Source organism: Rhizobium sp. CB2179 (assembly GCF_057653455.1).
Genome location: NZ_CM172781.1, coordinates 1,966,205 through 2,077,540, shown reverse-complemented (window position 1 = coordinate 2,077,540; position 111,336 = coordinate 1,966,205). Strand labels below are relative to the sequence as shown.

Below are 111,336 nucleotides of genomic sequence, written 5' to 3'. Positions count from 1 at the left end.
GGCGCTGCCCGAAAGAGCGGCCAACCGTTCTTCAGCGCATCCTCCATCAGGATGCGGGAGCGCACGGAGACGGTGATCGCGGGAATATTGGCGTCCTTCAGCTTCGGCAGCGCGCCTTCCAGCGTTTCGCTGCAGAGAAAGCCGACCGCGACCTGCACCTTGGCATTGACAAGCGCATCGGCGATCGCGGCACCGCTATTGTCCTCGCAGGTCTCGTTGATGGCGACGAGGGTATTTCCGGATTGCTGGATCTCGAAACCGGCGCCGGCGGCAATCTGGGCGCCGAGGAGGGCGAGCGGTCCGTTCTGAGGGGCGACGACACCGATCGTCAAGCCGGCCGCATGGCTTTCAGCCGCCGCTCCCAGCAGCGCCAGAAAAGCTGCTATGCCACGCAGGTTGATCATGAAAGGCGGAGATCCCTAGCCATCGTCCATGCCCTTTTATCCGCAAGGCCGCGATCGTCAAAGAAAAACAAGCGCAACACAGCGCTTTTCACCGGTCCTATTGTAGAAAAGGTAACCGATGCTCGCCATATTGGCGCGATAGCAAGTGGATCCAGACAGAGTAAGCGCGTACGGGAGAAGCAGGTGTTGAACAGGCAGCATATCGACCCCGGCCTTTATCGCGATGCCATGAGCCGTTATGCCGGCCATGTGCAGCTCGTGACGACGGCGATGGGCGAGCTGCGCCGCGGCGTCACCATCACCGCCGCCTGCTCGGTCTCGGACAATCCGGCCTCGGTGCTGATCTGCCTCAACAACACCAATCCGAAGAACGAGATCTTCTTTCGCAGCGGCATTTTCGCGCTGAACACGCTCGGCGCCCACCATCAGGGTGTTGCCGATGCCTTTTCCGGGCGCACGTCGCTTGCCAATGACGACCGTTTCGCCAGCGCCCGTTTCGAGATGCTTGCCACCGGTGCGCCCGTGCTAGCCGACGCACTTGCCGCCTTCGATTGCCGGGTGATCGATATCAAGGAAATGCCGACGCACAATGTCATCTTCGGCGAGGTCGCGGCTGTCCGCTTCAGCGAAAAGCACCCGGCGCTCATCTATATGAACCGGGATTATCACGCGCTGTGATAAGAGCGCCGTGCATCCTTTCGGAAGCATTTCGAGGGTAGTAGAGAATGGACAATGCCGGGATCGAGGAAATGTTTCAGGGGCTCGGCCCCGTCACGGTCAAGCGCATGTTTGGCGGCAAAGGTATCTATCATCTCGGGCGGATCATCGCGCTTGAAGTGCGCGACGAGATGCTGCTGAAGGCCGATGAGACGAGCGCCCCGGAATTTGCCGCTGCCGGCGCCACGCAATGGACTTATGAGGGCAAGAAGGGCAAGCCGGTAAAAATGCCCTATTGGTCGATCCCCGACGAGGCCTACGACGATCCCGATCTGATGGCGAAATGGGTGAGGCTTGCCTATGAGGCGTCGCTTCGCGCCGAATAGTTAGCCGCGTTCAGCGGGCGACAAGGCTGCGATCGCCGCCTTGGTGAAGGCCGACAGTGGCTCGGGTAAATCCGTCAGCGGAAACCAGCCGAAATCCGAAAGCTTGTCCGGTTCGGTCAGCTGCGGCTCGCCCTTGACGTCGCGGGCGAGATAGAGAATCGAGATCCAGTGTTGGCGGTCGGCATCGATGATCTGTTCGGTCATGCCGATTCGTTCGATGCGGCCGATCGTCAGACCGGTTTCTTCTTCGGCCTCGCGGCGCGCGGCAGTCTCAGCCGGCTCCATGTGATCCACCTTGCCGCCAACGATATTCCAATAGCCGGCTTCAGGTGGTCGCATGCGTTTGTAAAGAAGGATCCTGGCGTCGCGCAGAATCACCAGGCCAACGCCGAGACCCGGAAAATCAATGCCGGGCCTACCCATGATAATGCTTAGACCTTGGCGCTGCCGGCGATCAGCATGAAGGCGGGGATATCGTCGCCGAAGCCGACCGGGGTCGGGCCATCGTCGTGGTCGCGATGACGGCGGCGGTCGCGGCTGTCGTCGTTTGCCGGGTAAGGCCGACTGTTGCGCGCGTTGTTCTGCGGCTTCTGCTCTGCTTTGCGCTCGTTCTTCACGATGTCGGCCTTTACTGGTGCTGCTTCAATCACGTCGACGCCATTATCCTGTATGTCGTTATCAGATTTATGACTCGCGGCGGCGCGATTGCCTCGTCCGCGTCCACGATCCTTGTCGCCATTCTCTCTCGGCGCACGATCTCGGCCTGCACCATCTCTGGCGCCACGCTCGCGGCCGTTGCGGCGCGGGCGTTCGCTGTCCCGGCTGTCTTCTGCCGGCGGCGGCAGCGACGTCAGGTCACCGCTCAGCCATTCGACCTTTTCGCCGATCAGCTTCTCGATGGCATCGACGAACTTAGTGTCGCGCTTGGTGACGAGCGTGAAGGCGGCACCCGAGCGGCCGGCACGGCCGGTGCGGCCGATGCGGTGGACGTAATCCTCGGAATGAATAGGCACGTCGAAATTGAAGACGTGGCTGACATCAGGGATATCGAGGCCGCGGGCGGCGACGTCGGAAGCGACCAGAAGCTGGAGATTGCCGTCACGGAAGCTTTGCAGCGTCATCGTGCGGGAACGCTGGTCCATGTCGCCATGCAGGGCGCCGACCGAGAAGCCATGACGCTCGAGTGACCGGAAGAGATCGGCGACATCCTTCTTGCGGTTGCAGAAGACGATGGCGTTCTTGAGCTCGGTCTGGGCGCGGACGAGTTCTCGCAGAACCGCTCGCTTCTCGTAATCCTTGCCGTGGGAGGCGACGAAACGCTGTGTCACGGTCTCGGCCGCGGAAGCCGGCTTTGCGACCTCGATACGTTCGGGATTCTGCAGGAAACGGTCGGCGAGCTTCTGGATCTCCGACGGCATGGTTGCCGAGAAGAACAGCGTCTGGCGGGTGAACGGGATCATCTTGGCGATGCGCTCGATATCGGGGATGAAACCCATATCGAGCATGCGGTCGGCCTCGTCGATGACGAGGATCTCGACGCCGCTCATCAGCAGCTTGCCGCGCTCGAAATGGTCAAGAAGGCGGCCGGGGGTGCAGATCAGTACATCGGCGCCGCGTTCGAGCTTGCGGTCCTGGTCCTCGAAGGAAACGCCGCCGATCAGAAGGGCGACGTTAAGGCGATGGTTCTTGCCGTATTTCTCGAAATTCTCGGCGACCTGGGCAGCGAGTTCGCGCGTCGGTTCGAGAATCAGCGTGCGGGGCATGCGCGCACGCGCACGGCCCTTCTCCAGAAGCGACAGCATCGGCAGCACGAAGGATGCCGTCTTGCCAGTGCCGGTCTGCGCGATACCGCAAATATCGCGGCGCTCAAGCGCAAACGGGATGGCTCCCGCCTGAATAGGCGTGGGGATCGTGTAGCCCGCGTCCGTAACAGCGGATAGCACTTTTTGGCTTAAGCCAAGGTCAGCAAATGTCGTCAAAGGGAAAACTGTTTCCATTCCGTTCGGCCGAGCTCTGAACGAGTCGGCGGGATTGCATGCCGCAATGCAGCGCGACATAGCCCCGAATGGCCGGCAAGTCAAGAAATAGAGACGCCGCACCCATTGCAGAGTGAAGCGTTGGTTACCGGGCAGGAGTTACTTGATATAGGTGGCGAGTTTAAGGCCGGCATTCATGAAATATACTGGATCGACGGCATGGCCGTCCTGGCGCACTTCATAGTGCAGGTGCGTGCCCGTCGAGCGACCGGTGCTGCCGGCGAGGCCGATGACATCGTTACGGCCGACCGTGTCGCCGACCTTGACCAGAACCTCCGACATATGCCCGTAGCGCGTCGAGATGCCGTTGCCGTGATCGACCTCGACCATGTTGCCGTAGCCGCCGGTCCAGCCGGCCGAAACTACCTTTCCAGGTGCCGCCGGGCGAATTCGTTCGCCGGGCGAAAAGCGGAAATCGATGCCGGAATGGAGCGCGAGGCGGCCGAGGAAGGGATCGCGGCGATTGCCGAAGGGGCTGGTCACGTCCTTGCCGATAGCGGGATTGCGGAAGGGCAGGGATTCGGCGGTGCTGCGGACCTCCTCAAGACGAGTCAGCGCGCCGTCGAGCGCCACCAGAGAATTGTTGAAGTCGTCGTTGCTTTCGGGCTCGACATAGGGGCCGCCGACGGCATCGTCATCGTCTTTCTTGGCAGCGGTCTCTTCCGGTACCGGAATCTTGAAGCGGGTCAGCACGGTCTCGATGGCATTGGCGGCATTGCCGGCATCGCTCGTCAGCTGTTCGACACGGCTGCGCTGATCCTGTTCGACATCTTTAAGCGACAGCGTCACCTTGGAGAAGATGCGGTCGGCACGATCGCCGACGGTGTCGGTGGCCGGCACATAAGCAAGCGTCGAATTGTCGGGCGTCGCATCGGCGGGGGCGCCGTTCGCCAGCTGTTTCTCGATCGCCTCGATGCCGCTACCGGAGAGCGAAGCACGCTTGTCCTTGACATCGGGCGCATAGGACTGAACGGGCGAAGACGGCGCAGGCAGGGCGCCGTCCTTTTCCGTCAGGCCGGAGCTTTCGGCCCGGTCGAGCAGATTGTCGAGCTTGCCATGGCGCGAGGTCAACGCCATCTGCTGCTCCATCAGCTTGTCGACCTTGTCTTCGACCACCTGCTGGTCGAGAAGCTGGCGGGAGGTGATGCGGTCGACCTGGGCGCGGAGGGCGGCGATGCGGTCTTCATAGTCGTGCTGCATGCGGGCCTGGCGGGCCATGGTGGCGCCGATCAGGTCGTCGCGCAGCACGAGATAGGACGTGGCCAGGAGGTAGCCGATCGAGAAGACGCCGACGAAGCAGAAGGCAAGCGCGGCCATCCACGGCCGGACCGTCATATGGCGGACTTTGTCGCCGCTTGCGAGGATGAGGATATGTTCCTGCGCCCGCCTGCCGAATACCCGGTGCTGATGTCCGCTGTTCACGCAGGCTCTCCCGATTGATGCTCTACGCCTCTTTCGGAAATTAGACACCGTTATGGTTAATGAATGCTTTCATTGTCGTCGTCGCGTCATAAATTTCAGTGACTTCAAGCGTAGCTGATCGATGCGAGCGAGCGGTAGAAGGACGGCGTCAGCCCGGCCTCGGCGCGGGCAAGATCGTTGAAGGGCGGCTTCAGCGGTCCGCGGAAGTTGGCGCGCACCAGCTCCTGGAAGGCCTTTGCTGGATCGCGCTTCTCGCGGGCGCAGAGGAAGCGGAACCATTTGGCGCCGACGGCGACATGGCCTTTCTCGTCATTGTAGATGACGTCGAGCACCGCAGCACTTTCGAGATCGCCTGTCTGGCGCATTTTCGCCTGCAGCGACGGCGTGACGTCGAGGCCGCGAGCTTCCAGAATCAGCGGCACGACGGCGAGCCTTGCCGTCAGATTGTTGCGCGTCGAATGGGCTGCCTGCCAGAGCCCGTCATGGGCGGGAAGATCGCCGTAATCGGCGCCGAGATCGTTGAGCCTGGCGCGCACCATGCGGAAATGCTTCGCCTCCTCGAAGGCGACCAGCATCCAGCCGTCGAAAAAGGAATTCGGCACCTGCTCGGTCGCGAATCGCGCGACGATATCGAGCGCCAGATCGACGGCGTTGAGCTCGATATGGGCGATGGCATGGAGCAGGGCGATCCGGCCTTTGAGCGTATGCAGCGAGCGCTTCTCCACCTGGGTCGGCGGCGTCAGCACCGGTTTCTCAGGACGGCCGGGCCTGTCGGGCAGGGCTGCATCGAGCGGGGAGCGCAGCGACACCCGGCGCGCAAACCAGCGGGTGGCGCTTTCCTGTGCAAGTGCCGTCTTGCGGTCGAGATCGGCGGACGAGATTGCATCGATGGCGCCGCCGCGCAGCGAGGTTATCGTCAGATCCCCTATCACGCTGCCAGGTTCCTCACGGCCTCGAGCACGGTTTCGGCATGGCCCTGCACCTTCACCTTCTGCCAGATGGTGGCGATCGTGCCGTCCTGGCGGATCAGGAAAGTGGTACGCTCGACGCCCATGAAGTTGCGGCCGTACATGCTCTTTTCCTTCCAGACGCCATAGGCCTGCAGCGTCGTCTTTTCCTCGTCCGAGGCGAGCGCCACCGAAAGACGGTGCTTCTTGATGAACTTGTCATGGCAAGCGGCCGAATCGGGTGACATGCCGATGACGGCAGCACCCGCCGCTTCGAACTCGGCTGCTAACGCGGTGAAAGCCAGCGATTCGGCGGTGCAGCCCGTCGTGTCGTCCTTGGGATAGAAGAACAACACCAGCGGCTTGCCGTGGAATTCGGCCAGCGAAACGCGGCCGCCGCCGTCGCGGGGAAGGTTGAAATCAGGGGCCGAAACGCCGATGCCGGGAACCGCCATTAGGAAAACCTTTCTTTTGCCGGGTTTGTGGATGACACTTTCTCTCCCCGAATTATATAGTGGACGGATACCCGTCCAGCATGGCCGGGTTCAATTCTTCACTTAAAGGGAGAGCCCGAGGGCGCATGTCAGCCATCCGCGGCGAAAAGGTCACGTTTCGCAAGAAGGATATCGTTGCGCTGGACCGCTTGCCGTCCGCCCAGGCCGAGGATCCGATCATCGTTCATTGCCCGCCGCCGCGTTCGCCGATGCGCCGCACGGCGAAGCTGACCTGCGGATTTCTGGGGCTGATCCTCGTTATTCTCGCTGGCATCGTTTTCACCGTCGAGAGCGGCATGTTCGACAAGCCGCTGTCGCAGCAGGCGCAGGCGGCGCTGAACGGGGTAGCCGGACCGCGCTATCGCGCCGAGGTCGGTTCCACCGTCATCCGCTTCACCTCGGATTTCCGGCTGGCGCTGGAAGCGCGCAACGTCAACATGATCGACCAGGAGAGCGGCCAGCACCTGTCGACGACGGGTTCGGTGCGCCTGGGGCTCGATCCGCTGCAGCTTTTCCGCGGCCGCATCGCCGTCGCGGACATCGAAGCGGAGGATATTGCGCTCGATACCGCGCTTCTGCCCTCCGGCAATGCCGTCAAGCTCGACGATCTGCGCATCGACGCCATGCCGGCGGCGATGGAAAAGATCTTCTCGCAGTTCGACATGTTCGACAGCATCGTGACGCGCGGCTCGACCAATTCGGTGCGCATCTCCGGCCTCGACATCAAGCTTGCCGATACCGCCAACGGTCCGCTGTCGCTCGTCATCGACAATCTCGTCTTTGCCCATGCCGGCCCGTCCTCGCTGCAATTGACCGGCGAAGTCGCGCTCAACGGCGAAGTGGCGGAGCTCGACGTGCGGGCCGAGAAAGACGACGGCCACGTGTCCAAAGTCGTGGCGACGCTCAGACATGCCGACCTCACCCCCTTCGCGCTGAAACGCAACGATCAGGGCATGATCCGGCAAGGACTGAGCGCCTTTGCCGATCTGACAGTGTCGGCCACCCGGGCGCGCGATGGCGCGCAGCCGGCGCTGACGGCGACGGTCGACATCAATCCCGGCCAAATCTATGCGGACGGCGATCCGCAGCAGCTCTCGGGCGGGCAAATCAATCTCGTCTACGATTTCGCCAAGCAGAAGCTCGAGATTGCCCGATCGAACGCCCGGTTCGGCGCGACTACGCTTCCCATCAATGGCGCGCTGATTGATCTCGACAAGCTCGACCCGCAGGCGGGCAAAGGCTTCGGCATCGACCTGCTCGTCAGTGGCGGCACGGCTGCCCCCGGCGGCTCCGGCGAGGAGCCACTCTCCTTCGACATCCAGGCGACCGGGCGCTACATGGTCGCCGGCCGTGAGTTCCAGTTTCCCAACATAACCGTTTCCAGCCCGCTCGGCGCGCTCTACGGATCACTGCACGTCAAACTCGGCGACAAATCGCCGGAGATCAGCTTCGCCGGCCAGTCAGCGCAGTTGCAGACGATTGCGATCAAGCAGCTCTGGCCGTTCTGGATGGCGCCCAAGGTGCGCACCTGGGTGCACGGCAATCTCTTCGGAGGCACCGTCACCGACGCTTCCATTTCCGTCTTCATTCCCTTCGGCAGGCTGGACGAGGCAGCCGGCGGAAAAGGATTGAAGCTCGACGCCAACCAGATCCGCATCGGCTTCGACATCACGGGCGCGCGGATGAACGTCGCCGGCGACATTCCGCCGATCCGCGACACGTCAGCGCATTTCGACCTGACAGGCCCGGTTGCGACGATCGCGATCAAGAGCGGCACCTCCTATTTCCCCTCCGGTCGGTCGGTCGGTCTCGGGCAGGGGACGTTCATCCTGCCCGCCACCTACGATAAACCGCTGATGGCCGATATCGATCTCGCGGTCTCCGGAGCCGCGGACGCCGTCGGCGAGCTTCTGACCTACCGGCCGATCCGGGTGCTGCAGCGCGCCGGCTTTACGCCCGACGATCTCAAGGGCCGGATCGAGGCGAATGTGAAGGCCCATTTCGGTCTGCTTTCCTCGCAAAACCCGCCGCCGGCCGAATGGTCGGCGGCAATGAAGCTCACCAATATCGATCTTGCCAAGCCGTTTTCCGGCAGGATGATCAGCAATCTCGACGGAACGCTGAACGGCAATCCTAAAAGAATCACGCTTGACGCCAAAGCCCAGATCGACGGCGTCCCGGCCGATATCGATCTTACCGAACCGGTCGAGGCATCCGACGCGGCGGCCAAACAACGGGTGATCACCGCGACCCTTTCCGAGGACCAGCGCAACAAGCTGATACCCGGCCTTTCCGGCATCGTCGGCGGCAGCGTGAAGATGGTGCTGACGCGGATCGACGACGACCGGCAGGACGTCCAGCTCGACCTCACCAAGTCGCTGCTCGAACTGCCCTGGATCGGCTGGGCGAAGGGCAGCGGCATTGCCGCCACGGCCGAATTCGAAACATCCGGGCCGGCCGACAATACCCAGATCAAGAACTTCCGGCTGAAGGGCGACGGTTTTGGCGCCAATGGATCGTTGAACATCGGCAAGGGTGGGCTGATCTCGGCCGATTTCGACAGCGTCAAGCTCTCCTCGCTCGACGATTTCGCCCTGTCGGTGAAGCGCAGCAAAGGCAATTTCGACGTCTCGGTCTCCGGTGACAGCGCCGATGCGCGACCGGTCATCCAGCGGTTGAAATCGGGCTCGGACGGCGATGGTGACGGGGATGGCGGCGACACCGGCGTCTCGGTGCGCGCCAGGCTGAAAAACGTCATCGGTTTCAACGACGAGAAGGTCGGCAATTTCCAGGCGCAAATATCACTGCGCGGCGACAAGCTGCAGGCGCTCAATTTTTCCGCCATTACAGACAGTGGCGAGGCCGTGGTCAGCCAGATGAAGGACGGCGGCGTCATCAACATCACCAGCGGCGATGCCGGCGCGGTATCGCGTTTCGCCGATCTCTACCAGCACATGCAGGGCGGCCTGCTCAACCTGGCGATCCGGCTAGGGGCGGAGGGCGGCTGGGACGGCTCGCTCGACGTGCGCCGCTTCGCGATCGTCAACGAACAACGGCTGCGCTCGATCGTCTCGACACCGGTCGGAAATGAGCAGCGCAGCCTCAACGAAGCGGTCAAGCGCGATATCGATACCTCGTCGCAGCGCTTCCAGCGCGGCTTTGCCCGTGTCGTATCGCGCAATGGCATGGTCGGCATCGAGAACGGCGTGCTGCGCGGCGATCAGATCGGCGCGACCTTCCAGGGCATCGTGCGCGACCGCAAGGGCAACATGGACATGACCGGCACCTTCATGCCCGCCTACGGCCTCAACCGCCTCTTCGCCGAACTGCCGCTGATCGGGGTCATCCTCGGCAATGGCAGCGACCGCGGCCTGATCGGTATCACCTTCAAGCTGACAGGCAAGTTCGACCAGCCGAACCTGCAGATCAATCCGCTGTCGATCATCGCGCCGGGCGTCTTCCGGCAGATTTTTGAATTCCAGTGAGGCGGGAAGCGGTTACGGCAGAGGTCGAGGCGAGACCTACCTAAATCTCCGTCCGCCTGAGGAGATAATCGAGACCGCCGACGCGATACCAGCGATAGCCGTAGGCATCGAGCATGACGGTATGAAATCCTTTTTCGTCCGCTTTGCTGCTCGCGCCATCGGCGATATCGATTAATTGCCGCCCGTCTTCGCCTATCTCGGGATCGAAGGTCACTTCCGCCGGCTGCGCATGCAGATTGTGCAGGATCAACACGGAATTGCCGCGCCAGTCATAACGAAGCGCCAGCACGCCGTCATCCCCGGTGTCGATTACAGAAAAGTCGCCCCAGCCGATCTCAGGGGCTTCCTTGCGCATCCGGATCATCCGCTCGGTCCAGTTCAGCAAAGAATTGGGATCGCGCCGCTGTTCGGCAACATTGACATGCTGGAAACCGTAGGGACCGTCCTTGATAACGGGCGAGATCGGCTTTTCACTTTTGGTGAACCCGCCTTCCGGTTCGGTCGACCACTGCATCGGCGTGCGTGCGCAATTGCGCTCGGGCAGGCCTAGATCGTCGCCCATGCCGATTTCGTCGCCGTATCGGATGACGGGCGTTCCAGGCAGCGAAAACAGCAGGCTGTAGGCCATTTCGATTCTGCGTCTGTCACCGCCGAGCATGGGCGCCAGGCGACGACGAATGCCCCTGTCGTAAAGCCGCATGTCCTTTTCAGCTCCGAAGGCCGCAAATACCGCGCTGCGTTGCTTTTCCGTCAACCGCCCCAGATCCAGTTCATCATGGTTGCGGAGGAAGAGGCCCCATTGCGCGGTCGCCGGGCGCGGTTTCGTGGCCTCCATGGCTTTCTTGAGCGGCCGGGTATCGGCGCTGGCGAAAGCATAAAACAGCGCCTGATTGACCTGGAAATTGAACATCATCTGCATGCGGTCGCCGTCATCGCCGAAATATTCGAAATTGTCCTTCGGCAGGATATTGGCTTCTGCCAGGATGATGGAATCGCCCAGGCGCCACTGCAGGAATTCGCGAAATTTCCTCAGCATATCGAACTGTTCGACAGGCTTGGTAACGTCGGCGCCTTTCGTCGCGATGATGAAGGGGGCCGCATCCATCCTGAAGCCGGAAACGCCGAGCTGAAGCCAGAAGCCCATGATCTTGAGGATTTCCGCCTGCACCTCGGGGTTCGACGTATTGAGATCGGGCTGATGATCATAGAAGCGGTGAAAATAATAGGCCTTGGCCTTGTCGTCATAGGTCCAGGTCGTCTTCTGGACCCCCGGGAAGACCATGCCCTGATCGGCATTATCAGGCTTTTTCTCCGACCAGACGTACCAGTCGCGATAGCGCGAGCGCGGATCGGTCCTGGCGTCCTGGAACCAGGGATGATCCTTGGATGTATGATTAATCACCAGATCGATCAGCACCCGGATACCGCGCTGCTTGGCGCCGTGGGTGAATTCGACGAAATCGCCCAGCGAGCCATAACGCGGATCGACGTTGTAATAGTCGGAAACGTCGTAGCCATCATCGCGACCGGGCGATGCCTGGAACGGCATGAGCCAGATCGCCGTCACGCCGAGGCCGGAGAGATAATCGAGGCGCCGCATCAGACCCTGAAAATCACCGACGCCGTCACCGTTCGCATCCATGAAGGTCTCGACGGACAGGCAGTAAATGACAGCGTTCTTATACCAGAGGTCGTTGATCATGCCGGCACTCCAATCCAATCTGGTCGCAAATCCCGGCGGGCGGAAAAGGTTCCGATAAAGCATTCGCTATGTGGGTCGTGTTGCTTTCCAGTAGAAAATGCGGGGGCTCCTCCTCGGCAAGGCCGAATCCAAGCCAGGCTGACAAATCCGGCAGTGATGCTTTGCCTATTTTAGGAAAATCTGATGTACTATACTGCCCCGGTCAGAACGCAACGGCCGGTGCAATGTCGGAGGATGCCATGCAGTGCGCCCGGACAGTTTCTTTTGCATCGGCCGCCATGATGGCCGTCACGATTGCCGACGTGTCGCTTTCTGCGGAAAAGAGCGTGCGGCTGAAATCGCAAGAGGCGGTCATCCGTTCCGACCACGTCCTGATGGTTCCTCTGGACGCGGAAATGACGCCGCCAATCTTCTCGATCAGCTGGTGGTCGCGGGTGAAGCCCGCTTCAAGCGTCGATCCGCCCGGTTATCTTCTCAAGAGACCAGACGAGATGACGCGGAATACCGGCGGGGAGCTGAATGATCTTGCTCGCCGACCCGAATAGTGAGGCAAAGAAAAGCCGGCGCGGACGCCGGCTTCGATATCCGTTCAAAATTTGACGCCGCTTACGCCGCGCGGCGGATCAGGATGTGTTTCTTCTTGCCGAGCGAGAGCTTGATGACGCCGTCGGCGGTGATTTCGCCGCTGCCGATCATCTTGCGTTCGTCGTTGACCGCCTCGTCGTTGATGCGGACCGCGCCGCCCTGGACGTGACGGCGGGCTTCGCCATTCGAGGCGGCAAGGCCGGCACGAACGATCAGCGAGAGGAGGCCGATGCCGCCGTCGAGTTCGGTGGCGGGGATATCGACCGAAGGCAGGTTCTCCGAGAGGCTGCCTTCCTCGAAGGTCTTGCGCGCGGTTTCGGCGGCCTGCTCGGCGGCCGGGCGGCCATGCAGGATTGCCGTTACCTCGGTCGCAAGGATCTTCTTGACCTCGTTGATCTCCGAACCGCCGAGAGCGGAGAGACGGGCAACCTCATCCATCGGCAGCGTCGTGTAGAGCTTCAGGAAGCGCGAGACGTCGGCATCCTCGGTGTTGCGCCAGTACTGCCAGAAATCATAGGCCGAGAGCATGTCGGCGTTCAGCCAGATAGCGCCGGTCGCCGACTTGCCCATCTTGGCGCCCGACGACGTCGTCAGCAGCGGCGATGTCAGCGCATAGAGCTGCTGTGTCCCCATGCGATGACCGAGATCGATACCGTTGACGATATTGCCCCACTGGTCCGAACCGCCCATCTGCAGGCGGCAATCGTAGCGCTTGGCAAGCTCGACGAAATCGTAGGCCTGCAGGATCATGTAGTTGAATTCCAAGAAGGAGAGGGACTGTTCGCGGTCGAGGCGCGTCTTGACGCTATCGAAGGACAGCATGCGGTTGACCGAGAAATGCTTGCCGACATCGCGCAGGAATTCGAGGTAGTTCAGCGAGCGCAACCATTCGGCATTGTTGATCATCAGCGCGTCCTTGGGACCGTCGCCGTAGTTCAGGTAATTGGAGAAGACACGCTTGATCGAGGCGATGTTGCCTTCGATCGTATCGACGGTCATGAGCTGGCGCGCCTCTTCCTTGAAGGAGGGGTCGCCGACCATGCCGGTGCCACCGCCCATCAGAGAGATGGCGCGATGACCGGTCTTCTGCATCCAGTGCAGCATCATGATCTGAATCAGCGAGCCGGCATGAAGGCTGGGTGCCGTGGGATCGAAGCCGATATAGGCCGTCACGGTTTCCTTGGCGAACAGGTCGTCGAGGCCGCTTTCGTCGGAGACCTGATGAATGAAGCCGCGCTCTTTCAGCGTGCGGAGGAAATCGGACTTGAACTCGGACATAGGTTTCGTCTCTTGGTGTCTGCTCCGCACCCCATGGGGGCTAGGCGCAAGTTCGTTGTTGTTGATCTGTCGCGGCGCGTTTAGCACTGTTTTTATAAATGTGCATCCGGGAATCGCATGGGAGGCAAGCCTCATGGATGTCATCAGGACCGCGATCGGGCTGATGAGCGGCACGTCGATGGACGGAATCGACGTCGCGTTGATCAGGACCGACGGCCGCGGCTTTATTGAGCGCGGCCCGTTCATGGGCGTGCCCTATGACGCGGATTTTCGCGGGCAGCTCAAACGGGCGCTGGAACTGTCGCGTCCACTCAGTGAGAGAAGCCAGCGACCGGCTGAGCTTCGCGATATCGAGCTTGAACTGACGTTGCGGCATGCAATTGCCGTTACGGTATTCCTGGAGCGTTTCGGGCTTTCTGCTGATGCCGTCGATATTCTCGGCTTCCATGGCCAGACGGTGCTTCATCGCCCTGATGAGGGATTGACGATCCAGATCGGCGACGGCCAGGAACTTGCGAAGAGAACCGGCATATCGGTGGTCTACGACATGCGCGCCAACGACATGGTCCATGGCGGGCAGGGAGCGCCGCTGGTGCCAGCCTATCACGCAGCACTTGCAGGAAAATTCCAGCAGGCGGGACAGGCGGTGTGCTTCGTCAATATCGGTGGCATCTCCAATCTCACCTTTATCGGCACGGACGGCCGGATATCGGCCTTCGACAGCGGTCCGGGCAATACGCTGATCGACCAGTGGGTGGAGATGCAGACCGGCAAAACCTATGATCCCGGCGGCGAGATCGGCGGACGCGGCAGGGTGGTGGCCAGCCTGGCGGAACGTTATCTGCAAAGCCCGTTCTTCCGCGGCAATGTTCGCCGTTCGCTGGACCGCGGCGATTTCGCGCCGCTTCGGCCGGAGGACGCGAGCCTCGAAGACGGCGCACGCACGCTGGCCCATGTCGCCGCCGCGTCGATCATCATATCTGCCAACTTCCTTCCCGAGACCCCAGCGATCTATATCGTCTGCGGCGGCGGGCGGCTGAACGCCACCGTGATGGCGGAGTTCTCGGCCATGGCCGAACGGCTGGGATCGAAGGTGTTGACGGCGGAGGAGGCAGGCTTCGACGGCGATGCGATGGAAGCCGAGGCCTGGGCCTATCTCGCCGTCCGGTCGCTGGATGGGCTGCCGCTGACATTTCCGGGCACGACGGGCGTCGACGCTCCCGTCAGCGGTGGGGTGCTGGCAACGGCATGAGAGAGCAGAGGGTCATGCTGAAGACGCCACGGCTCAGCCTCGTCATGTGGGACGAAGGCGATGCCGCCCTGGTGCAGTTGCTGCATTCGACGATGGCAACGACCCGATATCTGTCCGGCAATGCGCCGTGGAGCCTCGAGAAGGCTGAGCAGTGGCTGCAGGGCTGGTTCGAGGAGCAGGCGCGCGACGGCACGACCAAATTCAAGCTCCTCGCCGAGGACGGCAGCTTCGTCGGCCGCGCGGGGATTTCGAGGTTCAGGAACGAGCAATTCGAACTCGGTTATTCCCTGCGCAAAGAGGCTTGGGGCAAGGGCCTGGCGACCGAAGCGGCGAGCGCGTTGGCCGACTGGTTCTTCGAACGGCAGTTTGCATCCGGCTTCATCGCCTTCACGCATCCCGAAAACATCGCCTCGCAATGCGTCCTCAGAAGGATCGGCATGCGCGAACGCGCGCCGATCCTGATCGATGGAGTGCTTGGCACCGCATTCGAACTTATCGCCAGTATGCGGCCGGCAAAGCTCTAACTCTTTACGGCGACCGGCCGGACATGGGATTCGCGCCCAGCCTGATTGCCATCCTCGACGCCCCTGACCTGGGCGATGAATGAGAACTTCTTACGAAGGCCGAGGATCGGCTTCTCGATGAAATGCCAGGACAGCACGGCAACGGCGAGAGCCGATGGCAGGCCGACGAGATAGAGCGCCAGCGCACCGTATCTCGGGTAGAGAAACACTGATGGGAACGAACTGATCCAGATCTGAAAAAACGGGTCGTGATAGAGATAGACGCCGTAGGAATAGTCGCCTTTCCTGAAAAAGGCCGGAATGGGCACCTCGGACAGGCCGACGAAGACGGTGATGTAAACGAGAGAGGTGATGACCAGGGGCCGGTTCATCACCGATTCCGTCGCACTGCTGTCGAGGGTGAGGATAGCGACGATGCAAACCAGGCAGGCGGCGGCAAACAGCCAGCGAGAATGCGGAATGACCGCTTTGAACTGAAAGACGACGATGCCCATCATGAAGGCCGTTATCAGCTGGGAGCCGCGGCTCATGAACAGGAAGCGAGCGATCGGCTTGATCGAGCCTGGCAGCAGATAGGGCATCTTCTGCACGATAAGGCCGATGACGATGTAGGCGATCGTCACCGCCAGCAGCTTGTAGCGCGTCTTGACGATGGCGGTGATCATCAGGAACGACATGATGATGTAGCAGAAGATTTCCCAGGGAACCGTCCACAGAGCGCCGTTGACACGCTGGCTCGGATTGTCCTGGAAGACGCCCGGAAGCTCGTAATGGATCCAGCCGACGATATTCAGGAAGTATTTGAAAAACCGCTGATCGGTAAAATATTCGGAGTGGTAAACGACCGTAATGATCGGCCCGATGATCAGCGAGCAAACGACGATATCGACGGCAAGGGCCGGGACGATGCGCAAGCCTCGGTTGATCAGAAAATTCCGAAGGCTCAAGCGCTGGGCGCTACCGGCAATCAGAAATCCGCTCAAAGCGAAGAACATCGGAACAAGAGCGTATTCAGTAAACCAGAATACTGACCCCCTGATGAAGTCATTGTTGTCGGTTAACAAAAAGGAATGGGTCAATACGATGGAAAAGGCGAGCCCTATTCGAAGAAAATCGAACCCCGGACCAATTCCCCTATACTTATCCAGGACTTCCCCGAACGACTTGGTCATTACGGACCTCGCTTTTGTTAGGATCGCGAGGACCCTACCGCACTGCAACATGGATTGCAACACGGTAGGTGATCTGTTCCGGGACAGCCGGCCCGGTTGTGTTGCGGACCGTCATGGCCTCGATGAGGCCGAGATTTGGGTGTCAGCGAATCCGCTTGGCGGCGGGTTCCGGCACCAGTTCGCCGTTGAGACGACGGTCGAGGTAATCCTCGCATTCGCCCATCAGCGTTTCCACCTGGCCATTGAAAAAGTGGTTGGCGTTGGTAACGGTGCGGTGGGTGATGAGGATGCCCTTCTGGGTCTTCAGCTTCTCGACCAGGCCGTTGACATCCTTTTCCGGCGCCACCTTGTCGGCCTCACCATTAATGATCAGGCCGGAAGAGGGGCAGGGCGCCAGGAAGGAGAAATCATAGGTGTTCGGCTGCGGCGCGATCGACATGAAGCCCTCGATCTCCGGCCGGCGCATCAGGAGCTGCATGCCGATCCAGGAGCCGAAGGAATAACCGGCGACCCAACAGGTCTTGGAATCAGGATGCAGGCTCTGCACCCAATCGAGCGCCGAGGCAGCGTCCGAGAGTTCGCCGGCGCCGTGGTCGAATTCACCCTGGCTGCGGCCGATGCCACGGAAATTGAAGCGCAGCGTCGTGAACCCACGCTTCTGGAACATATAGAAGAGCTGGTAGACGATCTGATTGTTCATCGTGCCGCCGAACTGAGGATGCGGATGCAGAATGAGCGCGATGGGCGCGCTTTTTTCCTTGGAGGGCTGGTAGCGGCCTTCAAGACGGCCGGCTGGGCCGTTGAAAATAACTTCGGGCATTGGTACTCCGGGTTTTATTTCGCGTTCGCGCTGCGTTGGATGACAACATGACTTGACTAGTGTTGTCAGCTTTTCTAAAACGCAGTTTAGAACAATTCGAAACTTGCATGGCGATCCACGCATCGTGGAATGTGTCATAAGGCAAGCCCGGCGGAAATTTCAAGAAAAATGAGCCGCGGGTGCCGAAGCAAGCTCGTCAAGCGCAGGACTGAAGATCATGGCGCCGCCACGCCTTTATCTCGACTGGAATGCCACAGCGCCGCTGCACCCCACGGCACGCGCGGCGATCATGCGCGCCATCGACATTTTCGGCAATCCAAATTCCGTTCACGGCGAAGGGCGTGCCGCCCGCGCTGCGATCGAAGGCGCACGACGCAAAGTGGCGGCACTGGTCGGCACCGACGCCGGCAATGTGGTCTTTACCAGCGGCGCGACTGAGGCCGCCAATCTGGTGCTGACGCCGGATTTCCGCATGGGCCGCACGCCGCTTCGGCTCGGCCAGCTTTATTTTTCGGCGATCGAGCATCCGGCGGTGCGCGAAGGCGGCCGCTTCGCCAGAGAGACGATGACGGAGATCCCGGTGACGGAAGCCGGCATCTTCGATCTCGATGCGCTCGGCCGCTTGCTCGAAGCGCATGACAAGGCTGCCGGCCTGCCGATGGTCGCTATCATGCTCGTCAACAATGAGACGGGCATCGTGCAGCCTGTCGAGGCAGCGGCAAAGATCGTCCATGCCCATGGTGGCCTCTTCGTCGTCGACGCCGTGCAGGCGGCCGGCCGCATCGCGCTCGATATAGAGAAGATCGGCGCCGACTTCATGATCGTTTCCTCGCACAAGATCGGCGGGCCGAAGGGGGCCGGCGCGCTCATTGCGCGCGGCGAGGCGCTGATGCCCAGGCCGCTGATCCAGGGCGGCGGACAGGAGCGGGGTCACCGCTCGGGGACACAGAATTCGCTGGCGCTGATCGGCTTTGGCGCGGCAGCAGAGGCGGCGGTCGACGAACTCGAGGCGCGCAATGCGGCAATCGGCGCGTTGCGCGAGCGGCTCGAAGCCGGCATGCGTCAGACGGCAGCCGACGTGATGATCCACGGCGAGGGTGGCGAGCGTGTCGCCAATACGATCTTCTTCACCCTGCCGGGGCTGAAGGCCGAGACCGGACAGATCGCCTTCGATCTCGAAGGCGTTGCACTTTCCGCAGGTTCGGCCTGCTCATCGGGCCGGCTTGGCGAAAGCCATGTGCTGACGGCGATGGGACGTGACGCCAAGCTCGGAGCGCTGCGCATTTCACTCGGCTTTTCGACGACGGAAGAGGATATCGACAGGGCGATTGCGGCTTTCGCAAAGATCGCCAACCGACGCAGGTCGGCTGGCGAGGCGGCTTGCCCTGTGTCAAAACTTGCGGAAACGCAAATTTCTGCTTGCCAATCGGGCTGAAAAGTCCCTTTTGGCCCCTTACATAAAGGGCAAGACAATTGCCCAAACACTACAAGCTGCCGGACCTTGTATCCGGCGAGATTGGAGAATGAGATGGCTGCCGTGCAGGAAACAATCGACCAGGTCCGCCTGATCGATGTGGACCAGTACAAATACGGTTTCGAGACCGTCATCGAGATGGACAAGGCGCCGAAAGGCCTGTCCGAGGACATCATTCGTTTCATTTCGGCGAAGAAGCAGGAGCCTGAGTGGATGCTGGAATGGCGTCTCGAGGCCTATCGTCGCTGGTTGACGCTGGAAGAGCCGACCTGGGCGCGCGTCGACTATCCCAAGATCGATTTCAACGACATCTATTATTACGCCGCGCCGAAAAGCACGCCGGGTCCGAAGTCGCTCGACGAGGTCGATCCGGAGCTGTTGAAGGTATATGAGAAGCTCGGCATTCCGCTGCGTGAGCAGGAGATCCTTGCTGGTGTCGAGAGGCCGAAGATCGCCGTCGACGCCGTTTTCGACAGCGTCTCGGTCGTCACCACCTTCAAGGCAGAGCTGAAGAAGGCCGGCGTGATCTTCATGTCGATCTCGGAAGCCATCCGCGAATATCCGGAACTGGTGCAGAAGTACCTCGGCTCGGTCGTGCCGACCACGGACAATTATTACGCGACGCTGAATTCGGCGGTCTTTACCGACGGTTCCTTCGTCTTCGTGCCGAAGGGCGTTCGCTGCCCGATGGAGCTGTCGACCTATTTCCGCATCAACGAGAAGGGCACCGGCCAGTTCGAGCGCACGCTGATCATTGCGGAAGAGGGCGCCTACGTCTCCTATCTCGAAGGCTGCACGGCGCCGCAGCGCGACGAAAACCAGCTGCATGCCGCCGTGGTCGAGCTGGTTGCGCTCGACGATGCCGAAATCAAATATTCGACGGTGCAGAACTGGTATCCCGGCGACAAGAACGGCAAGGGCGGCATCTACAACTTCGTCACCAAGCGCGGCGATTGCCGTGGCGACCGCTCGAAGATTTCCTGGACGCAGGTCGAGACCGGCTCGGCGATCACCTGGAAGTATCCGTCCTGCATCCTGCGCGGCGACGATAGCCGCGGCGAGTTCTACTCGATCGCCGTGTCCAACGGCCATCAGCAGATCGACAGTGGCACCAAGATGATCCATCTCGGCAAGAACACGTCGAGCCGCATCGTCTCCAAGGGCATCGCGGCCGGCGTTTCCAACAACACCTATCGCGGCCAGGTCTCGGCTCACCGCAAGGCATCGAATGCGCGCAACTTCACCCAGTGCGATTCGCTGCTGATCGGCGACAAGTGCGGCGCCCATACCGTGCCCTACATCGAGGCGAAGAATTCGACGGCGCAGTTCGAGCATGAGGCGACAACCTCGAAGATCTCCGAGGACCAGCTGTTCTACTGCCTGCAGCGCGGCATCCCGACCGAAGCGGCGATCGCACTGATCGTCAACGGCTTCGTCAAGGAAGTCCTGCAGGAACTGCCGATGGAATTTGCCATCGAGGCGCAGAAGCTGATCAGCATTTCGCTGGAAGGCTCTGTGGGCTGACATGAGCGAAGCGGACAAGAAGCGCATTCTTGAACGTCTGACGAATATGCGCGGGGAGATATTGGCGAAAATTCGCCCCCGCGAGCTAAGAAACGAGACCGAAACGCCGCCGGAGCAGCCTTATGTGTTTCTCCGGCAGCGCATGGAAAAACCGGGAATGATCTTTCAGGGGATCTCGGATTTTCTCGAATGGGTTGGGCTCGTAACGGTCGCGGTTTTCCGCGTCGTCCGTTTTTTTGCTCGATAGCGCCGAGCGCAACATGTCGATGTCCCTTAGAAATTACGCGAGGCTCCTAGTGAGCTGCGCAGAGAAAAACGCAGGAACCAAAGATGCTTGAAATTAAGAACCTTCATGCCCGTATCGCCGAAGACGGCACCGAGATCATCCGTGGCCTGAACCTGACGGTGAAGGCCGGTGAAGTCGCCGCGATCATGGGGCCGAACGGCTCTGGCAAGTCGACGCTCTCCTACGTCCTTTCCGGCCGCAGCGATTACGAAGTCACCGAGGGTGACATTCTCTACAATGGCGAGAGCATTCTCGAGCTCGATCCGGCCGAACGCGCCGCCAAGGGTATCTTCCTTGCCTTCCAGTACCCGGTCGAAATCCCGGGTGTTGCCACCATGCAGTTCCTGAAGGTGGCGATGAACGAGCAGCGCAAAGCGCGTGGCGAGGACGAGCTGACGACGCCGGACTTCATGCGCCGCGTCAAGGATGCCGCCGGCAAGCTGCAGATCAATACCGAGATGCTGAAGCGCCCGCTGAATGTCGGCTTCTCCGGCGGCGAGAAGAAGCGGGCCGAAATCCTGCAGATGGCGCTGCTCGAGCCGAAGCTCTGCGTGCTTGACGAAACCGATTCCGGCCTCGACATCGATGCGCTGAAGATCGTCGCCGACGGCGTCAACGCGTTGCGTTCGCCGGACCGCGCGGTCGTGGTCATCACCCACTACCAGCGCCTGCTCGACTATATCGTGCCGGATACCGTCCACGTGCTCTACAAGGGCCAGGTGATCAAGTCGGGCGACAAGACGCTGGCGCATGAGCTGGAAGCCAACGGCTATGCCGACATCATCGGCACGGCGGCCTGAGTTTCGGGTGGAAAGGACGACGTCCATGAACATGCAGACGACGAGCCGCCTGACTGCGGCCGAGACGGCGCTGATCGAGGCCTTCAATCAGCAGATCGGCGAACTGCCGGGCAATGGCGCGGTGACGGCCCTGCGCGACCGGCTTCTCGACGACCTGAAGAAGGCCGGCCTGCCGACGCGCCGGATCGAAGCCTGGCACTATACCGACCTCAAGAATCTGCTGCGCACCGTTCCGCAGCAGGCGGGCGATGCCGGCTCGGAGGCTTTGGAGCCGCTCGTTGCTGATGCCACGGTGCTGGCGGTGATCCAAGGCCATTCCAACCAGAAGGCTACGGCCGACGGTCTTAGCGTTTCGGCATATTCCGAACATCTGCTCGACGGCTCCGCCGCGGATGGCCTGGATGCGCTCGGCAGCGACGACGTGGTCGGCCGCATCAATGGCAGCTTCGTGCGCGATGGCTATGTCATCGACGTGCCTGCCGAGACCGAGCTTGAAAATCCGCTCGAAATCCAGTTCATCCATGCGGGCGGGCAGACGCATACGCGCTTGCCTGTGTCCTTCGGCGCCGGTGTCAAGGCGACCGTCATCGAGCGTCACCTTGCGGTGACCGGTGGTGCGGCCCTTGTGTCCCACGTCACCGACATCACGGTCGGCGAAGGCACGGAACTGACCTGGATCATCCTGCAGCAGCAGGGAGCTGACGATACGCATCTCGGCCAGATCCGCATCGATCTCGGCGCAGACGCCAAGCTCCGGCTTTTTGTCATCAATGCCGGCGGCAAGCTGGTGCGCCAGGAGCTGCATATCAAGGTGACAGGCGAGGGCGCCGACCTGACGCTGCGCGGCATCAATCTGCTCGGCGGCGACACGCATACCGACGTGACGATGGTACTCGGCCACGACGTGCCAAATACCGGGTCGACCGAAGTCATCCGCAACGTCGTCTTCGACCGTGCCAAGGGTGTCTTCCAGGGCATGATCCGGGTGGCGCCCGATGCGCAGAAGACCGATGCCAAGATGGCCTGCAACACGCTGCTGATGTCCGACGATGCCGAATTCTCGGTCAAGCCCGAGCTCGAAATCTTCGCCGACGACGTGCAGTGCGGCCACGGCGCCACGGTGACCGATATCGACGCCAACCATCTCTATTACATGATGGCGCGCGGGATTCCGGAGAACAAGGCGCGTGCGATGCTCGTCAACGCCTTCGTCGCCGAGATCGTCGAGGAACTTGATGATGAAGCCCTGGTCGAGGCGCTGGAAGGCGTGATTTCGGCCTGGCTCGAAAAGCACGCCTGATCGGATATATCAATGGACAAGATAGTGCCGGCCACGCAATACGACGTCGAAGCCATCCGCCGGGATTTCCCGATTCTCGCGGAGAAGGTGCATGGCAAGCCGCTGGTCTATCTCGACAACGGCGCATCGGCGCAGAAGCCGCAGGTGGTGATCGACGCCATCTCGCATGCCTATTCCCATGAATATGCCAATGTGCATCGTGGCCTGCACTATCTCTCGAATGCGGCCACGGACGCCTATGAGGCAGCGCGCGAGAAGGTGCGCCGTTTCCTCAATGCGCCCTCGGTCAACGACATCGTCTTCACCAAGAATTCGACGGAAGCGATCAACACCGTCGCCTATGGCTGGGGCATGCCGAAGATTGGTGAAGGCGACGAGATCGTGCTGACGATCATGGAGCATCATTCCAACATCGTGCCCTGGCACTTCATCCGCGAGCGGCAGGGGGCCAAACTGGTCTGGGTGCCTGTTGACGACGACGGCGCCTTCCATATCGAGGATTTCGAAAAGAGCCTGACGGAGCGCACCAAGCTCGTCGCCATCACCCATATGTCGAATGCGCTCGGCACGATCGTTCCCGTCAAGGAAGTCTGCCGGATCGCGCATGAGCGCGGCATCCCGGTGCTGATCGATGGCAGCCAGGGCGCCGTGCATCTGCCTGTTGACGTGCAGGATATCGATTGCGACTGGTACGTCATGACCGGCCACAAGCTCTACGGCCCATCGGGCATTGGCGTGCTCTATGGCAAGAAGGAGCGGCTTTTTGAGATGCGCCCCTTCCAGGGCGGTGGCGAGATGATCTTCGAAGTCGCCGAGGACGTGGTTACCTATAACGACCCGCCGCATCGCTTCGAGGCAGGCACACCGCCGATCGTGCAGGCGATCGGACTCGGTTATGCGCTCGATTATATGGAGAAGATCGGCCGCGAGGCGATCGCCCGGCATGAGGCCGATCTTGCCGCCTATGCGGTCGAGCGGCTGAAATCCGTCAATTCGCTGCGAGTCTTCGGCACGGCGCCCGACAAGGGCAGCATCTTTTCCTTCGAACTTGCCGGCATTCATGCCCACGACGTCTCGATGGTGATCGACCGGCAGGGTGTTGCAGTCAGGGCCGGCACGCATTGCGCCATGCCGCTCTTGAAACGCTTCGGCGTCACCTCCACATGCCGTGCATCCTTCGGCATGTACAATACCCGCGCCGAGGTCGATGCCCTGGCCGATGCGCTTGATTATGCGCGCAAGTTCTTTGCTTGAGGAGTGTCCGTGATGAGCCTGGACGAAAGCGAACAGAAGATCGACGTGCGCGAAGGCATCGTGCATTCCAGCATTCCGGCCGATGAGCTGGCGCGACTCAGCGACGACGTCATCAGCGCGCTGAAGACGGTCTACGATCCGGAAATTCCCGCCGACATCTTCGAGCTCGGTCTGATCTACAAGATCGACATCGAGGACGACCGGATGGTGAAAATCATGATGACGTTGACTGCACCCGGCTGCCCGGTTGCCGGCGAGATGCCCGGCTGGGTCGAAAACGCCGTCGGCGCCGTCGAAGGCGTGTCGGGCGTCGAGGTTGCCATGACCTTCGATCCGCCGTGGACGCCGGACCGCATGTCGGAAGAGGCGCAGGTCGCCGTCGGCTGGTACTGATACGGCACCGTGGTATTGATCCGTTTACCTCGGAAGACTACATTTGAATCACGAAGCGCCGGATCTTGACCCCGGTTGCGGAAGGAGAATGGGGCCGATGGGCTTTGCAATCATGAGCATGACGGACGGTGCTGCGGCCCGCGTCAAGACAATCGTCGAGAACTCGGGGCCTGACGCCAAGGGTGTGCGCGTCGGCATCAAGAAGGGCGGCTGCGCCGGGATGGAATATACCATCGACCTGGTGACCGAGCCCAACGCCAAGGACGACCTGATCGAGCGCGACGGTGCCAAAGTCTGGGTCGAGCCATCCGCAGCTCTCTATCTGCTCGGCACCGAGATGGGCTTCGAGATGACGACGCTCCGCTCCGGCTTCACCTTCACCAATCCGAACCAGACATCGGCCTGCGGCTGCGGTGAATCCGTCGAGCTGAAGCCTGCCGATCTCGCGGCCCTTGCCGCCCAGCGCCAGGGCGAACCGGCGCATTCCTGACAGCTTCAGAGCGGCGGAAAATTCTCGGCCAGCAAGTCTCCGATGAAATCGGGCGTGTTCAGTCGCGCTTGATGCTCATGAGAATTTCCCACATGTCGGCGCCGGTCTCGAAGACCACGGCGTTCGCCTTGTAGCTCTGATCGGCTTCGATCAGGTCGGTCAGTTCGGCAGCCGGATCGACATCTGACGCAGTCGGGCTGACGACGGCCTGCACGCCGCCTGACTCAACGGAGGTGAGGCTGGTGTTCAGCCTGGCATAGCCCGGCGTGCTGCTATTTGCGATGTTGTTGGCAATCGCGCTAACTCGCGTCGTCTGTGCCCGCATTCCCGAAAGAGCAGTGCTCGTAATGCCCGATATGCTCATCAGCCGTTTCCCCAGAACTGGATGGTAAGCTTGTAGCTGCGAGGCTTTAGGAAATGCTGAAGGCTTTGCGTTAGCAAAAGCCTTAGGTCAGGGCCTCGTGCCGTCGCCTCTGTTCAGGATCGGCACGGCACTGTATCCAGGATAAGCGGCAGTGGAGCCTGCGGCGGCGATAAGAGACGCCGCCACCAGGGCCGACATGGGCGATGCGGCGGCTGCAAATGCAAGCGCCGCAGCCAGGATGAGCAACTGGCCGATGATCAGCCGGCGTCGATTGACATGGTTCCCGAACGACCGCAACGGAGGCCATTCGCGTCCGTGACATAGCGCTTCATAACAAGTGTCGACGAAAGCTGATCCGTTGGCGGCCGCCTTCGCCAGAAGACCAAATCTTCCGAGTTGAGGATCCTCAAGTGTCCGGATAGTGGTCATGACATTACCCTTTCCAGCGGACGGTCAGCCGGTTATGCGGCGTTCCGGGTTGTTTCGAACAGGAACCAGGCGCGGCGTTCCGTCTCGTCGATCCAGACTTCGAGCAGACTTGATGTGGCGACGTCGTTATGCTCGGCGCAGACCTCGTGCGCCTGCCTCATGAACGAGATGAGCTGCTGGTTGTCGTCTTTCAGTTCTGCGAGCATGTCGCGCGGCGTGACGAAATCGGCGTCATTGTCGAGAAGGCGCTGCAGCCGGCCGATATGACCGATCGAGCGAATCGTCATGCCGCCGATCTTGCGGGCGCGCTCGGCGATCGCATCGGTCATCGCGAAAATCTGGTCGCCCTGTTCGTCGAGCAGGAGGTGATAATCGCGAAAATGCGGGCCGCTCATATGCCAATGGAAGTTCTTGGTCTTGAGATAGAGGGCAAAGGTATCGGCAAGCAGCGCTGCCAACGGGCCCGAGATGTCGGCGGTCGCGTTGGAGGCAAGGTCGGACGGAGTGGCAAGCGACGCCTTGCGACGGTTTTCGAGTTCGATACGGTCCATGGCTGTTCTCCCTGGCATTTCGGGAATGAGCGATCTGGCTGCGCGGCCGTCAATTTGGCGTTCCTGCTTCGCTGGCCTTGAAAGAACCGTAGAGCAGGTTTGGAAAGCAGGACATTCAATGCTGGTGTAGCCGGACCTATCCTTCTGTTTAGGTCTCAGCGGGCACCACGAGCTTGGGCAATATGGTATCAACAAGATCCCCCATACCTATGTATAGTTTCGTGGTCTGCTGCCGGGACGTAAGGTCTGGCTGTCTCTCGGAAGTGACTTCCATGTGGAGACCGGCACCGCGAATGTGCCGATAGACATCGGCATGTCCCCTCCCGCGCCGAGTCTCGTGGATCCCATGATCCGCCACGACCGCTCCGCCCCCTCGGAGCGGTCCGATCTTTTAAAAGGATGTCCGCGCCATCTATCGCGTGGCATCCCTTTGCATTGATAATAGGCGCTGGCCCTCGGACGGATTTGTGGAGCAGGTGATGACCAAGAAGCGGCCGAAAGGCATCGAGAAATACACGGCCCCTGCCGGCGGTTGGGGTGCACTCAAAGCCGTCGCCGAAACCCTTGCGCGCCAGCAGGTCATTGCGCAGGGGGCTGCGACGCTGCTGAAAGCCAATCAGCCCGAGGGGTTCGATTGTCCGGGCTGCGCCTGGCCCGATCCCAAACATACGAGTTCATTCGAGTTCTGTGAAAACGGCGCCAAGGCGATCACCTGGGAATCCACGGCGAAACGTGCCGGGCCTGACTTTTTCGCGGCGCATACGGTCGCCGAACTGTGGCAATGTAACGACCATCAGCTGGAAGACCAGGGCCGCCTGACGCATCCGCTGGTCTATGATCACGCCAGCGACCGCTACCTGCCGATCGGCTGGGAGGAAGCCTTCACGCTGATCGGCGCCGAACTGCGCAAACTGCCCGATCCTGACATGGCCGAATTCTACACATCGGGACGCGCCTCGAACGAGGCAGCCTTCCTGTTCCAGCTTTTCGTCAGGGCCTACGGCACCAACAATTTTCCCGACTGCTCGAACATGTGCCATGAGGCGACCAGCGTCGGTCTGCCCGACTCGATCGGGGTCGGGAAGGGCACGGTGACCTTGGAAGATTTCGATCATGCCGATGCGATCTTCAGCTTCGGCCACAATCCCGGCACCAACCACCCGCGGATGATGACCACTCTGCATGATGCCGCGAGGCGCGGCGTCCCGATCGTGGTCTTCAATCCCCTGAAAGAACGCGCGCTCGAGAAATTTGCGGCACCGCAGAACCCGGTGGAAATGGCGACGATGTCTTCGACGCCGATCGCATCTGCTTATCATCAGCTGCGCACCGGAGGGGATCTCGCTGCCCTCAAGGGCCTGATGAAGCAGATATTCGAGCGCGACGATGCCGATATCGCGGCAGGCGGCAAAGGCTTTCTCGACCGGGAATTCATCGAAACCCACACGATCGGACTGGAGGCTCTTAAGGCCGATATTGCAAAGACGGAGTGGGCGTCGATCCTGAAGAGATCGGGATTGACGCTCGAGGCGCTCGACAGCGCCGTTGATGTCTATCTCAACGCCCGCAACGTCATCCTCTGCTATGGCATGGGCATCACCCAGCACAGCCACGGCACTGCCAATGTCCAGCAGCTTGCCAATTTCCTGATGTTGCGGGGAAATATCGGCCGCCAGGGCGCCGGTATCTGCCCGCTGCGGGGGCATTCGAACGTTCAGGGCGACCGGACCGTCGGAATCACCGAGATCCCCAACATGGCGCTTCTCGACGGCATGGAGAAGGCCTTTGGCTTTCGCCCGCCGGAGGAGAAGGGCCATAACGCCGTCGAGGCCATCGAGGCGATCATCGAAGGCCGGTCGAAGGCGCTGGTCTGCCTCGGCGGCAATCTCGCCGTCGCCATATCCGATCCGGAGGCGACATTCGCCGGCATGCGCAAGCTCGACCTTGCCGTCCATCTGGCGACAAAGCCCAACCGCTCGCACCTGCTGATCGCCCGAACCTCCATCATCCTTCCCGTTCTCGGCCGCACCGACCAGGATATTCAGACGACGGGACCACAATCGGTGACCGTCGAGGATTCCATGTCGATGGTGCACGCCTCGCGCGGCTTCCTGAAACCACCAGGCGAAGAGCTGAGATCCGAACCGGCGATCATCGCCGGCATCGCCAAGGCAACGCTCGGCGTCAAATACGGTATCGATTGGGACGGGATGATCAGCGATTACAATCGCATTCGGGAAAAGATCGAAGTGGTCTTTCCCGATTTCCATGATTTCAACACACGGGTCAGGAAACCCGGCGGCTTCCGGCTGACGGTGGCGGCCTCCGACCGGCAATGGCGCACGCCCTCAGGAAAAGCACAGTTTCTCATCGCGCCTGGGCTGGAGGAAGATCCGCGCCTTGCAGACGCAGACACACTGGTTCTGACAACGCTGCGCAGTCACGACCAGTACAACACGACAATCTATAGCCTTGACGACCGCTATCGTGGCGTCTTCGGCCGCCGTGACGTGATCTTCATGAACAGCGGGGATCTCTTCGCACGCGGCCTCGCCGATGGCGATAAGGTTGATATCGAGTCGGTCGCTGAAACCAGCAGCAGGGCGGTCAGAGGCTTCACCGCAGTGGCCTACGACATCCCTGTTGGCTCCATCGCCGGATATTATCCCGAGATGAACAGGGTCATCGCGCTTGGCGATTACGACCGGAAATCGGGAACGCCTGCCTACAAAGGCGTGCCGGTGAAGGTGCAGAAGTCCGCGTGAGGACGGGGCGCGGAGCCATTGCAAGCTTCGGCTATCGCGACGCCACCCAGTCGTGCCAATCGCTTTCATTGCCGTTGAACACGTTGAGGTCGATCTTGCCGTCAACGCCATCGGAAAGGCCGGAGCCGGAATATTGCCAGAACAGCCACTTGCGACCCGGATAGACCTTGGAGGGGTGAGCGGCCACAGAGCGCAGCCAGAAGGGGTAGTCGAGCAGTTGGCCCTTCAAATTGTCGCGGTAGAAGTCCGGCGCCGTGTAGATGATCGGGCGCTGGCCGTAGTAGCGCTCCAGCTTGTCCATGAAGACCTGCATCTTTTCCCGGACACGTGCAGGCGAGATGTGCCTCTTGCAGCTCGATTCGCCGTTCCATTCGACGTCGATGACGGGCGGAAGAGCGTTGGCTTCCCTTGGCACGTTGCGGATGAACCAGTCGGCCTGCTCGCCTGCCGTCCGGCACCAATAGAAGAAGTGATAGGCGCCGTGTTTCAGGCCGGCTTCCTTGGCGCGGCGCCAGTTTTTCTTGAACATCGGATCAAGGTGATCGCCGCCGTCGGTCGCCTTGATGTAGACGAAATTGGCGCCTTGCCGCCGCAACGTTTCCCAGTCGATCTCGCCCTGCCAACGCGAGACATCGACGCCATGCACGGCAAGCTTTCTCGGCGAGGTGGAGCCGAAGTTGATCGGCTTGGCATCGCGGAAGCGGTGGCCGTAAATTTGGCCGCGTGTCGGCGATCTCGTGCCGACATCGGGCATTGCATTGCCGGCGGGATTGGCCGGCATCAGCAGCGCGACCGGTTTATCTATCGGCAGCGGCATGCCAACCGGCCTGTCGGCGGGCACGAGCGCCTGCGGCTCCGGAACCTCTCCCGCCCAGCGCAACGCTTGCTGCGGCGGGCTTGCCTGCGGCGCAGGATCGCCCACGGCAGCGGCAGGAATCGGGCCGCTTGGCTGGGCGATGGCATTGGTCGTTTCCGACGACGGCACGTTGCCCAGCACATCTTCGGCGCCAGAACTGGCGGCGCATCCCGACAGGATCAGGGCGGCGAGGAGGATTGCTGGCACTGCCGATGTACGCATAAGAACCTGCACGCAGAACAAGGGATCGACGGAGATCCATGTTGATGGAAGCCGCCTTTCTGAATTGCTAACAGAGACTTGCTAAGAAAGGTTAAATTTGATCCTTGCGCACCAAAAGCATGCAGACCCTCCCAACCTTGGGAAGGGCTTTGCCTCACTGCTGCTATTCGGCTGCCTCTGCGTAGCTCAGCGACTGGCTCTCATACCCGCAATCAGAATATCGATGAGTTGCCTTGCCGCCTCCCGCCAGGCGGGGCCACAGCTGATGCTCGCGCCGCCGGCCAGGGCGCGCAGGATATCGAGCGGGTCCATCGCCAGACGGATTTCACCGGTGGCGACTGCGCGATCCACCAGCAGATTGACGGCACCTATGATCAAATCGGCAGAATCGGCATAGAGCTCGGAGGTGCCGCCGACCAAAGAATCCAGCACTTCGGACATGCCGTGTTTCGTCACGACATAGTCGACGAACTGCACCAGCCACAGGCGAAGCGCTTCGACAGGCGGATGTGTCTCGGCAAGGCTTTTGGCGGCAGCGGCAAGCTGCGCCGTCTCGTTGCGGTAGATGGCGGAAACCAGTGCGTCGCGGGTCGGGAAATGGCGATAGAGCGTGCCGATGCCGACGCCGGCGATGCGGGCGATTTCCTCCAGGCTGGCGCTGGAACCCTTGTCGGCAAAGACGGTCTTTGCCGTCTCCATCAGCAGAAGACGATTGCGTTCGGCATCCGCACGCGGCTTTCGGGCGGTGGGCTCGTCGCTTTTTTCGGCCATTTCCGAGAGGTCCCCTTGATAAGCGGAGGTACCCTCCATATTTATCTGGAGGCATCCTCCTTTTATTTCATTTGAGGCCGGCGGGCAATGGTCCACCAGCCTGGAGCGGTGCGTCCATGATCAAGGAGATAATCATGAGTGGACTTTTTGGCGCGACATCGACCACCGATGAGGTGCTCGCCGGCGTCGATCTCAAGGGCAAGCGTGTTCTGGTGACGGGTGTTTCGGCCGGCCTCGGCGTGGAAACCGCGCGTGTGTTGGCAGCCCATGGAGCGCAGGTGACGGGTACGGCACGTGACCTTGCAAAGGCGAGGGCGGCAACGGAAGTCGTGCGTGCCGGTGCGGCCAATGGCGGCAGCCTTGATATCGTCGAGCTTGATCTTGCCTCTCTGGCAAGCGTGCGCGCCTGTGCCGATGCGCTCATTTCGGATGGCCGGCCCTTCGATGTCGTCATTGCCAATGCCGGCGTGATGGCCGCTCCCTTCGGCCGCACCGCCGATGGCTTCGAAACGCAGTTCGGCACCAACCATCTCGGTCATTTCGCGCTGGTCAACCGCATCGGACCGCTCGTCAAATCGGGCGGCCGAGTGGTGATCGTCGCATCCTCGGGCCATCGCATGGCACCTTTCAGCCTCGACGATCTCAATTTCGAGAGCAAGACCTATGAGCCCTGGGCGGCCTATGCCCAGTCGAAAACCGCCAATATCCTGTTCGCGGTGGAACTCGACCGGCGCCTCAAGGAGCGCGGCATCCGTGCAACGGCACTGCATCCCGGCGGCATCCAGACCGAGCTCGACCGTCATCTCGACCCTGACATGATTGAAGGCATGATAACGCAGATCAACGCAGCACTCTCCGCCGAGGGCAAGCCGCCTTTCCAGTGGAAGACGATTCCTCAGGGTGCGGCTACCTCCGTCTGGGCAGGTTTCGTCGCCCCTGCAGACGCGGTCGGTGGCAGATATTGCGAGAATTGCCACGTCTCCGAAGTGACGGATGCGGAGATCAGCCCGATTTCCGAAGGCGTGCGTACCTACGCGCTCGATCCCGAGACGGCCAGGGGATTGTGGACGAAAAGCGAGCATATGGTCGGCGAGCGCTTCTAGAGCATGATGCCGAAAAGTGTAAGCGGTTTTCGGACGACATCATGCTCTAACTATATAATGTAGAACAGGATTCAGATTTTAGGCCGACCCGGCCTAAAATCATCCTGTTCTAGCCCGCAAATCGGCACGCTTCGACGCTGATAGAGAGCAGGGGAACTGGGAAACTGGTGCCCCTGCCGAGGAATTGAACCTGGATCGGCTAACAAGACAGGTTAGCCGCACATTTCTATCAGAATTAGGAAAGCCCCTCCCTTGATGGAAGGGGCTCAGATTGCTGGGCCCGTCGCTACAGCGTCAGGCTTGACCGCTATTCGGCGGCCTCTGCGTAGCTTTCCACCGGCGGGCAGGTGCAGATCAGGTTGCGGTCGCCATAGACATTGTCGACGCGGTTGACCGGCGACCAGTATTTGTCGACGCGGAAGGCACCGGGCGGGAAGCAGGCTTGTTCGCGTGAGTAGGGGCGGTCCCATTCGCCGACGAGGTCTTCCACCGTGTGCGGAGCGTTCTTCAGGGGGTTGTTCACCTTGTCCATGCGGCCATCCTCGATGGCGCGGGCTTCCTCGCGGATCGCCAGCATCGCCTCGCAGAAACGGTCGAGTTCGGCCTTGGTCTCGCTTTCCGTCGGCTCGATCATCAGCGTGCCGGCGACCGGCCAGCTCATGGTCGGCGCATGGAAGCCGCAGTCGATCAGCCGCTTGGCGACGTCGTCGACGGTGACACCCGAGCTGTCGACCAGCGGACGGGTGTCGATGATGCATTCATGCGCGACGCGGCCGGCAGACGACTTGTAGAGCACGTCATAGGCGCCCTTCAGCCGGGTGGCGATATAGTTGGCGTTGAGGATCGCCACCTTGGTCGCCTGCGTCAGGCCTTCGCCGCCCATCATCAGGCAATAGCTCCAGGAGATCGGCAGGATCGAGGCGGAGCCGAAGGCGGCGGCCGAGACCGCACCCGGACGGCCGTCGGTTTCGGGATGGCCGGGCAGGTAGGGGGCCAGATGCGCCTTGACGCCGATCGGGCCCATGCCGGGTCCGCCGCCGCCATGCGGAATGCAGAAGGTCTTGTGCAGATTGAGATGCGAAACGTCGGAGCCGATGTCACCGGGGCGGGATAGGCCGACCATGGCGTTCATGTTGGCGCCGTCGAGATAGACCTGGCCGCCATGCTCGTGCACGAGGTCGCAGATTTCCTTGACGGTCTCCTCGAAGACGCCGTGCGTCGAAGGGTAGGTGATCATGCAGCAGGAGAGGTTTGCCGCATGCTGCTCAGCCTTGGCGCGGAAATCGTCGAGATCGATATCGCCATTTTCGCGCACCTTGACGACGACGACCTTCATGCCGACCATCTGAGCCGAGGCCGGGTTGGTGCCATGCGCAGAGGTCGGGATCAGGCAGACGTCGCGATGGCCGTCGCCATTGGCGATATGATAGTTGCGGATCGTCAGCAGGCCGGCATATTCGCCCTGCGCGCCGGAATTCGGCTGCATGGAGAAGGCGTCGTAGCCGGTGACGGCGCAGAGCTTTTCGATCAGGTCGTCGATCATCTCGCGGTAGCCGAGCGCCTGGTCGGCCGGCACGAAGGGATGGATGTCGGAAAATTCCGGCCAGGTGATCGGCAGCATTTCCGCCGTCGCATTGAGCTTCATCGTGCAGGAACCGAGCGGGATCATCGAGCGGTCGAGCGCCAGATCCCGGTCGGAGAGCCGGCGGATGTAACGCGTCATCTCGCTTTCGGCGCGGTTCATGTGAAAGATCGGATGGGTGAGGTAATCGCTGGTGCGGAGCAAGCCCTTCGGCAGGCGGTAGGAAGGCTCGAAATCGGCAATGGTAAAATTGCCGCCGAAGGCGCGCCAGACGGCTTCGAGCGTCGCCGGCCGGGTGCGTTCGTCGAGGCTCATGCCGATTTTGGTTTCGCCGACCTTGCGCAGATTGACGCCTTCGGCGACGGCGGCACGCAGGATGAGACCCTGCATATGGCCGACATCGACAGTGATCGTGTCGAAGAAGGTCTCGGGTTCGACCTTATAACCGAGCTTTTCCAGGCCCTTGGCCATCAGCACGGCCTTCTGGTGCACCTGCTGGGCGATCGCCTTGATACCCTTCGGGCCGTGGAAGACGGCGTACATCGAGGCCATCACGGCAAGCAGTACCTGGGCGGTGCAGATGTTCGACGTCGCCTTTTCGCGGCGGATATGCTGTTCGCGGGTCTGCAGCGACAGGCGATAGGCGCGGTTGCCGCGGGCATCGACGGAAACGCCGACGAGGCGGCCGGGCATGGAACGCTTGATGGCATCCTTGACCGACATATAGGCCGCATGCGGGCCGCCGTAGCCGACCGGCACACCGAAGCGCTGCGAGGATCCGACGGCGATATCGGCACCCATTTCGCCGGGCGATTTCAGCAGCGTCAGCGCCAGGATATCGGCGGCGACGATCGCTATGGCGCCGGTCTGGTGCAGGCGCGAGATCAGGCCGGTAAAATCATGCACGTGACCGTGCGTGCCGGGATATTGGAAGATCGCGCCGAAGACGTCGACGGGATCGAGATCGGTGAAGGGATTGCCGACGATGACGCTCCAGCCGAGCGGCTCGGCGCGGGTGCGGATCAGGGCAATGGTCTGCGGATGGCAGTCGGCATCGACGAAGAAGGCCTTCGCCTTCGACTTGGCGACGCGCTCGGCAATCGCCATGCCTTCGGCGGCGGCGGTCGCCTCGTCGAGCAACGAGGCGTTGGCGACGTCGAGGCCGGTGAGGTCGCAGACCATCGTCTGGTAGTTCAGCAGCGCTTCCAGGCGGCCCTGGCTGATCTCCGGCTGGTAAGGCGTATAGGCGGTGTACCAGGCCGGGTTTTCCAGGATGTTGCGCTGGATGACCGGCGGCGTGATCGTGCCGTAATAACCCTGGCCGATCAGCGAGACCAGCACCTTGTTCTTGTTGGCGGTCTCGCGCAGCTTGTCGAGCGCCTCGCGCTCGGTCATCGGCGCGCCCCAGACGAGCGGCGCCTTCTGGCGGATCGAGGGCGGCAGCGTCGCGTCGATCAGGCCGTCGAGGCTGTTATAACCGATCACCTTCAGCATGTCGGTCATCTCGGCCGGCGAGGGGCCGATATGGCGGCGATTGGCGAAATCGTAGGGCTGATAGTCGGTGAACTGGAATTCTGTCGGCGTCGTCATTACGCAGTGAGCTCCTTGTAGGCCGCCTCGTCGAGCAGGCCATCGGCGTCGGCAGCATTTGCAAGCTTCAGCTTGAAGAACCAGCCGGCGCCCTGAGGATCGGAATTGACCAGCGATGGATCTGCAACGATGGCCGGATTGACCTCGGTGATCTCGCCATCCAGCGGACAATAGACGTCGGAAGCAGCCTTGACCGATTCAACGGTCGCGGCATTGCCGTTCTTGGAGAAGGTCGCGCCGACTTCCGGCAGTTCGACGAAAACCAAGTCGCCGAGCTGATCGACGGCATAAGTGGTGATGCCGACCGTCGCAACGCCGCCTTCGATCTTCAGCCATTCGTGTTCTTCGGTAAATTTCAGCATGGTTGGTCCTCTCTGGAAAAGGTTTAGCGTTTGTAGGTCGGTGTGACGAAGGGCAGGGCGCTGACGGTGGTCGGCAGATATTTGCCGCGCACCTCGGCGTAGACGAGCGTGCCTGCCGCAGCATGGGAGAGCTGCACGTAGCCCATGGCGACGGGGCCTTCGACGCTGGGGCCAAAGCCGCCCGAGGTGACCTCGCCGATTTCGATCTTGCCCTCGGCATCGGCATAGAGCTTGGCATGGCCGCGCACTGGCGCCTTGCCTTCTGGCTTCAGGCCGACGCGGCGGCGTGCGGCGCCGTTTTCGAGTTCGGAGAGGATGCGGCCAGAGCCCGGGAAGCCGCCGGCGCGCGCACCGCTGCCGCGCCTTGCTTTCTGCATAGCCCATTCGAGTGCGGCCTCGACCGGCGAGGTGGTCGTGTCGATATCGTTGCCGTAGAGGCAGAGGCCGGCTTCGAGGCGCAGCGAATCGCGAGCGCCAAGGCCGATCGCCTGGACGTCCGGATGTTCGAGCAGCCGCTTGGTGACATCCACGGCCTTGTCTGATGGAATCGAGATCTCGAAGCCGTCCTCGCCGCTATAGCCGGAGCGCGAGACCAGACAGGAAACGTCGTGCAGACGGCAGTGGCGCACGTCCATGAATTTCATCGCTGCGACATCGGCCCAGAGTTCGGCAAGAACCGCAACGGCGCGCGGTCCCTGCAGCGCGATCAAGGCGCGATCGAGGACGGTGATGTCGCATTGGTCGCTAATGTGTGCCTGCAAATGGGCGACGTCGGCCTCCTTGCAGGCGGCGTTGACCACGACGAAGAGGTGGTCGTCGACATGGGCGATCATCAGGTCGTCGAGAATGCAGCCGGTATCGTCGGTGAAGAAGCCATAGCGCTGGCGGCCTTCGCCAAGGCCCAATATGTCGACGGGGACCAGGCTTTCGAGCGCGAGAGCCGCATCCTCATAGCTGCCCGACTTCGCCTTCACGATGACCTGGCCCATGTGGGAGACATCGAAGAGGCCGGCTTCGGCGCGGGTATGAAGATGCTCCTTCATCACGCCGGCCGGATATTGCACCGGCATGTCGTAACCGGCGAACGGCACCATGCGGGCGCCGAGCTGGAGATGCAGGGCATGCAACGGGGTTCTTTTCAGGGCAGCAGTATCGTCCAAAAGACGCCTCCGGGGTTTGCGCCTTCTTCACGAAGGCGCGGGCTCAAATCTGAAGGCGCGGCTGCGCACTTCTCTCCTGAGCCCCCTCTGTCCCTTTGCCTGAGATTGTTATCCCTTCGGCGAGCGTTTCGAGAACGCTTCTCTCCAGAGTTCCGTCTGCCCCGTGCTGGTCCTTTTGCCTGAGAGTTTCCGGGGCGGTTGCTCCTTCGGCACCGGTGGCGAAAGCACCGGCTTCTCCCAACAAGGTTGGCGCAATTATCCGGCGGGTGCAGCACTTGGCAAGACTAAATGTCGTGACCGGGCAAATTTTTGTCGTCTTATTCCCAGCAAGCGTTGATCTCAGGCAAATCTGCTTTTGCATTCCGTGCTAAAACCGGCTATCGCGGCCTTCTGTTGAAGGGGATCTCATGCGGCAGACCGGACTGAAAGCGACGCTCTTCCTGCGCATGCTTTGCGCATTGAGCCTGCTTTTGCTCGGCCTCGCCCATCAGGTGCCACAGGCTGTCGCCGCCGAAGGCTATGATGCCGCGGCCTATGTGCTGCCCGACGGCACCTTCGCCTCGCTCTGCGTCACCGTGAAGGATGCCGACGGCAAGACCGTCGCCTTCAAGCCGAATTGCGAAGCCTGCCGGCTGTCGGCCTCCACCATCCTGCCGACGCCGGATGCGGGCTCGTGGCTCGAGCGCAAACTCGCTTCGCTGATGAATTCGCCGATCGAAACATCAGCCGTTTCAGGCGCAAGCGCTGTCAGCCGGCCGAATTCCCGCGCGCCTCCCATCCTCGCCTGATCTGCCTTCGCAATCCATGATGCAGCATGCCGGTCCGCCCGAGAGAGGTCCGTGGCCGGCGAGGAGACATCCGATGAAAGCCATCAAGAAATTTGGCAAGACATTTGGCAAGTCATTCGGGCTTGCCGCCCTTCTTTCCGTGACCGCGTTGGCCAGCGCTGAGGCGCATGTGACCTTCCTCGACAGAGAGGCGACGCAGGACAGCACCATTCTCGCCACGCTGCAGGTGCCGCATGGCTGCGACGGCAAGGCGACCACGGAAGTGCGAGTCAAGCTGCCTGAGGGATTCGTCTTCGCCAAGCCGCAGCCGAAGGCCGGCTGGGAGCTCGAGGTGATCAAGGGCGACTACCAGAAGACCTACGACAATCACGGCGACAAGGTGAAGACGGGCGCGATCGAAGTGCGCTGGAGGAACGGCAATCTCTCCGACGATTTCTACGATACCTTCGTCATCCAGGGTAAGGTATCGGGTGTCGAGGCCGGCTCCTCGCTCGTCTTTCCGGTGACGCAGATGTGCGGCGAGACGGTCACGGCCTGGGATCAGGTGGCGGCGGAAGGCGGCGACGCGCACGGACTGAAAAGCCCGGCGCCGCTGTTGAAGGTCGTCGCCGGCGAAGGTGGCCATGACCATGACGACATGGCCGGCATGGATATGTCCGGTATGAACATGAGCGGGACGGCGGGCATGGGCGCTGCGGCGCCGGCCGGCGAAACGGTCAAGGCCGGCGATCTCGAAGTCTCCGGTGGCTTCGCCAAGGCAATGCTGCCCGGCCAGCCGGTCGGCGGCGGCTTCTTCACGGTGAAGAATAACGGCCAGACGGACGATCGCCTGGTGTCCGTCAGTTCGCCCGCAGCTGGTGAGGTTCAGATCCACGAGATGGTGACGAAGGACAACGTCATGCGGATGCGCCAGCTGAAGGACGGCATCGCCATCGCCGCCGGCGAGACGGTCAAGCTCAAGCCCGGCAACCTGCATCTGATGTTCCAGAAGGTGAAGACGCCGTTCAAGCAGGGCGATACGGTGCCGGTGACGCTGATCTTCGAAAAGGCCGGCAAGGTCGATCTGGTCCTGCAGGTGCTCTCCGCCCAGGGCAAATGAAAGTAGACTCGTTAAACAGAAAAGCCCGCGACTGTGACGGCAGTCGTGAGCTTTCGTTTGGAAGGCGATGGCCTCAGAAGTCTTCGTAGGATCGCAGCGCCTGTTTCAGGCCGGCCTGCGGCTGGCGATTGCCCTTGGCCATCAGGTCGAGGGCCACTTCGGTCGACTGGATGATGCTGGAGGGCTCGTCTATTTCCTCGGTGCCTTCGGCCTTCAACTGCCGGTCGGCAACGCGGCGCGCATCGCGGGCGGCGGTGCTCGTCGCGACACGCTGCGGGATTCGGAGCGACTCGAACGCAATAGCGGCGGTGTTGGCCGATATGGACAGGAGCTGGGTCATGCCGTCACGGTATCGGCACGATCTTGGCGCCATTATAAGAAAATCATCGGCATTTTACCGGATGGTAAGAATTCATACCTTCTCGATTGGAATCGCTGCGGAGTTGCGATAAATCCGGCTGATGATCCAGGCTCTTCTCGTCGCCGTTGGCGGCGCCATCGGTTCTCTTCTCAGATATTATGTCGGCCAGTGGGCGCTGAGACTCATGGGGCCGGCATTTCCGTGGGGCACGCTCACCGTCAATATTGTCGGCTGCTTTGTCATCGGCGTCTTCGCCGAGCTGATCGCGCGGAAGTTCAACGCCTCGGTGGAGCTCCGCCTGCTGCTGATCACCGGCTTCCTCGGCGGCTTCACAACCTTCTCGGCCTTCTCGCTGGATGCGATCTCGCTGTTCGAGCGCGGCGAGGCCGTCGCCGGTGGTATTTATATCGCTGCGAGCGTTGGACTTTCGATGGCGGCCGTCATCGCCGGTCTCGCCGTCATGCGCGCTTTGGCCTGATTTCTTTTCCGGTTTCCGTTTTGCTTGAAAATGTTCTAAAGGCTGCGGCAAGAACGCCGGCTCGGCCTGCGCTGCAATTTCCGAAAGATCGTTTATGGCTGGCATAGAACATATCAAGGTTGAACCCGACGAAGCCGGCATGCGGCTCGATCGCTGGTTCAAGGTGCATTTTCCCGGGCTCGGCTTCGGTCCGCTGCAGAAGCTCTTGCGCTCCGGCCAGGTGCGCGTCGACGGTGGGCGTGTCAAATCCGATGCGCGCGTGCAGCCCGGCCAGACGGTGCGCGTGCCGCCGATGGATGTCGATGCGAAGCTGAAATCCGGCCCGATCGCCGGCAAGGATCTCAAACATTCGACGGATTTCCAACTCTTGTCGCGCATGGTGCTGCACGAGGACGAAAAGGTGATCGTGCTCAACAAGCCACCCGGTCTTGCGGTGCAGGGCGGCTCGGGTGTGGCCCGGCATATCGACCAGATGCTCGAAGCCTGGACCAGCCCGAAGGGTGAGAAGCCGCGGCTCGTCCACCGCCTCGACCGCGACACATCGGGTGTTCTCGTCATCGCCCGCACCCGCGGCGCGGCGCAGAAGCTGACGGCTGCCTTCCGCGAGCGCGACACCAAGAAGACCTACTGGGCGCTGGTCAAGGGCGTGCCGCGCAAGCACGAGGACAAGATCTCGACCTGGCTGGTGAAGGAGCCGACCGCCGACGGCGACCGCATGCGCATCGCCAAGCACGGCGAGGACGGCGCCGACCATGCGATTTCCTTCTACCGCGTGCTGGAGACGGCGGCACAGAACCTCGCCTGGCTGGAGATGGAGCCCTATACCGGCCGTACGCATCAGTTGCGCGTCCATGCCCTGCATATCGGCCATCCGATCATCGGCGATCCGAAATATTTCGACGACGATCCGAATTGGGATTTTCCAGGCGGCGTCCAGAAGAAGCTGCATCTGCACGCGCGTCACATCGACATCCCGCATCCCTCCGGCGGCCGCCTGCGCATCAGTGCGCCGCTGCCAGCGCATATGGTGCAGACCTGGAACCTTCTCGGTCTCGACCTTGCCGGTGCCGAAAGGGACGCCGAATGAAACTGGCGCTTTTCGATTGCGACGGCACGCTGGTCGACAGTGCTGCGTTGATCCACGAAACCATGCGCAGGACCTTCGACAAGTTCGGCAAGCCGGAACCGCGCTTTGAAGACACCAAGGCCATTATCGGCCTGTCCCTCGATATTGCGATCGCCCGCATGCAGGGCAGGCCGCATGTGGAGCAGCAAGATATCGACATGACCGCGCATTACAAATCGCTGTTCTCGATCGTGCGTCAGGATCTTGACTATAAGGAGCCGCTGTTTCCCGGCATTCGCGCGATGATCGACGCGATCAGCGGACGCGATGACCTGCTGATCGGCGCGGTGACGGGCAAATCCCGCCGCGGGCTCAAGGTCGTGATGGAGACGCATGGCTTCGACAAGCATTTCATTGTCGCACGCACCGCCGACGATTGCCCCTCCAAACCGCATCCGGCCATGGTGACGGAATGCTGCGATGAAACAGGCATGAATGCTGCCGACACCATTGTCATCGGCGATGCGGTTTACGATATGCAGATGGCAAAGGCTGCCGGCGCCAAGGCGATCGGCGTTGCCTGGGGCTATGCCAGCGTGGGTGAGCTGATCGCCAACGGCGCTGATGCGATCGCCTACCATCCGAACGAGATATTGCGTCATTTTTCCTGAGGTGAGCCCATGCGCGATCTGCTGAACGACCTTTCCGAAGGCCTGAGCCATCCCGATCCCATCCGCCGCGCGCAGATTCAGATGAAGAAGCCGCTGCCGAAGCGCTTCTATACCGACGTCTCCGTTGCCGAGCACGAGGGTGGTTTTGCGATCACCCTCGACGGCAAGATGGTGCGTACGCCGGTGCGCCAAGTTCTCGCCGTGCCGACCGAGGCGCTCGCGCGGCTTGTCGCCGCCGAATGGCAGGCGCAGGGCGAAGAGATCAATCCCGTAAGCATGCCGGTGACCCGGCTCGTCAACACCGCACTCGACGGCGTTGCCGCCAACGCGCAGGCGATCTTCGAGGATATATTGCGCTTTTCATCCAGCGACCTCATCTGCTATCGCGCCGAGGAGCCGGAACTGCTGGTCGAACGCCAGGCCGAGCACTGGGATCCGGTGATCGATTGGGCAGCGAATGATCTCGGCGCCCGCTTCATCCTCGTCGAAGGGGTGATGCCGCAGGAGCAGCCGCGCGAGGCGACGGCCGCCTTCGCCGTCACGCTCGCAAGATATGATAGCCCGATGGCGCTGGCCGCCCTCCACACAGTCACCACTCTGACCGGCTCAGCGATCCTGGCGCTTGCCTTCGCCGAGGGCCGGGTGACGGTGGAGGAGGCTTGGTCGCTTGCCCATCTCGACGAAGATTGGACGATCGAGCATTGGGGCAGCGACGAGGAAGCCGAGCAGCGGCGGGCCAAGCGCTTTGCCGAGTTCAAGGCCGCAGCGGATGTTTTTTTTGCCCTAAGCGCCTGAAACATATTGCCTTCCAATGCATTATGACGAAGTCTGCGACTCCAACGGGGTGGTGCGGGATTTTTGCAATGAATTGGCTGAGGTCGTGTTTTTGCCGGGCGACACTCGTCTGTGTCGCGCTCACGGCCTGCGGCAGTCTCTCGGCCACCAAGCCGGCGGCGCCGGTCTATGATGTGCGCAGTGCCGTCGTTCTCTCCGGTCCGAACATGCCGGCCGAGCTGCTTTCCGGTATCAACGACCGCGTCAACGCAGCGATCAATGCCACCGTGCGCGACACCGTGCTGCCGCGGGTGGTGCTGACGATCCGCGTGGTTTCCATCCAGAAAGGCCTCGGCTTCCAGAAGGACCGCAACGTCGTCAAGATCAGCATCGATGCGGCCTCGGTGGAGGACGGCTCGGTCATCGCCGTCAGCGCCTTCGACGTCACCAGCATCGCTGCCGATCCCAAGCTTGCCGACGAGATCCTGGCTGAGGACGCCGCTGCTAGGATACGCTCGGTTTTCTCACTCAGCGGGCGCGCTCATTAGCGCGACGTTTTAGCCGCCGGATTGCCGCCCGCAGCGGCGAGGGAGATCGCATGAAGGAAATTCTCGAAGAACTGGAACGGCGCCGCGACATTGCCCGCCTCGGCGGCGGCGAGGCGCGTATCGACGCCCAGCACAAGCGCGGCAAGCTGACGGCGCGCGAGCGCATCGACCTCTTCCTCGACGAAGGTTCCTTCGAGGAGTTCGACATGTTCGTCGAACACCGCTCCACCGATTTCGGCATGGACAAGAGCCGTATCGCCGGCGACGGCGTCGTCACCGGTTGGGGCACGGTCAATGGCCGCACCGTGTTCGTCTTCGCCAAGGACTTCACCGTCTTCGGCGGCTCGCTGTCTGAGGCGCATGCCGAGAAGATCATGAAAGTGCAGGACATGGCGCTGAAGAACCGCGCGCCAATCGTCGGTATCTACGATGCGGGCGGCGCCCGCATCCAGGAGGGCGTGGCGGCCCTCGGCGGTTATGCCGAGGTGTTCCAGCGCAATGTGCTGGCCTCCGGTGTCATTCCGCAGATCTCGGTGATCATGGGTCCTTGCGCCGGCGGCGACGTCTATTCGCCTGCGATGACCGATTTCATCTTCATGGTGCGTGATACCTCCTACATGTTCGTCACCGGTCCCGATGTGGTGAAAACCGTCACCAACGAGACAGTGACGGCAGAAGAACTCGGCGGCGCTATCGTGCATACGGTGCGCTCGTCGATTGCCGACGGCGCCTATGACAATGATGTCGAAACGCTGCTGCAGGTGCGACGGCTGATCGATTTCCTTCCGCTTTCGAACACCGCGCCATTGCCGGAGATCGAATGTTACCAGTCGGTGACAGAGGTCGACATGTCGCTCGATACACTGGTGCCGGCGAGCTCCAACAAGCCTTACGACATCAAGGAACTGATCCGAAAGGTGGCCGACGAGGGGGATTTCTTCGAGATCCAGACGAGCTTTGCCAAAAACATCGTCTGCGGCTTCGGCCGCGTCGAAGGCTCCACCGTCGGTTTCGTCGCCAACCAGCCGATGGTGCTGGCCGGTGTTCTCGACAGCGACGCCTCACGCAAGGCCGCCCGTTTCGTGCGCTTCTGCGACTGCTTCAATATTCCGATCGTCACCTTCGTCGACGTGCCGGGCTTCCTGCCGGGTACGGCGCAGGAATATGGCGGCCTCATCAAGCACGGCGCCAAACTGCTCTTTGCCTATGCCGAGGCGACGGTGCCGAAGCTCACCGTCATCACCCGCAAGGCCTTCGGCGGCGCCTATGATGTGATGGCGTCGAAACACCTGCGCGGCGACCTCAACTATGCCTGGCCGACGGCTCAGATCGCCGTGATGGGCGCCAAGGGAGCGGTCGAGATCATCTTCCGCAAGGATATCGCCGATCCGGAAAAGATTGCCGCCCATACCAAGATGTACGAGGATCGGTTCCTCTCGCCCTTCGTCGCCGCCGAGCGCGGTTATGTCGACGAGGTGATCATGCCGCATTCGACGCGGCGGCGGCTGGCGCGCGGTTTGAAGATGCTGCGCAACAAGGATCTAGCCAATCCCTGGAAGAAACACGACAACATCCCGCTCTGACCATGGCGCGGGCGAATAAGACCGTCCATTCAGGTGTTTACCCGCTGTCGAAAAAGTGAACGGATGTCAGCAATCCGTGTGTTCAATCCTTGGCGAGGACAGGCTAACGCTCGGCTGTGTCTTTTAAAGAGGGGTTTTAATGTCAACTTTCGACCGTCTTTCCGCCTATCAGCCCTATGGGCTGGCTGCGCTCAGGATCATCACCGCATTGCTGTTCATCGAGCATGGCACGATGAAGCTTTTCGGCTTCCCTGCTTCGCAGATGTCGGGCTCGCTGCCGCCGCTGATGCTGTTCGCCGCCCTGCTTGAGCTTGTCGGCGGCATCCTCATTCTCGTCGGCCTGCTGACCCGTCCGGTCGCCTTCCTGCTGGCCGGAGAAATGGCGGTCGCCTATTTCATGGCGCATGCCCCGAGCAGCTTCTTCCCGGCCGTCAACCAGGGCGACGCCGCGATCCTGTTCTGCTTCGTCTTCCTCTACCTGTTCTTCTCCGGTCCCGGCGCTTTTGCCGTCGATAACCGCAAAGCAGCCTGAACGATAGACTGAGGGGCGTCGCGACGCCCCTCAACCTTCACATCAGGCGGTAAGCTTCAGACCAGCGATGCCGGCGACGATCAGCGTGATGCAGGCAAGACGGGAGACACTTGCCTCATCGCCAAGCAGCCAGATGCCGAGAAATACGGTACCGACCGTGCCGATGCCGGTCCAGACCGCATAGGCGGTGCCGATCGGCAGGTGCTTCACCGCCAGGCCGAGCAGCACGATGCTCACCACCATGGATATGACGGTCAGCGCCGTCGGCAGCGGCCGTGTGAAACCCTCGGTATATTTAAGGCCGATTGCCCAGCCACATTCGAAAAGACCGGCGAGAAAAAGCAGAAACCAGGCCATGCGACTCTCCTTGTTCAAGAGCGAGGCCGTCCCCGCGACAGTTGCATCCCAGAGGATGCCGCAGTCGTCTGCGATAGCGCTTATATGCGTGAGGAAACGGCCGACTTCAAGATAGGAATCGGCATGGCTGCCATGCCACCCGTTTCTTGCGGTCTACAGCGCCGCGCGGCTTTCAGACGTGCTAAGGACGCTGTAGCAGCTTTAGTTGCTGCATCACGGCTGCCCGCCAGCCTCCGAGGCAAGGCTCTTGGCGCGGCGGCAGAGGCGATCAAAGGTTTCGAGGAAGCGTGAGCGGTCCTTCGGGCTGAAGGCGGCGTTGTAGCCCTTGCTCTCGCCGGTTTCGCGCAAGTGCGCGCCGAGATCGCGCATGGCGCTCGCCATGCCGATATTGGTCTCGTCGAAGACGCGCCCTGTGGGGCCGCTGACGAAGGCGCCGGTCGCGACACAGCGCACGGCGAGCGGCACATCGGCGGTGACGACGACATCGCCCGTGCCGGCACGTTCGGCGATCCAGTTGTCGGCGGCGTCGAAGGCGTTGGAGACGATGACGTTGTGGATCATCGGATCGCGCGAGGGGCGCAGGCCGGAATTGGCAACGAAGGTGACCTCGAGGCCGTGACGTTCCGCGACCTTCAGGACTTCCGGCTTCACCGGGCAGGCATCGGCGTCGACATAGATCATGGCAATATCCTCATGCCGGTTGCGTGGCCTGCTGGCGGACCATATCGATGTGGGGAATGCCGTCTTCCAGATATTCCTGTGACACCGCTATGAAACCGAAAGATTCGTAGAACCGCCGCAAATGGGCCTGTGCTGACAAGGCAATAGGATTTTCCGGATAAAGCCGCTCGCAAGCGGCAATCGCCTCGCTCATCAGTGCATCGCCCAGCCGCTTGCCGCGATGGTCAGGCGAGACGACAACGCGGCCGATCTTCGACGGATCCTGTGGCTCATACGGTTTCAGGATTCGCGCCGCGCCGAGGAGTTCGGCACCTTCCAGCAGCCGCAGATGCAAGGCATCGATATCCTTGCCGTCAAGTTCCGGGTAGGGGCAGTTCTGCTCGACGACGAAGACATCGACGCGCATTCTCAAGAGGTCGTAGAGTTCCCGCGTGGTAAGTTCATCAAGACTCCTGAGGTCTGCCCTATAGGTGGCCGCAGCCCCCGTCGCCTTGACCTCCACCGGCACTTCGCCGGCCCGCGGCCCCTCCAGCTGCACGGCCATCACTTCCAGCGGTTTTCCTGCCTGAAGGGCAACGGCGGCGCGAACGTCCATCTTGATATCTCCCTGCTGATTTTGTCGGTACCCAGCTGCTTGTCGGGCTGAGCTTGGCATGCTCGGCAAGCCGGGCCGATGTGAATCCGACCAGTTGGCTTGTCTCTCAGGCGAATTCCATGATCACGGCATCGACGGCCAGGCTTTCGCCGGCTGCGGCATTGATCTTCGAGACGACCAGATCGCGGTCGGCGCGCAGCACGTTTTCCATCTTCATCGCTTCGACGATCGCAAGCGTCTCACCGGCCTTGACCTCCTGGCCCTCGGCCACCGCGATGGCGACGACGAGGCCGGGCATCGGGCAGAGCAGGAGCTTGGATGTATCGGGCGGCAGCTTCACCGGCATCAGCCTGTCGAGTTCGGCATGACGCGGCGAAAAGACCTTGGTCGTCACTGAAAGTCCCTGCCAGTCGATACGCAAGCCGTTCAGAACGGGGCGGATCTGCGCGGTGATGTCGCGACCGCCGACCTTGCCGCTCCAGACAGGGTCGCCCGGTCTCCAATCGGTGACAACATTCTGGCTCTCGCCCTCTGTCGCCCCATCGATCGCGATATCCATATCGAACGGGATGGTGACGAGGCCGTCGAGCAATCTTGCCGCGACGTGGTTGTCGCCGATCTTGACCACCCAATCCTCGCGCAGCGCGCCCGCTGCGGCGCGCAGACGATCGGCGAAACGTTCGCGGCGGTTGGTCTCGATCAGCGAGGCGGAAAGCGCGATGCCGGCAAGCACGGCTTCTTGCGCCGGGTCCGGTTTCATCGGCGCAAAGCCATCGGGATATTCCTCGGCGATGAAGCCTGTGGAAAGCCGGCCCTCGCGCCAGCGCGGATGTTTCATCAGCGCCGACAGGAAAGGAACATTGTGCTCGATGCCGTCGACGACGAAGCCGTCGAGCGCCTGCCCCATGGCCTCGATCGCTTCCAGCCGCGTCGGCGCCCAGGTGCAGAGCTTGGCGATCATCGGATCGTAATACATCGAGATCTCGGCGCCCTCGAAGACGCCGGTATCGTTGCGGACGACGACATTGCCGGTCCTGCCTTCTGCCGGCGGCCGGTAGCGCGTCAGGCGGCCGATCGAGGGCAGGAAGTTGCGATAGGGATCCTCGGCATAGAGCCGGCTCTCGACCGCCCAGCCATCAAGCCTGATATCCTGCTGGGCAAAGGGAAGGGCCTCTCCCGCTGCGACACGGATCATCTGCTCGACGAGGTCGATACCGGTAATGAGTTCGGTCACGGGATGCTCGACCTGGAGGCGGGTGTTCATTTCGAGGAAATAGAAATGGCGGTCGCGGTCGACGATGAATTCGACGGTGCCGGCGCTCTGGTAATCGACGGCTCTCGCCAGCGCCACCGATTGTTCGCCCATCGCCTTGCGGGTCGCTTCGTCGAGGAAGGGCGAGGGCGCCTCTTCCGCCACCTTCTGGTTCCGCCGCTGGATCGAGCATTCGCGCTCGCCGAGATAGACGACGTTGCCATGCGCATCGGCCAGGACCTGGATCTCGATATGACGCGGCTCGACCACGAACTTCTCGATGAAGACGCGGTCGTCACCGAAAGAGCTTTTCGCCTCCGAGCGGGCGCGCTCGAAGCCGTCGCGCACTTCCGCCTCGTTCCAGGCAATGCGCATGCCCTTGCCACCGCCGCCGGCCGACGCCTTGATCATGACGGGATAACCGATCCCGCCCGATATTACTTCCGCATGGGTGGCATCCTCGATGATGCCGAGATGGCCGGGCACGGTGGATACACCGGCGGCATTGGCGAATTTCTTCGATTCGATCTTGTCGCCCATCGCCATGATGGCTTTCGGCTTCGGGCCGATGAAGACGATGCCCTGTTTTTCCAGTTCAGCGCAGAAGGAGGCGCGTTCGGACAGGAAGCCATAGCCGGGATGCACCGCCTCGGCGCCGGTTGCCTTGCAGGCGGCAATGATCTTTTCGGCAACCAGATAACTCTCCGACGCCGCGGCCGGGCCGATATGAACGGCCTCGTCGGCCATCTCGACATGCAGCGCGTCCCGATCCGCATCCGAATAGACCGCGACGGTCAAAATACCCATGCGGCGCGCAGTCTTGATCACGCGGCAGGCGATTTCGCCGCGATTCGCGATCAGGATTTTCTTGAACATCGAGACTCCACCCAGAAATGCATCCCGGAGTTTTACGCACAAAACACCGGAACGCACAATCAGGCTTGCGGAGCGTCAGGCGACGGCGGCTTCTGCGACGGGTTCCTCGTCGACGATGCGCAGCCAGCGGCTGCGCCGCGGCTCGGCATAATCGCGCAGCTCGACGGCAGCCATGATCCCCGCCCAGTGCGGATGATTGGCGCCGCGCAGCGTTGCCTGCTCGATCTGCTGGAGAACGCCGTATTCGACCGACGAGACCGGGATGACGCCGCCTTCGGCGACGCTTCTGAAGATGCGCATCGCATAGTCGATGTCCTGGCGGGTGATGCCCCGGCGATCGATGGCGCGCGACAGCTTGTAGCCACCGATATTGTCGGTGATCGCCAGGCGGAGCTGATCGAGGGCGAGCGCTCTCAACTCGACTGGAACATCGGCCGAAATCTCCATGACGTGGAGAATGAGTTCGAGCTCGAGCGCCGAGTTGACGACACCATCGGTCGTGAACATGCGCATGATCCAGGCGACGTTGATTTCATCCAGCGAGCCCTGCGGATAGGTGTAATGGACGATGAAACCGGCGAGCTGCTCCACGAAGAAAGCGTTCCAGTCGGCACATTTTTCAGGGCAGGAATTGTTGAGCGCCAACATCGCCACGACATCGTCGGATGTCCGGATACCCTCCGGAAAACTATGTTTGCGCAGCAGTACTATATCTTCGGCCGTCAGCCGATGCTTGCCGGCCACGACACAGGCCGGAAAAGCGAGACGAAATTCGCTCATGTTTTAACTCCAGGCTTCATCATGAAGCCGGAGACAGTTTTACCGTCTGCGAATTGACGATCCCTCAAGAAGAGGAGTTAACCCGATATTGCCCGGGTCAGGAAGATTTTAACGATTGCGCCTGCAGCCGCTCGCGCCAGATGATGAAGAGGCCTGACGCAACGATGATGAAGATGCCGATCCATTTGGAAAAGCTCGGGAAATCGTTGAAAAGCGCATAGCCGAGAACGGTCGCCGAGATGATCTCGAAGTACTGGAACGGCGCAAGCAGCGACAGCGGCGCGAGGCGGAAAGCCCGGACGATGAGCATATGCGCATATCCCGAGATCGAGCCGAGGGCGAGAAGCAGAACAAGGCCGAGGCTGGAGGAGGGCAGGGAGACGGTAAAATCGGCACTGCCGGAGCTGTTGCCGAGGAAAAGGGCGGCCGCCATGAACACCGTTCCGCCGATGCCGGCCATCGTCTGCATGGTCAGTGGCGAATCGGCCTCGCCGATTGCGCGATTGAGGAAGAGATAGAGCGAGAACAGAAAGGCGCAGGCGACCGGCAGCAGCGCCTTCAGGCCGAAAATCTCGTAGCTCGGCTGAATGACGATCATCGCGCCGCCGAAACCGACGACGATCGCCACCCAGCGCCGCCAGCCGACCTTCTCTCCGAGAAACAGCGCCGACAGAGCGGCCAGCATGAAGGGCTCGACGAAATAGATAGCGAAGACATCGGCAAGCGGCATGTATTTGACGGCGACGAAGAACAGCAGGCTCGCACCACCATGCAGCACGCCGCGCAGCAGGTTCATCCACGGCCGTTGGGCCGAAAGCGCCTTCAGCCCGAAAAGGGCGAAAAGAATCGGCAGGGTGCAGGCGATCTGGAAGAAGAATCGGTAGAAGGTCACCTGACCCGGCGACATCGCCTCGAAGGTCGCCATGTATTTGGCGATGGCATCCATGATCGGCAGGATGAGCATGGCGCCGGACATGATGGCCATGCCCTGCAGGGAATTTTGATGGGGCTCTGACATGGCTGCTGATTCTTGCGAGGATGACGCCATCAACCATGAGAAGGCCGGGCAATCAAGCCGAGCTATCGCAAATGGCTTCGAGGTGAAAACGAAATCGTCGCTTACAGAGCGTTTCCCTGAAGGGAAATGGTGCGGTCGAGAAGACTCGAACTTCCACGGGTTGCCCCACAGCGACCTCAACGCTGCGCGTCTACCAATTCCGCCACGACCGCATCGTGGTAGGTGCCGATTTGCGTCGGCGGGGCAGCATGTAGCAAAAGCATCTGGGGTGCACAAGGGCGATATGACAGTTTTTTTGAAAACCGCTCACAGCATTTGAATTGGCCCCGAAACGGGTCCATATAGCTGTCCTGCCGCCCCTATTTTACAGGCATTTCGGGGAGAGCGGCAAGGAATGGCCATGCTTCGCACCGATCTCGAATTTTCCATGCTTCCCCAACTCGGTACTCGGCCGGTACGCTGGCGCATTGCCGACGGTCTCGTTCCCTATGAGGAGGCGGTGGAGACGATGGAGCGCGAGGTGGCGATAATCGCCGATGGCGGTGATGAACTCGTCTGGCTCGTCGAGCATCCGCCGCTCTATACCGCCGGCACCAGCGCCAATGCGAGGGACCTCGTCCAGCCGAACCGGTTTCCGGTCTTTGCGACCGGGCGTGGCGGTGAATACACCTATCATGGACCCGGCCAGCGCGTCGCTTATGTCATGCTCGATCTGAAGAGGCGGCGCCAGGACGTGCGCGCCTTCGTCGCCGCCCTCGAAGATGTCGTCATCCGCACGCTGGACATGATGAATGTGCGCGGGGAGCGACGTGAAGATCGCGTCGGCGTCTGGGTGCGCCGGCCGGAAAAGCCATTGCTGGCCGATGGGACGATGGCCGAGGACAAGATCGCCGCCCTCGGCATAAGGCTGCGGAAATGGGTGACCTTCCACGGACTGTCGCTCAACGTCGACCCTGATCTCGATCATTTCGACGGCATCGTGCCCTGCGGGATCTCGGCCTATGGCGTGACCAGCCTCGTCGATCTTGGCTTGCCTGTGATGATGGCTGATGTCGATATCCGGCTGCGCACCGCCTTCGAGGCGGTTTTTGGGGAAACGACGCGCGAGATGGATTGAAAAAGAGAAGGGCCGTTTCCGGCCCTTTCTTTTGTCGGATCCCAGCCTTTATCGGATCAATGCGTCGCGCGGCATGCTTCGGTGCGGGAGGCGCCACTGTCTGCACCCTTGGTGTGGGAGCCCTTCGGGCCGATCATGCTATGGCACGGAGGCAGGGAATTGATGCTGGCCGTTGCGGTCTTGTCGACGACAGGAGACGCCATGGCGCTCGGGGCGAAGCCGTCGCTGTCATTGGTGTAGTCGCTGGAATAGGCCGGCGCCTTGCGACTGCTGTAGTGGACCGGAGCAGGCTTCGACATGGGGCTTGGGGCGAAGCCGTCGCTGTCGTTGTTGTAGTCGTCGGAATAGGTCGGCTGGGCGAAGGCAGCGCCTGCAAGGCTGACGGCGAACAGGGACGCGGCAAGGGCGAATTTGATGCGCATGGGTCTATCTCCTCAATCTGCTGTTGAATTCCACAAACGTAAACTAACCCTCGGCACACACGAGTTCGCGCTCCAATTCAGGCAATTTTGTGATAATATGGCGACGCAGCCGCGACCATTTGTCCAAATGAAATCACAGTGTTGTCAACGAAACTAACGTTCTTGTGACAGAAGTCGCCTAACAAAAATCGGCGATTGGTCTCAGAAATAAGACAGTTGTTGCTACAATCTTAAATTGTTAACTTTTGGTAATGTTGATAAAGATCATCAACAGGCGACGGTAGCCCGCCGCCCGTTGATGATCTGCGCTTTGGCGTGAAGTTCAGTCCTCGTTCGGGATATGCGCATCGACACCGGTCAGCTGCAGTTTGTTGCGGACATGATGGACGCCGTCGACCGAAAGCGCCCCGAGTTCGACCTTGCGGGCGATGCCGATCGTCTCCACCGAGCCTTCCAGCGTGACGACGTGACCATCCGCATGAACCTCGATACTGTCGATGTCGACCTCGGGAATGTTTTCGAGATTGTCGTTTACCCGCGCTTCGAGCTCGTCGCTTTCATCGCGGTCGATCGTATCGGCACGCAGCGAATCTTTCAGGCGGTTCTCGTTGCCGTCTTCATCCGTGCCGTCTATCCGGAAGCCCTTGTTGGGGTCGCTGTCGAAATTGGCCGTGGTCTCGCCGTAAGGACGATTATCCGGACCGCCGGTGCCGGCGCCGCTGCCATCGGCATAGGGCCAGCCGTCGTCGAGATTGCGCTCTTCGAGATCGCGATAATCTTCTTCCCGGGAAAGCTCAGGCTTCTCCCGGGAAAATTGGGTTTTGTCACCGATCCTTGCCATTGCATTTGCTCCTTGTTTCTCTGCTGGAAACGCCGGCAGCGGCGAATGGTTCGGCGTGGACGGCGATTTGTCAGCCGTGATTGTCAGCCCTGATTGTCAGCCTTGGGCCTTCTCCCATTTCTTCACGAGACGGTCGCGCTTCAGCCGCGAGAGGCGCTGCAGCCAGAATATGCCGTCGAGCTGGTCTACTTCGTGCTGGACGCAGATGGCGAGGAAATCTTCGGCACCGTCTTCGTGCACGGCGCCCTCGGCATCCTGATAGCGGAAGCGGATCGCCCGAGGGCGCGTGACCTCGTCGGTCGCGCCGGGCATCGAGACGCTGCCTTCGACATGGCTCATCGTCTCCTGCGAAAACCAGGTGATATGAGGGTTGACGTAGAGGCGCACGCCGTCGGCCTTGTCGAGCTCCAACACCGTGACACGGCTGAAGACGCCGATATGGGCGGCGGTGATGCCGACGCCGGGGGCTGCGCGCATCGTCGCCAGCAGGTCGCCGGCAAGGGCTGTAAGCGAGGAATCGAAGGCTGTCACCGGCGCGCAGACAGTCTTCAGGCCCGGATGCGGATAGCGCAGAATCGGACGGATGGGCATGGGGAAGGTTTCCTCTGCTTGGACGGGGGAGGAAACTATCGCCGGCCGCGGGCATTGTCATCACGAAGCACGTTTGCCGCTTTACGACACGGATGCTTTGGGCTAGCAGGAGCCAAGAATTCCGGCTGCGGGAACCTCGCGCCGGATTCGCTTATCCGCTTGTTGATAATGTGTTTTCGGCCGACATTTGCGAATGCGGCGCGGCAGTCGTTGAAATTCGAACCAGATGCGAGGGCGGCAGATGACGACGACCGATGGGGAAGACCGCATTCGCAGGCGTCCCGATGACGAGGAAGCCGATATCTACGACGAGGACGGCAATGTCCGCGGCGATTTCCTGGCGCTCGTGGGTGCTGCGATCGCCGACCGCGACACACTGTTCCTGCGCCAGAACGTTGCCCGCCTGCATGAATCCGAAATAGGCGACCTGCTGGAATCGATCCAGCCGGATCAGCGCCTGGCGCTGGTGCGCCTGCTCGGCGACGATTTCGACATGACGGCGCTGACCGAGGTCGACGAGGCGATCCGCCGCGAAATCGTCGACCAGATGCCGAACGCGCAGATCGCCGCCGCGATCGGCGAGCTCGATTCGGACGATGCCGTCTACATTCTCGAAGACCTCGACAAGGAGGACCGGGAAGAGATCCTCGCCCAGCTGCCGTTTACCGAGCGGGTGCGGCTGCGTCGGGCGCTCGACTATCCCGAAAGCTCGGCCGGGCGCCGCATGCAGACGGAATTCGTCGCCGTGCCGCCGTTCTGGACGGTCGGCCAGACGATCGACTACATGCGCGACGAGGAGGATCTGCCCTATTCCTTCTCGCAGATCTTCGTCATCGATCCGACCTTTAAGCTGCTCGGCGCCGTCGATCTGGACCAGATTCTCCGCACCAAGCGGCAGACCAAGATCGAGCAGATCATGCGGGAGACGAACCATCCGATCCCCGCCGAGATGGACCAGGAGGAGGCGGCCCAGCTCTTCGAGCAGTACGACCTTCTCTCGGCCGCCGTCGTCGACGAAAACGGCCGGCTGGTCGGCGTGCTGACCATCGACGACGTCGTCGACGTCATCCACGAGGAGGCGGACGAGGACATCAAGCGCCTCGGCGGCGTCGGGGACGAAGAACTGTCCGACAATGTGCTTTCGACGGTGCGTTCGCGCTTCCTGTGGCTTTTGATCAATCTCGGCACGGCGATGCTGTCGGCAAGCGTCATCGGCCTGTTCGACGCCTCGATCGAGAAGATGATCGCGCTTGCGGTGCTGATGCCGATCGTCGCCTCGATGGGCGGCAATGCCGGCACACAGACGATGACGGTGACGGTGCGCGCGCTCGCCACCCGCGATCTCGACATCTACAATGCCGGTCGCATCATCCGCAGGGAGGCGGGCGTCGGCGTCCTCAACGGCATCGTCTTCGCCTCGATCATGGGCATGATCGCCGGCACGTGGTTTCACGACTACCAGCTCGGCGGGGTGATTGCGGCGGCGATGATCATCAATCTGATGGCGGCAGCCCTTGCCGGCATCCTGCTGCCGCTGCTGCTCGACAAGATGGGGGCCGATCCGGCGATCGCCTCTTCCGTCTTCGTCACGACGGTGACGGACTGTACCGGCTTCTTCGCCTTTCTTGGTATCGCCACATGGTGGTTCGGCATCTGAACCGCCCAAAAATTGACTATTACGTAAAAGTCAATATTATCGTCTGTCCGACGACGGGGAACACATGCCGGTGAACAAATATTATAGCATAACGGAACTGACGCGCGAATTCGGGGTCTCGACGCGCACGCTCCGCTTCTACGAGGACGAGGGACTGATCCATCCGGAACGGCGCGGGCGTACGCGTCTGTTCCGGCAAGCCGACCGGCGGCTGATCGGGGAAATCCTGCGTGGCCGGCGCATCGGCTTCACCATCGCGGAGATCCGCGAGATCATCCAGGTCTACAAGGAGCCGCCAGGCGAACTCGGCCAGCTGAAGCTCCTGATGAAGCGCGTCGACGAGAAGCGCGACGACCTGCGCCAGAAGCGCAAGGATATCGACGACACGCTGGCGGAACTTGACGCTATCGAAGAGACCTGCCTCGGCCGCCTCGCCGAAATCGGCGTCACTACCTGATCACGCGCCGTATTGTCGGCGAATTCATTCAGCCTCGGCGCTGCATTCGGCAGCGATTGTCTGGACCCGCTCGTCGTTCTGTATATCGATCGCGCCCTCCTGCAGCGGCGTGAACAGGGCTTGCGCCTGCAATTTCCCCAGCGTGCACTGGCAGAAGCTGTGGCAGAGCGCTTCGCCTTGCTGCATGACGCAAGAGGCGTTGCATTGCCTTAGGTAAGTCGCGACCGGATCCGGCGCCTGTGGCGGGAAGACGAGGGAAAGCCCATAGGCGATGGCGATCAATACCGGCTGGTGTATGAGGTAAAAAGCAAGGCTGTGGCGGCCAAGCTTTGCCAGCCACCAGGAGCCGGTGCCGACGGCGGCAAGCCGGTGCAGCAGCCTGGTTCTGATGGCGATCGAGGCGATACTCAATCCAGCGAAGAAGGGCGTTGCCCAAGGAAACAGCGGCACGTAGTCGTTGGAGCGCTCCGGCGTCACCGCAAGGCCGATCCAGGCGAGATATCGGGGATCGAAGAAGGATGAGCGAAGCAGGCCGGGTGGTCCGAAATTATCGGTTATCCAGGCGGCAAGGAGCGCGAGCGTGGCGATGAGCGTGAAGGCGAGCGGCAATCTCAAAAAAACGACGCCGATGAGCGTGAGCACCGCGATGCAGTGCAGGATGCCGAAATAGATCCACTCGTTTGGCATGGCGATGCGCGTGGCGATCGAGATCACCGCGGCTGCCGCGGCAATCATGCCGAAGCGCTTCCAGAAGGATGGCCAGCGAATCTCAGGCTTGCTCGACAGCACCAGGCTGACGCCGACGATGAAGAGAAAGGTGGTGGCGATCGCCCGGGCATAGATCTTCAGCCAGCCTGTCTCGGCCGTGCCCGGCGCGAGATAGCCCATGAACTCCATGTCCCAGCTGAAATGGTAGCTCGCCATGGCGATCAACGCGACGCCGCGCGCCGTATCCAATAGGCCGATGCGCGGCGGTTTTGCCGCTGCATCGGTTTCCCTTGCCGGCAATGTCATCAAAGTTCCTCCGGCAAATCACTTCCGTCGCTCGACGGCCTATCGCGGCGAATAGCAGAAAGGTGGAGATTTGATGGCGGGCCGGTATCCATGATCGCCAGTCGCGCTTGCGAGAAAAATTGCCGGCGTGTCAGCACGAAGATGACGATCGCCGTCGTCATCATGAAGACATAAGGGTTGATGAACCAGCCGAGATAGCCGATCGACAGGAAGATCGCTCTGAGGCCCTCGTTGAAATTGCTGCCGGCAATGACATTCATGCGGATGACGCGTTCGGCGGCCCGCTCGGCGGCGATGATGTCGCGCTCGCTGTCGCGCATCATCGGGATCGAGCCGAAGAGGATGGTGCAGTAGTTGAACAGCCGGTAGGACCAGCCGAATTTGAAGAAGGCATAGCCGAAAAGCGCTGCCAGCCCGCCGACCTTCATCTCGAAGACGGCATGGCCGCCATGGAAGACGAAGGGCAAGTCGGCGAAGACGGCGTCGACCTTCTCCGTCGCGCCGAGCAAAGCAAAGCAGCTGCCGATCGCGAAGATCGAGGTCGAGGCAAAGAAGGCGGTGCCGTTCTGCAGGCCGGCCATGATCTGTGTGTCGATCATCTTCAGGTCGCGGCGCAGCGAATTGTAGATCCACTCCCGGCGCCGTTCGGTCATCGCGTGAGTCAGGCTGGTGCGTCCGAAGAAGGTGCGGCCGTGCAGCAGCCAGGAATAGCCCACCCAGACACAGGCAAAGAAGGCCAGAGCGATATAGTCCGCCGTCGTCATCAGTGTTCAGTCTCCGCATGAACGCGGCCATCGTGCCGCAACCCGGATTATGCCGCATGGCCGAGTTCGGCGGCTCGGCGCAGGCTTTTTGGCCATGCGGCAGTTCGGCATAATCGAGGCGTCGGGAAACGACAAGGCTTGGTGGATCGCCGACCGCATCTTCTGGAGCTAACTGCAGCGGTCATTCGTCGCTTGGGGGTTCGGGACGGCGCCCAAAGAAGAAGAAAAGGACGGCGCTAGCCCTCCAGCGCCTCAATCATCCCCACCCGCGTCGCATGACGGCCGCCCTCGAACTGGGCGGTCAGGAACGCATCCACGATATCGAGTGCCAGCCCTTCGCCCACCACGCGCACGCCAATCGAAAGCATGTTGGCATCGTTGTGCTGGCGGATCATGCGGGCTGAGAATGTGTCGACGCAGACGCCGCAACGGATGCCCTTTACCTTGTTCGCCGCCATCATGATGCCCTGGCCGGTACCGCATAAAATGATGCCAAAGCGGCAATCGCCGGAGGCGACGAGACGCGCCGCCGCTTCGCCGTGCTTGGGATAGTGTGTGCTCTCCGGCGTCGTCGGTCCGATATCGACCGCTACCCACCCCTGCGCCGCGATATGACCGGCAATAGCCTGTCGGAGCTGAATGGCGGCGTGGTCGCTGGAGAGGGCGATGCGGTTGGTAGCTGTCATGGAGAAGTGGTCCCGTTTTCCAAAGCAATTTGCCGTCTTGAGGATGCACGCTAGCGCATCGGCCCGAAAATCGGAATCGATTTTCGGAGAGCACGATGCGTCGCTCTAGCGCCACACCAGTCTAGAGGCGCACGAGCAGGGCGCCGCGTTAACCGCTTGTAAAGTCGTGATGGCCAATTGTTCAGGACTGAACCTCAACTCCGAATTCAAAAGTGACCCATGAGTCGGCCGGATTACATCCCGAGTCTTGATGGCCTGCGCGGTGTCGCTGCGCTTCTGGTCGTTGGAGCCCATATTGGCCTTATCTTTCCGATCAGAGCGCCGCATCTCGTGACGATGGGCGACGAAGCCGTCGGTTTGTTTTTTGCTCTCAGCGGCTTCCTGATGGCTCATCTCTACGGCTCACGGCCGGTCACGAGAGACAACGTCCTGGATTTTCTTGTCAGCCGCTTTGCCCGCATCTATCCGGTTTACCTAGCGGCTGTCGTTCTCGTAGCGATGCTGTCGATCATGCAAAATCTGGATTTTGTTCAGCCGATCGTTAGCGGCACGGATTTTGTCCGTCATATCGTCCTTCTCGGCTCGAGTGGTGTTTTCTGGTCGATACCACCCGAGATCCAGTTCTATCTGCTCTTTCCCGTCCTGTGGCTTTGCTTGGCCCAGCCGCGCCGCTATAGCGGCGTGATTGTGGGCCTCACCGTGGTCGTCGTCGTGGATGGCCTGGTTGAATTGCCAGGCCCGGGAATCCTGCTCGTCTCGAAGCTCCCCTACTTTCTTTTCGGGGCACTTGCCGGAATCATGCATTCCTACTGGAACAGCTGGGTTCCATCTGTCCTCACAGGTATTTCAACGCTTTTCCTTCTGGTGGTGTTTTTCACTTACCGGCATATCTTGCCCGGCTTTTCCCCGGAATTTTGGAGCCTGCAAAGTGCGGTGGCTGCATCCGTCATTGTCGGGCTCGTCGCTCGAAAGCCGCCCATCGCAACCCGTGTCCTGGCAGCTGCACCAGTACGGTTTTTCGGAAAGATCAGCTTTTCACTTTACCTTTTCCATGTCCCCATCATGTTCCTGGCGCGTCTGACCTTTGATGCCTTCATGCCCGAACCGGCGCTCATCCTGGTGACGCTTTGCGTTGCGGTCGTCGGGGCATGGTTCATCCACGAGACGATAGAGGTTCCGGGCCGGCGGCTGCTGGTCCTGATATGGCAGGATAATCGCTGGCGTCTGGTTTCGCGCGAAACTCCGGCCGACCAAATGGACCGCGCAATTCTCGGACTGCAGGAGATCGAAAAGCGCATGCTGAGCGGCGCAACGTCAGCCATGGCCGATCAACGACAAATCTCGACGACGCCCGAACCCCGGGATGGAGCCGACGGCACGGTCATTCAAGACGAACGCGACGAGAAGCTTCGCGCATAGCTCAGCTAAGTTCTTGGGCGAGTCCGATGAGAAGCCCTCCAGGCCCGCGGATGTAGCAGAGCCGATAGGTGTCTTGATAGTTCACGACTTCGCCAACCAGCTGCGCGCCGCGCTTGCGGAGCCTCTCAAGCGTCTCGTCGATGTCATCAAGTGCGAACATGACGCGGAGGTAGCCTAGAGCGTTCACCGGGGCATTGCGGTGATCCGCGACAGCAGGCGGCCTGAGGAAGCGGGAGAGCTCGAGCCGGCTATGGCCATCAGGCGTGCGCATCATGGCAATCTCGACGTGCTGATCGCCCAGTCCAGTGACACGTCCAGCCCATTCTCCTTCGATCATGGCCCGCCCTTCGAGCTCGAGGCCGAGGTCGCGAAAGAAATCAATCGTCTCTTCGAGGTCATCGACGACGATTCCCACGTTGTCCATCCGTTTGAGCGCCATGTGTCCAATCTCCCAATCTACAAGGTGTCGTCTAGCATCGACGTCAGCAGGACATTGGGAGCTGGTGCAGACTGTCAAGATAAGGCCACCGGTTCTTCCTCCGCATAGGCTTCATTGATTGCAGCAATGAGTGGCAAGGCGGACCACTTGGTTTAGCGCATGATCCCGAAAATCGGATTCGATTTTCGGGGAGGATTATGCGCACACTCAAAGTGCCTGCGCGTCCTATTGGACACGCGGCGCTCCAGTGTGCAGCCGGAATGTCGCACCGGCTCCATGCGATGTCGGTGTGCTGCACGGATTCGAAACCGACCTCGCTTAAGCTTGCATCCTCGTATTCAGAAAGCGCACCCATGTTTCTCTCGGTATTCGATGTCTTCAAGATCGGTGTCGGGCCGTCGAGTTCACACACGATGGGTCCGATGTCGGCGGCCAACCGGTTTCTCGAGCTGATCCTCTCGAACGAATGGCCGCGCCCGTCATCGGGCGCGCAGGTCACAGCCATCAAGGTCAGCCTGCACGGCTCGCTCGCCCATACCGGTATCGGCCACGGCACGGGCAGGGCTGTCATTCTCGGGCTGATGGGCGAAGCGCCCGACAGCGTCGATCCCGACAGAATGGACGGCATCGTCGACACCGTGGAGCGCACCGGCCGCATCACGCCGGACGGCCATCCCGGCTATCAGTTCCAGCCGAAAACCGACCTGATCTTCGACAAGAAACAGCCGCTGCCCGGCCATGCCAACGGCATGGTCTTTTCCGCCTATGACAGGGACGGCCGGCTTCTCGTCAAGCGCATCTATTATTCGGTCGGCGGCGGCTTCGTCGTTACCGACACCGAGCTCGAGCAGATGCGGGCGAAGAAGAACGCGCCCGGCGGCACGCGTGTGCCCTATCCCTTCTCCACCGCCAAGCAGATGCTCGAGATGGCGGAGCGCTCGGGGTTGTCGATCGCCCAGATGAAGCGGGCGAACGAGGAGAGCCAGCGCAGCCCCGAGGAACTCGACCAGGGGCTTGACCGCATCTGGGAGGCGATGCGCTCCTGCATCGAACGCGGCCTCAAGGTCGAGGGCATCATGCCGGGAGGCCTCAACGTCAAGCGCCGCGCGCGCAGGATTCACGACAAGCTGGAAGAGGAATGGCGCAGCAACCGCATCAACCCGCTGCTCGCCAACGACTGGCTGAGCGTCTATGCGATGGCCGTCAACGAGGAGAATGCGGCCGGCGGGCGCGTCGTCACGGCGCCGACCAATGGTGCCGCCGGCGTCATTCCGGCGACAATCCGCTATTACGAGCATTTCCACGAGGACTGGGACCAGAACGGCATCCGCGACTATCTGCTGACGGCAGCCGCCATCGGCGGCATCATCAAGCACAATGCCTCGATCTCGGGCGCCGAGGTCGGCTGTCAGGGGGAGGTGGGGTCGGCGGCGGCGATGGCTGCCGCGGGCCTTGCCGCGGTCATGGGCGGGACGCCGGAGCAGATCGAGAACGCCGCCGAAATCGCGCTCGAACATCATCTCGGCATGACCTGCGATCCGATCGCGGGCCTCGTGCAGGTTCCCTGCATCGAGCGCAACGCGCTCGGCGCGGTCAAGGCCGTCACGGCGGCCTCGCTCGCCATCAAGGGCGACGGCCAGCATTTCGTGCCGCTCGATGCCTGTATCGAGACGATGCGCCAGACCGGCCACGACATGAGCGAGAAATACAAGGAAACCTCGACCGGCGGTCTTGCCGTCAACGTCGTCGAATGCTGAGTTTGTGGACATCAGGTGCTTGACGCTTGACGCTCGCTGCCAAAAGGATTTCAACGGCAGCATGGCATTGCATCTCATCAAACTCTGTGTTGGGGCCGACTCGATAGACGATCTGCGCGAATGGGTGGCGGAACGCTCGTTGCGCGCCATCGCCGCCGGGCTCGAGCCGCATTCGGTGCATACGACGCGCATGGCGCCGAAACGCATGGATGAGCTGCTTGACGGCGGCTCGCTCTACTGGGTGATCAAGGGGCAGGTCCAGGCGAGGCAGAAGCTGCTCGACATCGAGACCTTCACCGACGGCGAGGGGATTTCGCGCTGCCGCCTGATGCTCGGCCCTGAGGTCATCGAGACGTCCGTGCAGCCGAAGCGTCCGTTCCAGGGCTGGCGTTATTACACTGAGGACGATGTGCCGCGCGACCTGACAAGCCTTGGCGCCGGCATTGCCGAAATGCCCGCGGATCTTCGCCGCGAGCTTACGGACCTTGGTCTGCTCTAATCCCCGAAAATCGAAGCCGATTTCCGGAAAGTTTCATACGTGGATTGAACGTCCTCCGCGGGGCCTTTCGGGCGCGCGGTCCTGTTCAGCGCAGGCGCAGCTGCACCGGCGCGCTGCCATCCGGCGAGGTCACATGCAGATGGATGCGGGCTTCGGGCTGGGAATAGCGCCATGCGCGCGCACCATGGCACAGCAGCAGATTGATGAGATCCCGGGTCTTCGGAGACTTCGCCTTCGGCCGCTGCAGGCCGATCTCGGCGAGGCGCAAAGCCGCCTCGTGCAGCGGATGCAGAGATGAGCGCCCCTTGGCCGCCATGCGGCGGTCTGAAGGCATTCCCGGAACATTCTCATTGATCGCCATTGTTTTCCCCGTACGCAATACTGATCGAGTTCAAGAACGGTGGCCGGAAACGCAAACACCGATTCCGGCCGTCACCGATGCCGCCAACCATCTTGCAGGCAGCATCGAATAGCTCATTGGGCAGCCGCCCAGCACTTGATGCCGGCCTTCTTCAAGGCCTTGCAGGCGTTGACGGCGTCGCGCTGATCGTCGAAGCCGCCGAAGCGGGCGCGGTAAAGCTGGTCACCACCAGCGGCATAGGCAACCGCGAAGGGCTTCGCCGAGGCCAGCGCCTTGCCGCCCTTGCTCTTGGCGCTTTCCAGAAGATCCATGGCCATCTGCCGGTTCGGCGAGACGCCGACCTGCACCACCCAGCCGGTCGGACCGTTGCTGGTTGAAGCGGCACGAGTCGGGGAGGGAGTGGTCGAGGCGGTGGTGACGTTATCGACCGACGTATCGCCCTGTTCCGGCGGCATATAGGCGGGTGCCGGCGTCGGCACGGCGACCGATGCCTGCTGCTTGAAGGCCATGGTCTTAACTTTGGTCGGCGCCGGCAGCGGCTGGGCTACCAGCGGATTGTCGGATTTCGGCGCAGCGGTCTCGGCATAGGCGACCTCGGTCTCGGCGACCTGATAACGCGCATCCGGCAGCGGGCCTTTGTGCGGCAGGCTGAGATCGGCAGCGGCGGCCGAAACCGGCGGCTGCGCTGCGGTGATGGTCTTTGCGACCTGCTGCTGGGCCTTCTTCGGCTGAACCGGAGCGGGTGTCTCGATCATCGCCGGGGCAGGGGTTGCCTGGGCGATCAGCGCCGACGATCCGCCGCGGCTCGATGCCTTCGGCAGGTAACTGGCGATCAGATTGCGCATCTGGGCATCTCGAGCAGGCGTCGAGGCGCCGCCGAGCACGACACCGACGATCGATTTGCCGTCGACCTGCACCGAGCTCACCAGATTGAAGCCGGCGGCGCGCGTGTAGCCGGTCTTGATGCCGTCGACGCCGCGCACCGAACCGACCAAGCGGTTGTGGCTGCGGATCGTGCGGCTGCCGAACTTGAAGGCGCGCGTGGAGAAATAGCCGTAATATTGCGGGAAATGCTGGCGAAGGGCGATGCCGAGGCGGGCCTGATCGCGCGCCGTCGTCATCTGCGCCGTATTCGGCAGGCCGTTGGCATTGCGATAGGTGGTGCGCGTCATGCCGAGTGCATGCGCCTTGGCGGTCATCAGCTGGGCGAACCGATCCTCGCTGCCGCCGCCCAGCATTTCGCCGAGCGCGGTTGCCGCATCATTGGCCGACAGGGTGACGAGACCGAGAATGCCCTGCTCGACGGTAATCGTGCCGCCGGCGCGCACACCGAGCTTGGTCGGCGCCTGGGCTGCCGCATGGGCGGAGAAGGGGACCGGCGTGTCGAGACGGATGCGACCCTGCTCCAATGCCTCGAAGGTCATATAGAGGGTCATCATCTTGGTCAGGGAGGCGGGGTATTGCAGCCGGTCGGCATTCTCGCTGTAGAGAACGTTGCCGGTCTTGGCGTCGACGACGATGCCTGCATATTTCGAATTTGCCGCTTCCGCGTCGGCATTCACCGAGTCGACCATGACGATCGTGACGGCCACCGAAAGGATCGCCAGCAGCCTTGCGAAAAAGCTGCCGGATCGGGACGATGATACGGAGGAGACTGACCTTGACACTATTCCACTCTTCGCTTGCATTTCAGATATTTGGCATTTCAGAATTTGGCAGGAACGGCACACCTCCCGCCGCGCAGCTCATCTGCTAAAACTACCGGTTGGGCGTTACCAATCCGTTTATGATGAATCGTTTATTTCGCTGTCCCTGGAGCATTTTAGGGACCTGTCGCAGAACGGTTCACAAGACGCGCGTCTACAAAGGTGCGGATAGCGGCATCAATATGTTCCCAGTCGTCGAGATGGCTGCTCGAAAAACGATAGAGAACACTGAGATCCCTGCCGACTTTGATATCGCGCTGACAATCTCCGCCCCCCGCCTTATCCGGGGCTGACGGCAATATGCAGCGCACGACGTAATCCGGCCCGCCCTTGACGGGCGCCGTCAGCAGCACCTCATCGCCGTAGCCCGCATCGGCGCGAAGACGATGCAGCGTCAGCCCGTCGCGGAAGGGCTCGGCCGGGCCTTCGAGCAGATGCGAATAGATCGGCTCCAGCCGCCCGGACATGTCGCGCGACATGGTGCTCTGGGTGATCTGCAGGAAGATCAGCCCGGAGGACTGGGCGATATCGTCGAATCGAAGGTGATTTTCCTTGCCGTAACCCTGCATCTCCGGCCAGGCGAGGTAGAGATCGACGCGCTCGGCGGCGCCTTCATGCCTTTGGCTCGGGAAGCGGATGGTGTTCTCGGGGAATTTCACGGTGTCGCGGCCAATGGCCAGCTGAATTTCAACCGTGCTGTCGGTGTTGCCGGCAAGCGAGATATGCCGGCCGAACCAACGGCCGCCGATGCTGATAGCAACAGTCAGGACCGCCAGGACGGCGATCACCGCCATCGTGCGGAGGAGAAACCCCATGGAAAGAAGCGGCTGCTCGTCGGGTGCGCTGTGCGCAGCATGGCTCATGGCAGTTCTTCGCGTTTCGGTCCGCCGCAGGAAGAACATGAGCCGCCGGTCCGATGATGATTCTCATCGCCATGATCGGACCGACAGGGTTAACAATTCACTAAGATACTAAAGCCTGCCGCGCAAAAATATGCAGCGGTTTGCGATAACGGCATGCGTAAAAACAAAGACTTAAAGCGCAGGAGCGCAGCTTAAGATCGCGAAGCGCTTTCGTAAGGGAAGTCTAGGAAAGGGGCGAGCCGTTCCCGGGACAGCGGGAACGGCTCTTGGGCACCGGTCGGGGACGGGATGCGGGGACTGACCGGGCCGCAGGTTGCAGCCGGCATTGGCCGGCAGGCTGTTCTTACTTGACGCTACCGACCGCGACAGCGCGGCCGTCCTGAAGCTTCGACCAGCGGGCCGGATCGTCGGCGGACTGGCGCTTCAGATAGGTGTATTCGGTATCCGACCACAGCAGTACCTTGTTGCGCATGTTGTCGAGAATGAAGTCGCCGTGATCGGTACGGACCGTCAGCACGGCATGGCCTTCGCCATTCGGCTGCAGCACGACGGTGATCAACGTGTCGGACGGTGAAAAACCGTCGTCGATCAGCATCTTGCGCTTCAGCAGGGCGTAATCCTCGCAGTCGCCGACGGTGCGCGGATAGGCCCAGCGCTCCTCGACACCGTAGATCTGCTCATCCGTCATCGGCTGGATCGTCGAATTGACGGTGTAGTTGACCTTGAGAATTTCCTTCCAGCGATCCTCGGTGAGGATGGCCGGTCCGGCATCGCCGCCGACTTCGACACATTCCGTCGGATTCGCCTTGCAGAATTCGTAGTGTCCGATCGGCGGGCTGGCATTGCCTGCCAGGGCCATGCTGGCGGGCATCGCCTGTCCCGAACCCGCCATTGCCATCATGATCGCACCGGCCAGAAGGCCGCCTTTCAGGATATTCGCAGTTGTCATTGCCGTCTCCCCGTAAGTTGAGGTGACAATGGCACAGACGTTTTTATCTAACGCAAAATTACGTAATAGAATTAAAGGCTTAGTTGATTCAAATACCGATAAAGCTTGGCTAAAAACAGATTCGAATACGCATAAAATTCGATGCGAATTTGTCTTGAATTCGATTAAAATTGTAATCCACGCAACAAGGCTTTCGCCCGTGAAAAGGTTGCGTTGCCGTCCTCATGTTAAGGATTTTCGTTGAGCCGGGTAAATTCCGCCGGCCGATAAGCGATCTGCGGCGGCGTGCCGCCGGTCGACGATGCCGCCGGAAACGACCGATTCGGCCGGTTCGAAAGCAGAATATCGCTCAGATCGCCGATGTAGGCGGGAAAATTATTTTGGAGGAAAATCGCGAAATCGATCGGTGGCAGTCACAATCGCCGCGCTCATATCCGGATTTGCGATGGAATGGGCAGCATGCGGAAGGATGCTGAGCTCGCTTTGCGGCCAGGCGCGGGCGAGTTCCCAGGCCGTGACGAGCGGCGCCTCGATGTCGAGCCTTCCCTGCAGCAGGATACCGGGAATGCCGATGAGCCGCGCGGTGTTCTTCAAAAGCTGGGCGTCCTCCAGCCATGCGCCGTTGGTGAAGTAGTGGGTGATGATGCGGGCGCGCGTCAGCAAATAGGCCGGATCGGCCCAGCGGCGCGGCCGGCCTTGGGGATCGGCGAGCAGGATCGAGGCCGCCTCCCAATCATGCCAGTCGCGCGCCGCTTGGAGGCGCGTTTCCGGGTCCGCATCGCTGAGGAGACGATGATAGGCTGCAACCATGTCCTCGTCCCGTCCCTGGCTGCCAGGAGGAACAGCCTGGCGGAAACGTTGCCATTCTTCCGGAAAGAGCGGCGCCATGCCACGATAGAGCCAGTCGATTTCCGAGCGCCGGGTGGTGGTCACGCCTGACAGGACGATCGCGGCGACACACTCCGGATGGGTTTCAGCATAGGCCAGCGCCAGCGTCGAACCCCAGGAATTGCCGAAAAGGAGCCAGGTATCGATGCCGAGACAGGCCCGCAGCCGCTCGATATCGGCAACGATATGCCAGGTGGTGTTGAGGGAGGGATCGGTTTCGGGATCGGCAGCGCTCGGCAGGCTGCGGCCGCAATTGCGCTGATCGAACAGAATGATTCGGTGGGCGTCGGGATCGAAATAGCGGCGCGCCGCGGTCGTACAGCCGGAACCAGGGCCGCCATGAAGCACCAGCGCCGGGCGGCCCGCCGGATTGCCGCAGGCCTCCCAATAGATCAGATTGCCGTCGCCCGTATCGAGCAGGCCATGATCATAGGGTTCGATTTCGGGATAGAGAGCTGACATCGGTCCGCCTGCGGTCGAAGCGGATCTTATCCGTCATATCGCTGACAAAGGGAAGGCGGGCGAGGGCGGGGCACTCCGGGACGCAACAGCACTGCACAATTTGGGGCGACCTCATTAGGGTGCCGATTGGTGTCGCAGCTTGTTCCACTCATAATTCTAACTACCGACTGGCTGGAACGACTTGCGACAGGATTCGCGCTTGCTTTCCAAAGCCAGATTTGTTGCCGCTTGCAAAGCTCTTGCCGTGAAGTGCCGGCTTTTCAACACGACCTGACCGGGTGCGCACCGGACTTGGCAATCGCGTTCGATGGAAGTCCGTCGAGAATTTGCACCCGCCACGGAATCCCCGGCAGGCAACGCCATTTTCAGCAGCTGTTAAAGGAATTCGCGCAGCGTCTCGCGGGACTGGATCGACAGGAATTCGATTGCCACGCCTTCGACGAAGTGGCGCACGACGCGCCCACGCATGTTGCCGAGGCGCACAGCCGTTCCGATCGAAGGGCGCATTTCGACGTCGACGGCGGCGCCCGACAGCGAAAGGTCCATGATGCGGCAGGAATAAAGCGTGCCGTCCTCCAGCGTCAGATCGGTCTTCGTGTCGCGTGGCGTCAGACGGTCGTGGCGGCGATCCTCGGGCAGGCCGAGTTCGTGTTTGTTGGCAAGCCAGGTGAGCTGGGCCGCGAGTTTCTCGCGCTTCCGGTCGGTGGCATTGATCGACATGGTGAAGCCGCGGCCATCGATCGTCTGGACATAGCCTTCGACGCGGCCGAGATGGTCAATATAAGCGACGACGCGTTCGTTGGCGCGCGGCCGGCCGAGGCAGGTGACGTACATATCGCCAGGCGACATGTCGATCACCATGCATTCGAATTCTTCGTAGTTCGCAAGCATCAGCCGGCCCTGCATATTGATGGGCACGCGCTGGAATACGCCCTGTTCAGGGCGCGGCGCAGGTCGTTGCGTCTGAGCTGGCTGGAACGAGTGCATCAAGGGGCTTCTTCATGAAAATCACAGAGACCGATCTTTACCCACAATCCATTAACAGAAGGTTGTTCTGCCCCACCCCGACATAGCGGAAAACGAGTATGCAAGATGTGCCGAAACGGGACCGTCAACGAGCCTCCACGCTCAGCAGCTGCGACACCATGCGGCGCATGACCTGCCCGAAATGGATGCTTTTGCCGGCGACGATCCTGTTGATGGGGCGCCGCAGTTCGGCCGGTGCTGCCTTGTCGAATTTTCCGGGCAGCAGACGGCTGCGGTCGAGCGCCAGGAATTCGAGCGGTACGATCTCCAGCCAGCTCGCGGCCGCTGCCGGCGCGATCGCGCCGAGCAGCCGGTCGCAGGCGCCGTCCGGCGAACGCAGCGGCATCATGATAATCTCGAAGGAGGCCTGATGACCGACAGTGCTGTAGCCGGTGGCGTTGAACAGGGCCGGCATGGCATGGTCCATGACACCCATCGCCGTGCGTTCGATGTCCGCGAGCTGACCATTTGCCCAGAGAGACGAAAAACGTTCGCCGCGGAGGTCACGCCCGAAGAGATCACAGATACGGGTGCCGGCGAGCCGAAAGCCGATATCTCCACCCTTGCGCGTCTCCAGAATAAAGAGACTTTGGAGAAGATGGGGGACGGCGGAGGGTTCGACCTGTGATTTCAGCGGCGCATCGGCAGCGCCGCGGATACGGTTCCAGTAGTCAAAAATTTCGATGGTCGTTTGTAGCCGCATTTCACACCAACCTGTTCCATTCCGGAGCATTTTTGGGCAGTCATTGCCCGTACAAGCTCTACCTTGCGGATTTCATGCCAAATCACGGCGGTTAAGGTTAAGAGATGGTTTCGGTTGAGATGCGATGCCCGTCGTGAGACTGTCCTGCCATCGCTTCGACTTTCGAAGTTCAGCACAACCTGCCCGGGCCGAGGTCTTTTCCTGGAGCTCCCGGTATGCCGTCCGACCCTTCGGACGGCTTTTTTTTTGACAATCGCTCCTGTATGGCTGTGGCCTCAACGAGGCGAAACACAGATGAATGAGCAGACGGCCGAGCCGCACAAGGCGCCCGAACCTCCCGAGGTCCAGCCGCCGGCACGGCCACCGCGCGAACCGGTCTTCAACCTCCCACCGGCACTGTTCTTCAGTCTTTGCCTGCTTGGTGTCATTTATGCAGTGCAGGAACTCCTGCTCTCCGACGATGCGCTGAACTGGCTGTTCTTCACCTTCGGCTTCGTTCCCGCCCGCTATGTGATTCCGCTGTCGCAGCAGGGGCCGGAGCTGTTCTGGACACCCGTCACCTATTCGCTGCTGCACGGCAGCGTCCAGCATATCCTCTTTAACGCCTTCTGGCTGATGGCCTTCGGCGCGCCGGTCGTGCGCCGCATCGGGACGCTGCGTTTCGCGCTCTTCTGGCTTTTTTCCGCCGTCGCGTCCGCCGCCCTGCACGCGGTCCTGAACTGGGGGGACGTGTCATTGCTGATCGGCGCGTCGGGCGTGATCTCCGGGCTGATGGGCGCCGCCTGCCGATTCGCCTTTCCGGCCGAACGGCGACCGATGGCGCCTGCGCATCTCAATCCCCGGCTTTCCATCGTCGAGGCGCTGAAGAGCCGCACCGTAATCATCTTCATGCTGCTCTGGCTGGTCGGCAACGCGCTGATCGCTGTCGGCATCCCGCTCGTCGGCGACAGCGACCAGGCGATTGCCTGGGATGCGCATATCGGCGGATTTGTCTTCGGCTTCTTGCTGTTTTCGTTGTTCGACCGGGCGCCGCGCCCGCCGGTGATGGAACCTGACGGAACCGAGAAGGATATGTTGCAATCCTGAGCCGAGCAGTGCACGATCGACCTATATCCGTGCCGGGGGGAGAAACCGCCGCGGATGCCTGTGACAAGTGTTTCACGGACATAGGAGGTTCGAATGACCAGTTCAGTCAAAGCAATCCTCGACCTGAAGGGCAGGGACGTCGTCACCGCCGGGCCGAACACCACCGTCGCCGAGGCGGCGGCCATCCTCAGTAAGAAGAAGATCGGCGCCATCGTCGTCGTCGGCATGGAGAACCGAATTTCGGGGATGTTCACCGAGCGCGATCTCGTGCATGCGATCGCCAAACACGGTAAGGAAGGCCTCGACCACTCGCTGGCCCAGGTCATGACCGCGAAGGTCTATCGCTGCCATGAGGAAACGACCGTCAACGAGTTGATGGAGCTGATGACCAGCCGTCGTTTCCGTCACGTGCCGGTGGAAAGCAACGGCAAGCTTGCCGGCATCATCTCGATCGGCGACGTGGTGAAATCGCGTATCGCCGAAGTCGAGCGTGAGGCCGAGGAAATCAAGGCCTATATCGCCGGCTGAGGTTTTCGCCGACCGTGCTTGAGCGATGTCGTTGCCGCAAAAGCGCTGCAGGCTTTTGGACGACGTGCATCAGGGGTTGCTTGCATAGACTTCCTGCATGCGCTTGATCTCGGGGAGCCGGGCTCTGGCTTCCTCGTAGCCGCGTTCGATCGCCTCGCCAGCCCGGTGGAATTCGGAAAGGCCGATATAGCTGAGCCGCGGCTGCAGCGAAATATCCGGTGGGTCGCCGGCAAGGCGGGCGCGGGCGATCCTGTCCTGGATAATGTTGAAGGCCTGCACCATGACGCCGGTCATGCCGAGGCGCGCATAGGGCGCCTCTTCCTGCTTCTGCACTTCCTGCGGCGACAGGCTGGCATTGTGCCGGACGACGGCCGAGCGGCCGTAGAGATCGTAATTGAGATTGACGGCGACGACGAGCGGCTGCTCGTAGGCGCGGCAGACGGAGACGGGGACGGGATTGACCAGCGCCCCGTCGACCAGCGTGCGGTGATTGCTGCGCACCGGCTCGAAAATGCCGGGCAGGGCATAGGAGGCGCGCAGCGCCGTAATCAGCGAACCATTGGCAATCCAGACTTCATGACCGGTATTGACCTCGGCCGCGACCGCCACGAACGGCCGGTCGAGATCCTCGACGTTCAGGCCCTCGAGATGTTCCTGCATGCGCTTGGTCAGCCGCATGCCGCCGAACAGGCCGCTGCCGCCGATCGTCAGGTCGAGCAGACTTGCGATGCGGCGCATCGTCAGCGAGCGCGCGAAACTTTCGAGTTCATCGAGTTTGCCGGCGAGATAGCAGCCGCCGACCAGAGCGCCGATCGAGGTGCCGGCAATCATGCCGATCTCGACCTTTGCCTCGTCGAGGGCGCGCAGCACGCCGATATGAGCCCAGCCGCGGGCAGCGCCGCCGCCGAGAGCCAGAGCGATCTTGATTTTCTTGAGGGGCGAGGGAGGCGGGATCGTCTCGAGCGTAGTCGACATGCCGGAACCGGCACCTTCGCCTTCAGAGCTTTGACGATGCAAACTCCAGCTCAGCATGGCGTTCTCCCCTCCCAACACTTGGTTCCGATAGTCTGCCCGATCAGTTTCCAAATGGTATATAGAGACGGTTTCTGGCGCAATAAGGGGCAAATGCCCGGGAGGTACAGCCTATTTTCCGTAAACGTCCGCGGGATCGAATTGGCGCTCGTCGTCAACGATATCGAGCATCGGCTTTCCATCTCGGAGCGTGATCGTCCGGTAGAAGCAGGAGCGGCGGCCGGTGTGACAGGTGGCGTCGTGGCCGGCGACCTCGACCTTCAGCCAGATGGCGTCCTGATCGCAATCGGTGCGGATTTCCTTCACCGTCTGGAGATTGCCCGAGGTCTCGCCCTTCTTCCAGAGCTTGCCGCGCGAACGGCTGAAATAATGCGCCGTGCCGGTCTGGATGGTCAGCGCCAGCGCTTGGGCATTCATGTGCGCCACCATCAGCAACTCGCCGTCGCCGGCGTCGGTCACGATGGCGGTGATCAGGCCGCGGTCGTCGAAACGCGGCGTGAAATCGCCGGCGTCTTCCAACGCCGACTTGTCCTCGGATGGTTGATTGAAGATCAGTTGACTCATCGCGGCCCTCCTGAGGGAGCCGGTATCAGCGGCTCCGCACCATGGTCATGAAACGGGCCTGATCGGCCGGCTCGGTCTTGAACGTTCCCGTAAAGGTGGTCGTCAACGTGGTCGAGCCCTGCTTCTGAACGCCGCGCATCGCCATGCACATGTGTTCGGCCTCGATCAACACGGCGACACCGCGCGGATTCAGCGTATCGTCGATTGCCCGGGCGATCTGGGCGGTCATCGTTTCCTGCGTCTGCAGGCGACGGCCATAGATCTCGACGACACGGGCAATCTTCGACAGGCCGAGCACACGCCCGTCCGGCATGTAGGCAACGTGGGCCTTGCCGATGATCGGCACCATGTGGTGTTCGCAATGCGAGTAAAACGGAATGTCCTTGACGAGGACCATGTCGTCGTAACCGGCAACCTCCTCGAAGGTGCGGCCGAGCACGTCTTCCGCCGCCATGTCGTAACCGGAAAAAAGCTCGCGGTACGATTTGACGACGCGGGCCGGCGTTTCGAGCAGACCTTCACGCGCCGGGTTGTCACCGGCCCAGCGCAGCAGGACGCGAACGGCTTCCTCCGCCTCCTGCTGGGAGGGGCGATCCGAGTCGCGGTTCGTCTGCGGAAAATTCTTTACGATGGCGTCCATGAACAATGGTCTCCTGGTCCGCACCGCGGACCCATCTGTCGGAATCGCCACTGGTCAATCCCATGCGGGAATTCATGCACCTTTGGCAGGCTCCGGGGCTTTCAGGGCAGTTCAGCCCGTCCGGCACGGTTTCCCAATCAAACTTACACGAGGCCATTGCATTTTAATGGCCTTCGAACGACATACATATAGGAAGACGGCCATCGTATGTAAGTATCCTCACACGACACGGTGTGTTTTTTGTTTTGATGACAATAACGCCCCCACAGAGGCCGATCCGCAGTGATTTTGGAGCGGAAATCCAGCATGGACGATATCTACAACAGCAAAATCCTCGAATTCGCCGGCAATATTCCATTGACCGGCGCGCTTGATGATGCCGATGCAAGCGCCCAGGCCTATTCCAAGCTCTGCGGCTCAAAGGTGCGGATCTGGCTGAAGATGGATGGCGACACCGTGACCGGCTTTGCCCATGACGTAAAGGCCTGCGCGCTCGGCCAGGCCTCGTCTTCGATCATGGCCCGCCATGTCGTCGGTGCCACATCGGACGAATTGCGCCAGGCCCGCCAGGACATGCTCGCCATGTTGAAGGCGGACGGGGCGGGGCCCCATGGACGATTCGAAGACATGCGCTATCTGCTACCGGTGCGGGACTACAAGGCCCGCCATGCCTCGACGATGCTGACCTTCGATGCGGTTGTCGATGCGATCGGGCAGATCGAGGCAAAACGGGCGGAAATTGTCGAGGCGTAACTGACATGTGCGAGTTCTGCGCTCGGCAGGCTGACGATGAGGACGACGGCGGTGCCGCCGGTTCAGCAAAGCCGCGTGAAAAGGCGGCACTCACTTCCCGCAATTATACCGGCCCGTTCCGCAAGTCTCCCGACCGCCTGCTCGGCATGGGGCTGATCCGCCTCTACCAGCTGACGCTTTCCGGCTTTGTCGGCAATTCCTGCCGGCATATCCCGACTTGCTCCGAATATGGCTACGAGTCGATCGCCCGCCATGGCCTCTGGGCCGGCGGCTGGATGACACTGTTTCGCGTCGGCCGCTGCGGCCCCGGCGGCACCAGCGGCCTCGACCAGGTGCCGGAGATGCTCGGCGACAGCTTCCGCTGGTGGACCCCTTGGCGCTATCTCGCCCTCGGACGCAAGAGAGGGTGACCGCCATGAGCACCTTCATAGCCCTTCTGCACAGCATTGTCCTGACGCCCGACCGCCGCGTCATCATGCAGGATTTGCGCGCCCTTGCCGAAGAGCTCGGTTATCGCGAGCCGCGCACGCTGGTTTCCACAGGCAATCTCGTCTTCGAGGCCGACGAAATGCGGCCGCACGAACTCGAGGTCACGTTGGAAGAGGCCTTTGAAGAAAAATTCGGCAAACATGTCGACATTATCGTGCGTAGCGACTGCACTTGGATGGCGCTTTGCAGCACCAATCCCTTCAAGGACGGCAATGGCGACCAGGTGATCGTCCGGGTGATGCGCCTGCCGGTCGACCCGAAGAAGGTGGAGGCGCTGAAACCGCTGATGACGGAGGGGCAGCGCATCGCCGTCGTCGGCGGCGATCTCTGGATCGATTTCGGAGGCAAGCCGAGCCAATCCAAGCTGCTTTCGGCCCTGACGACGAAGCGGATCGGCGTCGGTACGATGCGCAACTGGAACACCGTGTGCGGCCTTGCCGAAATGATCATGTAGCCCGGCTTCGTCTTTACTCACACAGCAAATCTGAGTATCAGGCGGCAGCGCATCCAAGGACGGAGGCGCTGTCGTTGCAACCACCCGCATTCGTTGGCGGGACTGGACAAGGAGAATTTCGATGTCCCAAGCTATTTCCCTGACATTTCCCGATGGTTCCGTGCGCGGCTATGATGCCGGCGCAACCGGCCGGGATGTCGCCGAATCCATTTCCAAGTCGCTCGCCAAGAAGGCGGTCGCCGTTGCGATCGACGGCACCGTGCGCGACCTTTCCGATCCCGTGACGACCGGCAGGATCGAGATCATCACCCGCAATGACGACCGCGCGCTCGAACTCATCCGCCATGACGCGGCGCATGTCATGGCCGAAGCGGTGCAGGAGATCTGGCCCGGCACCCAGGTGACGATCGGCCCGGTCATCGAAAACGGCTTCTATTACGACTTTGCCAAGAACGAGCCCTTCACACTCGACGATCTGCCGAAGATCGAAAAGAAGATGAAGGAGATCATCGCCCGCAACGCCGCCTTCACCAAGCAGGTCTGGTCGCGCGAGAAGGCGAAACAGGTCTTCGCCGACAAGGGCGAGCAGTACAAGGTCGAACTCGTCGATGCGATCCCGGAAGGGCAGGATCTCAAGATCTATTACCAGGGCGACTGGTTCGACCTCTGCCGCGGCCCGCACATGGCCTCGACCGGCCAGATCGGCAGCGCCTTCAAGCTCTTGAAGGTGGCTGGCGCCTATTGGCGCGGCGACAGCAACAATCCGATGCTGAGCCGCATCTACGGCACGGCCTTCGCCGAGCAGTCGGAACTCGACAACTACCTGCATATGCTTGCCGAAGCCGAAAAGCGCGATCATCGCCGGCTCGGCCGCGAGATGGATCTCTTCCATTTCCAGGAAGAGGGTCCCGGCGTCGTCTTCTGGCACGGCAAGGGCTGGCGCGTCTTTCAGACGCTGGTTGCCTATATGCGCCGCCGGCTGGCCGGCGACTATCAGGAAGTCAATGCGCCACAGGTGCTCGACAAGTCGCTGTGGGAGACCTCCGGCCACTGGGGCTGGTATCGCGACAACATGTTCAAGGTAACGGTTGCCGGCGACGACACCGACGATGATCGCGTCTTTGCGCTGAAGCCGATGAACTGCCCCGGCCATATCCAGATCTTCAAGCACGGGCTGAAATCCTACCGCGAACTGCCGATCCGGCTGGCCGAATTCGGCAATGTCCACCGTTACGAGCCGTCGGGCGCGCTGCACGGGCTGATGCGCGTGCGCGGCTTCACGCAGGACGATGCGCATATCTTCTGCACGGACGAGCAGATGGCCGCCGAATGCCTGAAGATCAACGACCTGATTCTTTCGGTCTATAAGGATTTCGGCTTCGACGAAGTCACCATCAAGCTCTCGACAAGGCCGGACAAGCGCGTCGGCTCGGACGATCTCTGGGACCGCGCCGAAAGCGTGATGATGGGCGTGCTGGAGACGATCCAGCAGCAGTCGAACAACATCAAGACCGGCATCCTGCCGGGCGAGGGCGCCTTCTACGGTCCAAAGTTCGAATATACGCTGAAGGATGCGATCGGCCGAGAATGGCAGTGCGGCACGACGCAGGTCGACTTCAACCTGCCGGAACGCTTCGGCGCCTTCTACATCGACAGCAACTCCGAAAAGACGCAGCCGGTGATGATCCACCGCGCCATCTGCGGCTCGATGGAGCGCTTCCTCGGCATCCTGATCGAGAACTTTGCCGGCCATATGCCACTCTGGGTATCGCCGCTGCAGGTGGTGGTCGCAACGATCACCTCGGAAGCCGACGCCTACGGGCTTGAAGTGGCCGAGGCGCTGCGCGAGGCCGGTCTCAACGTCGAAACCGATTTCCGCAACGAGAAGATCAACTACAAGGTCCGCGAGCATTCGGTCACGAAGGTTCCTGTCATCATCGTCTGCGGCAGGAAGGAAGCCGAGGAGCGCACGGTCAACATCCGCCGCCTCGGCAGCCAGGACCAGGTTTCGATGGAGCTCGACGCCGCCGTCGAGAGCCTTGCCCGCGAAGCGACACCGCCTGACATCCGTCGCAAGGCCGAAGCAAAAAAAGCCAAGGCGGCCTGAAAACGGCCGAGAACGACAGCGCCTTCGGCGCTGTCGGAAGCTGATCTCTGGCCATAATGTTTATCGGAACGTGTCACCCCAAGACCGGGGTGCGTTTCAGAGAAATACTCTATGCCAATGATGGAATCCGCGCCTGAGCACTGCTGAGCTGCACGGCCGGGGGGCTTCTGGCCGCGATCCGTCTTCTCAGTGGCGCCGACGTCGGCTCGAGCCGAAACCGCTCACGGAAAAATCAATCGAGGCTGGTGTCGTCGCCGCCCTGCGGCACGAGCTGTTCGTAGGAGGGCAGCGGTGCCACCGGAGCTGGCTGGACACCCGGCGGCGGCGGTGTGCCGACCGGCACCTGCTGTACCGTGCGGGCCGCGTCGCTCACGGGCGGCTGCGGCTGCTGGTCCTTCATCAGAACCTCGACATCGGTGTTCCTGCCGGCGACGACAGTGAAATCGCGCTGGTAGATCTTGTCCTTGTTACGGGCGACGGCGGAATATCCGCCTTCGGCGAGAACCATGGTGGGGAAGGCGCTGACACTTTCGCCGACGCTGTCGCCGGCCGCCGTCAGGATCGACCATGCGGTATCGGCGATCGCCTCGCCGCCGGCATCGGAGACCAGCTTGAAGGTGATCTGCGCGGCGCGATGCTGGATCGTCGCCTCGGTCAGCTTGCCGGCCTCGACCTGGATGTCGGCGCGGATCACGGCGTTGACGCTGCCATATTCGGAAACGACGTGATAGGTGCCGGCATTGAGACGGACGACGGTATTCGGCGAGATATCGGCCATAACGAGGCCACGCTCGCCATCGTCGCGCACTTCCGAGGAATAGATCGAGAAGCTCAACTGGTCGGGGCGGATGCGGGCATCGGCGCCGGAGACGGCATTGAGCAGCAGGCCGCCGGCATCGAGCACCATCACCTGCTTGTCGACCTCGCCGTCAGCGGGCACGGTCAGTTTCTTGGTGACGCCGGCGCGGCCGAAGGAGACGTTGACGAAATAATCGCCGGGCGCGAGCTGGAAGGCGGCAGGCCCGCCCTTGGCGCTGGCGATCAGCGGCAGCTTGCCGTCGGCTCCGGCGATCGGGCTGAAGACGTACCAGGAAAGGCCCTCCTCAACCGGCGTGCCGTCCGCCGTCAGCTTGGCCTCCATCGGGACGTCGCGCAGCTTGACCCCTTCGGGCACAGTGCCGGGCGCGATGAAGGCATCGAGCTTCGGCATCTTCGGCGTCGATTCAAGCTGTTTGAATTCCTTGAAGGCATCCTGAGCGCCGGCGCCGAGGGGCATCAATACCATCAGGGCAATGGCAAGGCCGATGCGTGCAAAAGGCAAAATGCCAAACATCTGTTTCGTGAACCGATTGACTTCTGAAATCGCAAAGGTCACTTCAAGACCAACGCGATGGCAAATTCAAGACCCACCCTTTGCGGCAGCATAAAAATGAGAGCTTCTCCCATATGAAATCCGATATCAAGCTGATCGACTACCTCGCCGTGCGCCGCTCCATCCCCGCTTTCCAGATGTGCGAACCAGGTCCCGAAAAAGCTGAGATCGAGGAGATCCTGCGTCTTGCCTCACGTGTCCCCGATCACGGCAAGATCGCGCCCTGGCGCTTCATCGTCTATCGCGGAGAGCAGCGCGTGCGTCTCGGCGAGGAGCTTCTGGCGCTGGCACTTCAGACAAAGCCAGACCTTTCCGAAGAGATGATTCAGGTCGAGCGCAGCCGTTTCACCCGTGCGCCGGTGGTCGTCGCCATCGTCAGCAAGGCGGGGCCGCATATCAAGATCCCGGAATGGGAGCAGCTGATGTCGGCCGGCGCGCTTTGCTTCAACGTCATCCTCGCTGCCAATGCCAATGGTTACGTCGCCAACTGGTTGACGGAGTGGTTCGCCTATGACGGGCGCGCCTATCCGCTGCTCGGCGTCGGGCCGGATGAAAAGGTGGCGGGCTTCATCCATATCGGCTCGACGACATTTCCGGCGATCGAGCGGCCGCGGCCGGAGCTTGTCGATACCGTAACCTGGGTCGGCGGAGAAGACTGATGTTCTACACCACCGACAGCAACCAGCATGGGCTTGCGCATGATCCGTTCAAGGCGATCGTGTCGCCGCGCCCGATCGGCTGGATCGGCAGCAAGGGCAGGGATGGCTCGATCAATCTCGCGCCCTATTCTTTCTTCAATGCCGTTGCCGACCGGCCGAAGCTGGTGATGTTTTCTTCCGCCGGACGCAAGCACAGCCAGCGCAACGCGGCCGAGACCGGCGTCTTCACCTGCAATTTCGTCAGCCGCGATCTTGCTGAGAAGATGAACCTCTCCTCGGCGGCGCTACCCTACGGCGACAGCGAATTCGACTTCGCCGGCCTGACGCCGAAGCAGGCCGAACTGATCGACGCGCCCTATGTCGACGAGGCTTTCGCGGTCCTCGAATGCAAGGTGACCGAGATCATCGAGCCGAAGACGCTGTCGGGAGAACCGTCCGAGAACGTCCTCGTCTTCGGCGAAGTGGTCGGCATCCGTATCGATGAAGCGATCGTCAGGGACGGCCGCCTCGACATGTCAATCGCCCGACCTTTGGCCCGGATGGGCTACATGGATTACAGCGAAGGCAGCGATGTTTTCGAGATGATCCGGCCGAAGCCGCAGGAAGGCTGAACCCAACTGGCAAGGGGTCCAAAGGCTTACGAAACATGGTGAACCAATCTTAAACCTTTTGCCGCTACGGTCGCAGCATTGAATGGAGCGCGAGGGAATCGCGTTCAAGTGCTGGGGCGTCGCGTGATCGTAGAAGCTTTCCTTCGTTGGATCGAAACGGCCAAGACCGGTGACCGGGCTCGGGCCGCAAACGCCCTCGGGCGCGCCTATCTGCAGTGCGAAATGTCCGCAGACGAGCGGGCGGCGGCCGAAATGGCGATGACCTTTCTTCTCGACGATCCGTCGCCGCGCGTGCGGCTTGCACTTGCCGAGGCGATCGCCTGGTCGCCCGACGCGCCGCGCAACCTGATTCTTTCGCTTGCCGAAGACCAGCCCGAGGTCGCCTGCCACGCGGTGACCTGCTCGCCGCTTTTGAGCGATGCCGATCTCGTCGACCTTGCCGCGCGCGGCAACGGCGCCACCCGCATGCTGATCGCTGCCAGAGCGCATGTGACGCGCCCGGTTTCCGCAGCCCTTGCGGAGGTCGGCGACGAGGAAGAACTGCTCTGTCTGCTGGAGAATGACGGCGCGGTGATCTCCAGCCTGTCGTTGAAACGCATTGCCGAACGGCTCGGCGACTGCTGCGATGTCCGCAATCTGCTTCTCGACCGCAGCGATCTTCCCGCCGATGCCCGCCAGCTGCTCACTCAGCACGTCAGCAATGCGCTGATCGGGCTGCCGCTGGCGCAGGCGGCGATCGGCCTGCAGCGGCTTCAGCGCATCAGCCGCGAGGCGACCGAGGCTGCCATCGTTTCGATCGCCGGTGACATTGCCCCACGCGAAATACCAGACCTCGTCCAGCATCTGCGCCTCAACGGCCGGCTGACGCCGTCCTTCCTGATGCATGCGCTCTGCGCCGGCAAGGTGGACTTCTTCGCCGGCGCGATCGTCGATCTGACCGCATGCAGCGAGCGCCGCGTGCGCTCGATCCTGGCCACCGGGCGCATGCATGCCGTGCGCGCGCTCTACGAGTCCGCCGGCCTGCCGAGGGATATCAGCGTGATCTTCGTCGAGGCGACGATGCTGTGGCGCGATGCCGCCAGAAAAGCGCCGGGCAGCGTTCTCGGCAATGTCTGCGGCCGTCTTCTCGAAAAATTCCGCCACCACGACGCGCATGGCGCGATCGGCGAACTCCTCGACATGGTGGAAAAGCTGCACGTTAACGAACAGCGACAATCGGCCCGCGTCTATGCGGCGCTTGCGGCCGCCTAATCAGCCAGCCGCGTCACCACCCAGGAATAGCTGGCGGAGACGAAATGCACCGGCTTGGTGAGTGTGTCCCTGACGCTTCTTCCAGAGGGCAGATGGGCGCGGACCTGCCCGGCGATGCCTTCAGCAAAACCGGCAATCCTTCCTGCGGGTTCCTCGGGCGCTGCGACAGCGACCTCAGGCGCAGCGGCAGGCACGGGCGCCGGTTTCGGCGGCTCGGCGGCGGCGATGGCTTTCGGCGCCTCGCACACCGCGATCACCGAGGGATAGTTGACATTCACATAGGTCTTCAGCCGTCGTTCGGCTTCGGCATCGCAGGCGGAAACGGTTTCCCAGCGTTTATCGACCGTCGCGACATAATTGCACTGGCTGATGGAATCGTCGCAGCCGAGAATGGTCATCGCGATCAGCACCGCTTGCATATTCTGCTTCCTTAATTATTGAGCACATCATCGTCTTAGAGGGCGCAATTCCAACCGAATGAAGGCAACGACATTAACTCTTCGTTATATCGGGGAAATTTTGTCTCGGGCCAGCAGAGGGAGCCAACATGTCCGTCACTATCACCCTGGAGCCGCCGCGCCAGGAGGGCGTCATCCGGCTTCTCGATCTTTCCGATGCCTATGCGCAATCGCTCTATCCGGCGGAGAGCAACCATCTGGTCGACCTTTCCGTGCTGGAGAAGCCTTCGGTGAGCTTCCTCGTTGCGCGCAACGGCGATGCGATCGTCGGCTGCTGCGCTCTGGTCGAGGCCGGTGACGGCACGGCTGAGATCAAGCGCATGTTCGTCGATCCCGAGGCGAGGGGGCTGAGAATCGCCAGCGGCCTGATGAATGCGCTCGAAGCAATCGCAGGAGAAAAGGAGCTGACGGCGATCCGGCTCGAAACCGGCATCTACCAGCCCGAGGCGATCGCTCTCTACCGCAAATACGGATATCGGGAAATCGAGCCTTTCGGCAGCTATCTGCCGGATCCGCTCAGCCTGTTCATGGAAAAGCGGCTGGGTTAGCCGGTCTGCGAAGCCATGTTCAGCCTTCGGCGACGCGCGGCATGGTTTTCGGCGAACCGGGGACCGGCGGCGGGGCCTGTTCGTCGATGATGATCTGCGGCCCGGTTTCGCTCTTATCGGCGTTGCGGGCCTCGTGGATCCACTCGCGCCAGATGGCGACGATCAGCGCCATCAGCACCGGGCCGATGAAGAGGCCGAGGAAACCCATCGTCTTGACGCCGCCGACGAGGCCGAAGAAGGTCGGTAGGAAGGGCAGCTTGATCGGACCGCCGACGAGTTTCGGCCGCAAGGTCTTGTCGACGATGAAGAGCTCGACCGTCCCCCAGACGAAGAGACCGATGCCGGCGACATGCGAGCCGCTCGCCAGCAGATAGATGGAGACCAGCGTGAAGGAGAGCGGCGCACCGCCCGGTATCAGCGCCATCACACCGGTCAAAACGCCGAGCGTCACCGGCGAGGGCACGCCGGCAATCCAGTAGGCAAGGCCGAGCACGATGCCTTCTCCGATCGCGATCAGCGTCATGCCCATGACGGTGGAGCTGATCGTCGCCGGCACGACGCGGGAAATGCGCTCCCAGCGGTTGGGCAGGATGCGCTCGCCCAGCATGTCGATCTGCTTGGAAAAGGAAAAACCGTCGCGATAGACGAAGAACAGCGCGATCAGCATAAAGAGCAGGGTCAGCAGCAGATGGAAGGCGCCGCCCCCGGCCGCGAGCACGGCGCGGTATATGTTGCCGATATTGGCGCCGCTGACCGCCTGGATGACTTCGCCGAGGGCGCCGGGGCTGCCGATATATCTCGTCCAGACTTCATTGAGATAGGCACCGGCCCAAGGCAGTGCGACGATCCAGTCGGGCGTCGGGGCGCCGACGCGGTTGGCATGGATCGCCCAGGTGACCCAGGTGCGCACTTCGCCCGTCGTATAGGTGACCGCAAGCCCGATCGGGATGACCAGGAAGGTGATGATCATGATGATCGCGATGGTCGCGGCGATCGTCGTATTGCCGCCGACGCGGGCAAGAAGTTTGCGGTAGAGCGGCCAGCTGGCAAAGCCGATGACGAGGGCTGCGAGCACCGGCACGAGGAAGCCGTAGAAGAAATAGACGCCGGCAGCAACGACCAGGACCAGCAACCAGCGCGCCGCCGAAATGGAGGGAATCAGAGGCGTGCGCGTTTGCGCCGACGATCCGAGCCATCGCGGTTCATGATTGCTTTTCTGACGGTCGAACACACCCACGCGCGCCTCTTCTTTTTCTTGTACTCTGGTTATGGGCCATCAACCCGGCGGTTTCAAGGTCCGCACCATGAAAGCGTATACAAAGCGTCGCTATTCGACCCGCAGACCCGAGCGTCTTACTGCTGCGGGCGGTTGAGAACCTTGAAGGCATAGAATTGCGTCTTCTGGCTGGTCGAAAAATTATTGTCGGAGCCGAGAATGAGAAGATCGGTGCCGTCCTTGGCCTTGCCGAGCGACATGGCCTCGATATTGTCGGGAACGAGGCCGATCGCCCTCAAATCGAGGACCTGGCTCTTGCGGACAGGGACGACGCGCTGGTCGTTTTTGGCGAGGGACGCGATGGTGGATACATCGGTGGCATCAGTCAGATCCATCATCATGATCTCGATGCTGTTGCCGAAGCCCTGGGCATAACTCCGCTCGACGGCGAGCAGGCGGTGATCGTCGAGGGCAAGCATTTCAGACATGCCGTTGTCATTACCGCCGTCGGCCTTGGTGGCGGCCTGCGGGATCGGCGAGACGGGATAGACGTACTCGGCTTTCGGCGCGCCGGTGGCGCCGTCGTAGCGGACGATGCGCGACACGCTGCCCGACGTCAGCGAGGGGTTCGGACCGTCCTGGTAAAGGGCCGCTTCGACACCGACGAAAACATCGCCGGAGGGCGCGACCGCGAGATCCTCGAAAGCGAGGTTGTCGCGGATGCCTGTTGACTTGTCTGCGGTCGGTGCAAAGCCCTCCGGCAGCTTGAATTCGCGGACGAAGGAACCGTCCGGCGATGCGACGCGGATGAAGGGCGCCAGCAGCGCCTTGCCGTCGCCCTCACTGCCCCAATAGATGCCATCCTTGCCAAGGCGGATCGATTCTGGATCGACGGTCCGGGCAACGAAGAGCTCGCCGTTCTTGTCTTTCAGCGTCACCTGCTTGACGACCGAAACGCGCTTAAGGCCCGACGCGTCGACATCGACGTTGAGTTCATAGAAGCGGGCCGGGCCTCTTTCCGAGCGGTCGTCGCTGATGGCGATATAATGGCCGGTGGCGACATCGAAATCGAGGCCAGAAATGCCGCCGAATTCGACGCCGTTTTCGATATGGCCTGTGGGGATGACGAATTCACCGAGATAGGAGAGCGAGATGCCAGCGGCGCAATCGCCGAAGGGGCAGGCGGTCGCGAAGGTGGCGCCGATATCTGTGGCGCTGGCGGAGACTGTGCTTGACAGAAGGGCGAGAGCGGCAGCCGCGAGAAAACGCTTGGTCATGACAAATATCCGGCAAGGGTTGAAAACGGTTCGACCGGCGCAAATGCCCTCCGAGGAAGGCGCGCCGACCGCTTCATGCGCCGGTTGTTTGACGGAGTTGTTACGGTTCTTCATCAGTTCCGTGAAATCGTGAATGCTAAAATGCGGCGCGCTACACTGTTTCCATCCGCCCCACAGGCGCATTCAGCCTTTCGACCCTAGAGTGCATTTTTAATACATTATTTCTTCTGATGAGGGTAAAAATGTAAGTTTCACTTGTCATTTATAAATTCAATTTATAGTCATCTTTTGATGATCATCAGCGCTGAATTGCAACTTGGAAGATGGTGCTTGTGATCTAAAGCGAGGGCTAAGCGTGGCCGCGGACCAACGTTCGCGTCTCATTTGCTGTGTCGTCCGGGCTGAGGTTTCCGATGGCGAGTGGCAGATGCTTGGTCGGGCGGCGCCTGTTCCGGGCGTGCCGGTGGAGGCCTTCATACAGACCGGTGAGCGGCCAGCGCTCGCATATCTGACGAAGCCATCATGGATCAGGTGAGTTCAAGATGCGTGGCGTTCCGGCTGATCAAAGACATGGGTAAGAAGGGCTCCCAATTGTGGCCGACGAGTTGACCGCTTCAGCATTCCGTAGGGCAGTGGATCCTGGTTCGGCCGATGATTCCCATCTTGCTAGCCGAGCGGTTCAAGCAAAGAACCACTTTATCTTTCTGGACGAGCTTCGGGGAATAGCTGCGTTATCGGTGGCTCTCTTACACGCCAGCCAGATTTTTGACTTCGGTCTTTCCTACGCCTACCTGGGCGTGGATTTCTTCTTTTGCCTTAGCGGCTTCGTTATCGCAAATGGGTACGACCAAAAATTGAAGTCCGGTGTTTTGCCGAGCAGTACATTCTTCCTGAAGCGCGTGGTACGGCTTTATCCCATGATCGCGGCTGGCGTCGCCTTGGGCGTACTCGCGTCGCTATTTGCTTCCACGGCAAGTCTTTCTTTCGCCGACGTTTCAATTCTTGCGGTTGGTGCAATGCTCCTATTGCCCCTGGGGCTTCTGGTGGGGCAAGAGGCGTTCGCGATTTGTGGCATGAGATAGCAGTTCTCGTATTATTGGCGGCGGCGCTTTTCCAGATTGTCGCGATCGAGGGTACTATCGGGCCAGTTGGATTTGGCAGCTGGCGGGCGTTCTCTGAAGGATTTGTCAGAGTTGGGTTTTCGTTCCTTGCCGGCGTTCTCATCTTTCGCTGGCAGATCCATCGTCGCGTCGGAGCGATACCGCCTCAAATCCCACTTTTCGTCCTGATCGGTGTTCTGTTCTTTCCGGTGACGGTCCCGAGAGAGATCTACGATTTCATCTGCATCGCTATCGTGATTCCGATCGTGGTGGCGCTAGCGGCTGCAGTCCCACTGAGTGAGGAGCGGCCATTCGCTGGATATCTCGGAAAGTTGTCTTATCCCCTCTACATGGTCCATCAGCCTGTTTTTCAACTTGGTGCTCAATTCGAACACTTTGCCGATGGCTTCATTCCACGGTTAATCACCGTGAGCGTCACCGTCTTGGCCGCTGTTGGAGTGGCACATGTTTTATCCATTTGTTTCGATGCGCCAATTCGCGCTTACCTGGGCCGCAAGTTCTCCCTGGACTAGTCAAATCGGGCACGGCGTTTTGGACAATGTAGAAAATCTATCGCAAAACGGCTCGGCGCGATGAGCCCATTTTTTGGAACAAGCTGAAGGTACTACTAGGTAGCATCATGCCCTAAATATCGAGGTTTTCAGCGAAAGCCGCGCGATCCTGGATGAAGCGGAAGCGGGCTTCCGGCTTGGTGCCCATCAGATCGTCTACGGCGGCGCGGGTGCCTTCGAAATCCACCTCGTCGATCAGCACCTTGAGCAGGGTGCGCTTGGACGGATCCATGGTGGTTTCCTTGAGCTGGGCGGGCATCATTTCGCCGAGACCTTTGAAGCGGCTGATCTCGACCTTGGCCTTGCCCTTGAACTCCGTCTGCATCAGCTCGGCGCGATGATTGTCGTCGCGGGCATAGGCGGATTTCGCCCCTTGGGTGATTTTGTAGAGCGGCGGCACGGCGAGGAAGAGATGGCCGCCGCGCACCAGCTCCGGCATCTCCTGATAGAAGAAGGTGATGAGCAGCGATGCGATATGGGCGCCGTCGACGTCGGCATCGGTCATGACGATGATGCGCTCGTAACGCAGGTCTTCGTCGCGGTATTTCGAACGCGTGCCGCAGCCGAGAGCCTGGACGAGATCGGCGAGCTGCTGGTTGGCGCCGAGTTTTTCGCGGCCGGCGCTGGCAACGTTGAGGATCTTGCCGCGCAGCGGCAGAATTGCCTGGTTGGCGCGGTTGCGCGCCTGCTTGGCCGAACCGCCTGCCGAATCGCCCTCGACGATGAAGAGTTCGGCACCCACGGCGGTGTTCTGCGAGCAGTCGGCGAGCTTGCCCGGCAGGCGCAGCTTGCGCACTGCCGTCTTGCGGTTGACTTCCTTTTCCTTGCGGCGGCGCAGGCGCTCCTCGGCGCGCTCGATCACCCAGTCGAGCAGCTTGGCCGACTCGTTCGGATTGTCGGCAAGGTAATGGTCGAAGGGATCGCGCAACGCGTTCTCGACGATGCGCTGCGCCTCGACGGTCGCAAGCCTGTCCTTGGTCTGGCCGACGAATTCCGGCTCGCGAATGAAGACCGACAGCATGCCGACGGCCGAGATCATCACGTCGTCGGTGGTGATCTGCGCGGCGCGCTTGTTCTGCGTCAGCTCGGCATAGGCCTTCAGGCCCTTGGTCAGCGCAATGCGCAGCCCCGCTTCATGTGTGCCGCCTTCGGTCGTCGGGATGGTGTTGCAATAGGAATGCACCTGCGGATCGCCGCCATACCAGGTGATCGCCCATTCCATCGAGCCGTGGCCGCTTACCTTCTCCGTCTTGCCAGCGAAAATCTCGCGGGTGACGGTGAACTCCTTGCCCATCGTCGCCTGGAGATAGTCCTTCAGGCCGCCGGGAAAGTGGAAGACGGCCTTGTCAGGGACCTCGGAGCCTTCGGGCAGCACGCCCGACTCACAGCTCCAGCGGATTTCGACGCCGCCAAACAGATAGGCTTTCGAGCGCGCCATGCGGAAGACGCGGGCGGCATCGAACTTCATGTGATCCCCAAAGATCTGGGGGTCGGGATGGAAGCGCACGCGGGTGCCGCGGCGATTGTGGACGTCACCCAGCTCTTCGAGACCGCCCTGCGGCAGTCCGCGGGAGAAGCGCTGGCGGTAGAGCTTGCGGTTTCGCGCCACCTCGACTTCGAGGTCGTCGGAAAGCGCGTTGACGACCGAAACGCCGACGCCATGAAGGCCGCCCGAGGTCTCATAGGCCTTGCCGTCGAATTTACCTCCGGCATGCAGCTTGGTCATGATGACTTCGAGCGTCGACTTGCCCGGCACCTGCGGATGGTTCTCGACCGGGATGCCGCGGCCGTTGTCGGAGACCGTCAGATAACCCTCTAGGTCGAGATAGACTTCGATGAAATTGGCGTGACCGGCGACCGCCTCGTCCATCGCATTGTCGATGACTTCGGCAAAGAGGTGGTGCAGCGCCTTTTCATCGGTACCGCCGATATACATGCCCGGGCGCATGCGCACCGGTTCGAGGCCTTCGAGGACGCGGATCGACGAGGCGCCGTAATCATCCGAGTTCGAGGCGGCGGGTGCCGGGCGCGCTGAGGCTCCGGCAGCAGGGGGCGCTGCGGCGACCGGCGCAGCCGGAGCCGGCGGCCGTTCGACCGGAGCGGCGGGCTTCTGCGCCTCCTCGCGTTTTTCAGAGAGGGGCATTCCGGAAAAAAGGTCGTTGCTATCGTCCATGGAGCCGTTCAGATCTTCATCCTGTCTTAGGTCTGGCTTGGGCGGGCATCCGCCGCCGACCCAAAATCACCGCATTTCATGCCACGTTTGCGAATCAGGCAGATTTTGCCAGAAAGCACACCTATACGCGACACCGCCGGACTTGGCGGCCTTTTCCTCAATGATTTGCGTTGCCGGGCGCAGAATGGCAAGCGGCGGCCGGCTTCAGGAACCATCCGAATGCGAATGTCCACAAGTCATTGCACGATCATCACCGCAATTGCGGCGTTTTTCCTATCCGCAGCCGTGCTGTCCGCCAGTGGACCAGCGCAGGCAGCCGATGTGCTGACGCCGTTCAAGGACGATCTGTTTTCGAAGCAGACCGTGTTGCAGACCGGCGATAACGGCGCCTTCGAGCTCATCGACTATGACGAGATGCGCGATATCAACGGCCGCGACCAGATCCCGCAAAAGCGGGTGCAGCAGAAATATGTGGCGCTCGGCATCCGCAAGGCGCAAGCGGACGAGACGCTGTCCCTCGATGGCATCAAGCTTGATGTCACCAGGGTGGGACCTGCTCAGAGTGCCGCTTTCACGGTGATTTTCATCCATGGGCGCGACGGCGACCGCCGGCTCGGCGCCAACGACTATAGCTTCGGCGGCAATTTCAACCGGCTGAAGAACCTCGTCGCCGGCAATGGCGGCGTTTATTATTCGCCGACGGTCAAAAGCTTCGACAGCAGCGGCGTTGCGGCGATTGCCGGCCTCATCCGCCATGCCGGCGCGCAATCGCCCGGCCGGCCCATCATCCTTTCCTGCGCCTCGATGGGCAGCCAGGTCTGCTGGGGCATTGCGCGCGATGGTGACAGCGTCAAGCGGCTTAAGGGCATGCTGATCATGAGCGGGGTCACTGATCCCGATTTCACCAGGAGCGCCTTCTACAAGGCGAAGCTGCCGCTCTGGTTCGCCCATGGCAGCCGCGATCCGGTCTATGCAGCCACAGACCAGCAGGCGCTGTTCGAAAGCCTGCACAAGGCAAAATATCCGGCGCGTTTCACGCTTTTTCAGACCGGCAATCACGGGACGCCGATCCGGATGATCGACTGGCGTCGGGTTTTGAACTGGATTCTGGCTGGCTAAAGCATGTCGCGCAAAAATGTGCGGCGGTTTTTGCGATCACGCCATGCGTAAAAATGCCGAAAGGGCGGTTTTCGGCAGAAATATGCGCGGGATCGACGAGATTCCCCTTACGTCAGGGGCATGATGCTTTTCTTTGCCACAAGCTTTTGATATTGCCCAAGGCATATGCAGATTGTGGAAGGCCAGCATGACCCCTGACGTGCGCCCGCTTGTGGCGGGAAACTGGAAAATGAATGGCATGCGTGCCTCCCTGGATCAGATCAAGGCGATCGCCGAGGGTGTTCATCCGCCGCTGGCCGACAAGGTCGAAGCGCTGATTTGCCCTCCGGCGACGCTGCTCTATGTGGCGACGGCACTGTGCACCGACAGCCCGCTGGCGATCGGCGCTCAGGACTGCCATCAGAACCCATCCGGTGCGCATACCGGCGACATCTCGGCCGAGATGATTGCCGATTGTTTCGGCACCTATGTCATCGTCGGCCATTCCGAGCGGCGCACCGACCATGCCGAAACCGACCATCTGGTCCGCGCCAAGGCGGAGGCCGCCTTTGCCGCAGGGCTGACGGCGATCATCTGCATCGGTGAGACGGCGGATGAACGCCGGACAGGCCAGGCGCTCGACGTCATCAAGCGCCAGCTTTCCGCCTCCGTTCCGGACGGCGCCACCGCCGAGACCACAGTTATCGCCTACGAGCCGATCTGGGCGATCGGTACCGGTGTGACGCCGACATCAGGTGATGTCGAGAAGGCGCATGCCTTCATGCGGGCAGAGCTCGCGGCCCGCTTCGGCGACGAAGGCCGCAAGATGCGTCTTCTCTATGGCGGATCGGTCAAGCCGGCCAATGCCCATGAGCTGATGGGCATCGCCAATGTCGACGGCGCGCTGATCGGCGGAGCGAGCTTGAAAGCGGCCGACTTCCTCGCCATCTACCGGGCCTATGAGGCGCTGCTCGCCTGAGGCATTGCTTATTCCTAGTTTTATTCCGGGCCGAAGGGCTTGGAATAGATGAAAGCCTCATGTAAAGAGCCGCCAGAATTCTTACTTATGTCCGTCTCCAGGCGGGCAGGACTGGACCCATGCAGACCGTATTGATTGTCATCCATCTCATGATCGTGCTCGCCCTTGTCGGCGTCGTGCTCATTCAGCGCTCGGAAGGCGGCGGCCTCGGCATCGGCGGCGGTTCCGGCTTCATGTCGGCCCGCGGCACGGCCAATGCGCTGACGCGCACCACCGCGATCCTTGCGACCCTGTTTTTCCTGACCTCGCTCGGCCTCGGCATCCTGACGCGTTACGAGGGCCGTCCGAGCGACATTCTCGATCGCATTCCGGCTACAGGCGGCCAGGGCAACGGCATTCTCGATTCGCTCGGCGGTGGCGCACAGGCTCCAGCAACCCAGCCGGCCGGCAACGGCGTTCCGAGCAGCGGGGCGGCGACGCCCGCACCGCAGGCTCCCGCCGCTCAGACGCCGGCAACTGGGGCTCCGGCAACTCAGGCCCCGGCAGCCACCGCACCTTCAACGACTGCTCCGGCAACGACTGCTCCGGCAACGCCCGCAGCTCCGGCCGCGCCGGCACCGGCTCAGCCCTCCGGCGTCCCGACGGGACAGTAAGCCGGTCTTCGACATAAACGCCGGCAGGCCCTCGGGTCTGCCGGTTTTCTTTTGTTCAGATTCCTGCGCCACGCATCGAAAGTTCTGGAAAAGAATTTTTGGGCTGGTGGAATCGTTTTTGAAAAGGTATCCGGTGAATCCCATGGCGCGATACGTATTCATCACTGGCGGCGTGGTTTCCTCTCTCGGAAAAGGAATTGCGGCCGCGGCTCTCGGAGCGTTGCTGCAGGCCCGTGGATATCGGGTTCGGCTTCGCAAGCTCGACCCCTATCTGAACGTGGACCCGGGCACGATGAGCCCGACCCAGCACGGCGAGGTCTTCGTCACCGACGACGGCGCGGAAACCGATCTCGATCTCGGTCACTACGAACGCTTTACGGGGCGTTCGGCGACCAAGACCGACAACATCACCACCGGCCGCATCTACAAGAACATCATCGACAAGGAACGGCGCGGCGACTATCTCGGTGCGACCGTGCAGGTCATCCCCCACGTCACCAACGAGATCAAGGATTTCGTCATCGAGGGCAATGACGACTACGATTTCGTCATCTGCGAGATCGGCGGCACGGTCGGCGACATCGAAGCGATGCCGTTCATGGAAGCGATCCGCCAGCTCGGCAACGACCTGCCGCGCGGTACCGCCGTCTACGTTCACCTGACGCTGATGCCCTATATTCCGGCCGCCGGCGAGCTCAAGACCAAGCCGACGCAGCATTCGGTGAAGGAACTGCAGGCGCTCGGCATTCATCCCGATATCCTGCTGGTGCGGGCCGACCGCGAAATTCCGGAAGCCGAGCGCCGCAAGCTCTCGTTGTTCTGCAACGTTCGCCCGTCTGCCGTCATCCAGGCTCTCGACGTCGCCAACATCTACGATGTACCGATAGCCTACCACAAGGAAGGCCTCGACGACGAAGTGCTCGCGGCCTTCGGTATCGAGCCGGCGCCGAAGCCGCGGCTCGACCCGTGGGAAGAGGTCTGCAATCGTATCCGCACGCCGGAGGGCGAGGTGACGATCGCGATCGTCGGCAAATATACCGGCCTCAAGGATGCCTATAAATCGCTGATCGAGGCGCTGCATCACGGCGGCATCGCCAATCGCGTCAAAGTCAATCTTGAATGGATCGAGTCCGAGGTCTTCGAAAAGGAAGATCCGGCGCCCTATCTCGAAAAGGTGCACGGCATCCTGGTGCCCGGCGGCTTCGGTGAACGCGGTTCGGAGGGCAAGATCCATGCTGCCCGCTTTGCCCGCGAACGCAAGGTGCCGTATTTCGGCATCTGCTTCGGCATGCAGATGGCGGTCATCGAGGCGGCGCGCAATCTCGCCGACGTTTCCGGTGCCTCCTCGACCGAATTCGGCCCGACGAAAGAGCCGGTGGTGGGCCTAATGACCGAATGGGTCAAGGGCAACGAGTTGCAGAAGCGCACGGCAGCCGGGGATCTCGGCGGCACGATGCGCCTCGGCGCCTACAAGGCGGCGCTGAAGAAGGGCACGAAGATCTCGGATATCTACGGTTCCACCGATATTTCCGAGCGTCACCGCCACCGCTACGAGGTCAATATCGATTACAAGGATCGGCTCGAAAACTGCGGCTTGGTCTTCTCCGGCATGTCGCCGGACGGCGTGCTGCCGGAGACGATCGAATATCCGGATCATCCCTGGTTCATCGGCGTGCAGTACCACCCGGAACTGAAGAGCCGGCCGCTCGACCCGCATCCGCTGTTTGCCAGCTTCATAGAAGCGGCGACGGAACAGAGCCGCCTCGTCTGATGCATGCAAACCAGATCGCGTTGTTTCAGGCGCGATCTGGATAACATCCGTGCCTGCGCTAACTTGCCGCCATGACCCCTTCACGCAGCACGACCGTCTCACGCTTCATCGCAGCGCCGCGCGAGCGCATCTACCGCGCCTTCCTCGATGCAGACGCGGTCGCCACCTGGCTTCCGCCCGATACGATGAAGGGCATTGTCCATGCCTTCGAGGGCAGGGAAGGCGGCGCCTTCTGCATGTCGCTCGTCTATCCCGACGACGAGACATCGCAACCGGGCAAGACCTCCGACAAGACAGACAGGTTCGAAGGCCGCTTTGCCAAGCTCGTGCCGGATGAACGGATCGTCTGGGCAACGGTCTTCGATTCCGAGGACGAGGGCTTTTCCGGCGAGATGACCGTCAGCACGATGTTGTCGCCTGCGGATGGAGGCACCGATGTGACGATGTTCTGTGACAATATTCCGTCCGGGATCCGCCTCGAAGACAATGAGGAAGGGTGCCGCTCGACGCTCGGCAATCTGGCCGCTTTCGTCGGCGGTTAGGGATCGGCGGCAGGACATGCTGCCGCCGAATTCAATCTTCAGGCAGCCGCCGGTAGCGGCCCGATATAGACCGAGCGCGGCCGGATCAGCCGGCCGTCGAGCGCCTGTTCGCGGGCATGGGCCAGCCATCCGACGGTGCGGCCGATCGCGAAGACGCCGGTGAAGGCCTCGCGGGGAAAGCCGAGCGCTTCGAGCAGCAGCGCGGTATAAAACTCGACATTGACGTCGAGCGGCCGGTTCGGTTTGCGTGCCTTCAGGATCGCCAATGCAGCGACCTCCACGGCTTCCGCCAGAGCGCCGCGGGCGCTGTTCACCTGTCCGGTTGATATCAGCGGCTTCAGCGCTCCCTTCAGTGCATCGGCGCGCGGATCGCGGACGCGATAGATGCGGTGGCCGAAGCCCATCAGCCTTTCGCCGCGGTCGAGCGCTTCGCCGAGCCACGAGTAAGCATTCTCCGCCGTTCCGATCGCATCCAGCATGTCGAGCACAGGACCGGGCGCGCCGCCGTGCAGCGGCCCTTTCAGCGCGCTCAGTGCGGCGAGCACGGAAGAAGTGAGGCCGGCCTGCGTCGAGGCAATGACGCGTGATGCGAAGGTCGAGGCATTGAGGCCATGGTCTGATATCGTCACGAGATAGGTGTCGAGTGCCGCCGTCTGCTCCCTGGTCGGCAATTTTCCGGTCAGCATACGCAGGATATCGGCCGCCTGCGGCAACGAGGCGTCGGGCGCGATCGGTCTTTTGCCGCTTTGCATGCGAAGGATCGCCGGCAGGAAAACTGCGGGCGCAGCCAGAAGGCTGAGCGCAGTATCGAAATCCTCGCCGTCGGGCAGGCGGGCGATCAGCGCCCGCTTCGCATCAACAGGAGGCAAAGCGAGCAGGGCGGCATCGGCGGCCTTGATATGGCCGAAAATCCTCGTTCGCGCCTGCGCCAACCAGTCGCGCAATTCCGCTTCGTCGAAGCTTTTTTCCATCAGCCCATCGAGCAACAGGGCGGCGACGCCTTCATAGGTGCCGTCTGCAACTAGGTGATCCAGCGATACACCGCGGATGATCAGTCGTCCCGCTTCGCCATCGACATCCGAAAGCTGCGTTTCGGCAGCAATGACATCTTCCAAGCCGTTTTTCATGTTGTTTCTCCTTTACGGTCCGGATGATCCGACCTAGTTTCATTGACGTCAATCTTGACGCAATTGATCAATGTGAGGCTCCGATGTCGTGGCTGACCGCCGAGGAGGCGCTGCAGGCGCTGAAGACCAAGCCGCAGACGCTCTATGCCAATGTCAGCCGTGGGCGCATCCGCGCCAAGCCCGATCCCGCCGACCCGCGCCGCAGCCTCTACCAGGCTTCCGACGTGACGCGGCTTGCCGAACGCCATGCCGGCCGCCGCAAGACTGAAACGGTGGCCGCCGAGGCGATCCGCTGGGGCGATCCGGTTTTGTCGTCGGCAATTTCCACCATCATCGGCGGACGGCTTTTCTATCGCGGAAAGGATGCGGCCGGTTTCGCTGAAGTCGCGACGCTGGAGCAGACGGCGGCGCTGCTCTGGAACGGCGCGGAAATACTCTCCTCCGGCAGCGGAACCGGGCATGCCGCTCCGTCGCTTCAGGCGGCGTTCCTGGCGCTGGCAGGGCGGGTGACATCGGATCTGCCATCGCTCGGTCGCTCGCAGGCAGCACTTCGCCGTGAAGCAAGTGGCGTTCTCCGTACCGTCGCCGATGCGCTCGCGCCGGGACCTTTCGACCAGCCGCTGCATTTGCGGCTTGCGGCAAGCTGGCAGCGGCCGGATGCTGCCGATTGCCTGCGTCGCGCGCTGGTGCTGCTTGCCGATCACGAACTCAACGCCTCGACCTTTGCGGCGCGGGTCACGGCATCGGCAGGTGCTGCCCTTTCAGCCGCCGTGCTGTCCGGTCTGGCGACGTTGACAGGGCCGCTGCACGGCGCCGCCTGGCAAGGCGTCGACGCCTTGATCGAGACCGCTTCCACGCTCGGGGCGGAGCAGGCGATTCGCCGTACGCTTGCCCAGGGCAATCGCCTGTCGGCCTTCGGCCATCCGCTCTATCCCGATGGCGATGTCAGAGCCTTGGCGCTGCTGTCGCACTTCCCGCTGCCGCCGCAGTTTGCCGAGGTCCGGGAAGTGGGCGAGGAGATGGTCGGCGAGAAGGTCAACGTCGATTTCGCGCTTGCCGCAATGGCCGCCGCCTTCGATCTCCCAAGGGAGGCGCCGATCATCATTTTCTCGCTTGCCCGTTCCGCCGGTTGGCTTGCACATGCGATGGAGCAGATCGACAGCGGCGAATTGATTAGGCCGCGGGCGCGTTATGCCGGACCGGTGCTTGAAACGGATAGTAGAACGTAAGAATTCCGCCGGCGATTGCGCCGGTTTGCTTTTTTGCCTAGGGAAATATTTGAATTCGGCTATCATGCCTCATATGGAAGAAGACGGTTGGCGGGCGCTTTCCAAAAGAGCTGTTCCGCACGGTCAAGGGGACTTTCCATGAATACGACGCTTCGCAGCCTGCTTGCCGCAGCGCTCGCTATCGGCCTCATTCCGCATGCGGCGGCCTTTGCGCAGTCTGCCGGCTGCACCGTATCGCGTGATGCCGGCGCCCGCCAGGTGCTCAGTTGTCCCGGCGGCGTCACGGTGACGGCAGAGGCCGGAGCCGCCTACAGCCTCGTCGACCGCAACCGCGACGGCAGCCCTGATTCGGCGTCGCTGCGGCGCAAGGCCATCCTCGTCGATGTCGACAGCAGTCAGCACGCGGGTGGTTTCCAGGTCGTGACGCCGCAGGCGATCGCTGCCGTGCGCGGCACCCAATGGGCTGTCGATGTCGCAGGCGGCAAGACCTCGGTGCTGGTCGTCAGAGGCAGCGTCGCAGTCCGCCGGCCGGCCGGCGAGGCGGTGGTGCTGTCGCCGGGCGAGGGCGTCGATGTTACCGGCGGAACGGAACCCCTCGTCGTGCGTCGCTGGCCGGCGCCGCGCGCCGCTGCCCTTCTTGCCCGCCTCGGCCAATAAGTCCCATGAACCATCGCTTGCTGACAGTGATCGCGCTGCTGCTCGCCGGTCTTTGGGGAGGTGCGCTCGGCTATGTCAATCTCAATGCCGAAAGCGGCCTTCTCGATCGGATGGAAGCCTCGCTTGTCGATATCCGCAGCGCCATCGTCGGGGCGAAAACACCGCCTCCCGTCGTCTCGATCGTTGCGATCGACGACCGCACCGCTAGGGCGCACGGCTATCCGCTCGATCGGGCGACACTTGCGCGCCTCGCCGGCGCGATCACCGCGTTGAAGCCGAAGGCCCTGGCGATCGATATTCTGCTGGTCGATCCGGGGCCGGAGGCGGGTGATGCGGCGCTGACTGCTGCCTTGCGCCAGGGGCCGAGCGTGATTGCGGCTGCGGCCACTTTCGCGCAAAGCCGCCAGCGGGTCACGGATACAGCCGGCGATCCGCTTGCAGCCATCCCTGAGGCAAACCAGCTGCTGTTGCCGCTTCCGCGCTTTGCCGAGGCCGCCGCGGTCGGCATCGTCAATGTCGCAACCGATCAGACTGGCACGCCGCGCTTCATTCCGCTGATCTCGCGTGCCGCAGACCGGCTGGATCCAGCTTTTCCGCTACGTGTCGCGTCGGTGGCGCTCGGCGTCGATCCCACGATCGAACCCGATGCCATCATGCTCGGAAAGCTGCGAATTCCCACCGATGTCGGCCAGCGCCTGCCGGTGACCTTTTATGGCGGGCATGGCAGCATCGCCACCTTCAGCGCCGCCGATGCGCTTGATGGCAAGCTTTCGGCGGATGCGGTCACTGGTCGTATCGTCGTCATCGGTTCGACGGTGACTGGCGGCGGCGACGTCTTCCCGACGCCGTTCGATCCCGTCATGCCGGGCGTCGAGGTAATGTCGACGGCGATCACCCATCTCGTCACTGGCGACGGCATGGTGCGCGACCACCGGATGCGGCTGATCGATGCCGCCACCGCCGTCGGACTGGCGATCGTGCTCGTGTCGCTGGTCGCCTGGCGCCGGAGTGCGGCAGGCTACATCATCATCGTGCTGACGCTGATCGTCTGGGCGATGCTCAATTTGTCGGCCTTCGCGCATGGCTACTGGCTGAGTGCGGCGCTGCCGATCGCCGCAGCACTGCCGCCGGCGCTGGCTTATGGCGCGGCCGAACTCTGGCTCGACCGTGGCCGCGCCCGTCATTTCGCCGAGCAGAGCGCGCTCCTGCAGCGCATCGAGGCGCCTGGCCTTGGCGAGTGGCTGGCGCGAGATCCGAATTTTCTCGCCGCGCCAGTACGCCAGAACGCCGCCGTCATCTTCATCGATCTCTCGGGCTTCACCGGCCTCAGCGAAAATGTCGGGCCGGTGGCGGTGAGCGAGATGCTGAGCGGCTTCTTCGAATTGGTCGACGAGGAGGCGCGCGCCCATGGCGGCGCCATCACCAGCTTCATGGGCGACGGGGCGATGATCCTGTTCGGCCTGCCGGAGCCCGCCGATGACGATGCCGCCCGCGCCGCTGCCTGCGCGGTCAGCCTGTGCCAGCGCACACGGGCCTGGCTTCAAGCGCATGCGGGCTTTGCCCCGAAGAAGATCGGCTTCAAGGTCGGCGCCCATTGCGGCCCGATCGTCGCCTCGCGTCTCGGTACCGGCGACCGGCAGCAGATCACGGCGGCAGGCGACACCATCAATGTAGGCAGCCGGCTGATGGAGGTCGCCGCCCGCCATGGCGTCGAACTTGCCTTGAGCGCCGAAATCGTCCGCGCCGCCGGCCCTAATAGCGTGCTCACGCAGTCCGGCCGGATGGAGGGACCGTTGGAAACAGCGCTGCGCGGCCGGGCAAGCCGCATCGACGCCTGGCTGTGGCGCAGCCGCACGCTTTGACAATCGCCGCGGGAGCGGCTAGGAACGGCGCAAATACCCAGCCGGCTGGCTCCGGCCATGGCGCAGCAACGCGCCTGACAGCTCCGAAAGATCGAACTCATGACAGAATTTAACGGCGTCGTTCCGGCGATCGCCAAGGCGTTGCAGAAGCGTGGTTACGCCGAACTCACCCCGGTGCAGAAGGCGATGCTCGATCCGGCGCTTGCCGCTTCCGACGCGCTGGTCTCGGCCCAGACCGGCTCCGGCAAAACCGTCGCCTTCGGCCTGGCGCTGGCGCCGACGCTGCTCGAAGGCAGGGAACGCTTCGGCAATGCCGCCGCGCCGCTCGCCCTCGTCATCGCCCCGACGCGCGAGCTTGCCCTGCAGGTGAAGCGCGAGCTCGAATGGCTCTTTGAGATGACCGGCGCGGTGATCGTCAGCTGCGTCGGCGGCATGGACATCCGTAGCGAGCGCCGCTCGCTCGAACGCGGCGCCCATATCGTCGTCGGCACGCCCGGCCGGCTTTGCGACCATATCCGCCGCAGGGCGCTCGACATGTCGGAACTGAAGGCCGCCGTGCTCGACGAGGCCGACGAGATGCTCGATCTCGGCTTCCGCGAAGACCTTGAATTCATCCTCGATGCGGCGCCGGACGAACGCCGGACGCTGATGTTTTCGGCAACGGTGCCGGCGGCGATCGCCAAGCTTGCCAAGAGCTACCAGCGCGATGCCGTGCGCATCAGCACCGCGGCCGAGGAAAAGCAGCATATCGACATCGAATATCGCGCGCTGATGGTTGCCCCGAGCGACCGCGAGAACGCGATCATCAACGTGCTGCGGTATTACGAGGCGACCAATGCCATCGTGTTCTGCTCGACGCGCGCCGCCGTCAACCATCTGACCGCACGCTTCAACAACCGCAATTTCGCCGTCGTGGCGCTGTCCGGCGAGTTGACGCAGAACGAGCGCACTCACGCGCTGCAGGCGATGCGCGACGGGCGCGCCCGTGTCTGCATCGCGACCGACGTTGCCGCCCGCGGCATCGACCTGCCGGGGCTCGATCTCGTCATCCATGCCGACCTGCCGACCAATCCGGACACGCTGCTGCACCGCAGCGGCCGAACCGGCCGGGCCGGGCGCAAGGGCATCAGCGCCATGATCGTGCCGCTGAATGCACGGCGCAAGGCAGAGCGCCTGCTCGAGAATGCCGGTATTTCGGCTGCCTGGGCGCGACCGCCTTCGGCCGAGGAAGTGAGCGAGCGCGACGACGAGCGGCTGCTCGCCGATCCGATCTTCAACGAAACGCCGCAGGAGGAAGAGCAGGGGCTGGTACAGCAGCTTCTCGCCAGCCACGGCGCCGAAAAGCTCGCCGCCGCTTTCTTACGTCTTTACCGCACCAATCATTCGGCGCCGGAGGACCTCATCGAGGTTACCGTGCAGGACGACCGCAACCGCAAGCGCCGCGACAATGCCGAGCCGTACGAGCCGGCGCAAAAGGGACCGCGCGAAGATTTCGGCGCCAGCGTCTGGTTTTCCGTCTCGGTCGGGCGCAAACAGAATGCCGAGCCGCGCTGGCTGATCCCGATGCTCTGCCGCAACGGTAATGTGACGAAGCGCGAAATCGGCGCGATCAAGATGCAGCCCGAGGAAACTTTTGTGGAGATCGCCGCGGCGAGTGCCGAAAGCTTCCTGGCGGCGATAGGTCCGAACAAGGCGCTCGAACGCGGCATCCGCGTGACCAGGCTTTCCGGTACGCCGGATTTCAGCCGGGCGCCTGCGCCGAAACCTTATGCCGGCAAGCCATCTCGCGACGAGCGGCCGGACGACACATTCCGCGGCGAGCGGCCGAAGAACAAGTTCGGCAAGGGTCCGGGCGGCGGATATGCCGCGGCCGATAATAGCGGCGGGGACAAACGGGATAGCAAGCCCTGGAGCAAGAAGCCGGGCAAGCCCGCTTTCGATGGCCCGAAGTCCGACAAGCCGAAATACGAAGGCCCAAGATCCGACGCCCCAAGATATGAGGGTAAGGGCGGCGCCGGACCAAAAGCTAAGTTCTCAAAGAAGAAGCCCGGCTGATTTTGCCGGCAGCCCTTCGCTAGTCAGGCGGAGGGCTTTGGGTCGTATCCCTGAGGGAGGCAAGGATGGTGATGGAAACGGCGATCCTCAGCGTCCCGGTTTTCAGTATGCTCTGCAATGAGGCCTTCCGGCTGCGGCGCGCTATCTTCGTGCATAAGCAGAAGGTTCCCGAAGCCGAGGAATTCGATGCCGACGATCTCAACGCTCATCATCTTGCCGCCGTCACGGCGGGCGAAGTCTCCGGCACCCTGCGGGTCATTTACGCCGAGGAACATGTGAAGATCGGCCGGGTTGCGGTTGCAAGCCAATGGCGCGGCCAAGGCGTTGCAGCCGCAATGATCGGGCAAGCGATGGACCTGCATCGCGCTGCCCGCGACAACCGCTTCTATCTGACAGCGCAGGCGGACAAGTTGCCGCTCTACGAGCGTTTTGGCTTCGTTGCCTATGGCGCGGAATTTCTTGACGGCGGGATGCCGCACCTTGCCATGAAGAACTACTGAGCTTCAGCAAAGCGTAGCCTCAGGCTTGCGTTTTCACGTCGAAGGCAAGCGAACTTGAAAGGTCCCGATAGGCGTCGATCTGCTGCAGCAGCAGCGCGATTTTCTGTTCCACCATGCCAACAGCATCAGCTCCGGCGATGAACCGGCGGGGTAGCTCCGGTTGGTTGACCAGGGCGATCAGCGCTTGCGCGAGTTTTGCGGGATCGCCGCTCTGCTGGCCGTCGGCGGATTTCCAGAATGCCAGGTGTTGGGCGCGTCTTTCGTCGTAGTCGCTGACAGATGACCGAGCATATTGGGTTGATTCGTCAGTCAGCAATTCCGTGCGGAAGAAGCCCGGATTGACGATCATCGTTTCGATACCAAACGGCGCCACTTCGGGCTGCAGCGATTCCATCCAGCCATCGAGGGCAAACTTCGCGGCAGAGTAAGCGCTGCAAAACTCAAAGCCCAGCAGGCTGGCCGTCGATGAGATCGAGATGATCTTGCCGGATCCCTGCCGGCGCATCACCGGCAGGACAGCGCGGGTGACGCTCATGGGCCCGAGGAGACTACTGGCCAGTTGCAGATCGACCTGAGCCGGCGTCAGCTCCTCAAAATAGCCTGAGTAGAAGTTTGCGGCATTGTTGACCAATATGTCGATGCGACCAAAGCGTTCGAGTGCGGCTTTGACGGCAGATTCCGCGTCGGTCGGCTTGGTTACATCCAGCGTGACGACAAGCAGATTTTCCGACTGGCCGATCGCCTTGGCAACGCGCTCCGGATTGCGGCCGGTTGCAACGAGTTTGTCGCCAGCAGCCAGAACCGCCTTTGCGAAATCCAGGCCCATGCCGCGCCCGGCTCCTGTGATCAACCAAACCTTAGTCATCGAATTTTCCTTCATGCGAGATTGTGTGCCGATGCTGCCGATGCTCTATGCGGTGGCCTTCTGCCGCTGCGCTTCGTGATCATCGTTGATGTTGAACCAGCCGGTGGCCGCCTCGATGACGCCCCAGAGTTTGGCCGGAAGGGCAATTTCCGGGATTGTCGTGGTCCTGATCTCGTTCTCGATCAGTTTCTCTTTGCCACTCCGTGAAAGTTCGACCCACTCCGGGTTTATCACCAGCCCTTGGCCTACAGCCACAAGCGAAAGGCCCAGATGAAGGGCGCTTTCCGCCTGTTGGGGTGACTTGATCTGGCCAGCGGCGATAACCGGAACGCGCCCCGCTACCCTGGCAGCGATCAGTTCAGCGATAGGCTGATCAGCGATGGCTTCGAGTGGTTGGGCTTCGAGTACGCTCGTCAGCGAAGCATGGATGTAGTCCACGCCGCCGTCGATCAGATGCTCGATGAGTTCGTAGGTGTCTTCAATACGGAGGCCGCCCTCTTCAGGTTCTTCGGGCGAGACCCGGTATCCCAGTAGAAACGGACGCGTCGCGTGTGTGCCTATCACCTGCCTCACGTTGCGGACCACGGCGAGCGGAAACCGCATCCGGTTTTCCGGCGTGCCTCCCCATTCGTCGTCGCGATGATTGTGGAGCGGCGAGTAAAAGTTCTGGATCAGGAAGCCGTGGGCCGCATGCAGTTCGACCCCATCGAAGCCGGCTTCGATAGCGCGGCGGGTTGCTTCGCCGAAAGCAGAAATCACATCAAGGATTTCGTCGTGGCTGAGCGCGCGCGTCGTGCCGCCGCCTGGATTGAAAGGACCGGGTGAGACTTGCAGCGAACTGGCGCTGACAACGTCTCCGTCCGGAACAAGCGCCGGCACGGCCTTGCTGCCGGCGTGAAAAATTTGAAGAATCGCCGGTGCACCCGCCGCTTTTGGCCGCCTCGGCCAGACGCCGGAGGCTTGGTGTGAAGCTGTCATCATAAGAAGCGAATTCGCCCGTGAACCCGATGCCGTTGGGCGAGACATGCGTGCAGCCGGTTAGAACGAGGCCAACGCCGTTCACCCTGCGTCGATAGTACGACACTTCCTCATCCGAAACTGTTCCGTCGTCATTGGCTGACCACGTCGTCATCGGAGCCATGACGACCCTGTTTCGAAGCGTGATCCCATTGGTGAAAACGAAGGGTTCAAATAGTGCTGGGGTGGCTTCCATCATCATTGTCTCTCTTGCATGCCGTTCAAGCGGTTTGTGAAATGACAGGTAGCAATGAGGACAAACTTTGATTAGTTGGTATAATCTGCATGAAGTTAGAAATGAGAGAGATAAATGAGGCACGGTGATTTCAGCGAGCTTGCAGCCTTCATCGCCGTCGCCGAGGCCGGAAGTTTCACGCGCGCCTCCGCCAAACTTGGACTTTCCCAGTCTGCCGTCAGTTACTCAGTCAGAATGCTGGAGCAGAGGCTGGGGGTGCGGCTGATCTCACGCACCACACGCAGCCTATCGCTGACCGATGCCGGAGAGCGTATGCTTCGAAGCCTCCGCCCTGCCTTTGAACACATCGAAAGCGAGATCGCAGCCGTCACCGCACTTCGTGACAAGCCGGCCGGCACTATCCGCATCACGACGTTTCGATATGCCGCCATGAGCGTGCTTTGGCCGGTCATGACAACGTTCTTGGCGGAATATCCGGATATTGAAATGGAGGTCATTCTTGACGAGGGCCTGACGGATATCGTGGCCGGCCGGTTCGATGCCGGTATTCGCATTGGAGAACAGGTTCAAAAAGACATGGTTGCCGTCAGGATCGGCCCTGACCTTCGCATGGCAGTCGTCGGATCGCCGTCCTACTTCCAGAACCGCACAATCCCGATGACGCCCCGCGATCTCGGCGACCACCGGGGTATTAGCTACCGGCAGACCACAGGAGGTGGATTGTATGCCTGGGAGTTCGAGCGCGACGGCGAGGAGCTTGTGGTCAGAATGAACGGGCCGCTCATCATCAATGATAGTTTGATGCTGGAAGCCGCTGCTTTGGATGGGCTTGGTCTTGCCTATACGTTCGAAAGTCAGGTTTCACAATACATTGCAGACGGGCGACTGATCCGGGTCCTCGACGATTGGTGTCAGCCGTTCCCTGGCTATCACCTGTATTACCCAAGCCGACGTCAGCATACGGCTGCGTTTGCGCTCCTCGTCGAGGCGCTTCGTTTCAAAGGCTGACGCTCCTGCCAGATGGTCGCGATGCGTTGGGGGACTTTTCTCAGTTGCGCGATTGCCGATAGACGTGAAGTCCAGCCTGTCCTGATTGCTGGTGAAGCGCGCGGTCACCGCCGACCGCGAAGTCTTAGCGCTATGGTTGTCGAGACGTCACGCGACAGGAACATCGCGGCCCTGTGCGGCCCGCTGCATTCAGCGGCACACAGGACCGGGGCAGGCTCTCGTCCGAGCCAGGTTCTAAGCGAGGTTGAAAGGCATCTGCCGGACTGGCTTGCCTGTCAGACGCGAGATGGCATTGGCAAATGCCGGCGCCAAAGGTGGCAGGCCGGGTTCGCCCATGCCCGTCGGTGCATCCGCGCTTGGTACGATGTTGACGTCGAATTCCGGCACATCCGTGATCCTTGCCACCGTGAATTCGCTGAAGTTGCTTTGCTCCACAACACCGTCCTTGAGCGTGATTTCCGAGCCGGTAAGGCACGTCGACAAGCCCATGATCGCCGCGCCTTGGACCTGCGCTTCCACGGTCCGAGGGTTGACGGCCAGATTGCAGTGCACCCCCGCCGTGACCCGATGCAGCTTCGGCTGCCCATCGACGACGGAGGCTTCCACCACGTAGGCCACCACGGATGAAAAGGATTCGTGCACGGCCACACCCCAGGCCCGGCCTTCTGCCAATGTCCTACTGCCGTAACCGCTCTTGTCTACGGCGAGTTGCAGTGCATCGCGATGACGAGGATGCTCATCGCCAAACATCTTCATTCGATATGCGACCGGATCCTGGTCGGTGGCTCTCGCTATATCGTCGAGCAAGGTCTCCATCACGAAAGCCGTATGGGTGGAGCCAACGCTGCGCCACCACAGAACCGGCACGTTGGCAGCAGGATGATGTACTGTCAGGCGCATGGGAAGCGGGTAGGGGCTCCGCATCCCCTCTGTCGTGGCGGCATCGATGCCGTCCTTCACCTGGAACTTCTCGAACACGGTTCCCGTCAGTATGGACTGGCCGACGATGGTGTGGTCCCAGGCCAGTACATTGCCCTCTTTGTCGAAGCCAATGCGAGCGCGGTGAAGATGCGTTGGACGGTAGTAGCCGCCCCTCATATCGTCCTCGCGGCTCCAAAGCGTGCGCACTGGCGCCTTCAGCCCCGCCGCCCTGGCGGCTTTGGCTATCTGGCAGGCCTCCATTGCCGTGTCGCTGCTGCTGGAAAAGCGCCGGCCGAAGCCACCACCCGATGTTTGCACATTCACCACGACCTGTTCCGGCTTGAGGCCGAGCACGTTTGCGGCAACGCCGGCATCGAGCCCCGCACTTTGGCTTCCCATCCAGATCTCGGCACGATCGTCGGAAAGCCGAACCGTGCAGTTCAGCGGTTCCATCGCCGCGTGGGCGAGATATGGAAACACGAACTCGGCTTCCAGACTCAAGGGTGCGGTTTCCAATGGCGCCATGTCGGCATCGAACTGGCGCGGGCCGGGGCGATTGGCGATCTCGCGAAACTGGGCAAGTTGCTTTTCACTATCGACCTTTTCGACAGCCGATGTGTCCCACTCCACCTTAAGGGCGTTGCGGCCCTGAGATGCCTGCCAATATCCGTCGGCCACCACGGCCACGCCCTCTGCACCGCGATCCAGCGGCACCCGCAAAACAGCTTTCACGCCCTTTACTGAACGCGCTGCGCTGTCGTCCAGGGAGGCTATCTTGGCTCCGAAGACCGGAGGGCGAGCCACCACGGCCGTCAATTGTCCCGGCAGCTTGAAGTCGATGCCAAAACTCTGTTGGCCACTGCTCTTGGCTTGTGCGTCCAGACGCTGGGTGGGTTGGCCGATGATGCGGAAATCCTTCGGATCTTTCAACGCTATTTTCTGAGGCACGGGCAGGGCCATGGCCGCTTCGGAAAGTTCTCCATAGCCGAGCTTGCGGCCATCAGAAGCCAGAACCACACCGGCCTCGGTTCGCAGCGTCGAAACATCCACGTTCCAGCGGTCCGCCGCGGCTGCGAGTAGCATGGCGCGGACGCGGGCACCCAACTCGCGATACTGCGTAAAGCTGTTCTTGATGGTGTTCGAACCGCCGGTAAGGTGCATTCCGAAGAGCGGATCAACATAGGCCATGTCATTGGTGCCGAGCTGGCTGCGTACTAAATTCCAGTCCGCGTCGAGTTCTTCGGCCAGGATCATCGGCAATGCCGTTTGGACGCCTTGACCGAACTCGAGCCGGTTGATTGTGACCATAACTTCGCCATTTGGCGCAATTTGAACAAATGCAGAAGGCCGCTCGGTCGGCTTCAGAGCGGTGGGCACCTCATCCGCGTCGGTGGACTGGGCCGCGGCCAGATGCGGGAAAATGCCGACAGCCAGACCGAGGGCCCCCGTCAGCTTGAGAAAGCTGCGGCGTGGCAACGCCTGAACCGCCGTCGAACGACCCCGTTCCAGCATGTGCTGCAGCGCACGTGGTAATTCGCTATTCGGCAACATATGGCGTCTCCTTCAGACGAGATTGCTGGCAGCATCGGCTATGGCGGCGCGGATGCGGACATAAGTTCCGCAACGACAAATATTGCCTTCCATTGCCGAATCGATCTCCGAGGCAGTCGGCTGCGAACCGGAGGGCAGGGATGCGAGGAACGCCGTGGCGCTCATGATCTGACCGCTCTGACAATAACCGCACTGCGCTACATCGTGCTTGACCCAAGCTGCGTGCACCGCTGCGCCGACACGGTCGCTGCCGTCGGTCGCTTTTTCTATGGTGGTGATGGTCAGGCCCTCGGCAGCGGAGAGAGGGGTGCTGCAGGAACGGACGGCCTCACCATCCAGATGTATCGTGCACGCGCCGCAAAGCGCGGCGCCGCAGCCGAACTTGGTCCCGGTCATACCGAGCGTGTCGCGCAGGACCCAAAGGATGGGTGTCTCTGGGTCGGCATCGACCTTGTGCTGATTACCGTTGATATTCAGTGTGATCATGACTGGTCGGTTCTCCGATGTTTCATACTGGATGTGCTCGTTGACCGTCGATCTCTAAGGAGAGCGACGGCGACGGGAGTGCCGCCAGCACCTCCGGGATGATGAGACGCCGTCGACCAAGAGCCTGCTCTCCGCGATAACGTTAGCTTGTCCGGCGCCGCCGAATTAGTTGGCGAAACCTGCACGACGTTAGAAAGGCGGCTTCTGAATGCGAAGCAAAAGCACGAGCTGACACGTCAACCCAAGACGGGGTCAGCGATGATCAGCCGGGTCGGGTGCCCATCGATCGCCGGCTTGCTGAGCCACGAGGTTCGCCGCTACTCCGACAGGGACTTCAGGTAAGCGATGATGTTTAGCCGATCCTCAGGCTTGGACACGCTCACGGTCATTGTGGTTGTCGGTACAACTTCGCGGGGCGCTGCTAGAAACCGGTCCAACGTCGCCTCGTCCCATACTAATCCCGACGCTTTCATAGCCGCCGAATAGCGGACGCCCTCCACAGAGCCGGCTGCGCGCCCGACAACGCCACCGAGCCCCGGTCCAGCCTTTTTCTGGTCCGTGGTCGAATGACAGGCGGAACAGCGCTGAAACGCTTTTTGTCCCAAGGCGACATCTCCCTCCGCTGCGGCAGGAGCCGTCGCCGACACCAGGATCAAGGTGGAGATCACAACGGACGCAAAAATTTTTGTCATGCGTGTTCTTCCCGAATACAGGCTTTCGAAGCCCTGAAAGGACGGTGGATTTGCGCGCGCCAGCGCCGTTGCTGGCAGGCCGCGCTAAAGACCTTAGACCCAAGACGCGCCTCATCTTCTCCGGACATGGCATCGCACTGGAGACGGCGGTTGGTTGGGGACGTTACCTCGCCTCAGCATGGAGCATTAGGCGGTACTATCTGCATGATGTTAGAAATGAGGTTCATAAATGCCCGACAGCCAACGATCGTCGACGAAGGTTGTCTGCCTTTTTTGCACCAGCAGGACTCAACCCTCTTGATGCCTGCCGCAGCATGCAATCAGTTGAGCTTAAGCTTCCCTTGGAGAGGTTCTGCAGACATCGGTTGCAGCGCGGAAGTTCGCCTATTTAGAAACCACATTCATAACTTCATGCGAGCAACGACGGCTAATCCAGACGTTCGTTCTTTGCTATCGCTCTTCACTGCCCATGGTGGATCTTCCACCCGGAAGAACGATCGGCAGTGGAACGTGACAGAAATGCGAACAGGAAGTTCCGCGATGCAACGTAAGCTCGCAGCGATTCTCGCCGGGGACATTGTCGGCTACAGTCGGCTCATGGCGGAAAACGAAGCGACGACGTATGCGGAGTTGCGTTCCGTGTTTGACGACGTGATCGATCCAGCGGTCCAGCACCATGGAGGCCGAACATTCAAAAACTCTGGCGATGGCTTCCTCGCTACATTCCCGAGCGTTAACGAAGCGTTGAATGCGGCGGTGGAGATTCAGAACGGCTTCGATAGGCGGCCCTTTGAATTTCGGATCGGCATCAATCTTGGTGACGTCATCGAAGACAATGGTGACATGTACGGCGATGGCGTGAATGTCGCATCGCGCCTTGAGGCAATGGCAGATCCTGGCAGTATCTTTGTTAGTGGTGCGGTGGTCTTGAGTGCTGACCGGGGTCGAGGCGACGAGTTTTTCCGCATTGGACGTCGGAATGCCAAAAACCTTCCTGAACCACTCGATGTCTATGCGGTCACGCGCGCTGGACGACGGAGAAGCAAATGGAGCCGGTACGCGGCTCTTGTCCCGCACGTGAGCGCTCGCCTTGGCTATTGTCTTGGGGCTGCGTCGCTCGTGCTCATCGGAATCGCAATCCAGCCGCTTCCTCTCGCGGCAATGATCGGCCGGATACCGGCTGAGCTTTCGGTGCTTGCCAGCGGTGAACGGCCGGACCCTCGGCCGTCTGTGGCTGTTATGCCTTTCGACAATATGAGCGGCGAGGCAACACAGGCCTACTTTGCCGATGGGCTGACGGAAGACATCACGACTGAACTTGCCCGAAACTCGGAACTTCAGGTGATTGCCCGCAACTCGGCTTATGCGATGCGAAGCCAGGAAGCCGATGTCCGCAAGGTCGGCGAGAAATTGGGTGTGGCCTACGTCATCGAAGGTAGCGCTCGACGGGTGGGTGATAAACTCCGCGTCGCCGCTCAACTTATTGACGTGAATAGCGGAGCTCACCTCTGGTCGCGCAGCTATGACCGCCATATCGATGATATATTCACGGTCGAAAGCGAGTTGACATCCGAGATCGTTGCCCACCTTGTTTCCTTTGTCCGCAAGTCTGAAGCCGCAGAGGCGATGAAACGCCCAACCAAGGATTTGCAGGCCTACGATCTCGTTCTTCAGGCACGCGCTCGTTTCACGCACGATTCGAAAGATGCCGAGGGGCTTCTTTCCGCCCGAGGACTTTTCCAGCGGGCTTTGGAATTAGACCCGGCTTATGCCGTGGCGCGTGCCAATCTCGGTATGACCTATATCTTCGATGTCACGCAAAACGTCAGCGGCCACGCCACAGACCGAGACCTGGAGATTGGCTTGAGCGAGGCGCGTCAATCCATCCGACTCGATCCAAATCTGGCGATGGGATATCAGGTATTGAGCTACGGCTTGGCTGCAAGCGGCGATCACGCTGGTGCTTTACAAGCGGGACACCGGTCGGTGGAACTCAATCCGAATGATCCTGACAGCATGATGGCGCTCGCAAAAGCCCAGGTTCGTTTTGGTGACTACGATGGAGCATTACGGAATGCTGAGCGTGCCCGCCGTCTTCATCCCATAGCTCCCGAATATTATGCTTATGTGCATGGTCAGGCGCTTTATGCGGCTGGTCGTAGCGATGAAGCTGCGAGCGTTATCCAAGAGTGCCTGATCCGCGCGCCGCAGGATTCGAATTGCCTGCTCATTCAAACCGCGTTGCAGGCTGGTCGCTCAGAGCTGGACAAGGCCAAGGCGACCATGGCCAGTTTGGTCAAAGCAAAGCCCGACTTCTCGCTTGAAACAGAGCGCAACTATCGTCGGTTTGGTGATTCCCCGCTAATGGAACAATTTCTCGCAGATCTCGCGCGCGCCGAGGCTCCCAAGACGGTCTCGCTTCAACGGCCTGTGTTGCGTTCTTAAATGGCATACGGCACACCTCATCACGAATAGCGGTGCAGTTCCTTGCGAAAAGCCTGGCTCGGCTTCATTATTCCACCCAAATCATAGCGTGCATAAATGGCGCGGAATTTTACAACGGCGGCCTGCTCTTGCTATTAAAAACGATAGGCAGTTACAGCGCCGGCAGGAGCAGATGACGATGAAACGCCCGGGCATGTCTCAACCCGATCCGGCCGTCTTCATCCGTGCCAACCTGCCTATATCACCCGTTCCATCCATCCCCGAGATCCGGATTCATACGGCAGGGCCCGCGAGCGGGCTCTGGCGGCTTGCCGGCCGCGGAGAGGCCGATCCGCCGCCTTACTGGGCCTATCCCTGGGCCGGCGGCGCAGTGCTTGCCCGCCATCTGCTCGATCGACCGGAAATGGTGACCGGCCGCCGGGTGCTCGATCTCGGCGCTGGCTCCGGGCTCGTGGCCATTGCCGCGGCGAAGGCCGGAGCAGCCACGGTGACCGCTATCGACATCGATGCCAATGCCATTGCCGCAATCGGGCTCAACGCAGCGATCAACGGTGTGAACATCGTGGCCTTGGCCGCCGATATTATCGAGGATCAGCCACCAGCGACTGACCTTCTCGTGGTCGGCGACCTGTTCTACGATCCCTCGCTTGCCTTGCGGGTGATGGCCTTCCTGCGGCGTTGCCAGGCGAGCGGCGTCGAGGTGCTGATCGGCGATCCCGAGCGGGCCTACCTGCCGCAGGGAGAACTCAACCGAATCGCCACCCATGCAGTTGCGGATTTCGGCGGGGGCACTGGCGGCGGTGCCGTGCAGGCGGGTGTCTTTGCGCTCTCCGGCAAAGTTGAAGGCGAGATTATGCCAGGAGGTCAGGCCGCAACAGCATGACCGGGCAGGGCGCTCCGGCCGGCAGCTCCGGCGCATGTGGCGGGCGGATGACGAGGCAATCGGCTGCGGCGAAGACCTTCATCATCGAGGAATCCTGCTTGCCGAAAGGCTCGGCGAGCCAGTGGCCGGCGGCGGATTTCGAAAGTTTCGCCCTGATATAGTCCTGCCGGTGGTCGTTGGCGCGCAGCGTGACAGCCGCCTCCACCGTTGCCTCGCGGCGCACCGGCGGCAGGGAGGCAAGCCTGCGGATCAGCGGCTCCAGGAAGAGCAGCGAACAGACGAGGCTCGAGACCGGATTGCCGGGCAGGCCGAGCACATGCGTCTCGCCGAAGCTGCCGACCATCAGCGGTTTGCCGGGGCGCATGGCGATGCGCCAGAAATCGAGCTGCATGCCGGCCTCGATCAGCGTGGCCTGCACCAGATCATGGTCGCCGACCGAAGCGCCACCGAGCGTGACGATCACATCGACCCCGGCATCCCGGGCCGTGTCGATCGCCGCGGTGATCCTGGCCTTGTCGTCAGGCACGATACCGAGATCGAGCACATCGGCGCCGGCTTTGCGGGCAAGGGCTGCAATACCAAACGTATTGGATGCGATGATCTGTGAAGGGCCGGGCGTGCTTCCGGGCGGCAGCAGTTCGTCGCCGGTCGCGAGGATGGCGATCAGCGGGCGCCGCAGCACTTCGACATCAGGCCGGTTCATGCCGGCAGCAACCGTCAGCCGCGAGAAATCGAGCACGGTGCCGGCCGACAGAACGGCTTCGCCTTCGGCGAAATCCTGACCGCGCGGACGCACATGCTGGCCCTGCCGCACAGGGAAATTCGTTCGGATACCGCCTTCGATCTTCTCCGCATCCTCCTGCAGCAGGACGCTGTCGGCGCCCGGCGGAACAGGCGCGCCGGTGAAGATACGGACGGCTTCACCCTGGCTGACGCTTCCCTCGAAGCCGTGGCCGGCGGAAGACGTGCCGATGACCTTCAGCTCGGCGCCCGGCTCCGGCGCGTCTTCGCGGCGCAGCGCATAGCCATCCATGGCGGAGGCATTGAAGGGCGGCTGGGTCAGGCCGGCCGTCAGATCGACGGCCAGGACGCGGCCCTCGGCTTCGGCTAGCGGCAGCGTCTCGGACGCAGCAATGGGTTTTGCGCGAGAGAGCAAGCGGTTCAGGGCGTCGGCGACCGGGAGAAGGTTCATCTTGCCTCCGGATGACGGAAATCGCCGGATTTTCCGCCGGACTTTTCAAGAAGCCGGATGCCGCCGATCTCCATTGCCTTATCGGCGGCCTTGGCCATGTCGTAGATCGTCAGACAAGCGACCGAGACGGCGGTCAGCGCCTCCATCTCCACACCGGTCTTGCCGGTCAGCTTGGCGGTCGCCGTAACGCGCAGGCC

General features: G+C 61.5%; 108 protein-coding genes, 1 tRNA gene, 2 pseudogenes and 1 riboswitch (2 of these 112 only partly in view). Of the genes and pseudogenes, 55 read left to right on the top strand and 56 right to left on the bottom strand.

The window, feature by feature from the left end:
* A protein-coding gene (locus AC244Q_RS10425; RefSeq protein WP_017994190.1) for a branched-chain amino acid ABC transporter substrate-binding protein crosses the window boundary here: on the bottom strand, window positions 1-404 show its 5' portion. The gene continues 679 nt to the left of window position 1, outside the view; 404 of the gene's 1,083 nt are visible here — the first part of the coding sequence; the start codon lies at window positions 402-404; its stop codon lies beyond the left edge, outside the window.
* A 183-nt stretch (window positions 405-587) separates the two neighbouring features.
* Between AC244Q_RS10425 and AC244Q_RS10420 the strand changes: the two genes are divergently transcribed.
* Complete coding sequence (locus tag AC244Q_RS10420) at window positions 588-1,082, top strand: flavin reductase (RefSeq protein ID WP_003559728.1); 495 nt, start codon at window positions 588-590, stop codon at window positions 1,080-1,082.
* A 47-nt stretch (window positions 1,083-1,129) separates the two neighbouring features.
* Complete coding sequence (locus AC244Q_RS10415; protein WP_003540033.1) at window positions 1,130-1,447, top strand: TfoX/Sxy family protein; 318 nt, start codon at window positions 1,130-1,132, stop codon at window positions 1,445-1,447.
* Here AC244Q_RS10415 and AC244Q_RS10410 read toward each other — a convergent pair whose 3' ends face one another.
* From AC244Q_RS10410 to AC244Q_RS10390, 5 genes are all read right to left on the bottom strand, one after another.
* Entirely contained in the window at window positions 1,448-1,870 is a 423-nt protein-coding gene (locus AC244Q_RS10410; protein ID WP_017994189.1) for an NUDIX domain-containing protein, read from the bottom strand.
* Window positions 1,871-1,878: 8 nt separating this feature from the next.
* Entirely contained in the window at window positions 1,879-3,444 is a 1,566-nt protein-coding gene (locus AC244Q_RS10405; protein WP_012757613.1) for a DEAD/DEAH box helicase, read from the bottom strand.
* 138 nt (window positions 3,445-3,582) lie between these two features.
* Entirely contained in the window at window positions 3,583-4,905 is a 1,323-nt protein-coding gene (locus AC244Q_RS10400; protein WP_012757612.1) for a peptidoglycan DD-metalloendopeptidase family protein, read from the bottom strand.
* A 104-nt stretch (window positions 4,906-5,009) separates the two neighbouring features.
* Window positions 5,010-5,837: a ferritin-like domain-containing protein gene (locus AC244Q_RS10395; protein ID WP_012757611.1), complete on the bottom strand. Its 828-nt coding sequence runs from the start codon at window positions 5,835-5,837 to the stop codon at window positions 5,010-5,012.
* Window positions 5,834-6,307: a peroxiredoxin gene (locus AC244Q_RS10390; RefSeq protein WP_012757610.1), complete on the bottom strand. Its 474-nt coding sequence runs from the start codon at window positions 6,305-6,307 to the stop codon at window positions 5,834-5,836. Before AC244Q_RS10390 ends, AC244Q_RS10395 begins: the two co-directional genes overlap by 4 nt.
* Before the next feature lie 125 nt (window positions 6,308-6,432).
* Here AC244Q_RS10390 and AC244Q_RS10385 point away from each other — a divergent pair, with 125 nt between their 5' ends.
* Window positions 6,433-9,831, top strand: a complete 3,399-nt coding sequence (locus AC244Q_RS10385) for a YhdP family protein (protein WP_113545014.1) — start codon at window positions 6,433-6,435, stop codon at window positions 9,829-9,831.
* A 40-nt stretch (window positions 9,832-9,871) separates the two neighbouring features.
* On the opposite strand, the gene AC244Q_RS10380 is transcribed toward AC244Q_RS10385, so the two are convergent.
* Complete coding sequence (locus tag AC244Q_RS10380; RefSeq protein WP_113545144.1) at window positions 9,872-11,533, bottom strand: alpha-amylase family protein; 1,662 nt, start codon at window positions 11,531-11,533, stop codon at window positions 9,872-9,874.
* 224 nt (window positions 11,534-11,757) lie between these two features.
* Between AC244Q_RS10380 and AC244Q_RS10375 the strand changes: the two genes are divergently transcribed.
* The gene (locus tag AC244Q_RS10375) at window positions 11,758-12,078 is read left to right on the top strand and encodes a hypothetical protein (protein ID WP_113545015.1); all 321 of its coding nucleotides are present in this window, start codon (window positions 11,758-11,760) and stop codon (window positions 12,076-12,078) included.
* 61 nt (window positions 12,079-12,139) lie between these two features.
* Here the strand turns inward: AC244Q_RS10375 and tyrS are convergent, their stop codons facing one another.
* Window positions 12,140-13,396, bottom strand: coding sequence for a tyrosine--tRNA ligase (gene tyrS / locus AC244Q_RS10370; protein WP_012757606.1), 1,257 nt, complete (start codon window positions 13,394-13,396; stop codon window positions 12,140-12,142).
* A gap of 133 nt (window positions 13,397-13,529) precedes the next feature.
* Between tyrS and AC244Q_RS10365 the strand changes: the two genes are divergently transcribed.
* Together AC244Q_RS10365 and AC244Q_RS10360 are read left to right on the top strand one after the other, a co-directional pair.
* On the top strand, window positions 13,530-14,648 hold the full coding sequence (locus AC244Q_RS10365; protein ID WP_113545016.1) for an anhydro-N-acetylmuramic acid kinase: 1,119 nt from the start codon (window positions 13,530-13,532) through the stop codon (window positions 14,646-14,648).
* Entirely contained in the window at window positions 14,645-15,172 is a 528-nt protein-coding gene (locus AC244Q_RS10360; RefSeq protein WP_128406482.1) for a GNAT family N-acetyltransferase, read from the top strand. Before AC244Q_RS10365 ends, AC244Q_RS10360 begins: the two co-directional genes overlap by 4 nt.
* Here AC244Q_RS10360 and AC244Q_RS10355 read toward each other — a convergent pair.
* Both AC244Q_RS10355 and AC244Q_RS10350 read right to left on the bottom strand, forming a co-directional pair.
* The gene (locus tag AC244Q_RS10355) at window positions 15,169-16,344 is read right to left on the bottom strand and encodes an acyltransferase family protein (protein ID WP_128406481.1); all 1,176 of its coding nucleotides are present in this window, start codon (window positions 16,342-16,344) and stop codon (window positions 15,169-15,171) included. The two genes, AC244Q_RS10360 and AC244Q_RS10355, sit on opposite strands and share 4 nt — an antisense overlap.
* Before the next feature lie 142 nt (window positions 16,345-16,486).
* Window positions 16,487-17,164 carry an alpha/beta hydrolase gene (locus AC244Q_RS10350; RefSeq protein WP_012757602.1) on the bottom strand — a complete coding sequence of 226 codons (678 nt, stop codon included), beginning with the start codon at window positions 17,162-17,164 and terminating at the stop codon, window positions 16,487-16,489.
* 217 nt (window positions 17,165-17,381) lie between these two features.
* Here AC244Q_RS10350 and AC244Q_RS10345 point away from each other — a divergent pair, with 217 nt between their 5' ends.
* The 8 genes from AC244Q_RS10345 (at window position 17,382) to sufA (ending at window position 24,685) form a co-directional block, all read left to right on the top strand.
* Window positions 17,382-18,599: a cysteine desulfurase family protein gene (locus AC244Q_RS10345; protein WP_113545019.1), complete on the top strand. Its 1,218-nt coding sequence runs from the start codon at window positions 17,382-17,384 to the stop codon at window positions 18,597-18,599.
* A 93-nt stretch (window positions 18,600-18,692) separates the two neighbouring features.
* Window positions 18,693-20,162: a Fe-S cluster assembly protein SufB gene (sufB, locus tag AC244Q_RS10340; RefSeq protein ID WP_012757600.1), complete on the top strand. Its 1,470-nt coding sequence runs from the start codon at window positions 18,693-18,695 to the stop codon at window positions 20,160-20,162.
* Between the two features lies 1 nt (window position 20,163).
* Window positions 20,164-20,409: a hypothetical protein gene (locus AC244Q_RS10335; RefSeq protein ID WP_012757599.1), complete on the top strand. Its 246-nt coding sequence runs from the start codon at window positions 20,164-20,166 to the stop codon at window positions 20,407-20,409.
* Between the two features lie 83 nt (window positions 20,410-20,492).
* Window positions 20,493-21,248, top strand: a complete 756-nt coding sequence (sufC, locus tag AC244Q_RS10330) for a Fe-S cluster assembly ATPase SufC (RefSeq protein ID WP_003539985.1) — start codon at window positions 20,493-20,495, stop codon at window positions 21,246-21,248.
* Window positions 21,249-21,273: 25 nt separating this feature from the next.
* Window positions 21,274-22,548 carry a Fe-S cluster assembly protein SufD gene (sufD, locus tag AC244Q_RS10325; RefSeq protein WP_113545020.1) on the top strand — a complete coding sequence of 425 codons (1,275 nt, stop codon included), beginning with the start codon at window positions 21,274-21,276 and terminating at the stop codon, window positions 22,546-22,548.
* 12 nt (window positions 22,549-22,560) lie between these two features.
* Window positions 22,561-23,802: a cysteine desulfurase gene (locus AC244Q_RS10320; RefSeq protein ID WP_128406480.1), complete on the top strand. Its 1,242-nt coding sequence runs from the start codon at window positions 22,561-22,563 to the stop codon at window positions 23,800-23,802.
* A gap of 12 nt (window positions 23,803-23,814) precedes the next feature.
* A complete protein-coding gene (locus AC244Q_RS10315) occupies window positions 23,815-24,195 on the top strand; it encodes an SUF system Fe-S cluster assembly protein (RefSeq protein ID WP_003559708.1) in 381 nt (126 codons plus the stop codon).
* Window positions 24,196-24,292: 97 nt separating this feature from the next.
* Entirely contained in the window at window positions 24,293-24,685 is a 393-nt protein-coding gene (gene sufA / locus AC244Q_RS10310) for a Fe-S cluster assembly scaffold SufA (RefSeq protein WP_017994180.1), read from the top strand.
* A 58-nt stretch (window positions 24,686-24,743) separates the two neighbouring features.
* Here the strand turns inward: sufA and AC244Q_RS10305 are convergent, their stop codons facing one another.
* Together AC244Q_RS10305 and AC244Q_RS10300 are read right to left on the bottom strand one after the other, a co-directional pair.
* Window positions 24,744-25,049, bottom strand: a complete 306-nt coding sequence (locus tag AC244Q_RS10305; protein WP_128406479.1) for a flagellar basal body rod protein FlgC — start codon at window positions 25,047-25,049, stop codon at window positions 24,744-24,746.
* A gap of 461 nt (window positions 25,050-25,510) precedes the next feature.
* Window positions 25,511-26,029 carry a Dps family protein gene (locus AC244Q_RS10300; protein WP_012757593.1) on the bottom strand — a complete coding sequence of 173 codons (519 nt, stop codon included), beginning with the start codon at window positions 26,027-26,029 and terminating at the stop codon, window positions 25,511-25,513.
* Window positions 26,030-26,508: 479 nt separating this feature from the next.
* Here AC244Q_RS10300 and AC244Q_RS10295 point away from each other — a divergent pair, with 479 nt between their 5' ends.
* Window positions 26,509-28,794 (top strand): FdhF/YdeP family oxidoreductase, encoded by a 2,286-nt coding sequence (locus AC244Q_RS10295; protein WP_128406478.1) that lies wholly within the window; start codon window positions 26,509-26,511, stop codon window positions 28,792-28,794.
* A gap of 31 nt (window positions 28,795-28,825) precedes the next feature.
* On the opposite strand, the gene AC244Q_RS10290 is transcribed toward AC244Q_RS10295, so the two are convergent.
* Window positions 28,826-29,872 carry a glycoside hydrolase family 25 protein gene (locus AC244Q_RS10290; RefSeq protein ID WP_128406477.1) on the bottom strand — a complete coding sequence of 349 codons (1,047 nt, stop codon included), beginning with the start codon at window positions 29,870-29,872 and terminating at the stop codon, window positions 28,826-28,828.
* Between the two features lie 186 nt (window positions 29,873-30,058).
* Window positions 30,059-30,682, bottom strand: coding sequence for a TetR/AcrR family transcriptional regulator (locus tag AC244Q_RS10285; RefSeq protein WP_128406476.1), 624 nt, complete (start codon window positions 30,680-30,682; stop codon window positions 30,059-30,061).
* A gap of 95 nt (window positions 30,683-30,777) precedes the next feature.
* Between AC244Q_RS10285 and AC244Q_RS10280 the strand changes: the two genes are divergently transcribed.
* Window positions 30,778-31,746 (top strand): SDR family NAD(P)-dependent oxidoreductase, encoded by a 969-nt coding sequence (locus AC244Q_RS10280; protein WP_164902310.1) that lies wholly within the window; start codon window positions 30,778-30,780, stop codon window positions 31,744-31,746.
* A gap of 307 nt (window positions 31,747-32,053) precedes the next feature.
* Here AC244Q_RS10280 and gcvP read toward each other — a convergent pair whose 3' ends face one another.
* The 3 genes from gcvP to gcvT are packed head-to-tail and all read right to left on the bottom strand — an operon-like array spanning window position 32,054 to window position 36,440.
* Window positions 32,054-34,918, bottom strand: a complete 2,865-nt coding sequence (gene gcvP, locus AC244Q_RS10275) for an aminomethyl-transferring glycine dehydrogenase (protein WP_128406474.1) — start codon at window positions 34,916-34,918, stop codon at window positions 32,054-32,056.
* Window positions 34,918-35,280: a glycine cleavage system protein GcvH gene (gene gcvH / locus AC244Q_RS10270; protein ID WP_017994172.1), complete on the bottom strand. Its 363-nt coding sequence runs from the start codon at window positions 35,278-35,280 to the stop codon at window positions 34,918-34,920. Before gcvH ends, gcvP begins: the two co-directional genes overlap by 1 nt.
* Before the next feature lie 23 nt (window positions 35,281-35,303).
* Window positions 35,304-36,440: a glycine cleavage system aminomethyltransferase GcvT gene (gene gcvT, locus AC244Q_RS10265; protein WP_017994171.1), complete on the bottom strand. Its 1,137-nt coding sequence runs from the start codon at window positions 36,438-36,440 to the stop codon at window positions 35,304-35,306.
* Between the two features lie 157 nt (window positions 36,441-36,597).
* A riboswitch (glycine riboswitch) is annotated at window positions 36,598-36,690 on the bottom strand.
* A gap of 157 nt (window positions 36,691-36,847) precedes the next feature.
* Here gcvT and AC244Q_RS10260 point away from each other — a divergent pair.
* Window positions 36,848-37,228 (top strand): hypothetical protein, encoded by a 381-nt coding sequence (locus AC244Q_RS10260; protein ID WP_017994169.1) that lies wholly within the window; start codon window positions 36,848-36,850, stop codon window positions 37,226-37,228.
* A gap of 73 nt (window positions 37,229-37,301) precedes the next feature.
* The gene (locus tag AC244Q_RS10255) at window positions 37,302-38,327 is read left to right on the top strand and encodes a DUF1775 domain-containing protein (protein ID WP_113545029.1); all 1,026 of its coding nucleotides are present in this window, start codon (window positions 37,302-37,304) and stop codon (window positions 38,325-38,327) included.
* A gap of 73 nt (window positions 38,328-38,400) precedes the next feature.
* On the opposite strand, the gene AC244Q_RS10250 is transcribed toward AC244Q_RS10255, so the two are convergent.
* Window positions 38,401-38,667, bottom strand: a complete 267-nt coding sequence (locus tag AC244Q_RS10250) for a hypothetical protein (protein WP_012757583.1) — start codon at window positions 38,665-38,667, stop codon at window positions 38,401-38,403.
* A 121-nt stretch (window positions 38,668-38,788) separates the two neighbouring features.
* Between AC244Q_RS10250 and crcB the strand changes: the two genes are divergently transcribed.
* From crcB to AC244Q_RS10215, 7 genes are all read left to right on the top strand, one after another.
* Window positions 38,789-39,166 (top strand): fluoride efflux transporter CrcB, encoded by a 378-nt coding sequence (gene crcB, locus AC244Q_RS10245; RefSeq protein WP_113545030.1) that lies wholly within the window; start codon window positions 38,789-38,791, stop codon window positions 39,164-39,166.
* Between the two features lie 94 nt (window positions 39,167-39,260).
* Window positions 39,261-40,253, top strand: a complete 993-nt coding sequence (locus AC244Q_RS10240; RefSeq protein ID WP_017994166.1) for an RluA family pseudouridine synthase — start codon at window positions 39,261-39,263, stop codon at window positions 40,251-40,253.
* Complete coding sequence (locus AC244Q_RS10235; protein ID WP_113545031.1) at window positions 40,250-40,903, top strand: HAD-IA family hydrolase; 654 nt, start codon at window positions 40,250-40,252, stop codon at window positions 40,901-40,903. Before AC244Q_RS10240 ends, AC244Q_RS10235 begins: the two co-directional genes overlap by 4 nt.
* 9 nt (window positions 40,904-40,912) lie before the next feature.
* Window positions 40,913-41,698 (top strand): ATP12 family chaperone protein, encoded by a 786-nt coding sequence (locus tag AC244Q_RS10230; RefSeq protein WP_128406473.1) that lies wholly within the window; start codon window positions 40,913-40,915, stop codon window positions 41,696-41,698.
* Window positions 41,699-41,766: 68 nt separating this feature from the next.
* Window positions 41,767-42,225, top strand: coding sequence for a calponin homology domain-containing protein (locus AC244Q_RS10225; protein WP_113545033.1), 459 nt, complete (start codon window positions 41,767-41,769; stop codon window positions 42,223-42,225).
* Between the two features lie 50 nt (window positions 42,226-42,275).
* Window positions 42,276-43,808 (top strand): acyl-CoA carboxylase subunit beta, encoded by a 1,533-nt coding sequence (locus tag AC244Q_RS10220; protein WP_113545034.1) that lies wholly within the window; start codon window positions 42,276-42,278, stop codon window positions 43,806-43,808.
* A 139-nt stretch (window positions 43,809-43,947) separates the two neighbouring features.
* Window positions 43,948-44,340, top strand: coding sequence for a DoxX family protein (locus AC244Q_RS10215; protein WP_113545035.1), 393 nt, complete (start codon window positions 43,948-43,950; stop codon window positions 44,338-44,340).
* 42 nt (window positions 44,341-44,382) lie between these two features.
* On the opposite strand, the gene sugE is transcribed toward AC244Q_RS10215, so the two are convergent.
* From sugE to AC244Q_RS10180, 7 genes are all read right to left on the bottom strand, one after another.
* Window positions 44,383-44,697, bottom strand: coding sequence for a quaternary ammonium compound efflux SMR transporter SugE (gene sugE / locus AC244Q_RS10210; protein ID WP_003559670.1), 315 nt, complete (start codon window positions 44,695-44,697; stop codon window positions 44,383-44,385).
* Window positions 44,698-44,910: 213 nt separating this feature from the next.
* Complete coding sequence (locus tag AC244Q_RS10205; protein ID WP_012757576.1) at window positions 44,911-45,378, bottom strand: YaiI/YqxD family protein; 468 nt, start codon at window positions 45,376-45,378, stop codon at window positions 44,911-44,913.
* 10 nt (window positions 45,379-45,388) lie between these two features.
* A complete protein-coding gene (locus AC244Q_RS10200; RefSeq protein ID WP_012757575.1) occupies window positions 45,389-45,973 on the bottom strand; it encodes a GNAT family N-acetyltransferase in 585 nt (194 codons plus the stop codon).
* Between the two features lie 106 nt (window positions 45,974-46,079).
* On the bottom strand, window positions 46,080-48,101 hold the full coding sequence (locus AC244Q_RS10195; RefSeq protein WP_113545036.1) for an acetyl-CoA carboxylase biotin carboxylase subunit: 2,022 nt from the start codon (window positions 48,099-48,101) through the stop codon (window positions 46,080-46,082).
* A 75-nt stretch (window positions 48,102-48,176) separates the two neighbouring features.
* Window positions 48,177-48,881, bottom strand: a complete 705-nt coding sequence (locus AC244Q_RS10190; protein WP_011652111.1) for a hypothetical protein — start codon at window positions 48,879-48,881, stop codon at window positions 48,177-48,179.
* 97 nt (window positions 48,882-48,978) lie between these two features.
* A complete protein-coding gene (locus AC244Q_RS10185) occupies window positions 48,979-49,929 on the bottom strand; it encodes a DMT family transporter (RefSeq protein WP_204337026.1) in 951 nt (316 codons plus the stop codon).
* A gap of 97 nt (window positions 49,930-50,026) precedes the next feature.
* A tRNA-Leu gene (locus AC244Q_RS10180) sits at window positions 50,027-50,111 on the bottom strand.
* 182 nt (window positions 50,112-50,293) lie between these two features.
* On the opposite strand from AC244Q_RS10180, the gene lipB reads away from it, so the two are divergent.
* On the top strand, window positions 50,294-51,016 hold the full coding sequence (gene lipB, locus AC244Q_RS10175; RefSeq protein WP_113545038.1) for a lipoyl(octanoyl) transferase LipB: 723 nt from the start codon (window positions 50,294-50,296) through the stop codon (window positions 51,014-51,016).
* Window positions 51,017-51,072: 56 nt separating this feature from the next.
* Here lipB and AC244Q_RS10170 read toward each other — a convergent pair whose 3' ends face one another.
* The 3 genes from AC244Q_RS10170 to AC244Q_RS10160 form a co-directional block, all read right to left on the bottom strand.
* Window positions 51,073-51,438: a hypothetical protein gene (locus AC244Q_RS10170; protein ID WP_012757570.1), complete on the bottom strand. Its 366-nt coding sequence runs from the start codon at window positions 51,436-51,438 to the stop codon at window positions 51,073-51,075.
* Window positions 51,439-51,760: 322 nt separating this feature from the next.
* Window positions 51,761-52,279 (bottom strand): BON domain-containing protein, encoded by a 519-nt coding sequence (locus tag AC244Q_RS10165; RefSeq protein ID WP_128406471.1) that lies wholly within the window; start codon window positions 52,277-52,279, stop codon window positions 51,761-51,763.
* Between the two features lie 96 nt (window positions 52,280-52,375).
* The gene (locus tag AC244Q_RS10160; protein ID WP_128406470.1) at window positions 52,376-52,870 is read right to left on the bottom strand and encodes a peptide deformylase; all 495 of its coding nucleotides are present in this window, start codon (window positions 52,868-52,870) and stop codon (window positions 52,376-52,378) included.
* Between the two features lie 241 nt (window positions 52,871-53,111).
* Here AC244Q_RS10160 and mgtE point away from each other — a divergent pair, with 241 nt between their 5' ends.
* Together mgtE and AC244Q_RS10150 are read left to right on the top strand one after the other, a co-directional pair.
* Window positions 53,112-54,527 (top strand): magnesium transporter, encoded by a 1,416-nt coding sequence (mgtE, locus tag AC244Q_RS10155; protein WP_128406469.1) that lies wholly within the window; start codon window positions 53,112-53,114, stop codon window positions 54,525-54,527.
* Between the two features lie 64 nt (window positions 54,528-54,591).
* Window positions 54,592-54,984 carry a MerR family transcriptional regulator gene (locus AC244Q_RS10150; protein ID WP_011652104.1) on the top strand — a complete coding sequence of 131 codons (393 nt, stop codon included), beginning with the start codon at window positions 54,592-54,594 and terminating at the stop codon, window positions 54,982-54,984.
* A 24-nt stretch (window positions 54,985-55,008) separates the two neighbouring features.
* On the opposite strand, the gene AC244Q_RS10145 is transcribed toward AC244Q_RS10150, so the two are convergent.
* The 3 genes from AC244Q_RS10145 to rpiB all read right to left on the bottom strand — a co-directional run bounded on the left by AC244Q_RS10145 (window position 55,009) and on the right by rpiB (window position 57,448).
* Window positions 55,009-55,998 (bottom strand): heparan-alpha-glucosaminide N-acetyltransferase, encoded by a 990-nt coding sequence (locus tag AC244Q_RS10145; RefSeq protein WP_128406468.1) that lies wholly within the window; start codon window positions 55,996-55,998, stop codon window positions 55,009-55,011.
* Window positions 55,998-56,762 carry a DUF599 domain-containing protein gene (locus tag AC244Q_RS10140; protein ID WP_128406467.1) on the bottom strand — a complete coding sequence of 255 codons (765 nt, stop codon included), beginning with the start codon at window positions 56,760-56,762 and terminating at the stop codon, window positions 55,998-56,000. The genes AC244Q_RS10145 and AC244Q_RS10140 overlap by 1 nt, the downstream gene beginning before the upstream one ends.
* Window positions 56,763-56,998: 236 nt before the next feature.
* Window positions 56,999-57,448 carry a ribose 5-phosphate isomerase B gene (gene rpiB / locus AC244Q_RS10135; protein ID WP_012757564.1) on the bottom strand — a complete coding sequence of 150 codons (450 nt, stop codon included), beginning with the start codon at window positions 57,446-57,448 and terminating at the stop codon, window positions 56,999-57,001.
* A 219-nt stretch (window positions 57,449-57,667) separates the two neighbouring features.
* On the opposite strand from rpiB, the gene AC244Q_RS10130 reads away from it, so the two are divergent.
* Window positions 57,668-58,867, top strand: a complete 1,200-nt coding sequence (locus tag AC244Q_RS10130; protein WP_128406466.1) for an acyltransferase family protein — start codon at window positions 57,668-57,670, stop codon at window positions 58,865-58,867.
* A 1-nt stretch (window position 58,868) separates the two neighbouring features.
* On the opposite strand, the gene AC244Q_RS10125 is transcribed toward AC244Q_RS10130, so the two are convergent.
* Entirely contained in the window at window positions 58,869-59,306 is a 438-nt protein-coding gene (locus AC244Q_RS10125; protein ID WP_029874185.1) for a VOC family protein, read from the bottom strand.
* Window positions 59,307-59,659: 353 nt separating this feature from the next.
* Between AC244Q_RS10125 and AC244Q_RS10120 the strand changes: the two genes are divergently transcribed.
* Window positions 59,660-61,063, top strand: coding sequence for an L-serine ammonia-lyase (locus tag AC244Q_RS10120; protein WP_025394667.1), 1,404 nt, complete (start codon window positions 59,660-59,662; stop codon window positions 61,061-61,063).
* 61 nt (window positions 61,064-61,124) lie between these two features.
* Window positions 61,125-61,562: a DUF1489 family protein gene (locus AC244Q_RS10115; protein ID WP_025394666.1), complete on the top strand. Its 438-nt coding sequence runs from the start codon at window positions 61,125-61,127 to the stop codon at window positions 61,560-61,562.
* A gap of 85 nt (window positions 61,563-61,647) precedes the next feature.
* Here the strand turns inward: AC244Q_RS10115 and AC244Q_RS10110 are convergent, their stop codons facing one another.
* From AC244Q_RS10110 to AC244Q_RS10080, 7 genes are all read right to left on the bottom strand, one after another.
* Window positions 61,648-61,923 carry a hypothetical protein gene (locus AC244Q_RS10110; protein ID WP_003539905.1) on the bottom strand — a complete coding sequence of 92 codons (276 nt, stop codon included), beginning with the start codon at window positions 61,921-61,923 and terminating at the stop codon, window positions 61,648-61,650.
* A gap of 113 nt (window positions 61,924-62,036) precedes the next feature.
* A complete protein-coding gene (locus AC244Q_RS10105) occupies window positions 62,037-63,611 on the bottom strand; it encodes a D-alanyl-D-alanine carboxypeptidase (RefSeq protein ID WP_113545044.1) in 1,575 nt (524 codons plus the stop codon).
* Between the two features lie 134 nt (window positions 63,612-63,745).
* Window positions 63,746-64,531 (bottom strand): hypothetical protein, encoded by a 786-nt coding sequence (locus AC244Q_RS10100; RefSeq protein ID WP_012757558.1) that lies wholly within the window; start codon window positions 64,529-64,531, stop codon window positions 63,746-63,748.
* 304 nt (window positions 64,532-64,835) lie between these two features.
* Window positions 64,836-65,441 (bottom strand): transglutaminase-like cysteine peptidase, encoded by a 606-nt coding sequence (locus tag AC244Q_RS10095; protein WP_011652094.1) that lies wholly within the window; start codon window positions 65,439-65,441, stop codon window positions 64,836-64,838.
* A gap of 375 nt (window positions 65,442-65,816) precedes the next feature.
* A complete protein-coding gene (gene pip / locus AC244Q_RS10090; protein ID WP_113545046.1) occupies window positions 65,817-66,791 on the bottom strand; it encodes a prolyl aminopeptidase in 975 nt (324 codons plus the stop codon).
* 375 nt (window positions 66,792-67,166) lie between these two features.
* Complete coding sequence (locus tag AC244Q_RS10085; RefSeq protein ID WP_012757556.1) at window positions 67,167-67,778, bottom strand: PilZ domain-containing protein; 612 nt, start codon at window positions 67,776-67,778, stop codon at window positions 67,167-67,169.
* A gap of 124 nt (window positions 67,779-67,902) precedes the next feature.
* The gene (locus AC244Q_RS10080) at window positions 67,903-68,550 is read right to left on the bottom strand and encodes a PAS domain-containing protein (protein WP_017994142.1); all 648 of its coding nucleotides are present in this window, start codon (window positions 68,548-68,550) and stop codon (window positions 67,903-67,905) included.
* Window positions 68,551-68,814: 264 nt separating this feature from the next.
* Here AC244Q_RS10080 and AC244Q_RS10075 point away from each other — a divergent pair, with 264 nt between their 5' ends.
* Window positions 68,815-69,606, top strand: coding sequence for a rhomboid family intramembrane serine protease (locus AC244Q_RS10075; RefSeq protein ID WP_012757554.1), 792 nt, complete (start codon window positions 68,815-68,817; stop codon window positions 69,604-69,606).
* 93 nt (window positions 69,607-69,699) lie between these two features.
* Window positions 69,700-70,134 carry a CBS domain-containing protein gene (locus AC244Q_RS10070; RefSeq protein ID WP_011652090.1) on the top strand — a complete coding sequence of 145 codons (435 nt, stop codon included), beginning with the start codon at window positions 69,700-69,702 and terminating at the stop codon, window positions 70,132-70,134.
* A 69-nt stretch (window positions 70,135-70,203) separates the two neighbouring features.
* Here AC244Q_RS10070 and AC244Q_RS10065 read toward each other — a convergent pair whose 3' ends face one another.
* From AC244Q_RS10065 to folE, 3 genes are all read right to left on the bottom strand, one after another.
* Window positions 70,204-71,166 carry a patatin-like phospholipase family protein gene (locus AC244Q_RS10065; RefSeq protein WP_012757553.1) on the bottom strand — a complete coding sequence of 321 codons (963 nt, stop codon included), beginning with the start codon at window positions 71,164-71,166 and terminating at the stop codon, window positions 70,204-70,206.
* 111 nt (window positions 71,167-71,277) lie between these two features.
* Complete coding sequence (hisI, locus tag AC244Q_RS10060; RefSeq protein WP_012757552.1) at window positions 71,278-71,730, bottom strand: phosphoribosyl-AMP cyclohydrolase; 453 nt, start codon at window positions 71,728-71,730, stop codon at window positions 71,278-71,280.
* 25 nt (window positions 71,731-71,755) lie between these two features.
* A complete protein-coding gene (gene folE, locus AC244Q_RS10055; protein ID WP_012757551.1) occupies window positions 71,756-72,370 on the bottom strand; it encodes a GTP cyclohydrolase I FolE in 615 nt (204 codons plus the stop codon).
* 306 nt (window positions 72,371-72,676) lie between these two features.
* Here folE and AC244Q_RS10050 point away from each other — a divergent pair, with 306 nt between their 5' ends.
* The 4 genes from AC244Q_RS10050 (at window position 72,677) to thrS (ending at window position 76,173) form a co-directional block, all read left to right on the top strand.
* Window positions 72,677-73,123 (top strand): iron-sulfur cluster assembly scaffold protein, encoded by a 447-nt coding sequence (locus AC244Q_RS10050; protein ID WP_017994140.1) that lies wholly within the window; start codon window positions 72,677-72,679, stop codon window positions 73,121-73,123.
* 5 nt (window positions 73,124-73,128) lie between these two features.
* Entirely contained in the window at window positions 73,129-73,533 is a 405-nt protein-coding gene (gene yidD, locus AC244Q_RS10045) for a membrane protein insertion efficiency factor YidD (RefSeq protein WP_017994139.1), read from the top strand.
* Between the two features lie 5 nt (window positions 73,534-73,538).
* Window positions 73,539-74,066 carry a DUF1697 domain-containing protein gene (locus AC244Q_RS10040; RefSeq protein WP_026157358.1) on the top strand — a complete coding sequence of 176 codons (528 nt, stop codon included), beginning with the start codon at window positions 73,539-73,541 and terminating at the stop codon, window positions 74,064-74,066.
* A 121-nt stretch (window positions 74,067-74,187) separates the two neighbouring features.
* Window positions 74,188-76,173 (top strand): threonine--tRNA ligase, encoded by a 1,986-nt coding sequence (gene thrS, locus AC244Q_RS10035; RefSeq protein WP_128408182.1) that lies wholly within the window; start codon window positions 74,188-74,190, stop codon window positions 76,171-76,173.
* A 232-nt stretch (window positions 76,174-76,405) separates the two neighbouring features.
* Here the strand turns inward: thrS and AC244Q_RS10030 are convergent, their stop codons facing one another.
* The gene (locus AC244Q_RS10030) at window positions 76,406-77,506 is read right to left on the bottom strand and encodes a hypothetical protein (RefSeq protein ID WP_026157357.1); all 1,101 of its coding nucleotides are present in this window, start codon (window positions 77,504-77,506) and stop codon (window positions 76,406-76,408) included.
* Between the two features lie 113 nt (window positions 77,507-77,619).
* On the opposite strand from AC244Q_RS10030, the gene AC244Q_RS10025 reads away from it, so the two are divergent.
* The 3 genes from AC244Q_RS10025 (at window position 77,620) to AC244Q_RS10015 (ending at window position 80,066) form a co-directional block, all read left to right on the top strand.
* On the top strand, window positions 77,620-78,204 hold the full coding sequence (locus tag AC244Q_RS10025; protein ID WP_128408181.1) for a nitroreductase family protein: 585 nt from the start codon (window positions 77,620-77,622) through the stop codon (window positions 78,202-78,204).
* Window positions 78,204-78,815 carry a flavin reductase family protein gene (locus tag AC244Q_RS10020; protein ID WP_128408180.1) on the top strand — a complete coding sequence of 204 codons (612 nt, stop codon included), beginning with the start codon at window positions 78,204-78,206 and terminating at the stop codon, window positions 78,813-78,815. Before AC244Q_RS10025 ends, AC244Q_RS10020 begins: the two co-directional genes overlap by 1 nt.
* A 108-nt stretch (window positions 78,816-78,923) precedes the next feature.
* Window positions 78,924-80,066 carry a DUF2336 domain-containing protein gene (locus tag AC244Q_RS10015; protein WP_128408179.1) on the top strand — a complete coding sequence of 381 codons (1,143 nt, stop codon included), beginning with the start codon at window positions 78,924-78,926 and terminating at the stop codon, window positions 80,064-80,066.
* On the opposite strand, the gene AC244Q_RS10010 is transcribed toward AC244Q_RS10015, so the two are convergent.
* Entirely contained in the window at window positions 80,063-80,485 is a 423-nt protein-coding gene (locus tag AC244Q_RS10010) for a hypothetical protein (protein ID WP_128408178.1), read from the bottom strand. The genes AC244Q_RS10015 and AC244Q_RS10010 overlap by 4 nt on opposite strands.
* Window positions 80,486-80,613: 128 nt before the next feature.
* Between AC244Q_RS10010 and AC244Q_RS10005 the strand changes: the two genes are divergently transcribed.
* Window positions 80,614-81,072 carry a GNAT family N-acetyltransferase gene (locus tag AC244Q_RS10005; protein WP_128408177.1) on the top strand — a complete coding sequence of 153 codons (459 nt, stop codon included), beginning with the start codon at window positions 80,614-80,616 and terminating at the stop codon, window positions 81,070-81,072.
* Window positions 81,073-81,091: 19 nt separating this feature from the next.
* Here the strand turns inward: AC244Q_RS10005 and AC244Q_RS10000 are convergent, their stop codons facing one another.
* A complete protein-coding gene (locus AC244Q_RS10000) occupies window positions 81,092-82,309 on the bottom strand; it encodes an AI-2E family transporter (protein WP_012757539.1) in 1,218 nt (405 codons plus the stop codon).
* Between the two features lie 116 nt (window positions 82,310-82,425).
* Window positions 82,426-83,565 carry an esterase-like activity of phytase family protein gene (locus AC244Q_RS09995; RefSeq protein WP_128408176.1) on the bottom strand — a complete coding sequence of 380 codons (1,140 nt, stop codon included), beginning with the start codon at window positions 83,563-83,565 and terminating at the stop codon, window positions 82,426-82,428.
* A gap of 593 nt (window positions 83,566-84,158) precedes the next feature.
* On the opposite strand from AC244Q_RS09995, the pseudogene AC244Q_RS09990 reads away from it, so the two are divergent.
* Window positions 84,159-85,198, top strand: a pseudogene (locus AC244Q_RS09990) (acyltransferase family protein).
* A 112-nt stretch (window positions 85,199-85,310) separates the two neighbouring features.
* Here AC244Q_RS09990 and parE read toward each other — a convergent pair.
* Window positions 85,311-87,410 (bottom strand): DNA topoisomerase IV subunit B, encoded by a 2,100-nt coding sequence (gene parE / locus AC244Q_RS09985; protein WP_012757536.1) that lies wholly within the window; start codon window positions 87,408-87,410, stop codon window positions 85,311-85,313.
* Window positions 87,411-87,629: 219 nt separating this feature from the next.
* Between parE and AC244Q_RS09980 the strand changes: the two genes are divergently transcribed.
* Complete coding sequence (locus tag AC244Q_RS09980; protein ID WP_012757535.1) at window positions 87,630-88,529, top strand: phospholipase; 900 nt, start codon at window positions 87,630-87,632, stop codon at window positions 88,527-88,529.
* Between the two features lie 36 nt (window positions 88,530-88,565).
* Here the strand turns inward: AC244Q_RS09980 and AC244Q_RS09975 are convergent, their stop codons facing one another.
* On the bottom strand, window positions 88,566-88,769 hold the full coding sequence (locus AC244Q_RS09975) for a hypothetical protein (protein ID WP_162770397.1): 204 nt from the start codon (window positions 88,767-88,769) through the stop codon (window positions 88,566-88,568).
* On the opposite strand from AC244Q_RS09975, the gene tpiA reads away from it, so the two are divergent.
* From tpiA to AC244Q_RS09955, 4 genes are all read left to right on the top strand, one after another.
* Window positions 88,717-89,487, top strand: coding sequence for a triose-phosphate isomerase (gene tpiA, locus AC244Q_RS09970; protein ID WP_012757534.1), 771 nt, complete (start codon window positions 88,717-88,719; stop codon window positions 89,485-89,487). The genes AC244Q_RS09975 and tpiA overlap by 53 nt on opposite strands.
* A 119-nt stretch (window positions 89,488-89,606) precedes the next feature.
* The gene (gene secG, locus AC244Q_RS09965) at window positions 89,607-90,140 is read left to right on the top strand and encodes a preprotein translocase subunit SecG (protein ID WP_012757533.1); all 534 of its coding nucleotides are present in this window, start codon (window positions 89,607-89,609) and stop codon (window positions 90,138-90,140) included.
* 142 nt (window positions 90,141-90,282) lie between these two features.
* A complete protein-coding gene (pyrG, locus tag AC244Q_RS09960; protein ID WP_012757532.1) occupies window positions 90,283-91,911 on the top strand; it encodes a CTP synthase in 1,629 nt (542 codons plus the stop codon).
* Between the two features lie 71 nt (window positions 91,912-91,982).
* Window positions 91,983-92,453 (top strand): SRPBCC family protein, encoded by a 471-nt coding sequence (locus tag AC244Q_RS09955; protein ID WP_017994129.1) that lies wholly within the window; start codon window positions 91,983-91,985, stop codon window positions 92,451-92,453.
* 38 nt (window positions 92,454-92,491) lie between these two features.
* On the opposite strand, the gene AC244Q_RS09950 is transcribed toward AC244Q_RS09955, so the two are convergent.
* Entirely contained in the window at window positions 92,492-93,580 is a 1,089-nt protein-coding gene (locus AC244Q_RS09950) for a citrate synthase/methylcitrate synthase (RefSeq protein ID WP_128408173.1), read from the bottom strand.
* 83 nt (window positions 93,581-93,663) lie between these two features.
* Here AC244Q_RS09950 and AC244Q_RS09945 point away from each other — a divergent pair, with 83 nt between their 5' ends.
* The 5 genes from AC244Q_RS09945 (at window position 93,664) to AC244Q_RS09925 (ending at window position 99,883) form a co-directional block, all read left to right on the top strand.
* Window positions 93,664-94,809 (top strand): citrate synthase, encoded by a 1,146-nt coding sequence (locus AC244Q_RS09945; protein WP_012757529.1) that lies wholly within the window; start codon window positions 93,664-93,666, stop codon window positions 94,807-94,809.
* Between the two features lie 138 nt (window positions 94,810-94,947).
* Entirely contained in the window at window positions 94,948-95,466 is a 519-nt protein-coding gene (locus tag AC244Q_RS09940; protein WP_012757528.1) for a FecR domain-containing protein, read from the top strand.
* A gap of 5 nt (window positions 95,467-95,471) precedes the next feature.
* Window positions 95,472-97,328, top strand: a complete 1,857-nt coding sequence (locus tag AC244Q_RS09935) for a CHASE2 domain-containing protein (RefSeq protein WP_128408172.1) — start codon at window positions 95,472-95,474, stop codon at window positions 97,326-97,328.
* A gap of 99 nt (window positions 97,329-97,427) precedes the next feature.
* Window positions 97,428-99,383 (top strand): DEAD/DEAH box helicase, encoded by a 1,956-nt coding sequence (locus AC244Q_RS09930; protein ID WP_012757526.1) that lies wholly within the window; start codon window positions 97,428-97,430, stop codon window positions 99,381-99,383.
* Window positions 99,384-99,448: 65 nt separating this feature from the next.
* Window positions 99,449-99,883, top strand: coding sequence for a GNAT family N-acetyltransferase (locus AC244Q_RS09925; protein ID WP_128408171.1), 435 nt, complete (start codon window positions 99,449-99,451; stop codon window positions 99,881-99,883).
* Window positions 99,884-99,902: 19 nt separating this feature from the next.
* On the opposite strand, the gene AC244Q_RS09920 is transcribed toward AC244Q_RS09925, so the two are convergent.
* Window positions 99,903-100,748, bottom strand: coding sequence for an SDR family oxidoreductase (locus AC244Q_RS09920; protein ID WP_128439296.1), 846 nt, complete (start codon window positions 100,746-100,748; stop codon window positions 99,903-99,905).
* Window positions 100,749-100,793: 45 nt separating this feature from the next.
* A pseudogene (locus AC244Q_RS09915) lies at window positions 100,794-101,967 on the bottom strand (NADH-dependent flavin oxidoreductase).
* Between the two features lie 108 nt (window positions 101,968-102,075).
* On the opposite strand from AC244Q_RS09915, the gene AC244Q_RS09910 reads away from it, so the two are divergent.
* Entirely contained in the window at window positions 102,076-102,969 is an 894-nt protein-coding gene (locus AC244Q_RS09910; protein ID WP_018072151.1) for a LysR family transcriptional regulator, read from the top strand.
* 234 nt (window positions 102,970-103,203) lie between these two features.
* Here the strand turns inward: AC244Q_RS09910 and AC244Q_RS09905 are convergent, their stop codons facing one another.
* From AC244Q_RS09905 to AC244Q_RS09895, 3 genes are all read right to left on the bottom strand, one after another.
* Window positions 103,204-105,441 (bottom strand): xanthine dehydrogenase family protein molybdopterin-binding subunit, encoded by a 2,238-nt coding sequence (locus tag AC244Q_RS09905; RefSeq protein WP_017994121.1) that lies wholly within the window; start codon window positions 105,439-105,441, stop codon window positions 103,204-103,206.
* A gap of 12 nt (window positions 105,442-105,453) precedes the next feature.
* Window positions 105,454-105,927, bottom strand: coding sequence for a (2Fe-2S)-binding protein (locus AC244Q_RS09900; RefSeq protein WP_017994120.1), 474 nt, complete (start codon window positions 105,925-105,927; stop codon window positions 105,454-105,456).
* 317 nt (window positions 105,928-106,244) lie between these two features.
* Entirely contained in the window at window positions 106,245-106,619 is a 375-nt protein-coding gene (locus AC244Q_RS09895; protein WP_017994119.1) for a c-type cytochrome, read from the bottom strand.
* Window positions 106,620-107,159: 540 nt separating this feature from the next.
* Between AC244Q_RS09895 and AC244Q_RS09890 the strand changes: the two genes are divergently transcribed.
* Entirely contained in the window at window positions 107,160-109,064 is a 1,905-nt protein-coding gene (locus AC244Q_RS09890; RefSeq protein WP_128406938.1) for an adenylate/guanylate cyclase domain-containing protein, read from the top strand.
* 178 nt (window positions 109,065-109,242) lie between these two features.
* The gene (locus tag AC244Q_RS09885; RefSeq protein WP_026157356.1) at window positions 109,243-109,947 is read left to right on the top strand and encodes a class I SAM-dependent methyltransferase; all 705 of its coding nucleotides are present in this window, start codon (window positions 109,243-109,245) and stop codon (window positions 109,945-109,947) included.
* On the opposite strand, the gene AC244Q_RS09880 is transcribed toward AC244Q_RS09885, so the two are convergent.
* Together AC244Q_RS09880 and moaC are read right to left on the bottom strand one after the other, a co-directional pair.
* On the bottom strand, window positions 109,916-111,139 hold the full coding sequence (locus AC244Q_RS09880; protein WP_128406939.1) for a molybdopterin molybdotransferase MoeA: 1,224 nt from the start codon (window positions 111,137-111,139) through the stop codon (window positions 109,916-109,918). The genes AC244Q_RS09885 and AC244Q_RS09880 overlap by 32 nt on opposite strands.
* Window positions 111,136-111,336, bottom strand: partial view of a cyclic pyranopterin monophosphate synthase MoaC gene (gene moaC, locus AC244Q_RS09875; protein ID WP_012757521.1) — the 3' portion only. 297 nt of this gene lie beyond the right edge of the window; 201 of the gene's 498 nt are visible here — the last part of the coding sequence; its start codon lies off the right edge, out of view; the stop codon is at window positions 111,136-111,138. Before moaC ends, AC244Q_RS09880 begins: the two co-directional genes overlap by 4 nt.

Coding starts and splice junctions, on each gene's coding strand:
- AC244Q_RS10050 (WP_017994140.1), top strand. CDS start 72,677: ATGGACGATATCTACAACAGCAAAATCCTCGAATTCGCCGGCAATATT.
- AC244Q_RS09925 (WP_128408171.1), top strand. CDS start 99,449: ATGGTGATGGAAACGGCGATCCTCAGCGTCCCGGTTTTCAGTATGCTC.
- AC244Q_RS09945 (WP_012757529.1), top strand. CDS start 93,664: ATGTCGTGGCTGACCGCCGAGGAGGCGCTGCAGGCGCTGAAGACCAAG.
- AC244Q_RS10360 (WP_128406482.1), top strand. CDS start 14,645: ATGAGAGAGCAGAGGGTCATGCTGAAGACGCCACGGCTCAGCCTCGTC.
- AC244Q_RS10295 (WP_128406478.1), top strand. CDS start 26,509: ATGACCAAGAAGCGGCCGAAAGGCATCGAGAAATACACGGCCCCTGCC.
- AC244Q_RS10190 (WP_011652111.1), bottom strand. CDS start 48,881: ATGAGCGAATTTCGTCTCGCTTTTCCGGCCTGTGTCGTGGCCGGCAAG.
- AC244Q_RS10215 (WP_113545035.1), top strand. CDS start 43,948: ATGTCAACTTTCGACCGTCTTTCCGCCTATCAGCCCTATGGGCTGGCT.
- pip (WP_113545046.1), bottom strand. CDS start 66,791: ATGTCAGCTCTCTATCCCGAAATCGAACCCTATGATCATGGCCTGCTC.
- AC244Q_RS09995 (WP_128408176.1), bottom strand. CDS start 83,565: ATGACCAAGCGTTTTCTCGCGGCTGCCGCTCTCGCCCTTCTGTCAAGC.
- AC244Q_RS10080 (WP_017994142.1), bottom strand. CDS start 68,550: ATGCTCCGGAATGGAACAGGTTGGTGTGAAATGCGGCTACAAACGACC.
- gcvH (WP_017994172.1), bottom strand. CDS start 35,280: ATGCTGAAATTTACCGAAGAACACGAATGGCTGAAGATCGAAGGCGGC.
- sugE (WP_003559670.1), bottom strand. CDS start 44,697: ATGGCCTGGTTTCTGCTTTTTCTCGCCGGTCTTTTCGAATGTGGCTGG.
- AC244Q_RS09895 (WP_017994119.1), bottom strand. CDS start 106,619: ATGACAAAAATTTTTGCGTCCGTTGTGATCTCCACCTTGATCCTGGTG.
- pyrG (WP_012757532.1), top strand. CDS start 90,283: ATGGCGCGATACGTATTCATCACTGGCGGCGTGGTTTCCTCTCTCGGA.
- rpiB (WP_012757564.1), bottom strand. CDS start 57,448: ATGACAGCTACCAACCGCATCGCCCTCTCCAGCGACCACGCCGCCATT.
- thrS (WP_128408182.1), top strand. CDS start 74,188: ATGTCCCAAGCTATTTCCCTGACATTTCCCGATGGTTCCGTGCGCGGC.
- AC244Q_RS10130 (WP_128406466.1), top strand. CDS start 57,668: ATGAGTCGGCCGGATTACATCCCGAGTCTTGATGGCCTGCGCGGTGTC.
- AC244Q_RS09940 (WP_012757528.1), top strand. CDS start 94,948: ATGAATACGACGCTTCGCAGCCTGCTTGCCGCAGCGCTCGCTATCGGC.
- AC244Q_RS09905 (WP_017994121.1), bottom strand. CDS start 105,441: ATGTTGCCGAATAGCGAATTACCACGTGCGCTGCAGCACATGCTGGAA.
- AC244Q_RS10160 (WP_128406470.1), bottom strand. CDS start 52,870: ATGCCCATCCGTCCGATTCTGCGCTATCCGCATCCGGGCCTGAAGACT.
- AC244Q_RS10020 (WP_128408180.1), top strand. CDS start 78,204: ATGTTCTACACCACCGACAGCAACCAGCATGGGCTTGCGCATGATCCG.
- AC244Q_RS10105 (WP_113545044.1), bottom strand. CDS start 63,611: ATGCAAGCGAAGAGTGGAATAGTGTCAAGGTCAGTCTCCTCCGTATCA.
- AC244Q_RS10070 (WP_011652090.1), top strand. CDS start 69,700: ATGACCAGTTCAGTCAAAGCAATCCTCGACCTGAAGGGCAGGGACGTC.
- AC244Q_RS10075 (WP_012757554.1), top strand. CDS start 68,815: ATGAATGAGCAGACGGCCGAGCCGCACAAGGCGCCCGAACCTCCCGAG.
- AC244Q_RS10335 (WP_012757599.1), top strand. CDS start 20,164: ATGAGCGAAGCGGACAAGAAGCGCATTCTTGAACGTCTGACGAATATG.
- AC244Q_RS10100 (WP_012757558.1), bottom strand. CDS start 64,531: ATGTTCTTCCTGCGGCGGACCGAAACGCGAAGAACTGCCATGAGCCAT.
- AC244Q_RS10415 (WP_003540033.1), top strand. CDS start 1,130: ATGGACAATGCCGGGATCGAGGAAATGTTTCAGGGGCTCGGCCCCGTC.
- AC244Q_RS10410 (WP_017994189.1), bottom strand. CDS start 1,870: ATGGGTAGGCCCGGCATTGATTTTCCGGGTCTCGGCGTTGGCCTGGTG.
- crcB (WP_113545030.1), top strand. CDS start 38,789: ATGATCCAGGCTCTTCTCGTCGCCGTTGGCGGCGCCATCGGTTCTCTT.
- AC244Q_RS10095 (WP_011652094.1), bottom strand. CDS start 65,441: ATGACAACTGCGAATATCCTGAAAGGCGGCCTTCTGGCCGGTGCGATC.
- AC244Q_RS09885 (WP_026157356.1), top strand. CDS start 109,243: ATGAAACGCCCGGGCATGTCTCAACCCGATCCGGCCGTCTTCATCCGT.
- AC244Q_RS09980 (WP_012757535.1), top strand. CDS start 87,630: ATGCGAATGTCCACAAGTCATTGCACGATCATCACCGCAATTGCGGCG.
- AC244Q_RS10300 (WP_012757593.1), bottom strand. CDS start 26,029: ATGGACCGTATCGAACTCGAAAACCGTCGCAAGGCGTCGCTTGCCACT.
- AC244Q_RS10385 (WP_113545014.1), top strand. CDS start 6,433: ATGTCAGCCATCCGCGGCGAAAAGGTCACGTTTCGCAAGAAGGATATC.
- AC244Q_RS10040 (WP_026157358.1), top strand. CDS start 73,539: ATGAGCACCTTCATAGCCCTTCTGCACAGCATTGTCCTGACGCCCGAC.
- hisI (WP_012757552.1), bottom strand. CDS start 71,730: ATGAGTCAACTGATCTTCAATCAACCATCCGAGGACAAGTCGGCGTTG.
- AC244Q_RS10220 (WP_113545034.1), top strand. CDS start 42,276: ATGAAGGAAATTCTCGAAGAACTGGAACGGCGCCGCGACATTGCCCGC.
- AC244Q_RS10280 (WP_164902310.1), top strand. CDS start 30,778: ATGAGTGGACTTTTTGGCGCGACATCGACCACCGATGAGGTGCTCGCC.
- AC244Q_RS10305 (WP_128406479.1), bottom strand. CDS start 25,049: ATGAGCATATCGGGCATTACGAGCACTGCTCTTTCGGGAATGCGGGCA.
- AC244Q_RS09930 (WP_012757526.1), top strand. CDS start 97,428: ATGACAGAATTTAACGGCGTCGTTCCGGCGATCGCCAAGGCGTTGCAG.
- AC244Q_RS10170 (WP_012757570.1), bottom strand. CDS start 51,438: ATGCGCATCAAATTCGCCCTTGCCGCGTCCCTGTTCGCCGTCAGCCTT.
- AC244Q_RS10030 (WP_026157357.1), bottom strand. CDS start 77,506: ATGTTTGGCATTTTGCCTTTTGCACGCATCGGCCTTGCCATTGCCCTG.
- lipB (WP_113545038.1), top strand. CDS start 50,294: ATGGCCATGCTTCGCACCGATCTCGAATTTTCCATGCTTCCCCAACTC.
- tyrS (WP_012757606.1), bottom strand. CDS start 13,396: ATGTCCGAGTTCAAGTCCGATTTCCTCCGCACGCTGAAAGAGCGCGGC.
- AC244Q_RS10345 (WP_113545019.1), top strand. CDS start 17,382: ATGGCGCCGCCACGCCTTTATCTCGACTGGAATGCCACAGCGCCGCTG.
- AC244Q_RS10240 (WP_017994166.1), top strand. CDS start 39,261: ATGGCTGGCATAGAACATATCAAGGTTGAACCCGACGAAGCCGGCATG.
- AC244Q_RS10365 (WP_113545016.1), top strand. CDS start 13,530: ATGGATGTCATCAGGACCGCGATCGGGCTGATGAGCGGCACGTCGATG.
- AC244Q_RS10195 (WP_113545036.1), bottom strand. CDS start 48,101: ATGTTCAAGAAAATCCTGATCGCGAATCGCGGCGAAATCGCCTGCCGC.
- AC244Q_RS10255 (WP_113545029.1), top strand. CDS start 37,302: ATGAAAGCCATCAAGAAATTTGGCAAGACATTTGGCAAGTCATTCGGG.
- AC244Q_RS10185 (WP_204337026.1), bottom strand. CDS start 49,929: ATGGCGTCATCCTCGCAAGAATCAGCAGCCATGTCAGAGCCCCATCAA.
- AC244Q_RS10150 (WP_011652104.1), top strand. CDS start 54,592: ATGCCGGTGAACAAATATTATAGCATAACGGAACTGACGCGCGAATTC.
- AC244Q_RS10005 (WP_128408177.1), top strand. CDS start 80,614: ATGTCCGTCACTATCACCCTGGAGCCGCCGCGCCAGGAGGGCGTCATC.
- secG (WP_012757533.1), top strand. CDS start 89,607: ATGCAGACCGTATTGATTGTCATCCATCTCATGATCGTGCTCGCCCTT.
- AC244Q_RS10260 (WP_017994169.1), top strand. CDS start 36,848: ATGCGGCAGACCGGACTGAAAGCGACGCTCTTCCTGCGCATGCTTTGC.
- parE (WP_012757536.1), bottom strand. CDS start 87,410: ATGGACGATAGCAACGACCTTTTTTCCGGAATGCCCCTCTCTGAAAAA.
- AC244Q_RS09900 (WP_017994120.1), bottom strand. CDS start 105,927: ATGATCACACTGAATATCAACGGTAATCAGCACAAGGTCGATGCCGAC.
- AC244Q_RS10315 (WP_003559708.1), top strand. CDS start 23,815: ATGAGCCTGGACGAAAGCGAACAGAAGATCGACGTGCGCGAAGGCATC.
- AC244Q_RS09910 (WP_018072151.1), top strand. CDS start 102,076: ATGAGGCACGGTGATTTCAGCGAGCTTGCAGCCTTCATCGCCGTCGCC.
- AC244Q_RS10380 (WP_113545144.1), bottom strand. CDS start 11,533: ATGATCAACGACCTCTGGTATAAGAACGCTGTCATTTACTGCCTGTCC.
- AC244Q_RS10285 (WP_128406476.1), bottom strand. CDS start 30,682: ATGGAGGGTACCTCCGCTTATCAAGGGGACCTCTCGGAAATGGCCGAA.
- AC244Q_RS10085 (WP_012757556.1), bottom strand. CDS start 67,778: ATGCACTCGTTCCAGCCAGCTCAGACGCAACGACCTGCGCCGCGCCCT.
- AC244Q_RS10290 (WP_128406477.1), bottom strand. CDS start 29,872: ATGCGTACATCGGCAGTGCCAGCAATCCTCCTCGCCGCCCTGATCCTG.
- AC244Q_RS09890 (WP_128406938.1), top strand. CDS start 107,160: ATGCAACGTAAGCTCGCAGCGATTCTCGCCGGGGACATTGTCGGCTAC.
- yidD (WP_017994139.1), top strand. CDS start 73,129: ATGTGCGAGTTCTGCGCTCGGCAGGCTGACGATGAGGACGACGGCGGT.
- AC244Q_RS09880 (WP_128406939.1), bottom strand. CDS start 111,139: ATGAACCTTCTCCCGGTCGCCGACGCCCTGAACCGCTTGCTCTCTCGC.
- sufD (WP_113545020.1), top strand. CDS start 21,274: ATGAACATGCAGACGACGAGCCGCCTGACTGCGGCCGAGACGGCGCTG.
- gcvP (WP_128406474.1), bottom strand. CDS start 34,918: ATGACGACGCCGACAGAATTCCAGTTCACCGACTATCAGCCCTACGAT.
- mgtE (WP_128406469.1), top strand. CDS start 53,112: ATGACGACGACCGATGGGGAAGACCGCATTCGCAGGCGTCCCGATGAC.
- AC244Q_RS10200 (WP_012757575.1), bottom strand. CDS start 45,973: ATGGACGTTCGCGCCGCCGTTGCCCTTCAGGCAGGAAAACCGCTGGAA.
- AC244Q_RS09975 (WP_162770397.1), bottom strand. CDS start 88,769: ATGCCATTCATTTTCCAGTTTCCCGCCACAAGCGGGCGCACGTCAGGG.
- sufC (WP_003539985.1), top strand. CDS start 20,493: ATGCTTGAAATTAAGAACCTTCATGCCCGTATCGCCGAAGACGGCACC.
- sufB (WP_012757600.1), top strand. CDS start 18,693: ATGGCTGCCGTGCAGGAAACAATCGACCAGGTCCGCCTGATCGATGTG.
- AC244Q_RS09935 (WP_128408172.1), top strand. CDS start 95,472: ATGAACCATCGCTTGCTGACAGTGATCGCGCTGCTGCTCGCCGGTCTT.
- AC244Q_RS10145 (WP_128406468.1), bottom strand. CDS start 55,998: ATGACATTGCCGGCAAGGGAAACCGATGCAGCGGCAAAACCGCCGCGC.
- AC244Q_RS10320 (WP_128406480.1), top strand. CDS start 22,561: ATGGACAAGATAGTGCCGGCCACGCAATACGACGTCGAAGCCATCCGC.
- AC244Q_RS10165 (WP_128406471.1), bottom strand. CDS start 52,279: ATGGCAAGGATCGGTGACAAAACCCAATTTTCCCGGGAGAAGCCTGAG.
- AC244Q_RS10115 (WP_025394666.1), top strand. CDS start 61,125: ATGGCATTGCATCTCATCAAACTCTGTGTTGGGGCCGACTCGATAGAC.
- AC244Q_RS10350 (WP_012757602.1), bottom strand. CDS start 17,164: ATGCCCGAAGTTATTTTCAACGGCCCAGCCGGCCGTCTTGAAGGCCGC.
- AC244Q_RS10405 (WP_012757613.1), bottom strand. CDS start 3,444: ATGGAAACAGTTTTCCCTTTGACGACATTTGCTGACCTTGGCTTAAGC.
- AC244Q_RS10110 (WP_003539905.1), bottom strand. CDS start 61,923: ATGGCGATCAATGAGAATGTTCCGGGAATGCCTTCAGACCGCCGCATG.
- AC244Q_RS10375 (WP_113545015.1), top strand. CDS start 11,758: ATGTCGGAGGATGCCATGCAGTGCGCCCGGACAGTTTCTTTTGCATCG.
- AC244Q_RS10205 (WP_012757576.1), bottom strand. CDS start 45,378: ATGATCTATGTCGACGCCGATGCCTGCCCGGTGAAGCCGGAAGTCCTG.
- AC244Q_RS09955 (WP_017994129.1), top strand. CDS start 91,983: ATGACCCCTTCACGCAGCACGACCGTCTCACGCTTCATCGCAGCGCCG.
- AC244Q_RS10225 (WP_113545033.1), top strand. CDS start 41,767: ATGAATTGGCTGAGGTCGTGTTTTTGCCGGGCGACACTCGTCTGTGTC.
- AC244Q_RS10390 (WP_012757610.1), bottom strand. CDS start 6,307: ATGGCGGTTCCCGGCATCGGCGTTTCGGCCCCTGATTTCAACCTTCCC.
- AC244Q_RS10250 (WP_012757583.1), bottom strand. CDS start 38,667: ATGACCCAGCTCCTGTCCATATCGGCCAACACCGCCGCTATTGCGTTC.
- AC244Q_RS10230 (WP_128406473.1), top strand. CDS start 40,913: ATGCGCGATCTGCTGAACGACCTTTCCGAAGGCCTGAGCCATCCCGAT.
- AC244Q_RS09920 (WP_128439296.1), bottom strand. CDS start 100,748: ATGACTAAGGTTTGGTTGATCACAGGAGCCGGGCGCGGCATGGGCCTG.
- AC244Q_RS10065 (WP_012757553.1), bottom strand. CDS start 71,166: ATGCTGAGCTGGAGTTTGCATCGTCAAAGCTCTGAAGGCGAAGGTGCC.
- AC244Q_RS09950 (WP_128408173.1), bottom strand. CDS start 93,580: ATGAAAAACGGCTTGGAAGATGTCATTGCTGCCGAAACGCAGCTTTCG.
- AC244Q_RS10010 (WP_128408178.1), bottom strand. CDS start 80,485: ATGCAAGCGGTGCTGATCGCGATGACCATTCTCGGCTGCGACGATTCC.
- AC244Q_RS10355 (WP_128406481.1), bottom strand. CDS start 16,344: ATGACCAAGTCGTTCGGGGAAGTCCTGGATAAGTATAGGGGAATTGGT.
- AC244Q_RS10025 (WP_128408181.1), top strand. CDS start 77,620: ATGAAATCCGATATCAAGCTGATCGACTACCTCGCCGTGCGCCGCTCC.
- AC244Q_RS10140 (WP_128406467.1), bottom strand. CDS start 56,762: ATGACGACGGCGGACTATATCGCTCTGGCCTTCTTTGCCTGTGTCTGG.
- AC244Q_RS10235 (WP_113545031.1), top strand. CDS start 40,250: ATGAAACTGGCGCTTTTCGATTGCGACGGCACGCTGGTCGACAGTGCT.
- folE (WP_012757551.1), bottom strand. CDS start 72,370: ATGGACGCCATCGTAAAGAATTTTCCGCAGACGAACCGCGACTCGGAT.
- AC244Q_RS10120 (WP_025394667.1), top strand. CDS start 59,660: ATGTTTCTCTCGGTATTCGATGTCTTCAAGATCGGTGTCGGGCCGTCG.
- sufA (WP_017994180.1), top strand. CDS start 24,293: ATGGGCTTTGCAATCATGAGCATGACGGACGGTGCTGCGGCCCGCGTC.
- tpiA (WP_012757534.1), top strand. CDS start 88,717: ATGACCCCTGACGTGCGCCCGCTTGTGGCGGGAAACTGGAAAATGAAT.
- AC244Q_RS10125 (WP_029874185.1), bottom strand. CDS start 59,306: ATGGCGCTCAAACGGATGGACAACGTGGGAATCGTCGTCGATGACCTC.